Source organism: Novosphingobium mississippiense, assembly GCF_044029535.1.
Lineage (GTDB): Bacteria > Pseudomonadota > Alphaproteobacteria > Sphingomonadales > Sphingomonadaceae > Novosphingobium.
In genome coordinates, this window is sequence record NZ_CP147001.1 from 2,781,097 (window position 1) to 2,891,353 (window position 110,257).

The window sequence follows — 110,257 nt, forward strand, 5'->3', positions numbered from 1 at the left end:
CCATAGGCGCGCAGCGGTTCTTCGGGGTGGCCGATCAGGCTGTCGGCAGTGTTGATCGCCTTGTAGGCCCAGGTGCCCGGCAATCCGCCGACCAGCAGCCAGAACAGCGGCGCGGCAACGCCGTCGCAGAAGCTTTCGGCAAGGCTTTCGATGGCGGCGCGCGCGACGCCGCCTTCATCAAGGTCGGCCGTCTCGCGCCCGACGATCATGCCCACCGCGCGGCGTCCGCCAGCAAGATCCCCGGCCTCAAGCGCCGCCAGCACCGGGCGGACGTGATCGTCCAGACTGCGCGCGGCCAGCGCAGGCCAGGCCATGACCGCCAGCACGATCCACGCCAAAGCCCCTGCCCAGGCACGAACCACCATGGCGATCGACAGGCCCGCCCCCACGACGCCCGCGATCAGCAGCAGCATGGCGGCAAGCCCCGCACCGCGCCGCAACGCAGACGGCCATTGTGGCCGGTTCAGCGCGCGCTCGCTGGCGGTGATGATCCGGGCAAACAGGCCGACCGGATGCCCGATCCGCGCATAGAGCGGCGATGGCCAGCCGAACGCCGCGTCCAGCGCCAGCGCCGCGAAGGCGATCGGCTCAGCCATCGCCCAGCGCAGCGTCCAGCCGCGCCAGCGCCCGCTCGTCGGCGGGAACGCCGAAACGCAGCCAGCCGGGAAACGATGCGAAAGGCCGCACCAGGATGGAGCGCCGGGCAAGGCGTTCGAAGACGTCCTCCGCCGCGCAGTCGGTAACAAGGCGGAACAGCGGGCACGCCCCTTGCGGTTCCAGGCCATGCCGGCGCAGCACCGCATCCAAGGCCGCCGCGCGGACCGGCAAATCGCTGCGTGTCGAAGCGATCCAGCCGATATCGGCATAGGCCGCCGCGCCGATCGCGAGTCCGGCCGCATGGATCGGCCAGCTTCCCATGGCGTTGCGCAGCGGGGCCAGGATCTGCGGCGGCGCCAGCACGAAGCCCAGCCGCAGCCCGGCAAGCCCGAAGAACTTGCCGAACGAACGCAGCACGATCAGGCGCCCCTCCGCATGGACGGCGGGGGCCACGCTGGCGCCGTCATGGCAATCGGCGAAAGCCTCGTCCACGATCAGCCAACCGTCCTGCCCCGCGATCCGGTTGGCCCAGTCCAGCACGCGGACGGGCGCGCGCAGGATTCCATCGGGGTTGTTAGGGTTGGCCATTACGACAACTTCGCCCGCCCCCGGCGCCCCGTCGAATTCGACCGGCCGGGAATACGCGAAGGCCTCCACATGGCTGCGATAACAGGGCACCAGCGCGCGGCCGGGCAGGTTCAGGGTCCGCGCCAGCAGGCGCAGTGCCGTCTCGCTGCCAGGAACCGCGCAGCACAGTGCCGGGTCGACGCCGAAATGCCGCGCTGCCGCCGCCTCCAGCCGGACAAGCGCCTCCGGATCGGGCAAAGCATGCCAGTCCGGCGTCAGGCCTTGCGGGATCGGCCATGGGCGCGGGTTCAGCCCGGTCGACAGGTCCAGCCATTCCGCAGGCGCTCCACCGAAAAGCCGGGCCGCCTCATCCACCCGGCCGCCATGGTGGAGGAACCGCGCGATCACGACAGCGCCACCAGCGCAGCCAGCAGCGCAGTTTCGACCAGTTCGATCCCCGCACCGTGTCCGTCGCCGGAAATGCCGCCGATCCGGCTGCCCAGCCAACCGGCCCAGATCGGCACGGCCAGGAACAACACCAGCAGCGGCGGGGCCACCAGCAACCCGGCGGCAGCGGCCAGCACGCTCCAGCCCGCGACCTGCGGCCAGGTGACCGCGCGGCGAAAGCGGCTGCCCAGCCCTTCGTGCAGCGGCGGCAGCGCCAGCGTCCAGGCCAACGGCCCGATCCGCGCCAGCACCGGCACCAGCAGCAATGCCCAGACTTGCGCCGGCGCCAGCGCATGCAGCAGCACCAGCTTCGACAGAATCTGAAGCACGATGGCGACAACGCCGAAGCTGCCGATATGCGGATCGGCCAATACGGCGGAAAGCCGGGCGCGATCCTTGTGCGCGGCCCCTGATGCGTCGGCGATGTCGCCCAGTCCATCGAGATGGAGCGCGCCGGTCATGCCCACCCAACCCAGCACGCCCACGAGTGCAGCCGGCCAGTTGGCAGCGGGCCAGTCGGCACCGGCCCTTGCCCCCAGCCACCATGGCCCGGCCACCGCCGCGCCCACCACCAGCCCGGTCAGCGGAAACCAGCGGATCGATTTGGCAAAATCGTCCTCATCCGCGCGTACCGCCGGCAGTGGCAGACGCGTCATGAACTGAAGGGCAAGGGCGATTTGCCTGATCATCCGTAATCCTGCTTCATCCGTGATCCCGCTTCATCCGTGATCCTTATCCAGCGCCACGATCTGCGCGGATGGCAGCCGCCCGCCCGTCTCCGGCCAGAGGCGGAGGCTCAGCAGCGCGCCGTAGCCCAGTTCGAACGCCCATACCTGCCGGTGGTCGAAGCCGAACAGCACCGAAAGCGCCGCCCGCATCGTGCCGCCGTGGGTGATGACCAAGCTCGATCGCTGAATTCCCAGCAGCGCATCCGATACGCGGGCGCGCAGTTGCGACCATCGCTCACCCCCCGGCGGGGCGCAGGCATCGGGATCGTTCCAGAACCGCGCCTGCACTTCGGGATCGAGCGCATCGGGGGCAAGCCCGTCCCACGCGCCGAAATCCAGTTCGCGCCACCGCCGATCGGCCCGATGCGTCTGCTTGCGCAGGGCCGCGATCTGGCGCGCGGGAATGCGTGCACGGGACAAGTCGGAACTGAAGACTTGCGCGAATTCCAGCTTTTCCGCGCGCGCCACGCAGCGGGCCGTGCCGGCGGGCAGCGGTGCATCGTCGCGATGGCCCAGCAGCAGGCCCGGCTCGGTAGGCGCACCGTGCCGCATCAGGTGCAGGAGGATGCCGTTCACGCGGCGTCTTTCCCGGCGACCGCGGCCTCCGCGAAAGTCGCCATGCCGGCATGGGCCGCCAGCGCGGAGCGCACGATCTGTGCCGCCACTGCCGCGCCCGATCCTTCACCCAGGCGCATGTCGAGGTGGAGAAGCGGATCTAGGCCGAACTTTTCCAGCAGACGCACATGCCCCGCCTCCGTCGAGCAATGTGCCGCGATGCAATGGTCCAGCAGCGCGGCATTGTCCGCGAACAACGGTGCAAGCGCGGCGCAACAGATGAACCCGTCGAGCAGCACGGGAATGCCGTGATGCCGCGCTGCCAGTACGGCACCGGCCATCGCCGCGATCTCGCGCCCGCCAAGCCGGCGCAAGGTTTCGAAGGCATCGGTGCAGGCCACCCCATGCAGCGCCAGCGCCGCCGCCACGGCATCGGCCTTGCGGGCGACGCCTTCGTCGTCGAGCCCGGTGCCGCGCCCGGTCCAATCGCGGGCGGCCCCGCCGAAGACCTGCGCGCAAAGCGCGGCGGCAGGCGTGGTGTTGCCGATGCCCATCTCGCCCACGAACAGCAGGTCCAGATCGGGCTTCACCGATGCCGCGCCGATGTTCAGCGCATCCAGGCATTCGGCCTCGCTCATCGCCGGTTCGCCGGTGATGTCGCCGGTCGGCCGGTCAAGATCGATGGGAACGACGGACAGCTCGGCCCCGCAGGCCTGCGTCAGGGCATTGATGGCCGCTCCGCCAGCACGAAAGTTGGCGACCATCTGGTGCGTCACTTCGGGCGGAAAGGCACTGACGCCGCGCGCGGCAACGCCGTGGTTGCCGGCGAAGACCACCGCGCCGATGCGTTCGGCGCGCGGCTTTTCCTGCCCCTGCCAGCCGGCCATGAACACCGCGATCTCTTCCAGCCGGCCTAGCGAACCGGCAGGCTTGGTCAGTTCCGCCTGCCGTTGCGCGGCCGCCTTCAATGCGGCGCCATCGGGCGCGCGGAGCTGGGCAAGCGCGGCGGCAAAGGCGGCGCGATCGGCGAACATCGTCATGTGCAGATGAATCCTTCAGGCGGCGTGCGCGTGATGAAATGCCCCTTCACGCCATCGGGCCACTGGCGATAGGGCACCTGCCCTTCCTCGCTTTCCGCATGGCGCGACGCATATTCCAGAACGGCGCGCGCTGCCTCCTCGCCGGGCGTGAAGTCACCCAGCACATAGCCCACTTTGCCCGGCGCGCGGATGTGCACGGTGCAATGGCGCTGGCAGGCGAACAGGCAGGCCGTTTCCTGAACGGCCACGCCCTGCAGGCTTGGATCGGCAGCCTGCACCGCGCGCATCGCCTCCGCCAGCAACGCGCCGCCGCGCCGGCCGCCGTCATCCTCACGCGCTTCTGCCGAGAGCCGGCAGGTATTGCAGACGACCACCGACGGCCCCGGCGCGACGGCGCGCAGCATCAGAACTGGCTCCGGATGCCGAAGTAGACGGTGCGGCCAAGCTGGCCATAGCCGGCGACGGTTTCATAGTCCTTGTCGGTCAGGTTCTCGATCCGGCCCTGCAGCATCAGCCCGGGCGTGACCTGCCACTGCGCGCGCAAATCCAGCAACCAGTAATCGTCCAGCTTCGCGGTGCCGGTGGCAGCGTTGTAGCTCTCACCCGAATAGCGTGCGGCCAGGCTGGCGCGGATGCCCTGCGGCAGTTCCACGCCGCCCTCGATATTGGCGAGGTGACGCGGCACGCGCTGCAGCTGACGACCATAGGTGCTGCTGTCCGGCGTGCGGTCTTCCGCTTCGATCAGGCTGTAGTTGCCGTCCAGGAACAGCACGTTCCACTTGGCCGATGCTGCCAGTTCCAGGCCCTGCGCATGGGCCTTGCGGACATTGGCGTAGTAGCCGAAGCGCGTGGTATCGGTGCCGGGGATATAGCAGATGTCGGGCAGCGCGCCGGTGAACGGGCAGTAGGAAAAGTCGATCAGGTTGCGGGTATCGCGCTGGAACCAAGTGGCGGAAACGTGAAGCAGTTCGCCCAGGCTCTGTTCGGCGCCCACTTCCCAGCCCTTGGCCTTTTCCGGCTTGAGATCGGACACCCCGTAATCGCTGAACAGTTGATAGAGCGAAGGCGCCTTGTACCCTTCGTCATAGCTGGCGCGCAGCACGGTCTTGCCCTCGTTCGGGGTGTAGGCCGCACCGGCGCTGAACACCGTGTTGCCGCCGAAGCGCGACTGGTGATCGTACCGCGCGCCGCCATTGACGGTCAGGCCGGTCACCGGGCTGACGCGCAGTTCGCCATAGACGCTGTTGGTGCTCACCTTGTTGGGCGTGGCGGTGTAGAGCGCGGTGCTGTCATCGGGCGAGACCGTGGTCATGCGCTGCTCCTCCCGCTCGGCCCCGAACACGGCCTGCACCGCCTCGGAGAAGCTATAGGTGCCCTGATACTCGAAACGGCGTACGCGGCCGTGCGCGTCGAACGTGATCTGGCGAACGTCGCGCGTCGGGTCGTAATTGGCGCGGTCGGTCTCGGTCTGCGTCACCGCCACGCGGTTGACCAGCTTGCCGTCCAGCAGCGCGAAGTTCAGGCCGGCATAGCCCGACCATTCCTTGGTGCGGCCGAATTCCAGCGAATCCGCGTTGTATCCGTCGAAATCGTTGCGCGAATTCGACCAATAGCCCCTGAGGTCCAGCGAGACGCCGGGCGCCAGGCGAACGGTCGCCGTGCCGCTGGCGGAAGACCGCGTGAAGCCGTCCGCCTCGGTACCCTGATCCCACGCGGAAATCCCGTCAGTGGTGAAGCGGGAGGCGGAAACGCGCCAGTCGATCATGTCCGATGTGCCGCCAAGCCCGGCGCGGGCAGACACGGTGTCATGCGTGCCGGCCTCCACCGCGAAGCTGCCTTCCAGCGGCTCGGTCGGCTTGCGGGTGGTGACGTTGACGACGCCGCCGATGGCATCGCTGCCCCACAGGATCGACTGCGGGCCGCGCAGGATCTCGATCCGGTCGATATCGTCGGTGAACAGGGTGGAATAGCCGTAGCCGCCCGCGGTCGAGGATGCGTCAGCCAGGCGCATGCCGTCGATCACCATGACCGACTGCCCCGCATCGGCGCCGCGAATGCGCAGCGACGTGGTGGTGCCGTAACCACCGTTGCGCGAAAGGCTGATGCCGGGGGTGCGCAGCAGCACATCGGTCACCGCGATCGGCTGCGCGGCCACGATCTGCTGATCGTCCAGAACCGTGATCGTTTCCGCCACGCGATCGGCATCCACGGGCGTGCGCAGCGCGGTAACGACGATACCGTCGGCGGTGCCCTCGGCAGCGGCATCGGCAGCTTCCGCAGCATGGCCGGTGGCGGGGACAAGCGCCAGTGCAAGCGGGCTGGCGGCGGCGAGAATGCGGTACTTCATCGTATTTCCTTCGAAACAGTCGTCGAAGCCCCGGCGGTTCGGCATCTGGACGAAGGACAGGCGCAAAGCGCTCCGGCAAAGGGGCCGGACGACGGGCGGCGTCCTCCACCCAGGCCGGTGGCCGGCGGAGCGGTGGCTGTCGTCGCGCGAGGAAACACCCCCGTTCACCCGGCACACCCTGTCCGGACGAAGAACGACCGCGACGGGCAGGTCTCCTGGCTTGCGGGTCGGTGCCGGTTCAGCCGCCTTCTCGGGAATTGCGCCGTTTTCACTGGCCTGGCTCCCAATGGCGAAATGGCCGAACGGCTCGCCGCTTACAGTTGCAGGGGCAGCCCGGGTCTTGCACCCGTGTTCCCTTTTGATCCCCTTGCGGGGAACCTGTCGCGGCGCGGCAACTATCGTGCGGCAAGCCGGCTGGCAAGTGTGCGAAGCTTGCGCCCCTGCGCAAAGTGCCATAGGCGGGACGGCGCAAGGGGTGCCCGAAAGGGCTTAATCGGGAAGCCCGGGCCCGCGGGAAACCCTCGCGGCAGGCCGGCACTGCTCCCGCAACTGTAGCCGGGGATGCGCCCCGCCAGATGCCATTGGGGCCGCGAGCGTTCATGCTTCCAGGCTTTCGAGAAGGCGGCGGACAGGCGCGACGATCCGGCAAGTCAGGAAACCGGCCCTTCGCCGTCGATCCTTCGCGCGGGCGGGATGCACCGGGCGGACGAGGCGGGGTTCCATCGCGGGATCCGCCTTGGCGAGACGACAAGCCGCATGTCGTTTCGAAGGGAGCCCGTACGCAATGACACCGATCCGCTGATCCTCGCCGGGGCGATATCGCCCCCGACACCTGTCGCGCACGCGCCTTCCCTTCCAGCTCGCCGGGAGACAACCGTCATGAACACTGCCGCCAAACCTGCTTTCGCCCGCCCCGCTTCAGATAGCCCCGCCTCCAACCGGCTGCCCCTTTGCATATTCGCCGCGCTGGCCGTGCTGATGCTGGCAACGCGCAGCCATTCGCTCAGCCACCTGGTCCACTTGCCCGATACCGACCTTGCCAGCTTCTTCGTGCTGGGCTTCTTCGTGCGCCGCATGGTCGCCTTCGCCGCGCTGTTCATGCTCGGTTTCGCGATTGACGTGGTGGTGATCCAGGTGCTGGGCGGTTCGGGCTTCTGCTTCACGCCGGCCTACTGGATGCTGCTGCCCGCACACGGTTTGCTCTGGCTGGCCGGCCGTTTCGCCGCCGCCCGCTGGGGCGATCGCCTCTCCGCCCTCCCCGCGATCGTCGCGCTGCTGATAGCGGCAAGTTTCGCAGCGAATCTGCTGACGAGCGGGGGATTCTATTTGCTCGGCGGCCGCTATCCCGATCCGACGCTGGCCGGCTTCCTGCCACGCATCGCCCGCTATTTCCCCGGCGTCCTGCTGGCCACGCTGCTGTGGTCCGGCGTTGCCGCGGCACTCTGGGCACTCGTGGTAACCGCGCGTCCCCACCTGCGCATTCGGCCCCATCGATGACTGCCTGTCCCGCGCTGTTGATCGCCGCGCCCGCGTCGGGCCAGGGCAAGACGCTGGTCACCGCCGCCCTCGCCCGGCGCCATGCCCGCGAAGGGCGGCGCGTGCGCCTGTTCAAGTGCGGGCCGGACTTTCTGGACCCCATGGTGCTGGAAGCCGCCAGCGGCGCCCCGGTGCATCAGTTGGACCTCTTCATGGTGGGCGAAGCGCAATGCCGCGCCCTGCTGCACGAGGCGGCGCAAGAGGCCGACCTGATCCTGATCGAAGGGGTGATGGGCCTGTTCGACGGCGATCCTTCCGCAGCGGACCTTGCCCGCCGGTTCGGCCTGCCGGTGCTGGCGGTGGTCGACGGATCCTCGATGGCGCAGACTTTCGGTGCGCTGGTCCACGGACTGGCCAGCTATCGTCCCGATGTGACGCTGGCGGCCGTGCTGGCCAACCGCGTGGGCAGCGCCCGCCATGCCGAACTGCTGGAAGGCAGCGTACCGCCCGGCATACGCTGGCTGGGCGCAATGGCGCGGGATGGCGGGATTACACTGCCGGAGCGGCATCTGGGGCTCGTGCAGGCCGGCGAAGTGGGCGACCTTGCCCAGCGTCTCGATCGGGCCGCCGACCTCCTGCCCGAAAGCGCGCTATGGCTGCCGGCTGCCGTGGATTTCCCGCCTTGCGCCGTCGAAACCCCCTCAGCCGCGCTGGCGGGCCGTACCATCGCCGTCGCCCGCGATGCGGCCTTCTCCTTCATCTACCCCGCCAATCTGGCCGTTCTGGCAAGCGCCGGCGCGCGGATCGCATTCTTCTCTCCGCTGGACGATTCCGAACTGCCGGAATGCGACGCGCTCTGGCTGCCCGGTGGCTATCCGGAACTGCATAGGCATCGCCTGGCCGCGAACGCATCGATGCTGGCCGCGATCCGCGCGCACCATGCCGCCGGCCGGCCGATGCTGGCGGAGTGCGGGGGAATGCTCTACGCCTGCGAGACGCTGGACGACGGCAAGGATGGCCAAGGCCGTGCGCCATTGCTGGGCCTGCTGCCCGCCCGGGCGACGATGCAGCCCCGCCTTGCCGCGCTGGGAATGCAGCAGGCGGAGATCGACGGACAGCGGGTGCGGGGGCACACCTTCCACTACTCCACGCTCGATACCGCGCTGGAGCCGATCGCCCGCGCCAGCACGCCCGATGGCCGCCCCGGAGAGCGGGTGTTCCGCCACGGCGCCCTGACGGCCAGCTACATGCACCTCTACTTCGCGTCCGCGCCCCGGCTCGTCGCGGCGCTATTCGGCGCTACTGCACTGGAAGCACCCGTAAAGTCCGGTTGACTCCGCCGCGTGCAAAGGCACTAAGCTGGCGCATGTCCGCCGATCCGCAGACCATTGCCGCCGCCCGTCAGGCCTTGTCCTCGGGCGATCTCGACCGGGCCGAAACGCTTGCCCAATCGGCGCGCACGGTGCCCGCGCTCGCACTGGACGCGGTGGAGGTTCTGGCGCTTTCCGCCAAGGCCCGCGGAACCGGCGATCGTTTCGAAGCGCTGCTGCGCGAAGCCATCGCCCTGGCGCCCGATCGGCCCTGGCCGCGCGACGATCTGGCCGAATGGCTGCACGATACCGGCCGGCTGCACGAGGCCGAGGCCGTGCTGCGCGAAACGCTGATCGCCCAGCCAAACAATGCCAGCGCCCACATGCGGCTGGGCAATCTGCTGAGCGAGCGTGAGGAGCTGGTCGAAGGGGCCGAGCACTTGGAAGCCGCGATCCGCGTGGCCGGGCGGCATCCGCAGCTGCTGACCAACCTGGGCCGCAATCTGCAACGTCAGGGCCGACTGGACGAGGCGGCACCGCTGCTGGCCGATGCCGCGCGGGCGATGCCGGAGGCTCTGCCGCCGCTGGCTTGGCTGGCCGAACTGGAGGAACAGGCCGGGCGGTTCGATCGCGCTTCCGCCCTGCTCGACCGGGCCGAGGTGCTGGCGCTGCGGCAGGGCACCGACGTCACGCTCCAGCGCGTAACCTTGCTTTCGCGCACCGATGGCTGGGAAAAGGGCCTCTCCATGCTGGAGGCCGAAGCCGAACCTTCGGGCGCGGCGCGGCTGCTGCGCGGCCGCCTGCGCGACCGGGCGGGCCGCAAGGCCGAAGCGTGGGACGATTTCGTCGCCGGCAAGGCCGCGCTCGCCGCCGCCGCCAGCCGCACTTATCCCGCCCGCGCCGTGGGCGAACTGATCCAGCAGTGGCAGGATTTCTTCACCGGCGACCGCTTCGCCGAATTCACCCCGGCGCCGCGCCGCAAAGGCGTGCCGCAGCCGGTCTTCGTGCTGGGCTTCCCGCGTTCGGGCACCACGCTAACCGAGCAGGTGCTGGCCAGCCATTCGCTGGTGCGCGCGGGCGGCGAACTCCCGTTCGGCCGCGAACTGGCGGAAAAGGCCGCCGGGTTGACCGCAGGCGCCTTCCCCCGCCATCCCGATGCGGTGACCGAGGAGCAGCGCGAGACGCTGGGAACGCAGCTGCGCGATCACTACCTCGCCCGCGCCGAACGCTATGGCCTGCTGCGCGAAGGGGCGATGTTCTTCACCGACAAGATGCCGCTGAACGAGCTTTACCTGCCGCTGCTGCAACTGGCCTTCCCGCAATCGCCGGTGGTGGTGGTATCCCGCGATCCGCGCGACGTGATGATTTCCGCCATGAGCCACGATTTCACGCACGGCTTCGCCTGCGGCTACCGGATCGAGGATCTGGCCCTGCACTATGCGCGCATGGAGAAGCTGACCGGCCACTGGATCGAGACGCTGCCGGTTCCCGCGCACGAGCTGGGCTACGAGCATTTCGTGGCCGATCAGGAGCAGGAAACCACCGACCTGATGGCCTGGCTGGGCCTTGATGCGGAGGCGGCGCAACTGAGCTTCCACACACTGGGTCGCCACGCACCGACGCCCAGCTACGCACAAGTGCAGGAGCCGCTCAACCGCCGCTCGATCGGCCGCTGGAAAGGCTATGCCCGCGAACTGGCACCGGTGCTTCCGGTGCTGTCCGAAGCGGTGGAGCGCGGCGGCTACGCCGCCTCGGACAGTCCCGAGGCCAGCGAAGGCGCCAACGACCCGACGATCAACTGAACGCCGCCCGGCCCACGCACCACCATGCGCGCGCCAAGGCGCTTGAGCGCAGCCTCGTCGATCACGGCGGGATCGGCCAGATCGATCCAGACACGGCTTGAGGCCGAACCTGCGGATGTGACATTGCCCTTGCCGCCCAGCGCGGTCAGCCACGGCGCCGCATCCACGGCAGGGGCCGCTTCGGCCTTTGCCGCCGTTGCTGCGGCGGCGCGCAGCGGCCCGGCCGCCTCACGCATCTCGCTCGCCACATCGTCCGCGATCGGGCCGACGACGACTTGCAGCGCGCCCGGCGCCGGGCGGATCAGGCCACGCGCGCCAAGGGCCTTGAGGCGCGGCTCGTCCACCGCTTCGGAATCGTGGAGGCGCAGGCGCAGGCGGGTGGTGCAGGCGCCGATCTCGGCCAGGTTGCCCGCGCCGCCCAGTGCGGCCACGAAGGCCGCACCCCGGCCGCCTTCGGCAGGGGCGAAGGAACCCAGTTCCTCGCCCACCGGCTCATCCTCTCGGCCCGGCGTCTTGATGTCGAAACGGGCGATCGCCCAGCGGAACGACGCGTAATAGAGCAGCGAATAGCCCGCGCCGATCGGCAGCAGCAGCAGCGGATTGGTGGCCTTGGAGAAGTTCAGCACATAGTCCAGCAGACCTGCCGAGAAGCCGAAGCCCAGCTTGACGTGCAGCAGGTCCATCAGCGCCATGGCCACGCCGGTCATCACCGTGTGCATCGCGTAGAGCAGCGGCGCCAGGAACATGAAGGTGAACTCGATAGGCTCGGTCACGCCCGTCAGGAACGCGGTCAACGCCATCGACAGGAACATGCCGCCCACGGCCTTGCGCCGTTCAGGCTTGGCGGCGTGGTACATGGCAAGGCAGGCCGCGGGCAGGCCGAACATCATCACCGGGAAGAAGCCCGACATGAAGCTGCCGGCAGTGGGATCGCCCGCGAAGAAGCGGTTGAGATCGCCGGTGGTGCCGTGGAAATCGCCGATGATGAACCAGGCCACGTTGTTGATCACGTGGTGCAGGCCGGTGACGATCAGCAGGCGATTGAGCACGCCATAGGCGAACAGGCCCAGCACGCCGGCGTGAACCACGCCGTTGCTGACCAGATCCATGCCCCCGGTGATCGGTGCGAAACCATATCCCACCAGCGCCGCCAGCAGCAGCCCGGCAAGGCCGGAGAGGATCGGCACGAAACGGCGCCCACCGAAGAAGGCGAGATATTCAGGCAGGCGGATCGTGGCGTAGCGATTGTAGAACGCGCCCGCGATCAGGCCGGAGAGAATGCCGATCGGTACCGAGAGCTTGGCGATGGCCTTGGCCCGCCACGCATCCGCCGCCAATGCAGCCACGCTGTCTACTATGCCAGCCGTCGTCTCGGGCGGCACCACCAGCAGCGTCTGCGCGCCCTTGCTGGCGACCAGGAAGCAGACAAGGCCAGCCAGCCCCGCCGCACCGTTGGAATCGCGCGCGATGCCGACGGCAATGCCCAGCGCGAACAGCAGGCCCAGATTGTCGAAGATCGCCGCGCCCGCTGCTGCCACGAACGGCAGCGCCAGCAGGTCCGGCTGCCCAAGGCGCAGCAGCAGGCCAGCGATCGGCAGCACCGCGATCGGCAGCATCAGCGCACGGCCCAGCGGCTGGAGCGATTGCAGCGAGAGCTTCATGCCACTTCCTCCACAAGTTCACGGACCATGGCGCGCACGGCGGCCGCGTCGGGCAATTCCAGCGCCCGTTCGGCCAGCGCGCGGCAACGGGCGAGATCGAGCGTCCGCACCAGCGCCTTGGTTTCCGCAATCGCGGTGGCGGAAACCGAAAGCTCGCTGACGCCAAGCCCCACCAGCAACGGCACGGCATCGGGATCGGCGCCAAGGCCGCCACACAGGCCGGTCCAGCGGCCATGGCGCGCGGCGCCGGTCACGGTGGCTTCGATCAGGTGCAGGATCGCCGGGTGCAGTGCATCCAGCCCCGCGGCGACATGCGGGTTGGTCCGGTCGCGCGCCAGCGTGTACTGGGCAAGATCGTTGCTGCCGATCGAGAAGAAGTCAGCCTCCGCAGCCAGCGCCCCGGCGTGCAGCGCGGCAGCCGGCGTTTCGATCATGATGCCGAGTTCGGGGCACGGACGCCCCTCTTCCGCCGCGATCCGCTGCAGCACCGCCCGCGTGGCGCGCAGTTCGGCGATCTCGCTAACCATCGGCAGCATGATCTGCACCGGGCCCTTCGCATCCATGGTGACCAGCGCGCGCAACTGCGCATCGAGCAAGCCGGGCGTCGCCAGTTGCAGGCGAATGCCGCGCAGGCCCAGCGCCGGGTTTTCCTCGCCGGTTATCGGCAGGTACGGCGCGGGCTTGTCGGCACCGATATCGAGTGTGCGGACGACCAGCGGGCGGCCGGCGAGCGCGGCCGAGATTTCCGAATAGGTCTGGCGCTGTTCGGCCAACGAAGGGGCTTCGGCGCGGTCCAGGAACAGGAATTCGGTTCGCAGCAGCCCGCAGCCTTCGGCCCCGGCAGCAACGGCCGTGCGGGCATCGGCAGCGGAAGCGAGGTTGGCGAAAACCTCGATCCGGGCGCCGTCGCGGGTGATCGCGGGCTCATGCGCATGCGCCACGGCAGCGGCACGGCGGCCGCGCGCACTTTCGATCCGGGCTTGCGCCGCCGCGAGGACACCCTCCTCCGGCGCGTGGGTGAGTGTGCCCTTTTCGAGCAGCAGCACAGCGCCTTGCGGAATCGTCTTCAGCCGCTCGCCCGCTGCCACCAGCATCGGCACGCCCATGCCGGCCGCAATGATCGCCACGTGCGAGGTCGCGCCACCGTGAACGGTGATGACGCCGCCCAGCCCGGCATTCGTCAGAGCCATCAGTTGCGAGGGATAGAGGTCGTCCGCCAACAGGATCGCGCCCGGCGGCGGCAGCGGGGGCGTTTCGTCGATCCCCGCGCTCGCCAGCGCAACGCGGCGCGCGAGGTCGGCCAGATCATCCACCCGTTCACGCAGGCGCGGATCGGGTGACAGGCGAAGTTGTGCGATATAGCCCTCGACCGCGGCGATCCACGCCTTGCCCGCCGGAAGTCCGCCGGACATGCGCGCGCGCGCCGCATCGCGCAATTCGGGATCGTCGAGCAGGACCAGATGCGCAGCAGCGATCTGCGCCGCCTGCCCTTCACCGTCGGCGGCGGTTTCCAGACTGGTGCGGACCTGGATAATCGCGCGATCGAGCGCGGCGCTTTCAGCCTCGGCCGGGCCAGCCGTTTCGGGAAGCGCCGAAAGCGGGTCGGCCAGCCAGACCGCCGATCCGATAGCGGCACCGGCAACGGCGGTGACCGCCGCCAAAGCGTCGCCCTCGGCCAGCGCCGGCAGCGTGGGCTCCTCGGTTTCCACATCAGGCTCGCGGGCCGCGACCGGGCGATGTTCGCCCATGCCGCTTTCGATCAGGTCCGCAAGGGCATCGATGGCGGCCGTGTCACTTCCGCGCAGGGTCAATGTCTCGCCGTGGCTCAAACCAAGCGCCAGCATGGCAACCGCGCTGCGCGCAGAAGCCACGCGGCCATCGGCTGCGACCATTTCAAGCGTGCACGCGAACTGCCCCGCCAGCTTGGCGAGCCGCGCGGCCGGCCTTGCGTGGAGGCCATAGGCCAGCGGCAGCAGGAGCGAACGGCTGGCAAGCGGTGCCGCGTCAACCGCGCGCGGTGCCGAAGCCACCCCGCAGGGTTCGATCGTCAGCAGCGCTTCGCCGGCCTGGATCTCGCGGTCCGCCTTGCCCTCCGTAAGCGTAAAGGCATCGCCGTTGGTGACGATCACTGGCGTCACCAGACTGCGCGCGGCGCGGGCAAGCCGGTCGAGATCGAATTCTACCAGCAAATCGCCTGCCGCAACCCGCTCGCCATCCGCGACATTCGGCGTGAAACCGGCACCGCCAAGGCCGACGGTATCGAGGCCGATATGCATCAACAGCACCGGCCCGGCGTCGAGTTCCAGCGTCACCGCATGGCCCGCCGGATGGACCGAAACCACCCGCCCCGCGCCCGGCGCGACAAGGCGCCCCTCCACGGGATCGACCGCGATGCCCTGCCCCATCATGCCTTCCGCGAAGACGGGATCGGGCACTTCGGATAGCGGCGTGGCCCAACCCGTCAGCGGGCTGGCGATGGTAAGCGTCATTGCACGGGGTCCAGCGTCAGGCGGTCAAGCATCCAGAGCGGATCGGGACCGGGCTGCGCAAAGCTGAAGTAGAGGTCATGCGGGCCAGCCTGCCCGGCCGGCGTGGCTGACAGTGTGGCAGGCAGAGTGAAGGTGAGCGTGCTGACGCCGGGATTGTCCGCCGCCTTGCCCAACGGCACGCGTGCGACGATCGGGCCATTGGCGGCATCGGCCCGGACCAGCAGCTCGCCAGCCTTGGTCTCCGGCTTGTCGAACACCACTTTCGCGAGGTCCGGCCCGATCTGGTAGTTGAACGGCACTTGCCCGACGCGCGCGGTCACACTCTTGATCCCGGCGAGCGGCGCGGCGCGCCAGATCCAGCAGGGATGGAAGATGTCGCCCCAGAACACGTGGCGCTTGCCATCCGTCTCCGCGTCATCCTCCGGCCGCAGGGGCACGGCGCGCGAACAGAGTTCCAGTTCGGAAGCACTGCGCGTGCGCGTCATGGCGGTGGAGAGCGTCCAGCCCTTTTCCTCTCCGAAAGGTTCCGCCCCCAGGAAAGCCCGAGTGCGCAGCGTGGTGCCTGTCGCCAGCGTCAACGGCGCGCCATAAGCAGGCGAAGTGGCCAGCGGCGCACTGCCGTCGGTGGTGTAGTGCAGCGTGCCGGCCTTCACCGGCGATTCCAGCGCAACCGCAACCTTGTCACCCGCGCCGTTGAACGTGCCCAGCGCCTGCAACGGCGTGCGATCGTAGCCGATGCCCAACGCCTTTTCGCGGGCCAGTTCGGCCGGCAGGCGCGTGGCGAATTCGTCCCACTGGCGCTTCTCGCCCGGAGTCCAGGCGATCTCCGCCAGCATCGCGGCGCGCGGCCACATCTGCCGATCCATGATTGCGGTGGTGCGCATGTGCTCGGTCCAGAGGTTCGCCTGAACGCCCAGGATATGCGCACGCTCCGCATCGGTCAGCCCATGGGGCACGACCGGGGTTTCGTAGAACTTCTTCCAGTCGATCACCTCGCCCCGGCTCGAAGGCTCGTCGGCGGACATCGACTGCATGTGATCGATGTAGAATTCGGGCGATGGCGAAAGCACGGCGTCATGCCCGGCCTTCGCCGCGACGATCCCGCCGTCGATGCCGTGCCAGGACATCACCGTGGCGGACGGCGGCACGTGGCCTTCCAGAATCTCGTCCCAGCCGACGATCTTGCGCCCCTTGGTGGCAAGATAATCGCCGATGCGCGCGATGAACCAGCCTTGCAGTTCGGCCTCGTTCTTCAGGCCCAGCGCCTTGATGCGAGCCTGTGCGCGCGGATCGGCGATCCATTGGACTTTCACCGCCTCGTCCCCGCCGACGTGGATATAGGTGGAGGGGAACAGCTCGATCACTTCGTCCAGCACGTTCTGCAGGAAGGTGAAGGTGGAATCGTCGGTGTTGAACAGGTTCTCGTAAACGCCCCAGTCCGCGCCCGGCGCCTTTACCGGATCGGCAGCGGCGGCGAGTGCCGGATAGGCGGCGATGGCAGCGGTGGCGTGGCCCGGCATCTCGATCTCGGGCACGATGGTGATGTGGCGCGCGGCGGCATAGGCCACGATCTCGCGGATCTGGTCCTTGGTGTAGAACCCGCCATAGCGCACGGGATTGCCCTGCGCATCGGTACCCGCGGCACCGGCCGGCCGGCGCCATGCGCCGATCTCGATCAGGCGCGGGTACTTGTCGATGGGGATGCGCCAGCCCTGATCGTCGACCAGGTGCCAATGCAGCACGTTCAGCTTTTCGGCCGCCATGCGGTCGATCACTGCCTTCACGTATTCGGGCGGCTGAAAGTGGCGCGCGGAATCGAGCAGGAGGCCGCGCCAGGCAAAGGCGGGCGCATCGTCGATCACCGTCGCCGCGATCGTGCCGTTCTTCGATGCGGCGATCAGCTGCCAGAGCGTCTCCGCCCCATAGAACAACCCGGCATCGGTAGCGGCTTCGACGGCGACCCCCTTGGGCGTCACCGTCAGCCGATAGGCTTCCTCACCCGCGATCGCGCCATTGCGGCGAAAGCGGATATCGCCCTCGGGTGAGGAAAGGAGCTGCGGCGAACCGGTCTGGCGGAGGAGAAGGGCCAGACGGTTCGCCGCCGCCCGTTCGCCACCGTCTGTCGCGGCGACGCGAGCATGCCGGAAATCGAACCGCCCCTGCTGCGGCGAAATCTTCGCCGGAAGCGGGAGCAAGGGCGGAGAGGCCGCCGCGGCCGCTCCGGAAAAGAGACCGGAAATGACAGCGGCGGTAAGGAGGATTGAACGCATTATTTCAGTCTATCCTCTAAGTAGCTGATCCGAAACTTTCGTTTCGGATCGCTCGGCACCGGTCCTCTCCCCCACCCGACCTCCTACGAAGTGTACCCTGTTGGAAGGTCGGGTGGGGGAGAGGGCCGGTGCCGAACCTGGAATTCGCTCTTTCGCGAATTTCAGGTCAGACCATTCACGACCCGTAAGCGACTGGATCAGAAGTGGATCTTGCCACCGATCCAGAACGTGCGGCCGTTGTTATAGTAGGCGCGCGGGGTCGAGGGATCGCCGACGAAGTAGTAGAGCTTGTGGTTGAGCATGTTCTGCGCGTCCACGGTGATCGCGGCATAATCCGTCACGTTGACGGTCACCGAACCGTCGAGCGAGCCGAAATTGTCCTGCCACATCGGCGTGGCGCGATCGATGCCCGAACGGAACTTCGAACGGAAGGTATAAGCAAGGCGTGCCGAAACCAGCTTGTTCTCGAAATACCCGGTCAGGTTGTAGGTGTGCTTCGAGTTGCCGTCGATCACTTCGCCATCGTCGCTCTTGGCATTGGCGTAAGTGTAGTTGGCCTGGACGCCGAAGCCGCCCCAGATCGGCTGCTGCCAGTTGAATTCGAAGCCCTTGTTCTTGCCGCCCTGGCCATTGATCGGCTGGGCGATCAGGAAGTCCGCACCGTTCGGATGCTGCTGGGTGACCAGGTGAACGGTCGAAGTCTCGCTGGTGACGTAGGAGTCGATGTCCAGATAGAACAGCGTGACCGACAGCAGCGCCTGCGGGGCATAGTACCATTCGGCCGCAAGGTTGAAGTTCCAGGCGCGGGTCGGCTTCAGGTAGGGGTTGCCGCCCGCCGTGCCGGTAAGCGCAAGGTCGCTGACGGTGAAGGCACCGGCCAGCTGGGCATAGCCCGGACGGGTCATCGTCTTGGCCGCGCCGGCGCGCAGCAGCAGGTCGTCACGCAGGTTGTAGGTCAGGTTGGCGCTGGGCAGGAAGTCCCAGTAGCTGCGATCGACCTGCACCTTGCCGCAAGTGGCGCAGAAGGCGGTGATGGTGTCCGCCACCGGCGCATTCGGCGAATACTGCGTGGTGGTCAGGTCGGTGCGAACCGCGCGCAGGCCGATGTTGCCGCGCCAGTTGCTGTCGTCACCCAGCTTGGCCATGGCGTAGAAGCCCTGGGTCTTCTCCTTCACCGAGAAGCTGGCCTGCGGATAGAAGTCGAACACGCGGCCACCGTTGGTACCGTCCAACTGGTCGAGCACCAGCCCCTGATCGGCCAGGGTGTAGCCGGGCAGGTCGATCAGCCCGTCAAGATAGTCGCTCGGCGTCGAACCACCGGCATAGACGGTGCCCAGGCCCACCAGCTTGGTGCCCGAATAGACACCGTTGCCGGCCCAGGAATAGGCATAGTCGTTGACTGCGCGCTTGTGGTTGGTGAGGCGCGCGCCGACCTTGATCGACTTGATGAAGCTGCTGTCGATGTCGTACTCGGCATCGATATTGCCGTAGAATTCCTTGTCCGGCGAATTGATCTTGGCGCCCCACGACCAGCTGTAATAGTTGTTGAGATAGGCATCCGAAGTCGGGTCGGTGGGCAGGCCCGGATAGCTGAGCACCGCGCCCTTGCCGGCGAAGTTGTAGCCCATCCCGGTATCCCAGTAGGTTTCCCAGGCGAAGCTGTCCTTGGTAACGCCCTTGCCTTCGGTGTAGCCCACCTGGCCGGTCACGTTCAGGCGATCGGTCGGCTGCCACTTGGCTTCAAGGTTGGCCACCCAGGTCGACGAGTAGGACTTGCGGAAGATGTCGTCCTGCACGCGGCCCTGCACGGCCGAACCGTCGGCCGTGGTGGCGTTCCACGCGGCCTGCGTCAGGTAACCGTCCTTCACCGTGGCGCTGGCCAGTGCGTAACCGGGGGTGCCGGGCGTCGAGTTGTTGGTCAGCAGGCGGCTGACCCAGGCCATCGAGTTCACGTTGATGTTGTCCGCGTCCATCCGGGTGTAGATGGCGTTCGCGTTGATCTCCAGCGTGTCGGTCGGCTTGAACTGAACGGCGATCGTGCCGCCCTTGCGCACGCGCTTCTGGCGGAAGTAGGACTGGCCGATCAGCGTCGGCGCGGCCACGGTTTCACCCGTGCCGTTGAAATCGGTATAGTTGCCGTAGCCCAGGAACTCCTCGCCATCGCGGCGGAAGTTGCGTTCCTGATAGAAGCCGGAAACGAGCACGCCGAAGGTCTCGTCATCGTTCTTCCAGCTGTAAAGCCCGGAAACCTGCGGCTTCCACTTGCCGGCCAGGTCGTTGTAGTTCATCTGCGCGGTCAGGCTGAAGCTGTTGGCCTTCAGGTCGAACGGGCGGCGGCTCTTCAGATTGATGGTGCCGCCGATGCCGCCTTCGACAATGTCCGCTTCGGACGACTTGTACACTTCCAGCTGGCCGACGATTTCCGAAGGCAGCAGACTGAAGTCGAAGCTGCGGCCGCCAGAGGTCTGGTCCAGCACGAACCAGTCGCCGGTGGCGACCGAGTGACCGTCGAGCAGGGTGAGGTTGAGCGTGGGGTCGGTACCGCGGATCGAGACGGACTGGTTTTCACCGAAGCCGCCGGCAGCGGCCGAGCCGGTGACGACGTTCACGCCGGTCAGTCGGCCCAGCGAGTCGGCGACGTTCTTGTCCGGAAACTTGCCGATGTCCTGCGCGGTGATCACTTCCGAAACGATGTCGCTGGAACGCTTGGCATCGAGCGACGCTTCGAGCGAGGCGCGGATGCCGGTAATGACGATTTCGTCGCCCTTCTTGGCATCGTCTGCCGCGGTAGAGCTGTCCTGTGCGAAGACTGGCGTTGCAATGGCCAGCGCGAGAAGGCTGACGGTACCCCCGAAGATTGAACCCTTGGTCATCTTGCTACCCCTTCATGTTGACCGCATTGGACCATACCAAATGGAAACCAATGCACGTCCTCCTGTACCCCGAGGGCGTTCGAGCGCCCTTCGAAACATTTCTGTCATGGATTTAACGCGCATTGGTAGCACAATTGCAATACCAAAATTTGCCTTTGCATAAATTTCATGATTTTTGGTATTGAAATGGCATTGATCATTGCCCTAGGAGATAGGGCATTGGATGGAGACCACACCCATGTTCGTTGATCGCGTCGGCCAGCTTCCAGAAGGGGATACTGCCCCGCTGTACCGGCAATTCCAGCGCCTTCTGCGCGACGCGATCGAGCGCCAGGTTCTCGCGCCCGATGAGGCCCTGCCGCCTGAGCGCGACCTGGCTTCCGCCTACAACCTGTCGCGCGTCACCGTGCGCAAGGCACTGGACGGGCTGGTGGAAGCGCGCATGTTGACCCGCCGCCAGGGCGCCGGCACGTTCGTGGCCGCCCGCGTGGAAAAGAATTTCGCGGCGATCTCCTCCTTCACCGAAGACATGATTTCGCGCGGCCGCGCCCCGCACAGCGAATGGCTGTCGCGTGCGGAATCCGTGGTTTCGCCCGAGGAGGCGATGGCACTGGGGTTGAGCCCGGGCAGCTCTGTCTACCGGTTCACCCGCATCCGTTATGCGGACGGCATTTCGATGGCACTGGAATCGGCGACCGTACCGGCCTCCTCGCTGCCTTCGCCCGAAACGGTCGAGGATTCGCTTTACGATGCCCTGGGTGAGGATCGGCCGGTACGCGTGCTGCAGCGGTTCCGCGCGGTGCTGTTCACCGACGAGCAGGCAGCGCTGCTGAAAATTCCGAAGAACTCACCCGGGCTTGCCATCGAACGCCGCGGCTACAATGCCGATGGCCGCACGGTGGAATTCACCAAGTCCTGGTATCGCGGTGACGCTTACGACTTCGTCGCCGAACTCAACGTACCTCCCGCCTGATTGCAGGACCATGATTCGAAATCCTGAAACCACTTTGATGTTCGCCGAAGCGGCAGAGGCTGCCGAGGCCGTTGCCCGCCAACGCGCGCGCAATGCCCCCGCCCTTGCCGTGCTGGCCGAAAGCCTGCGCGCCGCCCCGCCCCGCGCGGTGGCGACGCTGGCGCGCGGCAGTTCGGACAATGCCGCCACGCTGGCCCGCTATCTGGTGGAAACGCAGTTGCGGCTGCTGACTACCTCGGTCGCGCCATCGGTCAGTTCAGTCTACGATTCGCCGCCCGATTATGCCGAAACGCTGATGATCGCGATCTCGCAGTCCGGCCGCAGTCCCGACCTGATTGCCGCTGCCGAACATGCCCGCGCAGGCGGTGCCCGGCTTGTCTCGCTGGTCAACGACGAAGCCTCGCCACTCGCCACCGATGCCGAAGTCCTGCTGCCGCTCTGCGCCGGGCCGGAACGTTCGGTGGCGGCCACCAAGTCCTACATCACCAGCGTCGCCGGTATTCTGGACCTGATTGCCGCGTGGAGCGATGATGCCGAACTCGCCGCCGCGCTGGACGGCCTGCCCGCGCTGCTGGCGCAGGCATGGTCGCTCGACTGGGGCGCCGCGCTCGAACCGCTGCGCGAGGCTCGCAGCCTGTTCGTCGTCGCGCGTGGCCCAGCCTTTGGCGTCGCGCAGGAGATGGCGCTCAAGATCAAGGAAACCTGCGGCTTCCACGCCGAAGCTTTCAGCGCCGCCGAAGTGCGCCACGGCCCGATGGCCATCGTCGAGAACGGCTTCCCGGTGATCCTGCTGGGCCAGGACGACGAATCGAACGACAGCGTCGCCGCCCTCGCCCCGATGTTCGCCGAGCGTGGCGCTACCGTGATCGGCGCAGGGATCGGCGAAGTGCCGGGAATCACCCTGCCCACGCTGTCCGCGCACCCCATGCTCCAGCCGGTGCTGGCGGTACAGAGCTTCTACCGCCTAGCCAACGCCCTTTCGGTCGCGCGCGGTCGCGATCCCGACAGCCCGCCGCACCTTGCGAAAGTGACCCGCACCGTATGACCCGTCAGGCGCTCGTCAACGCCCGCATCGCCCTTCCCGTGGGGCTGCGCGACGGCCTGTGCGTCCTCATCGAGGATGGGCGCATCGCCGGCGTAAGCTCCGGCATCCCGGCCAATGCCGAGATCGTCGACCTTGCCGGCGGCACGCTGGTGCCCGGCTTCATCGACACCCAGGTCAACGGCGGCGGTGGCCGGCTGTTCAATGACGATCCCTCGGTGGAAACGATCCGCGTGATTGCGGAAACGCATCGCCGCTTCGGCACCACCGGCCTACTGCCCACGATCATCAGCGACGACCTGAGCGTGGTGGAAGCCGCGATCCGCGCCACGGACGAGGCGATCGAGGCTGGCGTTCCCGGCGTGCTGGGCCTCCATATCGAAGGCCCGTTTCTCGATCCCGCGCGGCGCGGCATCCATGACGGCGCCAAGCTGCGCCGGCTGGAAGACTCGTTCCTCGCGCTGCTCGCCTCGGCGAAGCATGGCCGCACACTCGTCACCCTCTCTCCCGAAAGCGCCACGCCCGACCAGATCGCATGGCTGACCCGGCAGGGCGTGATTGTCGCCGCCGGCCATTCGGACGCGCCTTATGATACGGTGCGCACGATGATCGAAGCCGGCATCACCGGCTTCACGCACTTGTTCAATGCGATGTCGCAACTGGTGAACCGCGCCCCCGGCATGGTCGGCGCAGCACTGGAAGACGATGCGACTTATGCGGGACTGATCGTCGATGGCCATCACCTGCACCCCGCCACCGTGCGCATCGCCGTGCGCGCCAAGGGGCCGCAGCGGCTGATGCTCGTCACCGATGCCATGCCCAGCGTCGGCACCGAAGACCCCGAATTCACCCTGCAGGGCCGCCGCATCCGCCGGGTGGGCGACAAATTGCTGGGCGAGGACGGCGTGATCGCCGGCTCCACGCTGACGATGGATGCCGCCGTACGGCAGATTCTGGCGCAGACCGGCATTCCACTTGGCGATGCGATTGCCATGGCATCGGCCACCCCTGCCCGCTTCCTGGGCCTGCAGGGAGAGACGGGCGCGATTGCCCCGGGCCTGCGCGCCGACCTGGTCTTGCTGGATGCAGACCTGTCTGTCCGTCGAAGCTGGATCGGCGGCGTATCCGACTAGCACAAATGACAGGCCGGAGATCAGGGTGATTTCCGGCCTGAATTTTATCGAACATTAACCTTCATCTACGGCAACACTCTGCGGCTGCCGCCCGAATAAGGTCGCGCCGTGCGGGCGCTATTACACTTTTTTGCTCCCCCCTCGGTTCCGTCTCTGCTACAGGGCCGCCGCAAGAAAATACCGTATACTTGCATAAGATAAACAAAGCCCCGGAGGGTCGAGTTGTTCAAGTCCGCGTCGTCGGTCGCGGCTGCCGCATTGCTGGCAGGCGCGACGTTCCCTGTTCACGCCCATGCGACCGAAGCCTCGGCAAGTGCCGCGCCGACGGCGGGTCCGACCGCTGCTGATACGCAGTTCAAGGCGATCACCGACAAGGAATGGGCCTGGCGCAAGGAACAGCAGGGCGACGATGAGGACGATGGCCCGGGCAAAATGCGCGCGCATCTGCCCGACGTGACACCCAAGGCGCAGGCCATGCGCCTCGCCACTTGGCAGGATGTCCGCAAGCAGGTTGCGGCGATTCCCGCCGACCAGCTTTCGCCCGCCGTCCGCGTGGACCAGCAAGTATATCTCAACCAGATCGACGTGCTGATCGCGCAGCAGAAGTTCCACGAGTGGGAAAAGCCGGTCAATTCGGACACCAGCTTCTGGAGCAACCTGGCCGGCATGGGCCGTCGTACTTTCTCCACCGAGGAGGAATACCGCCGCTACATCGCCGTAATGAACGAATTCCCGCGCTATTTCCGTGACCAGACCGCCAATATGCAGGCCGGGCTGGCGCGCGGGTTCACCGCACCGCAGGTTACGCTGAAGGGCCGTGACGAATCCATCGCCTCGGTCGCCAACAAGGCGGCGGAAGACACCGTCTACTTCGAGCCGTTCAAGGCTATGCCCGCCACGATCCCCGCCGCCACGCAGGCCGAACTGCGCGCCGCCGGCCTGAAGGCGATCAACGAGGCGGTGATCCCGGCACACAAGGATCTGCTGGCCTTCGTTCGCGGCACTTACATTCCCGGCGCGCGCAAGCAGCTTGCCGCAGAAGGCCTGCCCGATGGCAAGGCCTACTACCGATCGGTCATCAAGGAATATGCGACGACCGACATGACGCCGGAGCAGATCCACGAGATCGGCCTGTCGGAAATCGCCAAGATCCGCGCGGAAATGCAGGAGACGATGAAGGAGGCGAAGTTCGATGGCGACCTGCCCGCCTTCCTCCAGTTCCTGCGCACCGACCCGCAGTTCTACGTGAAGACGCCGCAGGAACTGCTGGACCGCGCCGCCTGGACCGCCAAGGAAGTAGACCGCAAGATCGGCCGTTTCATCGGCCACCTGCCGCGCCAGCGGTTCGGCATCATCCCGGTGCCTGACGACATCGCCCCGTTCTACACCGCCGGTCGCGGTGGGCCCGGCGTCTACCTCGTCAACACCTACGACCTGCCCAGCCGTCCGCTCTATTCACTGCCGGCGTTGACGCTGCACGAATCTGCCCCGGGCCACGCCTTTCAAATGCCGATCGCGGCCGAGAACAAGGACCAGCCGGACTTCCGCCGCGAAACCTATATCTCGGCCTTCGGCGAAGGCTGGGCGCTCTATACCGAACGCCTGGGCACCGACATGGGCATCTATCAGACGCCTTACGAAAAGTTCGGCATGCTCAGCTATCAGGCCTGGCGCGCGGCGCGCCTCGTCGTCGATACCGGCGTTCACCACTATGGCTGGACGCGCGAACAGGCGCAGCAGTACCTGCACGACAACACCGCCCTCTCGAACCACGAGATCGAGACCGAGGTGGACCGCTACATCGCATGGCCGGGACAGGCGCTGGCCTATTACCTGGGCGAAATGACGATCATGCAGGGCCGCCGCAAGGCCGAGGCCGCGCTTGGCCCCAAGTTCAATATCCGCGCCTTCCACGATACCGTGCTGGCCTTGGGATCGGTGCCGCTGCCGATCCTGTCCGCCCGGATCGACCAGTTCATCGCCGAAGGCGGCAAGGGTCCCTATCCCGACGAGGAGTCCTGACGATCACGAGACGGGCGGCATAGATCGCCCGCCGGATCTGACGAGCCCACGGGTCGCAAGGAGGGGGCGGCAACGACCGCCCCCTCCGATTATTTTTCGAATCTCGCAGGGATTACGGCAGGCACGGAATTGCCAATTCGCCGCCGTTCTCGTGGCACGCTACTTAACCCAATCATACTCCGTCGCCCCCGCGAAGGCGGGGGTCCCGCTTCCTTGCGCCATAGCACAAGCGTTGAAAGAAAAGCGGGATCCCCGCCTGCGCGGGGGCGACGAGAATGTGTTGGTGAGGCTGATTTAGGTCCGTCTCAACCGAACGGCTGATCGACCGACGGCTGCGGCTCGGTGAACCACTTGGCGCCATTCTCGGTCACGTAGAAGTGATCCTCAAGACGCACGCCGAAGCGATCGGGAATGACGATCATCGGCTCATTGGAGAAGCACATGCCCGGCGCCAGCGGAGTCTTGTCGCCACGCACCAGATAGGCCGGCTCGTGGATCGAAAGGCCGATGCCGTGGCCGGTACGGTGCGGCAGGCCAGGCAGCTTGTAATCCGGCCCCAAGCCGGCCTTTTCCAACACCGCGCGCGCGGCGTAATCGACCAGTTCGCAGGCCTTGCCGGGCTCGACCGCATCGAAGGCGGCCTGCTGCGCGGTGCGTTCCAGTTCCCAGATCGCACGCTGCTCATCATTCGCCTGACCGAAGACATAGGTACGCGTGATGTCCGAGTGATATCCGGCGACGCGGCAGCCGGTATCGATCAGCACTATCTCGCCTTCGTGCAGTTCGCGGTCGCCCGGCAACCCGTGCGGATAGGCACTGGCAAGCCCGAACTGGACGATCACGAAAGCATTCCCGCCCGGCGCACCGATCGCCCGGTGCGCCTCGTCGATGAAGCGGGCAACTTCGCTGGCACGAATGCCGGGCCGCAGGATGCTGGCCGCGCGGCGATGCACTTCCAAGGTCATCGACTTGGCCTGCTGCATCAGCGCCAATTCGGCCGCCGACTTGAACATGCGGCAACCATCGATCACCGGCGCGCCCGAAACCAGCGTGGCCGAAGGCGCATCCTTGGCGATGCGATCGACGAAGAGGTAGCTCATCGCCGGATCGATCGCGAGGCGCGACACGCCCTTTTCGCGAAGAGCTGCGGCAAGCAGGGCGGTCGGACTTTCATCCTCTTCCCACAGACGGAAATCCGCCTCGATCAGCAGCCCGGCCTCCAGAGTGCCCAGTTCGAAGCGCGGCGCGATCAGGATCGGCGCACCGTCCACCGGCAGCAGCATCGCCACCAGACGTTCGGATTCGCTCCAGGCAAGGCCGGCGAAATAGTTGAGGCTGGCCCCGGCAGTGACCAGCAGCGCCTCGGCGCCGATGTCGCGCGTCAGGCGGCGCGCCTTCTCGATCCGCGCCATGCGCTCATCCAGCGTGATCGCCGGCGCGGGGTCGGCCCAAGGGCGGATTTCCGCCAGCTGTTCGGCCGCATTCGACCCGCCGATGCCCTTAACCACGGTATACTCCTGTCTTGATTGAGCCCCGGCGCTAGCACTTCCGCACGCGCCCAGAAAGCCATTGTCGATCGGAATCTTATATCGTATACGAATGATCTCGTCAATTTTCAGGAACACCGTACGATGCCTTCGACCAAGACGCTCTGGACCGGGGTCTACCCCGCAGCAACGACGCAGTTTGCCCCGGACTACTCGGTCGATTCCGATGCCACGCAGGCCGTGCAGACCGCGCTGGTCGACGATGGCGTCGATGGCCTGATCCTGCTGGGCACCTGCGGTGAGAACAACTCGCTGGAAGGCGATGAAAAGCGCAAGATTCTGGCCGGCGCGGTCGAAGCCGTCGGCGCGCGCGTGCCGCTGGTGGCAGGCGTTTCCGAATTCACCACCGAACGCGCCGTTGCCTATGCCAAGGATGCCGAGAAGATCGGCGTGGACGCGCTGATGCTGCTGCCGGCGATGGTCTACGTGCCCACCACCGAGGAACTGGTCGCCCACTTCCGCACCGTGGCCGAGGCGACCTCGCTGCCGATCATGCTCTACAACAACCCGCCGGCCTATCGCGTGAACGTCAGCGCCGAAGCGCTGGAAGCGCTGGCCGACGTGCCGAACATCGTCGCCGTCAAGGAAAGCGCGCCCGATACCCGCCGCTTCACCGACCTGATCAACCGCTTCGGTGATCGCTACTCGGTCATGGCCGGCCTCGACGACGTAGCGCTGGAAGGCATGATGCTGGGCGCCAGTGGCTGGGTTTCCGGCCTCACCAGCGCCTTCCCGCGCGAATCGGTACGCCTGATCGCGGCCTTCAACGAAGGCAATATCGAGGAAGCCCGTGCGATCTACCGCTGGTTCATGCCGCTGCTCCACCTCGATGCCGAGCACGATCTGGTGCAGTCGATCAAGCTGGCCGAAACGATCATGGGCCGCGGCACCGAACGCGTCCGCATGCCGCGCCTGCCGCTTTCCGGCAAGCGCCGCGATGACGTGATCAAGTGGGTGGAAACCTGCAAGGCCACCCGCCCCTGCCCCGACGCCTGATCCATCGGGAAACTGCGGGCCATCTCACCCGAGATGCCCGCAACCAGAGCGCGCGATGCCCCCGCATCGCGCGCTTTTGCTTTGCCGGCGCGCGACATTTTACCCCGAAAGGGGAATACACAGGACAATATCTGAGGAAATGTGGCGGAGCGGGAGGGATTCGAACCCTCGATACGCTTTTGACGTATACTCACTTTCCAGGCGAGCGCCTTCGACCACTCGGCCACCGCTCCGCATGCACTGGAGACGCGCGCCCTAGCGTGCGCGAAAGGCTTTCGCAAGCGTTCCCGGCGTGCCATCACACAAGAATGCGCAAATTCCTTTTGGCCTCCGTGCTTTCCGCCAGTTTTTCCACGCCTTTGCTTGCTGCGGAAGCCGCCGCACCGGCCACGCCGAGCGGTATCGTCGCCGCGGCGCCCGCTTCGGAATGGGTGCGGATTGCGCCGGAGAATCTTCTCGTCATGGATCTCGCGCCCGATGCCGCGGGTAAGCCGCGCCGCGTGGTGATCCAGTTGATCGGCGCGCCGTTCTCGCAAGACTGGGTGGAGAATATCCGCAAGCTCGCGGCGGCGCACTGGTATGACGGGATCGCCGTGGTGCGGGTTCAGGACAACTACGTCGTCCAGTGGGGCGATCCCGATGGGGAAGACGCAAAGAAGGCCAAGCCGCTGCCTGCCGGGCTGGCACCGACCAGCCAGCGAAACTATTCTGTCGCCATTTCAAGCCTGCCTGCCAATTCGCGGACGCTGCCGCCGCCGATCCAGGTTTGCACGGGTGGCCAGTGCCCGGATCAGCCAGCCTTGCCTGGCAATCTCGATTGGCGGCCTTACGTGGCCCGCAACGATATCTACGCGCAGCGGACCACGTTCAAGAACGGCTTTCCAATCGGCGTCGATCTTGACGCGGGACTGGCATGGCCGGTGCACTGCTACGGTTATATCGGGGTCGGGCGAAACATGTCGCCCGATGCCGGAACGGGGGCCGAACTCTACGCGGTGATCGGCCACGCGCCGCGCCAACTTGATCGCAACGTGGCCGTAGTCGGCCGGGTGATCGAAGGGATCGAGTATCTTTCCTCACTACCCCGCGGCACTGACGAAATGGGCTTTTATGCATCGCCCAGCGAACGCGTGAGGATTGCCAAAGTCCGGATGGGCACCGCAGTAGCGGATCTGCCCGGCTATCAGTATCTGTCGACGGAAAGCGACAGCTTCGCGGCTTATGCGGCGAAGCGCGCCAACCGAAAGGATGACTTCTACACCCAGCCCGCCGGCGGGGCGGACGTGTGCAACGTGCCGGTGCCGATCCGGATCGCGAAGTGAACGGCGAACATGTCGCCTACATCGGCCGCCTCTGGCGCTGGACGGGCGGCGCCAACAACGGCACCTGGCACTTCCTGACCATCGACGGCGCGGCCGGGGAAGTGCTTTCGGGCACCGCGCTGATGCGCAAGCTGGAAGGCGTCTCGCGCGGGTTCGGGTCGCTGAAGGTCAAGGCGCGAATCGGCGATACCGCGTTCGCCACTTCGGTGTTCCCCAGCAAGGCAGACGGGGGCTGGCTGCTGCCGGTGAAAGCCAGCGTTCGCCGCGCCGAAGGACTGGCCGAGGGCGACGAGGTCGCGGTCTCGCTGGAGTTCTGACCTTGCGCCGGAAAGGAAGCGGGATCTCCGCTTTCGCGGGGATGACGCCTAGTAAGGGTCAGATTCAGGGATGAGGCGCGAGGCCCAGCCTAGATGCGCTGGGCGTCCGCCACGGCCTCACTGGCGCGCAAGGCGCCGACGATGCGCGTCAGGTGGGCAAGATCGCTCACCTCGATATCGACATCGTAGGTGCCGAAAGGCTCGTCGCGCTGGACCATCTGCAGATTGGTGACGTTGGCGCGGTTGGACGCGAGGATCTGCGTCACTTCGGCCAGCGTGCCGGGGCGGTTGTAGAGCACCAGGCGCAAGTGGCCCACCGCGCCGGTGGTGGTTTCGCCCCAGGACAGGTCGAGCCAGTCGGCATCGACGCCGTTGGCCAGCGTCAGGCAGTCGATCGTATGGACTTCCACCTTGTGGTCGGGGCGGCGCAGGCCGACGATGCGGTCGCCGGGAACCGGGTGGCAGCAAGTGGCCAGTTCGAACCCCATACCCGGCGTCAGGCCCCGGATCGAGATCGCCCGCTCCGCCCGCGTCCATTCGGGCTCGTCGGGCAGTTCGGCGGTGCTGCCGGGCATCAGCGCTTCCATCACCTGCCGATCGGTCAGGCGCGCGGAGCCGATCGCGAACATCAGGTCTTCCTCGTCCCGCATGTCCAGCCGCTGGATCGCGGCGTCGATCGCCTTTTTGCCGATACGGGCGGGCAGGCGGCCGGCAATTTCATCCAGCAGCTTGGCGCCGATCTCGGCCACTTCGGCACGCTCCTTCGCGCGCACCGCGCGGCGGATCGAGGCGCGCGCCTTGCCGGTGACCACGAAGCCCAGCCACGAAAGCTGCGGCTCCGAACCGGGGCTCTTGATGATCTCCACCACGTCGCCATTGGCCAGCCGCGTGCGCAGCGGCATGTGGCGCCCGTTGATCTTCACGCCCACCGCGGCGTTGCCCAGGTTGGTGTGCACGGCATAGGCGAAGTCGACCGCCGTGGAGCCCTTCGGCAACTGGAACAGCGCGCCCTTGGGGGTGAAGGCGAAGATGCGATCCTGATAGATCGCCATCTTCGTATGTTCGAGCAGTTCCTCGGCATCGTGGCTAGCGTCGACGATCTCGATCAGGTCGCGCAGCCAGCCCACCTGCCCATCGGGCCGCGAGCCGCCGCCCTGCTTGTAGGCCCAGTGCGCGGCGAGGCCGAACTCGTTCAGGCGGTGCATGTCCTTGGTACGGATCTGCACCTCCACCCGCATCGAATTCTCGTAGATCAGCGAGGTGTGCAGCGACTGATAGCCGTTCGACTTGGGCGTGGAGATATAGTCCTTGAAGCGCCCGGGGATCGACTGCCAGGTGGTGTGTAGCACGCCCAGCGCCTTGTAGCATTCCTCCACATCGTCGGTCAGGACGCGGAAGGCCATGATGTCGGTGATCTGTTCGAACGTGACATGGCGCTCGGCCATCTTGCGCCAGATCGAATAGGGATGCTTTTCGCGGCCGGAGACTTCGACGTTCAGCCCCGCCTCGGTCAGCGCCTGCTTGATGGAAAGCGCGATCGCATCGACCTGGCTTCCTTCCTGGCTGCGGATCTGCGCAAGGCGGCCGGTGATCGTGGCATAGCCTTCGGGCTCCAACTGCTCGAACGCCAGCATCTGCATCTCGCGCATGTATTCGTACATGCCCACGCGCTCGGCCAGCGGGGCGTAGATATCCATGGTCTCGCGGGCGATGCGGCGGCGCTTCTCCTCCTTCTTGATGTAATGGAGGGTGCGCATGTTGTGCAGACGGTCCGCCAGCTTCACCAGCAGGACGCGCAAGTCCTCGCTCATCGCCAGCAGGAACTTGCGCAGGTTTTCGGCCGCACGCTCGTTCTCGGTCATCACCTCGATCTTGGAAAGCTTGGTGACGCCGTCGACCAGCCGCGCGACATCGGGGCCGAACAGCTTCTCGATCTCGTCGATCGTAGCCAGCGTATCTTCCACGGTATCGTGCAGCAGCGCAGTGATGATCGTCTGCTGGTCCAGCTTCAACTCGGTCATCAGGCCGGCGACTTCCACCGGGTGGCTGAAGTACGGATCGCCCGAGGCACGCTTCTGGGTTCCGTGCTTCTGTACGGTGTAGACGTAGGCACGGTTGAGCAAGGCTTCATCAGCCTGGGGCGCGTATTCCTTGACGCGTTCGACGAGTTCGTATTGGCGCAGCATTTCCACCAGAGCATGTCAGGATTTTTTGCGGCGCGGCAAGGGGCAGATGCTGCACATGCAACATTTGCACGCCAGCCCTGCGGCGAAAGTGCAACACGGCGCACCCATGCGCCGGCATATTGCATCCCAATGGCCGCGTCCCGACGGGGGAACTCTAAACCCGAATACTGCGCAAAATCCACCAGCAATCGTTTGCATGAGGAAGACCACGAGGGGCTGCTTAAATCCGCCTCAATCGGCACCGGCGATCATTGCCGCCAACGACCATTGCCAAGAGGGTGCGAAGGGCCAGCCGCTCCGACACTCGTCTTGCGAGGAGGGTGTAATGGGGAAGGACCTGGACATGGCGGTCTATGCGGCGATCCTTGGGATGAGCGACGATGAACTCATCACCGCGTCGTTCCTTCCGGATGCCGATCACCCCAACGGGCATGCGCATCCGCGCGCACCGCGGATGCGCACGCTGATCCGCGCCACCGTGGTTTCTGCCGACCGAGCACGACCGAACGCCGCGCGGGATGCCGCCGCATCACCACCGCCCGAAGAAACCACCTTGGTCCGCAACGTATCGGAGCGCGGCATGTGCCTGGTCCTGCGCGGAACCGCGCCCCGCGCGGGGGACATCGTGATCGTGCGCCTGCCTTCCCTTCAGGAATATCGTGCGCAAGTGCGCTGGAGCGACGGGCGGGCCTGCGGCGTTCAGCTGTTCGAAAAGCTAGACGTCGATGCCTTGGTGGTGACGACGCCACGCGACAGCACGCGCTTCATCCATGTCGCCGGGGCGCCGGTCCAATCCCGGCCGATGCGTGCACCGATGCGCCCTTGCTGAAGGGCCACGGCCCGCGTCAGTTGCTGTAGGTGAATGCGGTCACGACGCCGTGGCGCGTGTCGCACTTGATGGTCCGCTTCTTGGTCTTGATCGTCCCGTCCTTCTGGCGCAGCGCGACATCGACTTGCGCGCGCAGGGATGCCCGCCCGTCACTTTTCTTGTCGGTATCCTCCACCTTGCGCATGCTGACATCCACCGCACCCAGCTTCGCGCCGCGCGTCTTGGCTTCGGCCATGCAGACCTGGACGACCTGATCGCGCGCATCCGCGTCCGGTGCCATGGCCGCTGCGGGCGGCGCGGGCGGTGGCGGCGCGGGATCCTGGCTCCAGGCCTTGGACACCACGGCCATGCCCAACACCAAAGCATTGGCACCTGCGAATACCTTCCAGGACGGATCGCGCATCACTGCCTCCTGCCCGCCCAGCGCGGGGTCATTGTAGTAACGATGGTGGAAGCGAATCGGGTGCGGGCCCATTGGGGGCAGCCCGGAACGCCTCGGGGGAAAATCCCTAGACGGCCAGCCCCTGCTGGCGGGCGAACACCTCCAGTCCGGTTTACGTCGTCGGCCATGACCTGACCGGAGAACCTGAGCGCATCCCGCCGAAAACGATTGCTTCAGACTTTTAATCGGCCAGCGTCCGAAAGTCGCAGCCCGCACCTTGACCCCGTGCCCGGCACTCCCAATAGCCGCAGGTCGACTACGTTGAATCGGGGGCAATTTTACATGAAATACCGGATGTTGCTGACCAGCGCCGTGCTGGCGGCGATGCTGTCTGCCTGTGGCGGCGGTGGAGGCTCGGTCGCCAGCACGCCGACGCCCACCCCGACACCCACGCCAACGCCCACTCCGGCGCCGACAAACACCACCCTTGCCGATCTCAAGGCCAGCCAGAGCTTCGCCAACGACGCGGCAGCCGTGAAGGCGACGTTCGATCTCGTCACCAGGACCGGGATCAGCGGCTCCGCCGACAAGGCCGCCGTGTCGATCGCGTACGACGCGAAGACTAACGGCTACACCGTCAGCGCCAACGGCCGTTCGCAGACGTTCCTGCCGGCGGACGTCTCCAGCCAGGATGCCTACGACACCAACTATTCGAAAAGCGCCACTGACGGGAACGACCGCCTTACGCTGACCCGCACCGGCTATACGAACACCACCCCGCACAGCTACGTCGGCCTCGGTTATTGGCAGCACAACCTGACGACCGGCAACAACCAGGACATGGACTTCACCGTGTTCACGTACGGCCTTGCCACGGCCGGCGCCGCCGTGCCGCGCACCGGCACCGCCGAATATTCCATGGACGTGTTCGGCCTCGTCACCAAACCCGGCGAGGAGCCCATGAGCACCCAGGGCAGCGGCACCTTCAACGTCGATTTCGGCGAGGGCGTTTTTTCCAGCCATGCATGGCTCAGCGAATACAGCCTTGTCAGCGATGCCGGCGTTTCGGGCGGCGGGATCGAACTGACATCCGCAGGCAAGATGGGTTCAGGCGATGGCACGTTTTCGGGCAATGCCATTCTGGGCAGTTCCTACGGGCGTTCCAGCGGAACGGTTGACGGCCGCTTCTACGGCCCCAACGGGCAAGAGCTGGGCGGATCGTTCCAGGCTGAAAACGCCGACGGCCTCTCCGCCAGCGGCGCGTTCATCGGCGCGGTCACGGGCAACGCCGCGAGCGAGAACCTGTCGCTCACGAACATGCACAAAGAGCAGTATTTCTACACGCAATACGAATTCGGCGTCGGCCATCTGACCTGGCAGAATTCCGAGACGTTCAATATCGGATCTTCGACATCCGCACTTTACGGCGGCCAGTTGACCATCGCCGACAAGGTGGCGAGCACTGATCCCAACTTCACAGCCTACCGCAAGACGTTCTCCAGCAGCTACGACAGCCAGGACATGACGCTGGAACTCTACAAGCCGGGATCGTCGAACACCGAACTGGCGCTGACCTATGCCAGCTTCGGCCACTGGTCCACGACGATACCCGTCGGCGTCAGCCGATCGGCCGTCGACGATTACTTCGGCTATGGCTTCGCAACGCCGGCCGGCCTGCTTGACGCCAAGACCGGAAAGGCCAGCTACGAAGGAATCGCCTATGGCACCGGCAGCAACATCAACGTCGGCACCCGCTACGACGTGAAGGGAACCTCGCAGTTCACCGTGGACTTCGATGCCATGGCATTTACCGGCGCGCTGGCACTGAACGGCAAAGAACAGACGACCGGCTCGGCCAGGGATTTTGGCACCTTCGACGTCAACGGCACGATCACATCGTGGAACTGGGCGATGGCCGGCAACGTCGGCCGCGCGGACGGATCCTACGGCGGCATCGCTGCGACCTTCTATGGTCCGGATGGGCAGGAGATCGTCGCGCCGTTCCACGTCAACACGCCCGCAGCAGGCGGTGCCGAGGCCGTCTCGATCATGGGCGTCGCCGCAGCGGCGCGCAAGTAATCCGAGCGCCCGGCCGTTCGTCCTGAACGGCCGGGCGTCTCTCAGCTCCAGGTCGCCTCTGGCGGCAGGCTCATCAGGATGGCGTCGATATTGCCGCCGGTCTTCAGGCCGAACAGCGTGCCCCGGTCGTAGACCAGGTTGAATTCGGCATAGCGGCCCCGCCATTCAAGCTGGCGCGCCTTGTCCTCGGTCGAGAATTCCATGCCCATGCGGCGGCGCACCAGGCGCGGGAAAACCGCCAGGAACGCCTCGCCCACCGCACGGGTGAAGGCAAAGTTCGCTTCCCACGCCGCCTCGTCCATGCACTCCAGGTGATCATAGAAGATGCCGCCGACGCCGCGATGCATCTTGCGATGCGGGATGTAGAAATAATCGTCCGCCCAGGCCTTGTAGCGCTCGTAGTAATTGTCGCCATGGGCATCGCAGGCGGCCTTGAGTTCGGCGTGGAACTCGGCCGTGTCCTCGTCATAGGGGATCGGCGGGTTCAGGTCCGCCCCGCCGCCGAACCAGGCCTTGGTCGTCGTCAGGAAGCGGGTGTTCATGTGCACCGCCGGCACGTGCGGATTGGCCATGTGGGCGACAAGGCTGATGCCGGTCGCCGAAAAGGCGTTCTGCTCGGCCGAGGCGCCGTTGATCGTGCCGGCGAAATCCTTCGCCAGCGATCCGACCACGGTGGAGACGTTGACGCCCACCTTCTCGAACACCTTGCCCTTCATCAGGCCGCGGGTGCCGCCTCCCGTCTCGCCCTCTTCACCGCCTTCGACGGCCGCGCGCTGCCACGGCGTGTAGCCGAACGTCGCGGCCGAGCCTGCCTCGCGCTCGATCGCCTCGAACTCGGCGCAGATCCGGTCACGCAGGGTTTCGAACCAGTCGCGGGCGCGTTCGGTTTGGGCGGTCCAGTCGGTCATGCAATCTCCCCTTCAGCGGGGCGCTTGCCAAAACGGACGGGCTGCGGCAAGGGAAAGCCATGGTTCCCTTTTCGTTCTGCGCGCAGGAGATGCGCATGGTGCCCGCCCCGGCCGGGCGCGGGGCGGCGCTCTACTGGCCGCGCGAACAGGCACTGCTGGTGGCGGACCTGCACCTGGAAAAGGCCAGCTTCTTCGCGAAGACCGGCCAGATGCTGCCACCCTACGACAGCCGCGAAACGCTGGAACGGCTTGCCCTGGCCGTGCGGCAGACGGGTGCCCGGCGCGTCTATGCCCTGGGGGACAATTTCCACGACAGCGCGGGAACGGGCCGACTCGATCCGCATACCGCGGGTATGCTCTCCGCCCTCACCCATGCGCTCGACTGGGTATGGATCACCGGAAATCACGATCCGCATATGGGCAGCGAGGCGGGCGGCACGCGAGTGGAGGAAATCGCGGTTGCGGGGATCATGCTGCGTCATGAAGCGAAGCCGGGCACGGCCGAGCCCGAACTGTCCGGTCATTACCACCCCCGCCTGATCGTCCACGCGCGCGGCCGCCGCATTGCCCGGCCTTGCGTGGTGCATGGCGGAAACCGGCTGATTCTACCGGCATTTGGCGCGCTGACGGGCGGCATGGACGCCGCCGATCCCGCCATCCTGAAAGCCCTGCAACCCGCCAATGAGATCGACGCGCTGGTCGCCGCGAAGGACCGGCTTGTACGCTACCCCCTCTGGCGATCGGCCGCCTGAGCCCCCTTGGAATTTCGCTGAACGCGAATTTCGCGATACCGGAAATGCGCTTCCGGGGCATTTTCAAACGGCCCCTGACTTCCTATATCCGCATGGACCGTTTCATACGGTAGTGGCGTCCTGTAGATTTCAGTGAAATCGGCCTTTGCGTGTCGACGCGATTCGCATTAATGACGCCCGCAATTGCACCCGATTTACAGAAGCGATTCAGGAGAACGCATATAGCACCCCCACCCCGGCGTATGATGACGCCCCCGGTCAAGAGTGGACCGCGCTTCAATAACATGATCCAGTCGGACAAGGTCCGCGTGATCGATGAAAACGGCGAGAACATCGGCGTGATGTACACGCGCCAGGCAATCGAGCAGGCGGCCGAAGTCGGCCTTGACCTGGTTGAGGTCTCGCCCAACGCCGATCCGCCGGTCTGCAAGTTCCTCGATGTCGGCAAGTACCGGTATGAGGCCCAGAAAAAGGCCAATGCCGCGCGCAAGACCCAGAAGACGCAGGAGATCAAGGAGATCAAGATGCGTCCGAACATCGATGACCACGACTACGATACGAAGATGCGCAACGTCCGCCGCTTCATCGAGGATGGTGACAAGGTGAAGGTGACCCTGCGCTTCCGCGGTCGTGAGCTTTCGCACCAGCAGCTGGGCATGAACCTGCTGCGCCGCGTGCAGGAAGACGTGGCGGAGATCGCCAAGGTCGAAGCCTATCCGCGCATGGAAGGCCGCCAGATGCTGATGGTGCTGTCGCCCAAGTAAGCGCAGCGGCACATCGCATGGCCACATACGAAGGGCGCGCCGCATGGCGCGCCCTTTGTCGTATCGGCACTCAGCCGGGAAGATTTTCCGGCAGCAGCGGCTTTTCCAGCACCACCATTGCCAACGGCGGATCCAGCACGATCGGGAAAGGCCGCTTCTCGCCCGTCAGCGCGTAGCCGCGCCGCTGGTAATAGGCGATCAGTTCCAGTCGCCGGTCGATCACCGTCATTTCCATGGCACGCCCGCCGAAGACATCGCGCGCCAGGCTTTCCGCTGCGGCAATCATCGCCCGACCCAGACCGCCGGCCTGCAGCAGCGGATCGATGCAGAGCAGGCCGAGGTAGCAAAGCCCATCGCCCCGGTCCGTCACCTGCACGCACCCGATCGGCGCGCCTTCATCGGACAGCGCCACCAACAGCCGGTCTGCCGGGCTTTCCAGGATCGCCGCAAGTTCAGCCAGGTCGGTCCGCTCGCCATCCAGCAAGTCGGATTCGAAAGTCCAGCCCGCCCGCGCGCTGTCGCCCCGGTAAGCGCGTTCGATAACGGGATGGAGGGCTGGCAGATCGGTTTTGACGGCGACGCGGATTTGCATGATCGGGCTCCTGACGGGCGGGATCGGATGCCTAGACGGCGTTACCCCCGCGGGCAACGTCCCAGTGCCGCGCGTCCCAGTGCCCTGCCTCCCGGTGCCCTGCGCTACACCCCGTGCCTACAGACCATCAGCGGGTCTTCAGCGCCCCTTCCACTCGCGGCGTTCCTCTGCCGCGCGCAGGACTTCGTAGGCCAACTGATAGGTCTGGAAAGCCTTCGCCGCTTCGGCATCGCCGGGCTTCACATCGGGGTGGACTTCCTTGGCCTTCATGCGCCAGGCTTTGCGGACGGCGTCGAAATCCGCATCGGGATCGAGGCCCAGCGCTTCCAGCGCGCGCAACTCGTCCCGGCTGCGGGTGCCGTCCCCCGAACCGCCCCAGCCATAATGCGCCGATTCCTTGTAGCCTTCCGCCTCGGACCGTTCTTCCGCCTCACGCCGGGCCGCTTCCTCGGCATCGAGGCCGGCAAAGTAGTCCCACCCGGCGTTATATTCAGCGGCGTGCTTCTGGCAGAAATACCAGCGATCGGGGCTGTTCGGGCTCTTGGGAGCGGGGCAATCGCCCGGTTCGTTGCAGCCGTGCCGATCGCACAGGCGCACCTCTGCCGCCTCGCGCGAGCTGCCATAGCTGCGCCAGCGCGGAAACCCCCAGTCCATGGAACGACCAGCGCGACTCATTCGACCGCCGATACCTGCCGACTCGAAACCATTGCAAGCCCCAACTGGGCGCACCGCAAAAGCGTCAAAAATGAAAAGGCCCGGCTCGCAGCTGCGAACCGGGCCTTTTCGAAATTCATCGAACCGATGGCGATCAGTCGATCGTGACGGTCACCGCGCGGCGGTTCTGCGCCCATGCCGCCTCGTCCGAGCCGAGCGCGATCGGGCGTTCCTTGCCGTAGCTGACGGTGTTGAGGCGCGCGGCGTCGACACCCAGGCTGACGAGGTAGTTCTTGGCCGCATTGGCGCGGCGCTCACCCAGCGCAAGGTTGTATTCGCGCGTGCCGCGTTCGTCGGCATGGCCTTCGATCGTGGCGCGCTTGTTCGGGTACTGCATCAGCCACTGCGCCTGCTTCGACAGCGCGGCCTGGTCTTCGGCGTCGATGTCATAGCGATCGAGCGCGAAGTGGATGGTGTCCGAACCCATCATCTTGGCCACGAAGTCGGCCTGGCTGCCGGCAACGGGGCCGGTCGGCTGCTCGGGGCCCTGGGTGGTCGTGGCCGGGCCCGGCTCGGGCGGAAGCTGCTTGGGCGCCTTGGTGCCGCATGCCGACACGGCCAGCGCGCCGGCGACGAGGAGCATTGTCGTTCCGGTCTTCACGTATCCGGCTTTGCGCGGGAGGGGGGACATGAGGGCAGGCATTGAGGCAATCTCCTGTGGTGCGCAGCCATTAAATGGCCTGCGTCTGTTGAGGTTCCGTGTAATTGTAAACACTGTCAACCTGAACGGTTGCCGACCGGGGGCCGGCAGCGTTCAGGTTACAGCGAAAGAATGGCTCAGGGGCGAACGGGGCCCCAGGCCGGATCCGAAGCGCCGACGGGGGTCGGCAACTTGCGTTCGTTCTTGCCGGTAAGGTCCACCTGCCAGATCGACGACTTGCCGGAAGTCTTCTCGGTGCGGAAGAACTGGACGATGCGTCCGTTCGGCGACCACGTCGGCGCCTCATCCTGCCACGAATTGGTCAGGTAGCGCATGCCGCCGCCGCTGGGGCTCATCACCGCGATTCGCAAGTTGCCGGCAATGTGGGTGAAGGCGATCTGGTCGCCGCGCGGGCTCCATTCCGGCGTGGCCGAACGGCCGCCGAAGAAGCTGATGCGGCGCTGGTTCGAACCGTCCGCATTCATCACGTAGACCTGCTGCGAACCGGAACGGTCGCTCTCGAACACGATCTGGTTGCCGTCCGGCGAATAGGAGCCGCCGATCGAGATGCCCGGCGTGTTGGTCAGGCGCGCGGGCGTGCCGCCGTTGGACGAGATGCGATAAATGTCGGTATTGCCGCCGGTGGACATCGAATAGAGGATCCACTTGCCGTCGGGCGACCAGCGCGGCGCCATCGTCGGCGCGCCGGTGCGGGCGATCAGCTTCTGCGAATCACTGGCCAGGTCATAGACGTAGATGCTCGGCTGTCCGTTGAGGTAGGACAGGTAGAGGATCTTCGAATAGTCCGGCGAATAGCGCGGCGTCAGCGCCGTCGCCTGTCCGCTGGTCAGGTAGCGGTGGTTGGCGCCGTCCGAATCCATGATCGCCAGCCGCTTCATGCGGTGGTCCTTCGGACCCGTCTCGGCGATGTAGGCGATCTTCGAATCGAAGAACGGGCTTTCGCCGGAAAGGCGCGAATAGACCATGTCCGCGCACTTGTGCGCGGCACGGCGCCAGTCCGCCGGGCCCACCTGCCAGCCGCCCTTGACCAGCTGCTGCTTCAGCTGGACGTCGTAGAGGTAGCAGCCGATCGTCAGGTTGCCATCGGCGCCCGCGCGGACGTAGCCCTGCACCAGCATGTTGGCGGCACGCGCAGTCCAGGTGGGATAGTCCGGCGCCTGCACCTGCGGATAGGCCGGCTGCGGCAGACCATCGGGGCCCGACGGCTTGAACAGGCCGTTGTTGCGCAGGTCCGATGCGACCACTTGCGAAAGCGCACGGCCCAGCGCGGCAGTCGACCCTGCATTGGTGCTGGTCGGCACGTCGTTGTCGGTCGCGAAATTGGTGATCGCGATGCCAAGATCCTGCCAGGCGCCATCGGCCGAGACCGAGCCCGTCAGGCCACCATCATCCACATCGAGGCCCTGATCCCCCTGAGCGGGAGCAGGCTGGGTAGGCACGGGCTGCGCCGGCGCCGGCTGCGATTGCGCATAGACGCCGTAGACGGGCGCGGCCGAAGCCAGGGCGAACGACAGGACGAACCTAAGGGGACGAGAAGTCATTGCGAAAGCCTCAAGTCGAAGCGGAAGGACGAGACGCGTTTCCACGAATCGTAGTATTCCGAGGGGAGATTGAAAGGCGAAGCGAGTTGCACGGCCCGGATCGCCTGTTCGGCATGGCGCTGCGCCTGCGCACGGTTGGCATCGGTGATGCCCATCTGACGCACAACGGTGGGCTTGCCGGCAAGGCTGCCGTCCGGATTCAGGTTGAACGACAGAATCGTTACCAGCTGATCCGCATCGGCACCGTCTGGCGGATTCCAATGCGGCTTGAGCTGGCGGGTAATCGCACCCGACAGCGCGGAACGGACCTGCGGCCCGACGGCGGCGGCGGGCGCGCCCTTGCCCTGGTTGCTGGTTGCCCCTGAAACGCCGGCGAGGAAGTCCGCGCCCACTTTCGATCCGCCGGCCTTCTTCGGCTGGGCGGACGGCGTCGTGGCGGTATTCGCCGAACGCTCGGTACCCGCCAGAAGGGTGTCGATCGGGCTCTTGCGCGGCGGCGTCTGGGCAGCCGGCTTGGCAACAGGCTTGGGCGCCGGCTTCGGAGCGGGCTTGGCCGGCGGTGCCGGTGCGGGCTTGGGTGCGGGCTGTTGAACCGGCTTCGGCACCGGCCGGGGGACCGGCGCGGGCTTGGGGGCCGGCGCCGGGGGCACCGGCTTGGGCTGCGGGACCGGCTTGGGTGCCGGCGCGGGGATCGGTTCCGGAGCCGGCGCGGGTTCGGGCGCCGGAGCCGGCACTGCCTCGCCCAGTTCCGGCGCGATATCGGGCGCGGCCTGTTCGTTGGGATTGGGCGAGGTGGACGTCAGGCCGACATCGTCGCTCAACGTCACTTCGATCCGCTGCGGCGGCGTAATGACAGGCGGCTCACCCGTGTGCATGCGCAGCAGGACCAGAAGCCCCGCATGCAGCGCAAGCGCCACCGCGAGGCCAAGCCCCTCTTCCTTGCGTAGTCGCTGAGTTGCCATCGCGATCAGCCTAGCTCAGCCGCCTGAACCGCCGCTGACACCCGTCACCAGCGAGATCGACGTGAAACCGGCATGATTGAGTTCGCCCATGACTTCGATCACGCGGCCGTAATCGAGCGACTTGTCCGCGCGCAGGGTAACCTGCGGTTTGTGGCCATCGGCAGCATTGGGAACCCCTGCGAGACGTTCGGACAGTTCGCCCGGCGCCAGCGCCTCGGTCTCGTAAAAGACCGTGCCGTCGCGCTTGATGGAGATCGTCAGCTGGTCGCTCTCGTCGTTCATGGCCTGCGCGCGGCTATCCGGCAGGTCCACGGGCACCGCCGCCTTCATCAGCGGCGCAGTGACCATGAAGATGATTAGCAGCACCAGCATGACGTTGACCAGCGGGGTCACGTTGATTTCGGCCATCGGCGTGCGGCTGCCGGCACGACCGCGTCGGCCGCCGCGCCTGCCTCCTCCGCCGGACATTCCCATCGCCATCAGCGCTGCTCCAGCTCACGCGTGAGCGCGGAGTGCAGCTTGTCGGCGAAGCGCTGCATGCGCGATTCGAACAGGTTCACGCGGTGCGAGAAGCGGTTGTAGGCGATGACCGCCGGGATCGCCGCGAACAGGCCGATGGCGGTGGCGAACAACGCCTCCGAAATGCCCGGCGCGACGACCGCGAGCGAGGAATTCTGCTGCTGGCCGATCTGGAAGAAGCTGTTCATGATGCCCCAGACGGTGCCGAACAGGCCCACGAACGGGGCAACCGAACCGACCGTCGCCAGGAAGTTCAGGCGGTTGGACAGGCTGTCCGCCTCTTCGCCCACGGACGAGTTCATGGCCATGGCAATGCGTTCACGCGCGCCTTCCGGGTCGATCTGCTTCATCGCCGCATTGCGGCGCCATTCGGCCAGACCCGCACCGGCCACCTTGCCCAGCGGAACGTCGCCACGGCGACGATCCTTCTGATAGGATTCGAAATTCTGGGCCTCCCAGAAGCCCTCCTCGTAATCCTCGGACGTGCGCGAGACGGAACCCATGCGCAGGGTGAAACCGATGATGATCGTCCAGACCCACAGGCTGGCCAGCAGCAGTCCGCCCATGATTGCCTGCACGACGATATCGGCGTGAAGGAACAGTTCGATCGGGTTCAGGTGATTGGAATCGCTGCCGATGGAGATGGCGGAGGCGAGCATTTCGAAAGTCATTCTTGTCCTTCCGGGCCGGGCTGGAGGTCCTGCGAGGAGCTTTGGAGGATGGTCTTGAAGGCCTGCTGCCAGGCCTCGGGTTGTCTGCGCGGTCGTCCATCAGGACTGATGAACCCGACCTTTACCATGGCTTCGGCAAGGCGGATTTTTCCGCGTCGCGCGGTCTGGCGCAGGGTGCAGCTGACCCGTCCGACCTGCACCGCTTCGGTATCGATCACCACGCCGTCGCCCAGGCGGGCGGGCGAAAGGTAGCGGATATTGACTTCCGCCACGGTGTAGAGCCCCGCACCCGATTCCAGCGCGGCACGCTGGTCGATGTCCAGCAGGTCGAGCAGGTCCGATCGCGCGCGTTCGAACCAGCGGATGTAATTCGCGTGATAGACCACCCCGCCCGCGTCGGTATCCTCGTAGAACACGCGCAGCGCATAGCGGTGGACCGGGCCGTCGAAGCTGCCGCTCTGGGGCCGGGGATCCGTGGAGGGTAGGTCGTCGCTCATTGCGCGGGTTGTGTAACGGCAGCGACCGGACGTGCAAACCCTCGTCGGGTCCTGACGGGGAGAATTGCCGACATGACGGCGCGGGATCGGGGCAAATCCCGCGGTTATCCCCCAAAAACTGGGCGGATCGCCGGCAAATCCGGCCCGGCCGGACTGCGCGGCGGGAAGACCTCAGTCCGCGATCATCTGGAAGAACTGGCGCCCGCCGAAGATGTGGACATGCAGATGCGGCACTTCCTGATGGCCGTTGGTGCCCATGTTGACGAGCAAGCGATAGCCCGGCCCGTCCAGTTCCAGCTGGCGGGTGACATTGCCCACCGCGCGCATGAAGCCGGCGATTTCTGCATCGTCGGCGGTGGTGGTGAAATCGTCCCACGACACATAGCGGCCCTTGGGGATCACCAGCACGTGGACCGGAGCCTGCGGCCGTATGTCATTGAAAGCGAGCGCGAATTCGTCTTCGTAGACTTTGCCGCAGGGCAGTTCGCCACGCAGGATCTTCGCGAAGATGTTGTTGTCGTCGTAAGGCTCTCTGGGATCGATCGGCATCAAAATCTCCGCGTTTTTCTTAGTCTTGGGGACGGGCTGCCTTCTCGGCAATGCCCGATACGCCCTCACGCCGGTCCAGTTCGTCCAGAACGGCACTGAACGGCACATTGCGGGCACCCAGCAGCACCATCAGGTGGAAGATCAGGTCCGCAGCCTCACCGGTCAGCGCCTTCCCGTCTTCCGACAGCGCAGCGATGATCGTCTCGGTCGCTTCCTCGCCCAGTTTCTGTGCGATCTTGCCCAGACCCTTGGCATGGAGCTTCGCGACGTAGCTGCTGGCCGGATCGGCATCGCGGCGCGCAGCGATGGTCGCTTCAAGGCGGGCCAGGGTGTCCGACGATGGTGGGGTTTCGGAAGTGCTCATCGCCCGCAGCCATGCGCAAGCGCAGCCGCCGGGTCAAGCGGGAGCCGGTCAGTCCTCGCGCTTCCCGCGCGAGAAACGGCGTCCGATCCACACGCCCGCCACGCCGATGCCCAGCAGCACCGCGCCGCTCGGCTCCGGCAGCACCGTGGCGTCGGCCGCAAGCGCGGGGACCGGCGCCAGCGCAGCGACGAGCAGGCCCGTGATCCAGGGCATCCGCAGCGATGGCGACGAAGAAGGTAGTGGGAGGAGCAAGGGGGCGACTCCGGCAGTTCCGACTGGTGTTTTCCCTTTGCGGGCAGGCCACCCCCACCGGCAAGCCGGCAACTGGGCGCGTCCCGTTACGGGGCAGGTTTTTAACGAAGGTTACGACTGAAGGATGCTACCCCCGCGCCGGCAGGCCCGCCGCGCGCAGCGCCGCGTGCGCTTCGGCGATCGAGTGCTTGCCGAAGTGGAAGATCGATGCCGCCAGCACCGCGCTCGCCTTGCCCTCGGTCACCCCGGCCACGAGGTGATCGAGATTGCCGACCCCGCCGCTGGCGACCACCGGGATCGACACCGATTCCGCGATCGCGCGGGTCAACGCCAGATCGTATCCGTTCTGCGTGCCGTCCCCGTCCATCGAGGTGACGAGCAGTTCGCCCGCGCCATAGTCTGCCAGCTTCACCGCATGTTCCAGTGCGTCGATCCCGGTTGCCTTGCGGCCGCCGTGGGTGAAGATCTCCCACTTGCCCGGCGCCACCCGCCGCGCATCCACCGAGGCGACGATGCACTGCGAACCGAACTTCTCGGCAATGTCCGCCACCACTTCGGGGCGCGAGACGGCGGCGGAGTTCACCGCCACCTTGTCGGCACCCGCCAGCAGCAGCGCGCGGGCGTCTTCCGCCGTGCGCACGCCGCCGCCCACGGTGAGCGGCATGAAGCAGACTTCCGCCGTGCGCTGCACCACGTCGAGCAAGGTGCCGCGCCCTTCGTGGCTGGCCGAAATGTCCAGGAAGCACAACTCGTCCGCGCCGGCCTTGTCATAGGCGCGCGCCTGTTCGACCGGATCGCCGGCATCGATCAGGTCCACGAAGTTGACGCCCTTCACCACGCGCCCGTCGCGGACGTCGAGGCAGGGAATGACGCGGATTCTTACGGTCATGGCTTCACTCTACCGGCTTGAAGAACAGCATCACGCACAATGCGCCCAGCGTCAGGCACACGGCAAGGTTGAACGCCGAATAGCCCCAGAACTTGCGCGGATTGTCGGCCAGCGAGGTTTCCACTTTCGACCGCGCGCGGCTGAACAGCAGCAGCCGTGCCTTGCCCTCGCGAAAGTCGCGCAGCGCCCAGAGCGCGCTGGGCACCAGCACCACCATCGCCAGAACCGCGACGAGGCGGTTTTCGTTCACGCGCGTTCGGCCATCTGGATCGCGGTGGCGAGATCCAGGCGGCCGTCATAGAGCGCGCGGCCGGTGATCACGCCTTCGATCCCGTCATTCGCATGCAGTGCCAGCAGGCGGATATCGTCCAGCCCCTTCACGCCGCCCGATGCGATCACCGGCAGGTCGGTGCGGCGGGCGAGGTCGACGGTGGCGTCGATGTTCACGCCCTTCAGCAGGCCATCGCGGCCGATGTCGGTGAACAGCAGCGAGGCAACGCCGGCATCCTCGAACCGGCGGGCCATGTCGACGATCGAAACGTCGGACACTTCCGCCCAGCCCTCGGTCGCGACCATGCCGTCGCGCGCGTCCACGGCGACGACGATGCCGCCGGGGTATTCCCTGGCCATGTCCTTGACGAACTGCGGATCCTTCAGCGCCGCGGTACCCATGACCACGCGGCTGACGCCCAGTGCGAACCAGCCGGCCACCGCTTCAGGGGTGCGGATGCCGCCGCCCAGCTGCACGTGGCCGGGGAACACTTCGAGGATCGCCTCCACCGCCTCGCGATTTTCGGCCCGGCCCGCGAAGGAGCCGTCGAGATCGACGACGTGGAGATATTGCGATCCCGCCTCGGCGAACAGCATGGCCTGCGCGGCGGGGTTGTCGCCATAGACGGTGGCGCGGCCCATGTCGCCTTCGGCAAGGCGGACGACCTGCCCCTGCTTGAGGTCGATGGCGGGAAATACGATCATCTGGCGATCCTGACGTAGACTATTTCGTCGCCCCCGCGAAGGCGGGGGCCCCGCTGGCGGCGGAGCACGACGAGAGCAGAAGGAAGCGGGATCCCCGCATGCGCGGGGATGACGTGAATTGGGACGGGGAGCGGCGCGCCGCGCTCACGGCTTCCATTCCAGGAACCGCGACAGCAGCGCAAGGCCGTAGGCCTGGCTCTTTTCGGGGTGGAACTGCACGCCCACGACATTGTCCCTGGCCACCGCGGCGACAAGGCCGCCGCCGTGATCGGTCATCGCCGCGACATGCGCGCCATCGTCCGGCTGGAAGTGGAAGGAGTGCAGGAAATAGGCCTCGCCCGCGTCGATCAGGCCCTGCGCCGGATTCTTGCGGCCCAGCGAGACGTCGTTCCAGCCCATGTGCGGAATCTTGATCGCGGGGTCGGTGCGCTCGATCAGCTGGACTTGCCCGCCGATCCAGTCCAGCCCCTTGGTCACGCCGTGTTCCAGCCCGCGCGTGGCCAGAAGCTGCATGCCCACGCAGATGCCCAGGAACGGCGCGCCGCCCACATGGACGCGTTCGTTCATCGCCTCCACCATGCCGGGAATGCCCCAGAGCCCTTCGGCGCAGGCGCGGAACGAGCCGACGCCCGGCAGCACGATGCGGTCCGCCGCGCGCACCACATCGGGATTCGCGGTGATCGCCACGTCTCCGGCCCCGGCGGCGCGCAGTGCGTTCGCCACCGAATGCAGATTGCCCGCGCCGTAGTCGATCAGCGCCAATGTCATCCGGCGAGACCGGCCACGCTGTCGTCCAGGAAGCCCGGCGCCCATTCGATCACGTCCACCTCGGCCACGACGCCGGCCACGAAGGGATCGCTGGCGGCCAGCGCCACCATCGCCTCTCGGCTATCGCCCTTGGCCAGGATGATCCCGCCATCGCGCGGCACCTTGCGGCCCCAGCCGACGAAGCGGCCCGCGGCATGGTGGGTGCGCAGCCATGCGACATGGTCGTCCAGCAGCGCGTCGACCTGTTCGACCGGGGCGATATAGCGAAGCGAGAAGATGAAGAGTGCCATCAGAGAGTATCTCCGCCGAGGATGCCCTTGGTGGAAGGGATCGCCCCGCCCTTGCGCGGGTCAAGCTCCACCGCCGTGCGCATGGCGCGGGCAAAGCCCTTGAACAGCCCTTCGCAGATGTGGTGGTTGTTGGTGCCGTAGAGCAGTTCCATGTGCAGGGTGATGCCCACGGCCTGCGAAATCGAATGGAACCAGTGTTCGACCAGTTCGGTATCGAATTCGCCCAGCTTGTCCTGCGTGAAACCGGCCTTCCACACGAAATAGGGGCGGCCCGAAATGTCCAGCGAAACGCGGCTCAGTGCCTCGTCCATCGGCGAATGCACGTCGCCGTAGCGGCCGATGCCCGCCTTGTCGCCCAGCGCCTGGCTGATCGCCTGGCCGATGGCGATCGCACTGTCCTCGGTCGTATGGTGCTGGTCCACATGCAGGTCGCCCTGGATATGGCAGGTGATGTCGATCAGCGAATGGCGCGAGAACTGCTCGATCATGTGATCGAGAAAGCCGATACCGGTGGAGACGTCATAGCTCCCGGTGCCGTCGAGGTTCACCGAGACCGCAATCTGGGTCTCGTGGGTCTTGCGATTGATCGAGGCGGTGCGCATGGCAAGGGCCTATAGACCTCTATCGCGCGGAATCAATTGTGCGCGTTGCATGGCGGGCGAGCAATCTTCGTTCGCGCCCGGCGGCTGATGCCCCTCGTTCCAAGCCCTGCGCGCCCATGGACACGCGGCATCGGGATTTACACCTAAGACAAGCACGCAAGAGTCGCGGTCCAAGCCGGAAATCAGACGAAAATCGCGATTTCGAACCGGCCGCACTTCAAAACGACCTAGGGAAAACACGCCCGGTCATGCTATTTTATCGCCGAACCCGCTTGACCGGCAGGTCTTGCGCAAGCACCTAGGGCGCGATGAACGATACGCCTCAAGACAGCCTGATCCCCTACGACGAGATCGTCCAGGAGGCCCTGCGCGCCGTCGTCGGCCGCGTACTGGGCCAGGTGGAAGCTTCCGGCGGCAACCTGCCGGGCGGCCACCACTTCTACATCACCTTCAAGACCGGAGCGCCGGGGGTTTCGATTCCCGTCGAATTGCGCACCCGCTTTCCGGACGAGATGACGATCGTGCTCCAGAACAAGTTCTGGGACCTTGCGGTGGGTGAGGAGGGCTTTTCCGTCAGCCTCAGCTTCAACCAGCGCCCGTCGAACCTGGTGATCCCGTTCTCCGCGATCACCGCCTTCGTCGATCCGGCGGTGGACTTCGGTTTGCAGTTCCAGGCCATTTCGGACGACGAACTGGAAGAGGAACTGGCCGCCGAGCCCGGCAACGACGCGGAACGCGATGTGGCCTCGCGCATTACTCCCAGCGAAGACGGCTCGAACGTCGTTTCGGTCGACTTCGGCAAGAAGAAGTAGGCGGGCCCAGCTGCCCGGGAAAGCGTAACGGCTATGGCCCTGGGCAAGTTTCAGCGGGCGATCCAGGACGAACAGGGACGCCAGGATAAGCAGGGGCGCCAGGATAAACAGGGACGGCTGGCGGCCATGGCCGAAGCCGCCGTTCCTGCGCTTCCCGATCCCGCGCAACCTGAAGCGGCGAAGCCCAAGGGCCGCGCCGCCAAGGTGAAGGCCCGGATCAAGGGAAAGGCCGCCGATCTGCACGGCCCCAGCCCCAATTCCGCCACCAATCTGGTCATTGCCGACATTGCCCTGCGCGGCGGCGCCGCCATCGCGCGGCGCGCGGTGGAGCACGCCCTGCTGGGCAAGTCTTATGCCCCGCGCAAGGCCACCGCGATCCTCAAGGGCCGTTCGCTGGGCGAATCGCTGGCCCATGGCGTGCTGGCCCGCGTGGCGCTGACTTCGGTGCCCGGCGCCATCATGGTGGTCGGCGGGTTGGCGGCAAAGACGCTCTATGACCGGTCGCGCGCCCGCAAGGCGAAGGCCAACGGCCAGAAGCAGCTGAACGATATGGCCAAGGACGGCGCCGAAGGCTGACGCCCGAACCGCGGGCAATCTACGCAGTTTCCCGTGATGTGCACCTGCCCTCTTGATTTGCGCGGCGCGCATCGGCATCGGGGCACATGGTCAACTCTCCCGAAAATCCCGCAGATGCGCTGGCCCGGCGCGGCCTGATGCTGATCATGTCCTCGCCGTCGGGTGCGGGCAAGACGACGATCTCGCGCATGTTGCTGGAACACGATCCGCATATCCGCAACTCGGTTTCCTGCACCACGCGCCCGCCCCGGCCCGGAGAAGTGGACGGCAAGGACTACTTCTTCGTCAGCCAGGCGCAGTTCGACCGCATGGCGGAAGAGGGCGAGTTCCTGGAATGGGCAACCGTGTTCGGCAATTCCTACGGCACCCCCAAGGCGCACGTGAAAGCGGGCCTGAAGGACGGTGAGGACTATCTGTTCGACATCGACTGGCAGGGCACCCAGCAGCTCTACCAGAAGCTGGAGCGCGACGTCGTGCGCGTGTTCCTGCTGCCGCCCAGCATCGACGAGTTGCGCCGCCGCCTGACCGGGCGCGGGACGGACAGCGTGGACGTGATCGCCGCCCGGATGGAACGCGCCCGCTCCGAAATCAGCCACTGGGACGGGTACGACTACGTAGTGGTCAACGACGATATCCAGGCCTGCTTCGAAAAGGTGAAGAAGATCCTGGCCGCCGAACGGATGCGCCGCGCCCGCCAGACCGGCCTGATCGGCTTCGTCCGTGAGTTGATGACGCCCTGATTTTCGGTTTTTTTCGCCCCTTTCCGGGCACCGCTGCGGGTTTCGCGCGTAGAGTCCGGCAAGGGGGCGACCCCAGCCAGTCGCCCCCGACCCTATTCGGGACGGGGAGAGACCGATGACCGCGACAATCAGACCTTTCGCTTGCGCACTGTCCGCCTTCGGCCTGCTGGCCATCGCGGCCTGCGGCCCTTCGCACGATCGGCAAGCCGCGACAGACAAGCCGGACAATTCCGCCACCACCGAGGCTGTAACGCAGCAGGTCGCCAGCGAAATGCCGGATGCCCCTGCCACCACGCCCTCATTGGCAGCCGCAACCAGTCCGCTCTCCTGCGCGGACGAGATCGGCGCAACCGCCGCGCAGAAGCGGGCGGACTTGTGCCGCAACGTCTCGCCCGCCACGCACCCGCCCTGCAACGTCGCCAACAGTTGCGCGATGATCGAGGACGAGATCGCGCGCAGTTGCGCGATGGCCGGCCCCGATGAAAAGCCGATGGCCGGCTGCAAGCCCGACCCGCGCAGCAAGGAAGCGGCCGCCGCCGTGGTGCAGCGCTATTATTCCGCGCTCAACGCCCGTGATTTCGACACGGCCTGGCAGCAATGGGGCGAGAATGGTCCGCCGAACCAGACGCCGGAGAAATTCCGCGCCGGCTTCGCGCATACCCGCGCCACGCATGTCGTCATCGGCACCCTGCAGCCGGGCGATGCCGGGGCGGGATCGATCTACCAGCCGGTGCCGGTAACCGTGGACGCCACCCTGGACAACGGCACGCACCAGCGTTTTCGCGGCACCTACGTGGTGCGGCGGGTGAACGACGTGGATGGCGCGTCGGCCGCGCAACTGCGCTGGCATATCGATTCGGCCAAGCTAGCCCCGGCCCCCTGATCGTTTCCGGACGCTTCGCTTATAGCTCCTGCGCCCTTCCTGCTTGTCCTGCCCGCCCGCACGCTCTAGGCGCGCGGGCGAAGATACTTTCGACAGCCTTCTGGCTGGCAGACTTTCTGGAGACGCGAACATGTCCGAACTCGAAACCGCGATCGAAGCCGCCTGGGATGCGCGCGACACCGTCACCCCCGCCAGCGCCGGCGTGCGCAAGCTGGTCGACGAAGCGCTGGGCCTGATCGAATCGGGCGCCGCCCGCGTTGCCGAGCCGGACGGTCAGGGTGGCTGGAAGGTCAACCAGTGGCTGAAGAAGGCCGTGCTGCTCTCGTTCCGGCTGAACGACAACGCCCCCGTCGCCCACGGCGCCGGCGGCGCGCCCGCGTTCGACAAGGTGCCGGTGAAGTTCGAAGGCTGGGCCGACGAAGACTTCCGCAAGGCCGGCTTCCGCGTGGTTCCGGGCGCCGTCGCCCGCCGCGGCACCTTCATCTCGAAGGGCGTGGTGCTGATGCCCAGCTTCGTGAACATCGGCGCCTATGTGGGCGAAGGTACCATGGTCGACACCTGGGCCACCGTCGGCTCCTGCGCGCAGATCGGCAAGAACGTGCACATCTCAGGCGGCGTCGGCATCGGCGGCGTGCTTGAGCCGCTGCAGGCCGGCCCGGTCATCATCGAGGACAACTGCTTCATCGGCGCCCGTTCGGAAGTGGCCGAAGGCGTCGTCGTCGGCGAAGGCGCCGTGATTTCCATGGGCGTGTTCCTGGGCGCATCGACCAAGATCGTCGACCGTGCGACCGGCGAAGTCCACATCGGCAAGGTTCCGCCCTACTCGGTGGTCGTCCCCGGATCGCTGCCCGGCAAGCCGCTGCCCGACGGCACCCCCGGCCCGTCGCTCTACTGCGCGGTGATCGTCAAGACCGTGGACGCGCAGACCCGCTCGAAGACCGGCATCAACGAGCTGCTGCGCGACTGATCGCTCGCATCGCCAAGTTGCCAAGGGGGGCCGGGTGCGGATGCATCCGGCCCCCTTTTTCATGATCCCGTCACGCAAACCGGCGATCGACGAAGGGATCGCCCGCCCTGCCGGAACATGGCAGCCACCGATGCGTTATCCGCCCGGCAAGGCCTCCACTTTCGAGGGGCTGCCGCAACTCGGGAGTCGCCAACCATGATATCAGCCGGTGAGGACGCTCGCCCTGAAGACGGGCCAAACGATACGCGTGACCGGGGTATGCGCAGGTATGGCAGACCGGCCGGTCCGCACCGCCGCGCCGGGCCGCAGGAGGCCATGCCCCGCGTCGTGCGCAATGTGCTGCTGATCAGCGTGGCCGCATCGGTCGCCGTGCTGGGCCTGCTGGGTATCGTTCACATGCTGGACGGCGCCATGATGGACCGCGACGGGCCCACCCGGCACCCGGCGGAAACCGAACGCGAACCGGCCGCACCGGCGGCCATACCGCTCCGCGCCCGATCCGCGGCTGGCTGACGGCCATGGACCCGCTCCAGCGCTTCATCGATGCCCAGGCGGCGATCTATCCGCAAGTGGTGGCCGAGCTGGAGAACGGGGCCAAAAGCAGCCACTGGATGTGGTTCGTGTTCCCGCAAGTGGCCGGGCTGGGCCTCAGTCCTACCGCGCAGCTCTACGCCATCGCCGGGCTTGTGGAAGCGCGCGCCTATCTTGCCCATGCCGTGCTGGGCGCGCGGCTGGATGAATGCACCGACACGATGCTGGGCTGGGCGGGCGAGCGCAGTGCCGTCGCCATCCTGGGCGGGGTGGATGCGCTGAAGTTCCGCAGTTCGATGACGCTGTTCGAGGCGGCAGGCGGCGGTCCGCGATTCTCCCGCGCGTTGGATGCCTTCTACGATGCAGAACGGGACGCGCGCACGCTGGACCTGATCACCGGCCCCGCCTGACCCCGCCGCCGCACCGGGAACCCGGCGCCGGATCGCGCGTTATGCAACTGGCCCGTGGTGTACTGTGGGCATTGCGCCCCCTTCTCCACGCGAACGCGGCCATCAATGCCGCCGGCCTGCGGGAGAGCCCTGATGCAACGTGTTGGCGACGAAGTTCACCTTGACGATGATGAAGCCCGTTCGGGCAGCACCCCCCATGTGGTGCGATGGATGCTGGTGTTCGGCCTGCTCCTCGCGGTGCTGGCCATGTCGGCGATCTGGATCACCCGCGCCATCCACGACCAGCCGCGACAGGGCGATCCGGTAACTGCGGAGGAACACGCGCTGGGCAACTGACCCGGCGTACCGGCGCTGGCTTGCATCCCGTCGCCGCGCCTTCGGAACGGCATCGGCAACCCGCGTGGAAGGCCAGGATGGCGCAACGCTGGCGAAATGCGTGTTCGGTGCCGGATCAAAAAGTTTCTGGAAGAAAAAAGAGCCGCCGGCGAAGGCGGGGCACGTGAGGCGACCTCATGCTCGTGTCCGTTCTACCTTGCCGGAAATGGATCGCCCCCCGACGTCCAATCCAGCCAAGCACCGACGGCTCCCGTAAAAATGGCGACGCATCGCCATCCCCCTATGACTTGACGCATAGGTTCATTCACTTGCGCAACCGTTAAATGAGCTTGCGTATATCGCAAGATGTTAGGGATGTTAAATTCCGTTAATCCGGAACTTTATCCCGGGTTTTCCGTTTGGAGGCCCGTTCCTCCATTGCATTCCCGACACTTGGGCATCGCCCGGGGGGTTTGCCTCCCCCCTCTCCCCTGCACCAGCTTGATCGCCCTTTCCATGCGGCCTAGCCCCTCGTGACGGGAGAATGCCATGGGAGAGTTCGACTACATCGTGGTGGGCGGCGGCAGCGCCGGTTGCGTGCTGGCCAATCGGCTCAGTGCCGATCCGCGCAACCGCGTGCTGCTGCTGGAAGCGGGCGGAAAGGACGATTACGTCTGGATCCGCGTGCCGGTGGGCTATCTCTATTGCATCGGCAATCCGCGCACCGACTGGTGCTATGCCACGCAGGCCGAACAGGGCCTGGGCGGGCGAACCTTGAAGTATCCGCGCGGCCGGGTGCTGGGCGGCTGCTCCTCGATCAACGGCATGATCTACATGCGCGGGCAGGCGGCCGATTACGACCAGTGGCGCCAGGCGGGCAATCCCGGCTGGGGCTGGGACGACGTGCTGCCCTACTTCACCCGGGCCGAAGACCATTACGACGGCGCCAGCAGCTTCCACGGCACCGGGGGAGAGATCCGGGTGGAGCGCCAGCGGCTGCGCTGGGACATCCTCGAAGCGTTCCGCGACGCCTGCGGCGAACAGGGCATCCCGTATAGCCACGACTTCAACACCGGAGACAATGACGGCGCCGGTTTCTTCCAGGTGACCCAGCGGCGCGGCTGGCGCTGGAGCGCGTCCGACGCCTTTCTGAAACCGGTGCGCACGCGCGCCAATCTCAAGGTGGAAACCGGCGCGCTGGTGGACCGCGTGGTGTTCGAGGGGACGCGCGCGGTGGGCGTGGCCTATTCGGTGGGCAACGAACCGCACGAAGCCCGCGCGCGCGGCGAAGTGGTGCTGGCGGCAGGTGCGATCGGCTCCCCCGCGATCCTGGAACGCAGCGGCGTGGGCGATGCGGCGCACTTGTCCGCGCTGGGCATTACCGCGCGGCTGGACCGGCCCGAAGTGGGCGCCAATCTGCAGGACCACCTGCAATTGCGCTGCGCCTGGCGCGTCACCGGCGTCTCCACGCTGAACCAGCGGGCCGCGACACTGTTCGGCAAGGCGCTGATCGGCATGGAATATGCGCTTCGCCGCAGCGGGCCGATGGCGATGGCACCCAGCCAGTTGGGCGTCTTCACCCGCAGCGATCCGCACTATGCGACGCCGAACCTGGAATACCATGTCCAGCCGCTAAGCCTGGAAGCGTTCGGCGGGGCGCTGGACCCCTTCCCCGCCTTCACCGCCAGCGTCTGCAACCTTCGGCCCGAAAGCCGGGGCACCACGCGCATCGCCGCGGTGGACCCGGCGGCGGCACCGGCGATCCGGCCCAACTATCTCTCCACGGAGGAGGACTTGCGCGTTGCCGCGCAGGCGATCCGGCTGACCCGCGCGATCGCCGCCCAGCCAGCCCTTGCCCGCTATGCCCCGCAGGAACTGCGCCCCGGCCCGGCGTTCGAGAGCGAGGCGGACTTGCGCCGCGCGGCGGGGGAGATCGGCACCACCATCTTCCACCCGGTGGGCACGGCGGCGATGGGCCGCGTGGTCGATGCGCGCCTGCGCGTGGCCGGGCTGGACGGCTTGCGTGTGATCGATGCCTCGGTGATGCCCACGATCACCTCCGGCAACACCAATGCGCCGACGATGATGATCGCGGAAAAAGGGGCGGAGATGCTGCTGGCCGACGCGGTGGGTTAGAGCGTTCTCCGATCCGGTGGAATCACCTGATGACCCGGAAAACGCGGCAAACCAAACGCCTGGAGCAGTGGATCCGATGCATCGGATCGGAAACGGCTCCGGCCCCGCCTAAGCCAGCAGGGCCCGGGTCCGCGCGACGATCTCGCCCACATAATCCCGCGCCGCGTCAACGCCGATCGCGGCTTGCGGCAGGGTAACGTCGATCCCCAGCGTCTTGCCGCGCGGCAGGGCATCGACGAATTCGCGCAAGGGCAGTTCGCCTTCGCCCGGGATCAGGCGCGGGCTGCGGGTATCGCTCTCGCCGTCACCCAGCGCGCCGTCGCAGATGCGCACATGCCCGATCAGCGCCGAATCCAGCTCCGCGATCTGCCGCACGGAACCACCGGTGCGGAAGAAATAGAGCGAATCGATCGTCAGGCTGGCCTTGTCCTCGCCGATCTCGCGCACCAGGTCCAACGCCTCACCCAGGCTGCGGGTGGTCAGCACCGGCGCGAAGATGATCGACAGGTCCATGCCGCGCGCCTGCGCCATCGTCGCCAGTTCGGCCAGTTGGTCGCGCGCGCGGTCACGCTCCAGCCCGTTGTCATGGGCGCCCAGTCGCTTCGCGCCCAGCTCGGCAAAAAGGTCGAAATCCGCCGCACGGTCAGCCGGGGTGATCATGTCCGATGCGGCCAGCCCCTCACCCAGCTTGATGCAGATGCCGGTATCGGCCAGCGCGGCCTTGACCTCGCGCCGCAGCGCCGCGTCCTCGCGCAGCGACCATGCGGGATAGCCGGCCTGGCTGTCCCGCTGCTGCTCCAGCCCCAACGAAACGCGGGTGCAGCCCAGTTCGGCCGCCAGCCGGATGTGCTGGACCGGCCCCATTCCCGCAAGCGTGCGCGATTCGATACCGAGCGGATGGGGCATGATGGGATCCTCTCGTTTCTGAAGGCTTGGAATTTGCGAACTTGAAGCCAGGCTGCAAATGCCTCCAATATCGCGCCCACATTCCCAATGCACGCGCGAAAGCCGCGCCGGAGTTGAAACGACCGCATGACCGATCCCGCCGCGATCATTTCCCGCCTGCAACTTGCCCCGCATCCCGAGGGTGGCTGGTATCGTGAAACCTGGCGGGCGGCTGCGGCAAATGGTCAGCGGCCGACAGCCACCGCGATCCACTTCCTGCTCGAAGCACACCAGCGATCGCACTGGCACCGGGTGGACGCGGCGGAACTGTGGTTCTGGCACGCCGGCGCCCCCATCGCGCTGTCCATCGCGCCGCAGGATGCCGGCCCGGTGACCCGCACCGTGCTGGGCGGGCGGGTGCTGGAGGGAGAGGCGGCGCAGGTTCTGGTCCCCATCGGCCACTGGCAGGCGGCCGAACCGCTGGGCGGCTGGGCACTGGTAAGCTGCGTGGTGTCCCCGGGCTTCCATTTCGGCGGCTTCGAACTGGCCGCGCCAGACTGGTCGCCCGGGAATGCCGCGCCTTCCGGCGCCTGATCAGCCTATCGAGCAGCCGTCGCCTTCGCTGGTCTTGGTGCCATCGGGCTTGTACCAGGTCGCGATCGGACCGGCCTTCTCATCGTAATAGCAGACCGACGAGACGCGATTGGTCGCCGCGTCGACATGCACCGCATAATTGTGCGCGCCGCAGTTGTGCAGTTCGCAGCGGGATGCGGCGATGTCGCCGTTCACCTTTTTCACCGGGCCCACCGGGCCTTTCATCGCCGCGATGGCGGCGGCGGCCTTGGGATCGGTGACGGCAGCGGCCACGCCGGAGACGACCACCGGATCGTCGAAGAAGGAATGCGCCCCCACCTTGTCCAGCGGATACTTGCCGACATAGACCGACAGATCCGGCGCCGATGCGGGGGTGCCGGTGGCGTTGTCCGACGATGCGATGCTGGTCGTCACCACGACCGGGGCGACCGTCTCGGTAGCGACGGCGGTGGTTTCCACGACTGCCGGCTGCTTGCTTCCGCAGCCCGCCGCCAGCAGCAGCACGGTCATCGTCGCCCAGCAGCGCCTGTCGAAACCGAACCTGTGAAATCGGGAATCGCGCAATCGGGGATCATGCATCGCATCGTCTCCTCTCCGGGAAGGCATGTGCCTTTCCGGTGAACGTCGCCACCCCCGTGTCGGCTCCCGTCCGGAGCACGCCCCAACCCGCGGACTATGCCCACGCGCCCGCGCCGCTCTCCAGCCGCAAGCGCCGATCGGGAAATCACCCCCGGATCGCGGGCTTCCAGCGCATCGCCAGCATGATCACCACCGGCCAGAACAGCGTGGCGATGAAATCGCGGATCGTGTCCGGCCAGTTCCACGAACCATGCGCCAGCCGGTCGACGCATTCGTTGGCCACTTCGCACAGTAGCACCACCATCACCGGCCAGCGCGAGCTGAGCTTCCGCTTCAGCAGGATCGCGGAAATCAGCCAGATCGTCAGGCCGGCATAAGTATGCGCGAACTTGTCCGGCTGGGGGCACAGGGAAACGATCCAGTCGATCGCATGCTCGTAGTAGTGAACGAAGATCATGGCGCCGGTTATGCTGCAAGGCAGCATGACGGTCCAGACCGTCTCGCCTCAGGCCTGTGTAATCCCGCCTGCAATACCCCACTATCCGCAAGGGGCTGATAATGATGGCAAGCGGCCATTCGAACAACAAGGCGCGACGGTTGGACCGCCGCGCCTTGTTCATCTCCCTTCCCTCGGCCCGCTCCCCGCTTCATTCGGGGTAGCGTGTCTGTGCAGCGCAACCGAGCAGCGGGGCCCCCCGTCGTCAGGCGACCTTGCGCTGAAGCTTCGCCAGCGCGCGGTCGATCGCGTCCCGCGCGGCGGCATTCACGGTGCCCGATACGACCCGGTAGACGATCCGCCGTCCCTCCAGAGAATAGGCCACCGTCGCCATCCCATCGTTGAAACTGGACAAATAGAGCGCCGGCTTGCGCTGGATCAGCGCCACATCGTCCGCCCGGGGGACCAGACTGTCCCGCATGAAGTAGGCCCCCGTCATGGCCGCCGCATCCGCAGGTAAAGCCGCCGCATCCGGCGTGCCGACACTGTCCGTCGATCCGGGCAAGTCACCCGATGCCAGTTCCGCAACTTGCGCGGATGCACCAACGGGGCCGGCCAACATGCCAGAACAGGCAAACATGACCGCGAGACACGCCTGAGATGCTGTCAGGAATCGCTTCATGACACCACGCCTTTCGATGGCCTCTTCCAAGGGCAGTGCCGTCTACGCGACCCACCTTAGTTGTTGGGAAACCATAACAGGCGATCAGGGAAATCGGAAGCGATCGTTGGAATTTCCGCAGCGTTCCGGCGATCTTCGGCAGGCACTGGCTGGTCCGGTCGACTTCCTGAAGGTATTGCTAATGCAACGCGATATTATCAAAACACTCACCTACTTGTGCCTGCACCTGACGGTGGGATTCACGGTGGCCTATGTGATGACCGGCTCCCTCGCGCTGGCCGGCGGCATCGCGCTGGTGGAACCTTGCATCAACGCGGTGGCATTCTGGTTTCACGAACGCGCGTGGAAGCGACTGGACGCCGCCGACACCCGGCCGAGTGGGCCGCTGGCCGCACTGTATCCGGCGTAACGATCAAACGGCAGGCCTTTGCCGCCGCCGTTTGCGCAGGGGGGCGGAGGGGAGGGAACGTCCTGTCATGACTCGGTCCGGTTTTCGTGCAAGGAATTGCCGGCGCGCCACGCCCGGCGCGTTTCCGGAACCCGCGCATCGGGCAGCGGCGCAGACTGTCCAATGACCCGCCCGCGCGAAGGCAGCACCGAAAGGACCATCCCGATGACCACCAATTCCGCTTCCGCCCGCTACGAAGGCTTCGGCAAGGAAGGCAAGGGTTCGATCACCACGCGTTCGGGCGTGCTTTCCGGGCAGCCTTACGGCTTCGGAACCCGGTTCGAAGGCCAGCCGGGCACCAATCCGGAAGAACTGATCGCCGCCGCCCATGCCGCCTGCTTCACCATGGCCACCAGCTTCGGCCTGGCCCGCGCGGGCTATGCGGACGGCACGCTGGATACCCAGTGCACCATCACGCTGGACCAGGCGGACGGCGGCTTCAAGGTCAGCAAGTCGGCCCTCGTGCTGAAGGGCGCAATTCCCGGCATCTCCGCCGAAGACTTTGCCAGCATCGCCGAGGATGCCGAGAAGAACTGCCCGATCTCCAAGCTGCTGAATTGCGAGATCACGTTGGACAAGTCGCTGGAAAGCTGAGGGAACAGCCCCGGTCCCGACGCGTTGAATCGATGAGGAGGGGCAAGCGGAGGACGCTTTGCCAAGACATAAGCCGATATCATTCAACGTGATCGGGGCCGTGACCGGGGCGATCGCCATCGGCATATTGGCAGGTGCATGTCTGCCAGCGGGCGCCGGAGGCGATCAGCCAATCGCGACGCAGGCCGTTGCAAGGGCCGGCACGCGCACCGTGCCTGCGCGCGATTGGACGCCGCCAATCGGCGAAGGCCCCAATCAGGGCGTCGGCGATGCGGGATCCGGCTCGCCCGTGCCCATGGCTCCGTAAGTTTCGACGATTCCCGATTCGGCAGCCGACTGGGTTGCCGATCGGGTGGCACCGTTGCCCATGACCTCCTTGGCCGGGCGGCGGTCACTCCAGCCGCAACCCTTGCGGACCTCCCCACCGATCTTCAGCAACGCATTGTAGGGATAATGGCGGTCCGACATGCCATCGCTGCATGGACCGGGGCCGATCGCCAGCGTGAATTCGTGCCCGCCCAGCGTGCCGCTGAACGAAACCCCGCCACGCCCGGCAAAGCGCGTCACCGTGGCCTGATCGCCGGCCGGCCGTTCCGGCGTGCGATAGGTGATCAGGCCGTCGCGCACTTCGGCATTCCAGTACGGTTCGGTTCCCGTTACGCGAATCCGCTCGGCAACGGCGATCTCGCCCCAGGGCTGGTGATCGTCGCGATCGCCGGGCACGGCATTGCCGGCATCGTTCCGGCCATGACATGCTGCAAGTGCGAGAATCGGCAAGGCGATCGCGGCAGATCGCATCCGAAGGCGGCGGGGCGTGCAAGTCACGGAATGCATTGGCATCTTGGCAAGGTAACCGGGGTCAAGACACCCCGCAAGATGGCTGAATTGCGGCCCCTGCACCTCGTTCGGGTGGTCATCGGGCGCATTTGCAAGGGGCAAATTTATCCGAAATAGGGAGAATTGCGCAACTTTAGCGCTAACTACTTACCTTGCTGAGCTTTTCGCCATTGGTTGCACTTTGCGCAACACCAGTGGCATCTATTGCCATTGCGAACACAGGGCCATCCCACCATGTTGCAATGCAACAAGATAAGAGATGCCCCGAGGCAATCTCCTGCTTCTTGAAAAAGGATATTGCCATGTTCAAGACTGTCTTTGCCGGTGCCGCCGCTCTTGCCGCTGTTTTCGCCACCTCCGCCCAGGCCGAGGATGCCCGCAGCTTCTCGCACGACGGTGTGCACTACAACTACACCACCGCCCAGAAGGGCAAGGTTACCGTGATCCAGGGCACCGCTTCGGGCCAGGTTCCGTTCCGTCTCTACGTCAGCGGCAACCGCGTGACCGGCACCTACAACTCGCGCAACGTCGACTTCCGTCTGGCCGATGCGCAGAACGCGCTGGCCACCGCGCAGGCGCAGTAAGCCACACGGTCGATGCGGCCGGGTTTCCGCCCGGCCCATCACGCGAAAAGGGCGCCATCCCAAGGGGACGGCGCCCTTTTCCGTGTCCCTTCAGTGGCGCTTGCCCTGCATCGCCTCGTGGCTGATCAGCCGCACTTCCAGATCGTCGCCCGGCGCGATGCCGTGCTTTTCGATGATGCGATCGCGGAACGCGGCGATGTCATCCTCATCCGCCCCTTCGGGCAGCGGATAGCGCGCGATCACCATGCCGCCGATCGCATCGATCACGCTGAAATGGCTGGACATGCAGGACGCCGCCAGCGCGTCGAGGTCCAGCCCCTCCGCCAGTCGCCAGGTCTTGCCTTCGCGGGATCGGATTTCCTTCCGGCAGTGCCGACAAGTGCAGAGGATCGATCCATCCTCCTCTCTCCGACGCCGTCCGACCGGCTGATGGTCGCCCCGATACCAGCAGGGCGTCATCGCAAAGGAATCGCGGCGCGTGTACATCTGCTAAAATAGCCTCATGGATCAGGCTTAACCGTCTCACAATCCTGATTGCCGATAGGTTGCCGGCCCCATCCGTGGAATTGCTTAGGTCAGTGGCCTTCGTTCACCACGCGGACAGGGCCGGATGGCTACGCGGCGCGCGGGAAGCGGCGGATTCGATTCGGGACGTGTGACGATGAGTGCGGGTAAATGGATGGTCCTCATGCTGGTGGCGGGCGTGGGAATCGGGGTTGGCGCGGCCAATCTGGCGAACGGCGGAATGCGCCAGTGGACCGAACGCTTCGGCCATCGCGACGATGTCGCCGATCATGGCCTTGTGGCATTCAACGGCGCCTCCAACGGTGACGATTCGCAGATGCGCGGACAGATGCGCCGCCACGAATACAATGACGAGGAAGGCTACCCGTTGGAGGGGAACGATGGCGATTTCGCCTACGCCCCGGAACCGGCGTTCCGTCAGGCCCCGCCGGGTCAGGTGGTGATCCTGCGCACGCCGGGTTGGGGCTATGACGAGGGGCGCAGCGATGCGGACGATGGCGATTATGCCGAGGCCGCACCGCGCGCGCGGGTCTATGTGCCCGGCCCGCAATATGCGCCATCCGCCCCGCCGCGTGCCGCCTCACCTGCAGCGCCGCAGCAGGATGCCGCCGCCGCCGCAGCCGAACGTGCGCGCGCAGCCGCGGCCGATGTCACGGCTGCGGAGCACGGCACCATATAGGGGGTGTCTGCGGGCGGTTATCGCAGGGTCAGGAAGACTTCCGCCTCGATCACCCAGGCACCGCCGAGATCGCGCCACTTGGCAACGTAGCTGCCGGATGCCAGTGCATTGCCATCGGCGCCCAGCCCCTGCCACGCACCATATTCCATCGCGATCGGCTCCACCGCGGAAGCCTCGACCCGCTCCGCCGCGCGCAGGTAGACCATGCGCCCGGCGGCAGCAAATTCGCGCTTCCACACTTTCACTTGCGCCATGCGACCGGCGATCACCGCGCTGTCGGTGCCGGTCACCATCACGCAGTCGCGGGCCAGGATCGGGCCGATCCTGGCCGCGTCACCCTCGGCAATCGCGCGGTTGAATTCGGCGCGGCGGGCGCGGATCGCCAGTTCTGCGGCGGCGTTCACGCCAGCGTTCACGGACACGTTCACGAATGCACCGGATGGGCTGCCAGTTCGCCGACGACGGTGTTCCAGCGCCGCACCGTCCAGCGTTCCACCAGCCCCTCCCGCACATAGGGGTCCGCCTTGGCGAACGCTTCCGCCGCTTCGGGCCCTTCGCCGGCGAACAGCAGGCAGGCGGTGTCCACCGGATCTTCCAGCGCACCCGCCAGCACCAGATCGCCACGATCGGCGGCCGTCCACGCCAATGCCAGATGTTCGGTGCGAAATTCGGGGCGCCGTTGCAGATAGTCGGCGGCGACGTGATAGGTGAGCAGATAATGAGCCATGCGCGCCTTGTGCCATCGGCCGGGGCGTGTTTCCAGTACGGCGGAATTCCCGCGTTCCACCGCGTCCCCAGGAAATCCTGACAGGGCCCGTTAAGCGCGGGTTACAAAACCCGCGTCCATGGGGTAGAGAGCGCTCGGACCGTCCGGTCCGCATAAGGGATCTGCACCTAGAAAATGGCCAAGAATACCGGCCGGAGCCGCTCGTCCGGCGGGCCTTCCTCCTCGAATCCGAAAGAATCGTCGTTCCTGGGTCGCCTCGCGCGGCGCGTGCTCATCTGGGGTGGGGCGCTGACGCTGCTGGCCGCCATCGGCCTCGGCACCGCCGTCGCCGTGACCATGAATGAACTGCCCGCCTACGACGCGCTCAAGAGCAGCCAGAACGGCCAGATGATCGTCGTGCGCGCACGTGACGGCAGCGAATTGGTCTCGCTTGGGCCCAGCTACGGCAAGTGGCTGTCCTACAACGAGATTCCGCCTGTCATGCGCGGCGCCATGGTGTCGGTTGAGGATCGCCGATTCTACGATCACATCGGCGTCGATGCGCTGGGCCTGTTCCGCGCCGTCTACGTCTCGCTGACCACCGGCGGCCGCGCCAAGGCGACGTCCACGATCACCCAGCAGCTGGCCCGCAACGTGTTCCTGAACAACAGCCGCTCGATGGGCCGCAAGGCGCGCGAAGCCGTGCTGGCGCTGGCGCTGGAGCGCAAGTTCACCAAGGACCAGATCCTCGAACTCTACCTGAACAAGGTCTATTTCGGCGGCGGCGCCTATGGCATCGACGCGGCCAGCCGCAAGTTCTTCGGCCACCCGGCCACCCAGCTTTCGACGGCCGAGGCCGCGATCATCGCCGGCCTGGTGAAGGCCCCTTCGAACTATTCGCCCACGGCGGACCTCGATGCGGCCAAGGGTCGCGGCGAAGTGGTGCTGGGCCTGATGGTCAAGAACGGCGCGATCACGCAGGAAGAGGCCGACCGGGCCGACATTGCCGATGTCGCCGTGACGCATGAGAAGGGCCAGAACTCGGTCCGCTACTTCACCGACTGGGCGCTGCCCCAGCTCGACATGCTGCTGCCCGACACCAACGAGCCGATCGAGGTCTGGACCACGCTCGACCCGAAGATGCAGCAGGCCGCAACCAGCTCGATCGCCGCCAACGCCCCCAAGGGCGCGCAGGGCGCGCTGGTCAGCCTGGACCGCGACGGCGCCGTATTGGCCATGGTCGGCGGCACGGACTACGTGAATTCGAACTATAACCGCGCCACCAACGCCGTGCGCCAGCCCGGTTCGGCGTGGAAGCTGTTCGTCTATCTCTCCGCGCTGGAAGCCGGCTACACGCCCGACGACCGCGTGATGGACGAACCCGTCACCATCGACGGGTGGAGCCCGCAGAACGATGGCCGCAACTTCGCCGGCCAGATCGACGTGCGTACTGCCTTTGCCTATTCGAAGAACACCGTGGCTGCGCAACTCGGCAACGAAGTGGGCTTTGGCACGGTCGCCTCGATGGCGCGGCGCTTTGGCATCACCACCCCGATCAACACCAAGCCGGCGATGGTGCTGGGCACGTCCGAAGTGCGCGTGATCGACATGACGCGCGCCTTCGCGGCGATCTCGGCCGGCGGCACCTCGGTCGAGCCCTATGGCATCGTCAAGGTCACCACCTCTTCGGGCCAAACGCTCTATGAGCACAAGTCGGCGCGCGGCCAGGTCCTGGTTCCGCCGAACGTCGCGGCCGGGATCACCGACCTGCTGCAGACCACCGTTGCCACCGGCACCGGCCGCGCCGCGCAGATCGGCCGTCCGGTCGCGGGCAAGACGGGTACCACCAGCTCCAACAAGGATGGCTGGTTCCTGGGCTTCTCCAGCGGCATCACCACCGGCGTGTGGATGGGCCGCGACGATGCCAAGCCTGTGCCCGGCCTCTCCGGCGGCCATGCTCCGGCGCGTGCCTTTGCCGATTACATGAAGGTCGCCGTTTCCACCCGCCCGGTCGAACAGTTCCAGACGGAAGTGAAGCTGCCCGAATGGCAGCTGGAACCGGACGATGAGGCGATGCAGGGCAGCCCGGACGACTACTACTACGTCGACGAGAACGGCAATGTGGTGCACCCCGGCGCGGCCGATCAGGGCGACGGCCAGCCGCGCTACGACGATGGCAGCGTCGGCCCCGGCCCGGGCCCCGGCGCACCGCAGATGCCGGACTATGGCCCCGGCTCCGGCCCTGCATCCGGACCTGCCCCGGCCCCGCGCGCACCCGCCAACGGCGCCCCGCCCGCCGCGAGCGACGACTTCCTCAACCGCGCCACCGGCCGTTCTTCCAACGAAGAGGGCCAGCGCGGCGCACAGGGGGCGGGCAACAGCGCCCCGTCTCGCCCCAATGCGGCGAAGACGCCCACCCCGGTGCGAACGCCGGGCACCTGAGGGTGATCGATGCGAGAAAGGGACCGGGCTTCCGGTCCCTTTTTTGTTGGCGGCCCGAACATCTCCCGCTGCGGAGCGACCCGCCCCCTTCCCGGCGCCGCCATACAGATGCAGTCTGCCCATGTTAGAGCAGTGGTCCGATGGCATCGGATCGACTGCTAAGATTTAGGTTTGCCGCGTTTTCCGAGTCATCAGGTGATCCCACCTGATGAGAAAACGCTCTAAAAGGCGTGTGAAAACATTCGGGGAATGGCCGATGCGGCAAGCGCATGAACAAACGCCCGCCCTGGGTCCGGGGCTGATCTGGGGCTTCGAATTCACTGCCGAGGGAAGCCGGCCGGTGGAGGACTGCGACAGCCCGCAGGCGGAACGGCTGCGCTGGCTGCATCTCAACCTGGCCGATCACGGCACCCGCAAATGGGTGGAAGCCACCCCCGAACTGCCTGCCGCCGCGCGCGAGGTGCTGCTCTCGCAAGACCGGCACCAGCGTGCGCTGGTCGATCCCACCACCGTCGCCTGGGTGCTGCACGATCTGGAGCGGGACTTCGACAGTGACGACACCGGCCGCATCGGCGCGCTGCACATGGCGCTGACGCCCAACCTGATCGTTTCGGCCCGCCATCACCCGATCGGTTCGGCCGATATCGTCTACCGGCGGCTGAGTGCGGGCGGGATGGTCATCACCCCGCCGCGCGCGGTGGACCTGATGGCCAGTGCCCTGCTGGAAAACTTCGGCCGGGTGATCGCCCGCCTGTCCAGCGAGGTGCAGGGTGCCGAGGACGCGCTGGTGGAGGACCGGCAGGCCCCCAACAGCCACCGACTGATGGACGTCCGCCGTCGTCTGGCCCAACTGCACCGGATGCTGGACGGGATGAAGAGCGTGTTCCGCCGCCTGGAACTGGACAGCGACCTGCCGGCGGAACTGCTGCCCACGATCGAGAAACTCTCGCAGCGGGTGCAGGGCGTCGATGGCGATATCGTCAGCGTGCTCAACCAGTTGCGATCGGTGCGCGACGAGATCAACGACCAGTCGAACCAGCGGATCAACCAGAACCTCTACCTGCTTTCGGTCATGACCGCGCTGATGCTGCCGACCACGCTGATAACCGGCATTTTCGGCATGAACACCGGCGATCTGCCGTTGACCGGCCACGGCGGCACGATCGTCGCCACCGCGATCGCGGCAGGGTGTGCGCTGGCGACGTTCGTGTTCCTGCGCGGGCGCGGGTTCTTCAGATAAGAGACATGCTACCGGCCACCTATCACTGTCCGTCGCCCCCGCGAAGGCGGGGGGCCCGCTGTTCTTCTTCGCAACGCTGAAAGAAGCGGGATCCCCGCCTCCGCGGGGATGACGATGTTAAGGCATGGTTTCAAAACTAAAGCGTCGCGTAAAGCACCAGCATCCGCTGCCAGGCCTTGTCCGCCGAATCCGGATCCCAGGACGGCGAATCGGGCACGCACCAGCCGTGATCGGCGGGATAGACTTCCACTTCGGCCGGGCGGGCCGCGGCTTCGGCCGCCTTTTTCAGCTCCGTCTTCTGTTCGGGCTGCTTGGCATCGTCGTTGCGGGCGATGGCGAAAAGGAACGAGGCCTGGGTCCTGGCGATCAGGCGATGCGGGCTGTCTGGATCGTCGGTGACAAGGCCCGCGCCATGCAACGCCGCCGCCGCACGCACATGGCCCGGCTCCGCCGCTGCCGCGCGCACGGTGAACGGGCCGCCCATGCAATAGCCGTGGCTGCCGATGCCGCGCTTGCCGTCCGCAGCCGGATCGCCGCGCAGGAACGAGACAAAGGCGCGGGCGTCGCGGGTGATCGCATCGGGCGTCAACGCGGCACGCAGCGGGCCCACCTTGGCCTGCCCCTCCGGCGTGCGATAGTCCGAGAAGCTCTCGAACGTCGGTGCCGGGCCGCCGCGGTAATAGGGGTTCACGCATAGCACCGCATAGCCTTCGGCGGCGAGCGAGCGGGCCATGATCTTCATCGCTTCTCGCAAGCCGGCGATATCGGGCCACATGATAATGCCGGGGTGCGCACCCTTGGCAGGATGGACGAAGAAGGCATCGGCCACGCCGTCCGCCGTGGTGATGGAGACCATCTTCTCCTTCACGTCGCTGCCCCCGCTCTTGGGCGCGAAGCTGCCCGCGCAACCCGCCAGCGCCATGCTGGCGCCCAGCGCGGCAAATGCGCGACGGTCCAGCCCGCGACGGGCAAGATTGGCGTCTTCGGTCAGAGCCGTGAAATCGTCACACATCGAACGGATGCTCCATTGTTGCCCGCCCGCTGTTGTTCTGGAGGCGAAATTGAGGCTAGCGGGGAGGCCGGCTTATGGCCAGTCCCCTTCCCGCAGGACGGCAAAGGAAACGATCGCATGCCCGACCCCGAACAGATCGCCTGCTGGCAGCGCATCGACGCAGGGCTCACCACCTCCGGCAAGCTGGTGGATGGCGATCCACAGCGGCTTGCCATGCTGGGCGTGCGCCGGGTGATCAACCTTGCGCTGGCCAGCCATCCCGAGGCCCTGCCCGACGAAGCCGGCCAGTTGGCGGGCCTGGGCATCGACTATGTGCATATCCCGGTGCCGTTCGATGCCCCGGATGACAGCCACTTCGCCGCCTTCCAGGCCGCCATGGACGGTGCGGGCGATACGCCCGTCCATGTCCACTGCATCCTGAACTGGCGCGTGTCGGCGTTCGTCTATCGCTGGAACCGCGCGCGCGGCATGGCGGAAGCCGATGCCCGCGCACTGATGCGCCAACAGTGGGAACCGGAAACCAGCGATAACAAGGACGCCCCGGCCTGGGCGCGCTTCATCGCCCGGTAGATCGGGCCGGCAGGATCAAACCTCGCCGTTGAAGTTCAGTTCGAGGTTCACGGCGTTGGGATCGACCAGGAAAATCTGCGCAAGGCCAAGCTGCGGATGTTCCATCGCGCGGTGCGGCAGGCCCAGTTCCTCGATCCGCGCGCGGGTTTCCGCATAGCCGGAACAGCGCAGCGCGAAATGGTGCAGCGCATTGGTCGGCTGCCCCGGGTGATAGGCGTCATAGCGGCCCTGCGCGGTCGTGCGGTCCACCAGATGGACGATGGCATTGCCCTGCCCATCGCGCATCCAGTAGCCGGCGATGTGCGAGGCGACGGTGGAATTGGCGCTGCGGGTGAGGCCCAGCACATTCTCGTAGAATTGCGCCGTGGCCTCCAGATCGTCGGTCAGGACATTGACGTGATCGATACCGCTGACCTTCATGACACCCTCTCTCTTATTCCCGGGCTCTAGCCCCTGAACACCACCGTGCGCGCGCCGTTCAGCAGCACGCGGTCCTCCAGATGCAGCCGCACCGCCTCGGCCAGCACACGCCGTTCGATATCGCGGCCCTTGCGCACCATATCCTCGGGCGTGTCGGCGTGAGTCACCGCTTCCACATCCTGATGGATGATCGGCCCTTCGTCGAGGTCCGCCGTTACATAATGCGCCGTGGCGCCGATCATCTTCACCCCGCGCGCGTGCGCCTGGTGATAGGGCTTGGCACCCTTGAAACCGGGCAGGAACGAGTGGTGGATGTTGATGCAACGGCCCGAAAGGAACGCCGCCATCTCGTCCGACAGGATCTGCATGTAGCGGGCCAACACCACCAGTTCGGCGCGCGTCTCATCCACCAGCGCGCGGATCTGCGCTTCCTGTGCGGCCTTGGTGTCCCTGGTCACCGGCAGGTGATGGAACGGCAGATCGCCGATCATCGCCGAATCGATCGCCTCACGCGGGTGGTTGGAAACGATGCCGACCACCTCCATCGGCATCTCGCCGATGCGCTGGCGATAGAGCAGATCGGCCAGGCAGTGGTCGAACTTGCTGACCAGCAGCAGCACGCGGCGCGGCCGGTCGCGACGGGTCATCGACCAGGCCATGCCGTATTCGTGCGCGATCGGGCCAAAGCCCTCGCGAATTTCCTCGCGATCTGCGCTACCCGGATCGAAGGCGACGCGCATGAAGAACTTGTCTTCATCCAGATCGTTGAACTGCTGCGCCTCGATGATGTTGCCCCCGGCTTGCGCAAGGTAGCCGGTCACCCGGGCGACGATGCCCGGGCGATCGGCGCAGGACAGCGCGAGGATCAGCGATTCAGCCATCCGTTTCGTCCTCAGGCAGCGCCGAAGGCATTGGGGCGGTTGGACAGCGCGGCTTCGGATTCGGCCATCAGCGCGGCGATGATCTCCGTCACCGGCTCTTCCTTGCTGACCATGCCGACCGACTGGCCCGCCATGATCGAGCCGTTCTCCACGTCGCCCTCGATCACCGCGCGGCGCAGGGCGCCGGCCCAGAAGTGCTCGATCTTCAGCTGCGCCTCACCCATGTCGACCTCACCGGCGTCCAGCAGGCGCGCCACTTCGATCTGCTTGGCGGTGAATTCCTCGGTGCCCTTGTTCTTCAGCGCGCGCACCGGGATCACCGGCAGGCGCGGATCGACCTGCACCGATGCCACGGCGTCGCGGGCATTGGCGCGGAAGAAGGCCTTCTTGAAGTCCGGATGGGCGATCGATTCGCTCGCGCAAGCAAAGCGGGTGCCCAGCTGCACGCCGGCCGCACCCATTTCCAGGTAACCGGCCATCGCCTCGCCGCGGCCGATGCCGCCAGCAACGAAGACCAGATTGTCGGCCGCAAGCGCGGGCAGGATTTCCTGCGCCAGCACCGAAGTGGAGACCGGGCCGATGTGGCCACCGGCTTCCATGCCCTCGATCACCAGCGCGTCCGCACCCGAACGCAGCAGCTTCTTGCCCAGCGCCAGCGTCGGCGCGAAGCAGATCACCTTGGCGCCCGATTCCTTGATCGCTTCCACGCTGCCCTTGGGCGGAATGCCGCCGGCGAGCACCACGTGGCTGACATTGTGCTTCGCGCAGACTTCGATCAGGTCGAACAGTTGCGGGTGCATGGTGATCAGGTTCACGCCGAAAGGCTTGGCCGTCAGTGCCTTGGTCGCGGCGATTTCGCTGTCCAGCAGCGCGGGGGTCATCGCCCCGCAGGCGATCACGCCGAAGCCGCCGGCATTGCTGATCGCGGAAACCAGATTACGCTCGGACACCCAGGACATGGCGCCGCACAGGATCGCATATTCGCTGCCGAGAAATTCGCAGCCCCGCGCCATCAGCGCGGAGGTCTTAGTGGTGGCGGCCATTGATGCTCCCGTAGCCCGCAGTCATAAATCAGCCTGCGCCATAGGATGCCCGAAGGCGCGGCACAAGCGGCGGCTTTGCACCGCGATCCGCAGCGAAATCGAGACAGGTCGCCCCCCTCCGCCGCTGGAGGCGCTTGATCTGCGCCGCCGGGAATGAGAGCCATGGGGGGCGATGGATGCCAGATCACTCTACGAAGCCAAGCTGACCACGGCCGACAAGGCGGTGCAGGCGATCGACAGCAACAGCGATCTTGCCATGGGCATGGCGGTGGCGGAACCGCCGGCCCTGCTGGCCGCCATCGCGCGGCGGGCGGAGGCGGGGACGCTGACGGATCTGCGCGTCTGGTACCTGCTTTCGCAAGTCCATGCCGGATCGACGATTTTCCGACGCGAACTGCTCGGCCCGATCCGCCCGCAATGCCTGTTCATGAGCGGCGTGGAACGCGCGCTGATCAAGGCCGATCCCACGGCCGAAGCGCTGATCGACTTCGTGCCTTGCGCCTTTTCCGGATCGCCCCGCGTGATGCGCGACGAAGTGGGGATGGATGCCTGCGTACTGACCGTCTCACCGATGGACACCGATGGCTATTTCAGCTTCGGCGTCGCCAACGACTACACCTCGATCGTCGCGCATAGTGCCCGAACGGTGATCGTTGAGGTGAACCCGGCGATGCCGCGCGTGGCCTGCCCGGCACCGCTGCACGTCTCCCAAGTCTCCGCCATCGTCGAAAATGCCGCGCCGCTGCTCTGCTTCGGGGAAGCCGACGCCGCGCCGGAGGATGAGGCCATCGCCGCGCTGATCGCGGAAATGATCGACGATGGCGCCTGCCTGCAAATGGGCATCGGCAACCTGCCCGGCGCCGTCTGCCGCCGCATCGCCAATCGGCAGGACATGGGCATCCACACCGAACTGCTGACGCCGCCGCTGGCCCGCCTGGCCCAGCAGGGCGCGGTGACCAACCGGCTGAAGGCCACCGAGACCGGCCTCAGCGTCTATTCCTTCGCGATGGGGGACGATCCGTTCTACCGCTGGATGGACGGCAATCCGCATGTCTATTCGCTGCCGGTGGACGTGGTGAACGACCCGGCGGTGATCGCGCGGAACGACAAGGTCGTCTCGGTCAACGCGACGATCCAGGTGGACCTTCAGGGCGCGTGCAATTCGGAATTCATGGGCGGGCACCAGCATTCGGCGGCCGGTGGCCAGGTCGATTTCGTGCGCGGCGCCTATGCATCGAAAGGCGGCCTATCGGTGATCGCCTGCCGCTCGACGGCGAAAGGCGGCACGGTCAGCCGCATCGTGCCGAAGCTGGACGGCCCGGTGACGACGCCGCGCAACGATGTCCACTGGATCGTCACCGAGCATGGCGCCGCCAACTTGCGCGGCAAGACCCTGCGCGAGCGGGCCGAACTGCTGATCGGACTGGCCGATCCCAGGTTCCGCGATGAACTGGCGAAGGGGCTTTAGCTCTCGCTGCCGGGCCAAGACGAACCTCTCCCACAACACTCCGTCGCCCCCGCGAAGGCGGGGGCCCCGCTTGTCTTCGTGCCAGACCTGAAGACAAGCGGGATCCCCGCCTTCGCGGGGATGACGGCAGAGTTGTGACGGGAAGTTTAGGGCAGGCAGCGCAGGAAATGGGGGCAATGCGATCAGATCGCCGTCGCCCCCAAGCGCTCCGCCCAGTCCGCATGGCGCTTCTTGAGTTCCCGCTCCCAACCCAGCCCGACCTTCTCGATATCCAGCACTTCCAGCACCTCGAACGCGAACGCTTCTTCCCCATGCGCATTCCACGCGTCCTGCAACGAACGTTGCGGCGTCGTGCCCAGCTTCAACGTGAAGAACAGCCGGTTGCGAATCGCCGGCAGGTTCGGCGCGCGGCCGACCCATGCCTCCCCGCTCGGTTGGCAGCGGATCGCGTAGATGCCCGGCTCGGGCTTGCGCTCGCGGTATTCGGCGATGGCCGCCTTGCGGTCGCTGCGTTCCATGGTTCGATTCCTTTCGTATTTTTACCCGGATAAATTGACTCGCCCGCAAATTCAATTTACCCGGATAAAAATATCTTCAGGACATGCCATGCCCCAGACCTGCACTGCCTTTCTCGGCACCACCCGCCTCGCTCGCGGCACGCCTGCCGAACTGATCGCTGCCCTGCGCGGCAAGGAGCAGGGCGTGCTGGTATTCGACGACGCGACCGGACGCCCCGTCGATCTCGACTGGCGCGGCGTCACGAAAATGGCGGAAGAAAGCGAAGCACCGCGCCGTCGCGGCCGCCCAAAACTGGGCGTCACCGCCCGCGAAGTAACGCTGCTGCCCCGCCAGTGGGACTGGCTGGCACAACAACCCGGCGGGGCTTCGCAGGCGCTGCGCCGCCTCGTCGACGAAGCCCGCAAGGCCGATGGCGGCCGAACCGCCCGCCGAATGGCGCACGAACGCGCCTACCGCGTCCTGTCCGCGCTGGGCGGTGACCTGCCGGGGTTCGAGGAAGCCAGCCGCCTGCTATTCGCGGACAAGCCGGTGGAATTCGCCGCCGCCATCGCCGCATGCCCTGCCGACTGGCGCGATCATGTCCTCGAACTGGCCCAGCCTTCACCAGAAGACTGAGGCCGAAACGAAAAAGGCGGCGCTCGCCGCGCCGCCTTTCCCTAATTCACGCTATCGCGCTGGCTCAAGCCGCAGCGTCGAGGCCGTAAGCGGTGTGCAGCACGCGCACGGCCAGTTCGGTCTCGTCGGTGTCGATCAGGACCGAAACCTTGATCTCGCTGGTGGAGATGGCGATGATGTTGATACCGCGATCGGCCAGCGTCTTGAACATGGTGGAGGCGACACCGGCGTGGCTGCGCATGCCGACGCCGACGACGCTGACCTTCGCCACGTTGCTGTCGGCGATCATGCGGTAGTAGCCGATGGTGTCCTTGCGCTCTTCCAGCAGCGCCTGCGCGCGGACGAGGTCGGCCTGCGGCACCGTGAAGGTGACGTCGGTCTCGCCCTTGTCCTTGGCAACGTTCTGGATGATCATGTCGACGTTGATGTTCTGTTCGGCCAGCGGCGCGAAGATCGCGGCCACCGCGCCCGGACGGTCCGGCACGCGGGTAAGGGTAACCTTGGCTTCGTTCTTGTCAGCGGCGATGCCGGTGATCAGCTGGCGTTCCATATCGCTTCCTTCAAGTTCTTCGTCGCTGACGATCATCGTTCCGGGGAGGGTGTCTGCCGCAGGGGCATTCTCGTCGATGAACGAGGACAGCACCTGCACGCGCACGTTCTCCTTCATGGCGAGGGAAACCGAGCGGGTCTGCAGCACCTTCGAGCCGACCGAGGCCAGTTCGAGCATTTCTTCATAAGTCACCAGCGGCAGCTTGCGCGCCTTGGCGACGATGCGCGGGTCGGTGGTGTAGACGCCGTCGACATCGGTATAGATGTCGCAGCGGTCGGCCTTGACCGCCGCCGCCACGGCCACGGCCGACGTGTCCGAACCGCCACGGCCCAGCGTGGTGATGCGATTGTCCGGCGAAACGCCCTGGAAACCGGGGATCACCGCGATCTCGCCCGCCGCCATCGAGGCCAGCAGCGCTTCCGAATCGAAATCCTCGATACGGGCCTTGGCGTGGGCGTCGTCGGTCTTGATCGGCAACTGCCAACCCAGCCACGAACGTGCCTTGCAGCCCATCGCCTGCAGCGTCAACGCCAGCAGGCCCGACGTGACCTGCTCGCCCGAAGCGACGACGACGTCGTATTCGGCGGGATCGTAAAGGGCATTGGCCTCACGGCAGAAGTTGACGAGACGGTCGGTCTCGCCCGCCATCGCCGAAACGACGACCGCGACTTCGTGGCCGGCTTCCTGCTGACGTTTGACGATACCCGCCACGCGCCGGATTCGCTCGGTCCCGGCCATGGAAGTGCCGCCGAATTTCATCACGATACGTGCCAAGGTGCCGTTGCTCCCCGTGAGATTGTGCGCATGAACGAAGCGCGTGTGGATAAGAGTTCGGCGGGCTGTTAGGGGGGAGTCATGGATAATGCAACCGCTTCGAACACGCCTTCCCGCGCAACAATCGATCCGAAGGAAGCCGCCCACTTCGGCGCGCTGGCGGCCGAGTGGTGGGATCCGAAGGGCTCTTCGGCGATGCTCCACCAGCTCAACCCCGTGCGCCTGGGCTTCATCCGCGCCGAGATCGATCGGCATTTCGCCAGCGATTCCCGTACCTTGAAGCCGCTGGCCGGCAAGCGTGCGCTGGACGCCGGCTGCGGCGCCGGGCTGCTATGCGAACCCCTCGCCCGCCTTGGCGCGGCAGTGACGGGCGTGGACGCGGCGGCGGAGAACGTTTCCGCGGCCCGAGCCCATGCCGAAGCGATGGGCCTGCCCATCGACTACAAACACGGCGAACTGGGTGCGCTCGGGCTCTCGGGCTACGACCTCGTCTGCTCGCTGGAAGTGATCGAGCACGTGACCGACAAGGCGCTGTTCATCGGCCAGCTTGCCGATGCGCTGGCGGACGACGGGCTGATGATCCTCTCCTGCCCCAACCGCACCCCCGCCTCGCGCCTCCTACTGGTGGAAGCGGCCGAACGGCTGGGCAAAGTGCCGCGCGGTACGCATGACTGGCACCAGTTCGCGACCCCCGAGGAACTGCGCGACTTGGCCGAAGGCGCGGGCCTGACGCTGGGCCAGCCGAAGGGCATTGCGTGGTCGCCCACAAGCGGCCTGCACCTGTCGGACGATCTTTCGCTGAACTTCATCGTCACGGCCACCAAGCGCTAAGCGCCCAGCCGAACCTATCCCCTCAAAACCCCGTCATCCCCGCGAAGGCGGGGATCCCGCTTGTTCTTGGCGATGTGGCGAGAACGAAGCGGGGCCCCCGCCTTCGCGGGGGCGACGAAGTGTTTTGGTCTCTGTGGTCTCGTTGAACTCACTGGCCTCGTTGACTTCTCAGGTCTCGTCTTCGGTCGCTAAACCGACCCGCCCCCGATAAGCCCGGCAATCGCCGCCCGCACCTGCGCCTCACGCTCCTCCCACGTCCCGCCGATCCGCGTGAACCGCACGCCCGCCCGGACCAGCATCTCCTCCGCCAACGCGGCAAAGCGCGCCCGCGCCTCATCGGTCCCGAAGAACCGCGTGCCGTCATCACGCCACGGCACATCGGGCGAGAACAGCAGATAGTGGTCGGCCTTGGGATAGCCCATCAGCACATCGGGCACCTCACAGAACAGCATTGCCGCCCAGGCCGCCGTCATCAACTGGTCGGTATCGAACAGCAGCACCGGAGGAGCCGCCGCCATGGCCTTGCGGTTCTCGTCCGCCTGCCCCTCGGCAATCGCCAGCAGGTCCGCCATGGTCAGGTCGGTGCCCCGCTCCTCACAATAGGTGCGGCCATATTCCGGCACCCACGGCAACCCCAGCCGCGCGGCCAGCACCGACTTGCCCGTGCTTTCCGCACCGTGGAGGCAAACCGTGATCATGCCGGCTTGAGCGGCCGCTTCTGCGCCCGCTCCGCCGCGGCCCACTCGATCAGGCCCAGTACCGACATCACCAGGAACACCACGTAGAGCGCCGCGGTCGGCCACAGGTCCTTGTAGGCGTAGACCCCGATCGAGGCGACATCGATGGCGATCCACAGCACCCAGTTCTCGATCCGGCGGAACGCCAGCAGGATCTGCGCGGCGATCGAGGCACCGGCGATGGCGGCATCGGCATAGGGCAGCGAGGCATCGGTGAACTTGTGCATCACCCAGCCCAGATTCAGCGTCAGCGCCGCCGTCGCCACCAGCCAGAGCGCGCGGCTGAACCCGCCCAGCCGGCGCACCGGCACCCGGCTGTCACCGCCACCGGCGCGCACCCAAAGCACCCAGCCCCAGGCCTGCGCCGCGAAGAAGAAGATTTGCAAGCCCGCCTCGCCATAGAGCTTGGCCTGCCAGAACACCACGAAGTACAGCGCCACCATCGCCATGCCGAACGGGTAGTTCCACACGCTGCGCCGCACCAGCAGCGCGATATTAGCGAGCCCCAGTGCCGCCGCGATCCATTCTACCGGATCCATTGTCGCCCCTGTTTATTTCCCTGAATTAGAGTCTGCTTGAAAAATGCCCGTAGACGCATTTTTGGGACGGCACCGGCCGCAAAATTCGCTGCAGGCGAATTTTCAAACGGGTTTTCAGCCGAGAGCGGCTTCCCACTCAGGCTCCTTGAAGCCCACCAGCAACCCGCCCGGATACTCCACCACCGGACGCTTGATGGTGCTGGGCTGCGCGACCATGATCGCCACGGCCTTGGCAGCATCGAGGTCCTGCTTGTCTTCATCGGGCAGCTTCTTGAAAGTGGTACCCGCCCGGTTCAGCAGCTTTTCCCAGCCGGCCTGCGCAATCCACTTTTCAAGACGCGCCGCATCGGCGCCTTCCTTCTTGTAGTCGTGGAAGGTGTAGTCGCTGCCCCGCGCCTCCAGCCACTTGCGCGCCTTCTTCACGGTGTCGCAGTTGGGGATGCCGTAGAATTCCAGGCTCACGATTCGGTTTCCCTTTCGAAATGGCGCACCCGCGGCTCGTTGCAGGCGAAGGCAGTGTAGCTCTGATAGTAGTGCTCGCGCCCCTTGGCCTGCACTTCGGCGTGGGCGGCGACGCGGCGCCATGCCAATGCGGCGGCTTCGTCCTCCCATTCGGACAGCGCGATCACTTCGCCATCCTCGCTGGTGTAGCTCTTGAAGGAGAGGAAACCGGGCTGCGCGCGGGCGAGCGTTTCCATCGCCTCGGCATCGGCGGAATAGGCGGCGGCGTCGATATCGGCGCGCTTGCGATTGCGGAAAACGACCAGGAACATAGGCGCGCTCATGGGCCTTCACGCAGCATTCCGCAAGCATGTGGCGCGCCGCCAATGCTGGACAATCCGAAGATTGCGCGCCAAGGCGCGAGGCATGAGCGTGAACACTTTCGGCCGCCTTCTGCGATTCACCACCTGGGGCGAGAGCCACGGACCGGCCATCGGCGCCGTCGTCGACGGGTGCCCGCCGGGCCTTGCCATCGATGAGGGCGTGATCCAGCCCTTCCTCGACGCGCGCCGCCCCGGCCAGTCGAAGTTCACCACGCAGCGGCAGGAACCGGATCAGGTCCGCATCCTCTCGGGCGTGTTCGAAGGCCCGGATGGCGTACAACGCACCACCGGCACCCCGATCAGCCTGATGATCGAGAACGTAGACCAGCGTTCGAAGGACTATTCGGAAGTCGCCAAGGCCTATCGCCCCGGCCATGCCGACTATGCCTATGACGCCAAGTACGGCTTCCGCGACTATCGCGGCGGCGGCCGCAGTTCCGCGCGCGAAACCGCCAGCCGCGTGGCGGCGGGCGGCGTGGCGCGGCTGGTGATCCCGGAAGTGACCATTCTGGCCTATGTCTCCGAGATCGGCGGCGACGCCATCGATAGGACCAACTTCGACGCGGCGGAGATCGGCAACAACCCGTTCTTCTGCCCCGACGCGGAAGCGGCGAAGCGCTGGGAAAAGATCGTCGACGATGCGCGCCTGTCCGGTTCCTCGGTCGGCGCGGTGGTCGAATGCGTGGCGGCCGGCGTTCCGGCAGGCTGGGGCGCGCCGCTCTACGGCAAGCTCGACGCCGATCTGGCTGCTGCGATGATGGGCATCAACGCGGTGAAGGGTGTGGAGATCGGTGACGGTTTCGCCGCCGCGCGCCTGACCGGCGAACAGAACGCCGACCCGATGCACCCGGGCGCTGCAGGGCCAGAGTTCAGCGCCAACCACGCAGGCGGCATTGCCGGGGGCATCTCCACCGGCCAGCCGGTAGTCGTGCGCGTGGCGTTCAAGCCCACCAGCTCCATCCTCACCCCGCAGCCCACCATCACGCGCGACGGCGAGGCGACCGAACTGTTCACCAAGGGTCGCCACGACCCCTGCGTCGGCATTCGCGGCGTTCCAGTGGTGGAAGCGATGATGGCGCTGGTGCTGGCCGATCACAAGCTGCTGCACCGCGGCCAATGCGGCTGACACCGCGTGGCTGACGTCGCCCTCCGCCCCGAGCGGGACGGCGACGCCCAGGCCATTCACGCAGTCGTCACTGCCGCCTTCCTCGGCGCCGAGCATTCGAGCGGCACCGAAGGCGCGATCGTCGACGCCCTGCGCGCCTCGGGCAGCCTCACCGTCTCGCTGGTGGCCGAGGCGGGTGCCGCCATCGTCGGCCATATCGCCTTCTCGCCGGTGACGATCGATGGGAAGGACATCGGCTGGTTCGGCCTCGGCCCCGTTGCCGTCCATCCCGCCCACCAATGCCAAGGCATCGGCGCCCGGCTGATCGAGGCGGGACTGGCGCAGCTGCGAGACGCCGGGGCGCAAGGCTGCGTGGTGCTGGGCGATCCCGCCTACTACGCCCGCTTCGGCTTCGTGAGCGATCCCGCTCTCACCTATCCCGGCGTGCCGGCCGAATACTTCCAGCGCCTCGTCCTCGCCGGGGCCGCTCCGTTTGGCGTCGCCGCCTATCACCAGAGCTTCGCCGCAAGCTGACAGCTTGACACGGTTGACACGGTCCAGAGTGAAAACCGTCACCTTGCGCGGCGATGTGTCACCTTGTGCCGCCATAAGGTGACAGGTTGGGCGTTTTTGCAGGGAGCTGAAGCTGGGGGACACGCGGAGGAAGGTACGCGCGTACGGTCAGGTAGGAAAACGGGGAGCGTCCTGATAATCTTCCTTGTAACGAAAATTAACTAAGCCCACGTCACATCCCTCAATCCCACGACGCGAGGAAATCTCGCGCCAGGCATACCTCGTCGAAGGGCTTCGCGGCGGAGAAGAAGTCTGGGTAAACCGATACAACCCGCCTCGCGAAGCCGTGCATGGAATGTTACATAAGTCTTTGAAAGACAGATGCGTGGGCGAAAATGGACGATTTCGAGCTGATCACTGTGGAGGAAATGGACGAACTTCCAGACGACCCTCAAGAGGCATTTGTCATTTTTGAAGGCATCTGCCGCCGCAGAATGAACGCTTACATTTCGAACATCGGGATTAACGACAATACCGACGCGGACGAGATTCGAATAGAATATATGACGCGGATCGGAGCTGCCGCGGCTGCATACGGCATAGTCGAACTCGCTGACTCTTATTACACTGACTTCAATCCAACCGACTTCAAAATTCTTTATCGGAAAGCCGTTGCGGCAGCGACACGCCTCAACATTGAAAAGAGACAAAAGCAAAAAGGGTCAATCGTCGTCTTGCCAAGTGGCACCAAGGAGCGCTTGAAAAAGCACCTTGAAGAGCTTCGAAAGGCGGTCGCCACATCGGACCTTGGGGACAAGCGTAAGAAAATTCTAGAAGGCAAACTCAATGCCTTCAGCAAAGAACTCGACGGCGAAAAAAGCAACATCACGGTCATCCTCGCCGCCGTGGCGGTCGTGGCTGCAGGCATCAATCAAACACTTTCCGGGGTGAACAACTTCCAGAAGGTGATAATCGATATGCCAAAGACTGTTGAAGCCATTTCCAATCTTGTCGGTAAAGAATCGCTTTCAGAACAAGAACAAGCTGCGTTGCCACCGCCACCAAGCGTCAAAGCGTTACCACCGCCGGGCGGCACTGCTAGATGGACTACTACCTCAACGTTCGGTGCTGACCTTGATGATGACATTCCGTTTTGAGATGACACCCATCATTTGATCACCTCGACGCTCAACGACTAAAACATGCGCAATACATTATAAGACAAGCATTACGGCACACGGACCGGACCGCTTCCTAAATATCTTTACGGTTGAACCCGTCAATCCAGCTTCGCATCCGCCAGCGGTGCCGTCCGCGCTTCCAGCCTGCCGCCGCCGCGATAGACCAGCACGCAGCTGGCGCTGCCCGCGCAGAAGTGCTGCACCGGGGCCAAGGCGCGGGCGCCGTAGCGGTAGGTCAGCTGCCCCTCGGTGATCTCGAAGCCGGAAATGTCGCGAATGCGGTGTTCGTGCGCGAACATCACCGCGTGGCCCTGCCTTACCGGCGCCCAGAACGACCACTGGTCGTAGAGGCGGTGGTGATAGCGGAACTTCATGTCGCCCGCCGCCCGGTTGTCCAGCGAAGTGGGCCAGCCGTTGCAGGCGGCCAGCGATGCGCAGGCGGCTGCCAGCAGCGCAAGTCGGCCAAGTCGGATCGTTTTCATCGCTACCCTCTGCCCCACTTGCCGCAGCGCCGCACGGATTTTCGCACGCGCGAGCATTTTATCGACAGAATCGTTCAGTCCGCCATGACTTATCGGGCAATCCGATCAACCCAATCGGATCAAGCCCCTACACATCGTCACACGGGCGGCCTATCTCGGCTTCGTCAGTTTCAACACCCATCGAGGGAGAATACACCATGGGTATCATCGGCAGCACCATCAAGCCGTTCAAGAACACCGCTTTCCAGGCCGGCAAGGACTTCTTCGACGTCACCGACGCCGACATCGCCGGCAAGTGGGCCGTGTTCTTCTTCTACCCCGCCGACTTCACCTTCGTCTGCCCGACCGAGCTGGAAGACCTGGGTGAACAGTATGCCGCACTGCAGGGCATGGGCGTGGAAGTGTTCGGCGTTTCGACCGACACGCACTTCAGCCACAAGGCCTGGCACGACACCTCGGACAAGATCGGCAAGATCAAGTACGCGTTCCTGGGCGACCAGAACCACGCCCTGACCGAAGCCTTCGGCGTTCTGCGCGAAGATTCGGGCCTGGCCGATCGCGCCACCTTCGTGGTCGATCCCGAAGGCGTCATCCAGATCATGGAAATCACCTGCGAAGGCGTTGGCCGCAACGCTTCGGAACTGGTCCGCAAGATCAAGGCTGCCCAGTACGTCCGCGCCAACCCCGGCCAGGTCTGCCCGGCCAAGTGGGAAGAAGGTTCGGAAACCCTCGCTCCCTCGCTTGACCTCGTCGGCAAGCTCTAAAACTACCGCGACCAGGCCATAAGGCCATCCGGGTCGCGTGCTGAAGGTGTGCGGCCCGGGGCATCCCTCCCCCGGAGCCGCACCCCCGTGCGCTTCGCGGCCGACGGACCCCCGGGCCGCCCCTTTCTCTCCCCACGCATTTCAAAGGACCTGTGACTCATGCTCGACGCCACTCTGAAGCAACAGCTCTCGCAATATCTCGCCATGCTGCGCGAGCCGATCGAGCTTGTCGCCTCGCTGGGCGATGACGCAAAGTCGGCCGAAACGCGCGAGCTGCTGACCACCATCGCCTCGCTTTCGGACAAGGTCACCGCCACTTTCGACGGCGACGATGCGCGCCGCCCCAGCTTCATCGTGCGCCGCGCGTCGGACGCCAGCGCCTGGGTGCGCTTCGCCGGCCTGCCGCTGGGCCACGAATTCACCTCGCTCGTCCTCGCCCTGCTGTGGACCGGCGGCCATCCGCCCAAGGTCTCTGACGAGACGCTGGAGCAGATCCGCGCGCTGGAAGGCAGCCATGAGTTCGAGATGTACTTCTCGCTCTCCTGCCACAACTGCCCGGATGTGGTGCAGGCACTGACCTTGATCGCGCTCAACAACCCGCATGTGAACGCCACCCTGATCGAAGGCGGCGCGTTCAAGGACGAAGTGGAAGGCCGCGGCGTCATGGCCGTGCCTGCCGTGTTCCTGAATGGCGAGATGTGGGGTTCGGGCAAGATGGGCGTGGAGGAAATCCTCGCCAAGCTCGACACCGGCGCCGATGCCAAGGCGGCTGCGAAGCTGGCCGAGAAGAAGCCTTTCGAAGTGCTGGTGGTCGGCGGTGGCCCCGCCGGTGCCTCTGCCGCGATCTACACTGCGCGCAAGGGTTTCAGCACCGGCATCGCCGCGGAACGCTTCGGCGGCCAGGTGCAGGACACCATGGGCATCGAGAACTTCATCTCGGTCCCCTACACCGAAGGCCCGAAGCTGGCGGCGGCGCTGGAAACGCACGTGGGTGAATACGACATCGACGTGATGAACCTGCAGCGCGCCGAAAAGCTGATCCCGGCGAAGGAACTGGGCGGCTATCACGAAGTGGTCTTCGCCAACGGCGCTTCGCTGAAGGCGCGGTCGCTGGTGCTGACCACCGGTGCCCGCTGGCGCAACCTGGGCGTGCCCGGTGAGGCGGAGTACAAGAACAAGGGCGTGGCCTACTGCCCGCACTGCGACGGCCCGCTGTTCAAGGGCAAGCGCGTGGCAGTGATCGGCGGCGGCAACTCCGGCGTGGAAGCGGCGATCGACCTTGCGGGGATCGTCGGCCACGTCACCCTGATCGAGTTCGACGACAAGCTGCGCGCCGACCAGGTGCTGGTGGACAAGCTGCGTTCGATGAAGAACGTGGACATCTTCACCAGCGCGCAGACCACCGAAGTCACCGGCGACGGGGAGAAGGTGAACGGCCTGCTCTACAAGGACCGGACCAGCGGCGCGGAACACAAGGTGGAGCTGGAAGGCGTGTTCGTCCAGATCGGCCTGGTGCCCAATACCGAGTGGCTGAAGGACAGCGGCGTCGAACTGTCGAACCGCGGCGAGATCGTGATCGACGACAAGGCGGCCACCAACCTGCCGGGCATTTTCGCGGCGGGCGACGTAACCACGGTGCCGTACAAGCAGATCATCATCGCCATGGGCGAAGGATCGAAGGCGGCGCTCTCCGCGTTCGACTACCTGATCCGCAACGAGGCGCCGGCCGCGGTTCTCGAACCGGCGTGAGCTTGCGTTTGAGAATGCCCTGGGAAGGGCATTCTCAGGCCCGGCGCCGCCGAAATCCGCCCTCAGCGGATTTTCAAAACACTTCCCCGAGTGAAGCGGGCGGGTGCCGAAAGGCCCCGTCCGTTTTCATATCGGGCCCGTTTGCGTATCAGACCGCGTCCGCAAGATCGGTGGCGACCCACTCGTCCAGATCCGAAGACTGGCCGATCAGCGCAAGCCCGTGCGCGATCGAGGTCAATTCGTTGCCGCTGGCGATGTGGCCTTCGCCGAAGCGTTCCTCGAACAGCGCGCGCACGGCGGGGATCAGCGACGAACCGCCGGTCAGGAACACGTGGTCGATCTGGTCCGGCCGCAGCCCGGCCTTGGCCAGCGCGCCGTCCACCGTCTCGCCGATGCGGTGCAGGTCGGGCGCGATCCAGCGTTCGAATTCGGCGCGGCTGACTTCGGCCTCGATCTGCAATTCCTCGCTCTCGAAGCGCAGCGCACCGTGGTCGCTTGAAGAAAGCGTGCGCTTCAGCTGGCCCACCGCTTCGTAGAGGCCGAAGCCCAGTTCGTGCTCCACCACCGCGATCATGCGGTCGATCGCGGCCTGATCGGTGGCCGAATGGCGCAGCTTGGCCAATTGTTCCAGCGTGCGGCGGTTGCGCATCATCGCCAGCCGCGACCAGTCGCCGAAGTCCTTGAAGTGGCCCGGCGGGATCTCCAGCACTTTGTCGAACGAGCGATAGGTGCCGCCCTTGCCCAGCAGCGGCAGCACCAGATGGTCCATGATGCGATAGTCGAAACGGTCGCCGGCGATGCCGATACCTGCCGATCCCAGCGGCACGCAGCGCCGCTCCGCACCGGGAGCCTCCACCCGCACGATCGAAAAGTCGCTGGTGCCGCCGCCGAAGTCCGCCACCAGCAGCGTCGCCGGATCGGACAGGCGCGAGGCGAAGCTGAACGCCGCGCCCACCGGCTCGTAGACATAGTGCACCGGCCGCTTCAGCAGCGCGAACATCGCGTCATACCGCTTGCGCGCCAGCGCCTCGTCCGGGCGCGCGCCGACATAGCGGACGGGCCGCCCGATCACGATCCGCTCCGGCAAATCGCTCAGCGCGGTGCCCGCATGGTCCAGCAGGTGGGTGAGGAAGACCTGGCCCAATTCCTCGAACCGCATGCGCTTTTCGAACAGCGTGGCATGTTCGAAGGCCGGATTGGCCGCAACCGACTTGAACGATTGCAGGAACCGCGAACCTTGCGGAAACTCCAGGAATTCGGAGATCGCCCAGGGCCCGGCCTCGTGCGCAAGGCCGCCGCGCACGCCCTCGTCCTGCCAGAAGCACAGCGCGGAGCGGAACACTGATCCGCTGCCGCCGGGTGCCGCGAAGTCGACCAGATCGGCCTCGCCCGCCGCGCCGGCCAGCGCGATTACCGAATTGGTGGTGCCGAAGTCGATGCCGATCGAACCGGCGGTGGCCGTAGGGGTCGGCATCTCAATACTCCATTGCTCGGGCGAAGGTACGGGCTGGGGTTGGGCGGCGCCTATCGCAGCGCAGCAGCCATCACGCAACCACGGTCATCCGCAAAACACCTGCATTCGATTTTCCCGTTCGCACCGTTCGAAAAAGGAGCGCAGTGCGCGATCTAATCGTTGTATTTTTACATCATTTTTGCATCTTTATTACACATTTTATACAATGTTTCAAAATCATGTTGCGCCGCAATAGGGCGCAAGTGACCTTCGCAAGCACCCGTTTCAGGGTGATTTCATAGGGGGTCGTTACATGAATCTACGTAACTTCCATTTGCAGTGCAGCATTGCCGCACTGGCTTTCGGGGCACTGTCCATGCCCGCCATGGCGCAGGCACAGGACACCACGGCGGACAACGGTCTCGATAGTGCGGCGCAGGCCATCGTCGTCACCGGATCGCGCATCCGCCAGAACCCGCTCGACAATCCCAGCCCTGTCGTAACCCTCAACAACGAGGATATTGCCAAGACCGGTCTCTCCTCCGTGGCGGACGTGCTGCAGCGGCTGCCCAGCGCGGCGGGCGGGTTGAACACCAAGGTCAACAACTCGGGCAATATCGGCAACCCGCAGGACGGCGGCGGCGTCGGCGCCGGCACCAGCGAGATCGACTTGCGCTACCTGCTGGCCAAGCGCACGCTCGTGCTGGTGGACGGCATGCGCTACGTCAACGCCACGGCGGCCAGCGGCATCCCTTCGACGGTCGACCTCAATACCATTCCCGCCAGCCAGATCGAGCGGATCGAGGTGCTGCAATCGGGCCAGTCGCCCCTCTATGGCTCGGACGCGATCGCCGGCGTCGTCAACATCATCACCAAGTCGGAGCAGGACGGGCTTCGTGCCTCGGCCCAGTTCGGCACGTTCCGCCAGGGCGACGGGCATACGCAGGACTACAACGTCAGCTATGGCGTGAAAGGGCCGACCACGTCGGTGGTATTCGGCGCCAGCTATGTGAAGCAGGACAAGGTCAGCACCGCGGACCGTTCGATCTCCCAATTCCCCAACCCCGGCCAGACCAGTTGCTCGGACCCGCGCGGCGGCTGTTCGTCGGCAGCGGTGGACGGGCGCATCGTCTTCAACGAGGGCAATCCCTCGCTTCCGGCAGGCGGCAGCATCACCCCCCGAAATCCCCCGCTGACCACGCGCGGCGTCTATGACCCCACGCTGGCGGGCGGCGACTTCCGCGCCTTCACCACCGAAGACCGCTTCAACTTCGCCCCCTACAACTACTTCCTGACGCCGCAGGAACGCTATGGCATGTGGGTCAGCGCCAAGCAGGAACTGACCTCCAACATCACGTTCCGCGCGAAGATGGTCTACAACCACCGCAATTCGCAGAACCAGGCCGCCTTCCTGCCGCTGTTCGTCGGGCCGGACGCGGGCAACGGCAACTTGCTCGATACCGTTTCGATCGATGCCACCAACCCCTACAACCCCTTCGGCATCACGCTGAATTCGGGCACGAACGGGCAACCGGCCACTTACAGCTTCATCGCCCGCCGTCTGGTCGAGGCGGGGCAGCGCACCTATACCCAGCATGTCGACACGATGACGGCCAATGCATCGCTGGATGGCAGCTTCCAGATCGGCACGCGCAAGTTCTACTGGGACGTGAACGCCGCCTTCGGCTGGAACGATGCCAAGCAGACCTTCACCGGCAACGTCAACGCCGCCAAGGTGGCCCAGGCGCTGGGCCCGCTGGCGGATTGCACCGGCGCCTGCGTGCCGCTGAACATCTTCGGCGGCGAAGGGTCGATCACGCCGGAGATGCTGAACTTCATCACTTTCACCGAGCATGACCGGTCCAGCCAGCGGATGCAGGACTATACCGCCAACGTCACGGGTGACCTGTTCGACCTGCCGGCCGGCCCGGTCAGCATGGCGGTGGGCTATGAGCACCGCTTCCAGCACGGATCGTTCACGCCCGATCCGATCATCCAGGCGGGTCTGGGTGCGGACATTCCGGCACAGGCGGCCGCAGGCGGCTACAATTCGGACGAGTTCTACGGCGAATTGCGCGTGCCGATCCTGAAGGACACGCCGTTCTTCCAGATGCTGGAGGCCGACGGCGCGGTGCGCCACGCGAACTATTCTACCAGCGGATCCAGCACCACCTTCACCGCCACCGGCCTGTGGAAGCCGGTGTCCGATCTGCTGCTGCGCGCCAATTATGCCGAAGGGTTCCGCGCCCCGGCGATCGGCGAACTGTTCGGCGCCCAGTCCCGCGCGGACGCACCGATCGACGATCCCTGCACCAACGTCGCCGGATCGCTGTGGCAGACCTCCGCCACGGTGCGCACGAACTGCATCGCCAACGGCGTGCCCGCCAGCGGCAGCTATCAGGAACCGCAGGGCGGCCAGATCGGCACGCTGACCGGCGGCAACGACACGCTGAAACCCGAAACCAGCAAGACCTGGCTGTTCGGCGGCGTCTACAGCCCGTCCTGGGCGCGCGGCGGTTTTGCCCGCAACCTCAGCCTTGAGGTCAATTACTACGACATCAAGGTGAGCAACGCGATCGCCGCCATCAACCCGCAGGTCACCCTGTCGCGCTGCGCCGAACTGGGCGATCCCACGGCTTGCGCCAACGTGATCCGCACGCCCAGCGGCATCATCTCACGCGTGGTGGGCCTGCTGCAGAACATCGGCGGCATCCGCACGCAGGGCATCGACGTCAGCCTGAACTACATGTCTCCTGAAACCGGCGTGGGCACGTTCGGCCTGTCGTTCAATGCCAACCGGCTGCTCAAGTATACCGAAACGTTCCCCACGGCGGACGGCACGGCCACGATCAGCTACAAGGGCACCACGCGCGGGTTCCCGGATCAGTCCTATCCGAAGTTCAAGAGCACCGGCATCCTCTCGTGGTCCTATTCGGGCGTCGATGCCTCGTTCACTGGCCGCTATATCGACAGCGTGACCGAAAGCGACGGCCACAAGATGAACAGCCGGTTCTACGGCGACGTCCAGCTGAGCTACACGCCCAGCTTCATGGACAGCGCCCTGACCTTCACGCTGGGCGTGATCAACGTGTTCAACACCGATCCGCCGCCGTGCAACACCTGCACCGGCCCCAACTATGACCCGACCACTTACGACGTACCCGGCCAGTTCGGCTACCTGCGCGTATCGGTGAAGATGTAAGGGCACGGCGCTTACAGGCCCGGCGCGGGCGTCTCTCCCGCGTCGGGCTACAGGGCGGATCCTGTCGGAGAATCCGCCAAAAGCAGATTTTCAGGCCACTATCGCCGCTTCTTCAGCACCACGTAGAGCGCGCCCTGCCCGCCATGGCGGCGGTGCGCGCCGCGAATGGCGACGATGTCGTGCGAATGCTCGCTCGCGGCCAGCCAGTCGGTGATCTTGGCGCGAATGGCGCCGCGCGCGGTGCCGCGATCCATCGCATCGACCGGGCGGGACTTGCCCGTCACCACCAGCACCACGCGCGCGCCCATGGACTTGGCCTGAGTCAGCCCGTGCATCAGCCGGACATAGGCCTGATCCAGGCTCGATCCATGCAGGTCCAGGCTGAAATCGGGCATCAGCGTGCCCTTGGAAATGCGCTTCTCCCACGAACCGTCCAGTTGAAGCTGCGATTCCGCCTGCGGCTTGGCGGCGACCGGCTTGGGCGGCAGCGGCGCCGGCACGCGGCCCTTCACCTTTTTGGCCGGAGGGGGCGGGGGAGATACGACGATCTGGGCCGGCACCGGCTCGGGTGCCGCCGCCTTGGGCCGGCGCTTTTCCAGCGGCGTCACCGTCCGGGCGACTTGCGCCCAGACTTGTGCCTCTTCCGCCGTCAATCGCCGTCCCGGTCTCCTCATGGCTGCAGACGCGAGAGCGTGCCCTTGGGGACGAGCACCAGCGCATCGCCGCGCCCGCTCATGCCACCGGCGGTCAGGCGGGCCTGATCGCCCGCGCCCCAGAACGTATCGAAACGGTTGGCGCCCTTGATCGCGCCGCCGGTGTCCTGCGCGATCCACACGCCGGAGGCTTCGCTGCGATCCAGCGCCAGCCAGACCGGCGCGCCCAGCGGCACGAACTTCGGATCGGCAGCGACCGAGGCATGCGCGCGCACCGGCACGCCCAGCGCGCCCAGCGGACCGTCGCCGGTCAGTTCACGGAAGAACACCCAGGACTGGTTCTGGCGCATCAGCACATCACCCTCGACCGGATGGTCATGAATATACTGCATGATGCCCTGCATCGAGCCGGGATATTGCCCCGGCCCGGTGCCGACCAGCCCCTGATCGCGCATGACCGCGCCGATGCCGGTGTAGGGCCACCCGTTCTGCCCGGCATAACCGATGCGCATCACCGTGCCATCGGGCGCGCGCAACCGGCCGGAGCCCTGCACTTGCAGGAAGAACACCTCCACCGCGTCGCGCGCCCAGGCGATTTCCAGCCCCCGGTTGGCCAGCGCGCCGTCTTCGATCGCGCCGCGATCGTAATAGGGGACGAAAATGCCGGTCTGGTCATAACGGCCCAAGGGCATCTGCCCCTTGGCATTCGCCACCGCATCACCCGGCTGCGCGCGGACGAGATCGGCGGGCATGCCGTAGATCGGCACGTCGTAACCCGGCAAGTGCTGGCGCGCGCCGGCGATCTCCGGCTCGTAATACCCGGTGGCGAAGCCGCGACCGTCGCCGACTTTCACCGTCTCGAAATAAGTCTGGAAGAACTGCGTGGCGGTGGCGTTCGGCCATGTCTTCGCCGCGGCGCAGGCCGGCTGCCAGTCGGCGGGCCGGGTCAGGCCGCTGCTGTCGGTCCGTTTGGAGACGCTGGGGCAGCTTTCGCGGAACGAAGCCAGTGCCGCCGCCCCATCGGCCGCGCCCACCTTCAGGCTGGCGATCGGCGGCCCAGCGCGCACGCCCAGCGCCAGCGCATTGGCGGGCGGCGGCGGCGTGGGCACGGTGGGCGTGGTCGGCGGCAAACCGGGCGGCGGGGCCACGCCGGGCCCGGTGCCGCCAGGGATCACCCGCGCGCAACCCGCCAGAAGCGCCATCGCCAGAAGCACGCTCCCCATAGGCACGCTCCGCCCGCGCACGGGGAACATGCGGATCGGAAACCCCGTTCCCCGCTTCACCAAAGCTGCCTGCAAGACGATCCTCCGCACCACACAACAAGAGGCCGGACCTTGCGGCCCGGCCTCTCGATCCTTGTGGGATCAAATTCCTGAAATCAACCGACTAAGCGGTACTTCGAGCTTATCCGGCGTCCGTTTCGTCGAGCAGCCAGTCGGGACCGACGGCATCGACGCGGCGGCTGAAAGTCCAGATGTCCACCGCCTCGATCGCATCGTCCAGCGAACCGGCGATCACATGACCTTCGGCATCGCGCGTCACCGCCGCGATGTCCGAACGGAAGCGGATGGTGATGCGGGCCAGGCCATTGTCGACACCGGCGGAGACGACTGCGGCTTCCTCGATACGGATCAGGCGGTTGTCCAGCGTTTCACCGGCCGCCATGCGCGCATCGATGGCGCTGCTGAAGCTGTCGTAGACGTCGCCGTCGCACAGCGCGCGAAGCTCTGCCTTGTCGCCCTTCCAGAACGATTCCAGAATCAGGCGATAGGCGCTGCGTGCGCCCTCCACGAAGGCGAACGCGTCGAATCGACGGTCCGCGTTGGCGATTTCGGCAAGACCGCGCTCTACCGAAGGCGGTGCAAGGGGCATTTCCCGCTGGCGCGGCGCGAAGGGCTGCCGTTCGGCCTGCTTGGCATCGGGCTTCACCTCGGCCTTGGGCTGCACGCGCGGCGCACCGGGCTGGCCCTGGCGGCCTTCGAAGCGTCCCTGGATCGGCTCTTCCTCATGCTCGGCACGGCGGCCGAGTACCGAATAGAGCCGCAGGCCAAGGAAGGCTGCGATCATGGCCAGGATCACGATTTCCGGTGTCACGTTCCTTTGTCCATCCTTTGCTTGGACGCTTCTTGATCGGGTGGTGCGAGCCTCGGCAAAGTGCGGAAAGGGGGCGAATCGCCCAAGTCCGCATGGAGGCCGGGCACGCGCCCGGGGAGCGTCATCATAACCTCAGATAGGTACAGTTTACAAATGAACAACGTGTGAGCGGCGGAATCGGGGATTTTTTCGTCAATCCGACCGACATTCCGGCGTTCCTTTGCTATCCAACGCATGGGCCTGCAGCGGGTTGCCCCTTTCGGGCCAAAAAAGCCCCCGCAACAAAATCCGCCCCGTACCTTCCACCGTCCGCCAAAACGCGCTACGCGCGCCCCCAGACTTTCATCCGTATTCTTATAGACGGGACAGAATCGAAATGGCCGACGAAGGCAACGTCATCTCCGATATCAACCTGGGCAATGGCGACGACAATGCGCCGGCCGCCGGCATCATCTCGCAGTACGTGAAGGACCTCTCGGTAGAGAACCCGAACGCACCGCAGAGCTTCTCGTGGCAGAACCAGCCGCAAGTCGACATCCAGTTCAACATCGGTGCCCGTCCGATCGACGGCGAAGTGCACGAAGTCGAACTGAAGATCACCGTCGCTGCCAAGGCCGACGAAGGCACCGCCTATGTCGTGGACCTCAGCTATTGCGGCCTGGTCGGCATGCGCAACCTGGATGAGCCCAGCATGCACGCCTTCCTCTATGCCGAAGCGCCGCGCATCCTGTTCCCCTTCGCCCGCCGCGTGGTGGCCGATGCCGTGCGCGATGCCGGCTATCCGCCGCTGATGCTGGAGCCGATCGACTTCAACGGCCTCTATTTCCAGCAGCTTGCCGCCCGCCAGCAGGCCGAAGCCGAAGGCATGGGCGAACCGGCCGGCCACGCCTGAGCCCCGCGCCAAAGCCAATGACATTCAGGCCCGTCCGCACCCTGCCAGCAACGGCGACGGGCGCGGGCGGGCCTTTTTGCTTTTTATGACTTGTTCGGCTGAGACCAGGAAACTCGTCGTCCCCGCGAAGGCGGGGACCCCGCTTTTTCTTTCCATCGTTGCGTGCAAGAAAGCGGGACCCCCGCCTTCGCGGGGGCGACGGAAGTGGGTGAACGCCTCAACCCGATCCAGGCAAACCATAGACTTCGAAGGACCCGTTCGGGGATGAACCTTACCAAGGCGCTTGCCAGTGTCGGCGGCCTAACGCTCGCCAGCCGCATACTCGGCCTCGTGCGCGACAGCCTGTTTGCGCGCTTCGTGGGCGCCGGCTTCGCATCCGACGCGTTCCTGATCGCCTTCCGCCTGCCGAACATGTTCCGCGCGCTGTTCGCCGAAGGGGCGTTCGCATCGGCCTTCATCCCGATGTTCAACCAGAAGGTGACCGACAAGGATGGCCCCGGCCTGGCCGCCGGCATCACCTTTGCCGAGCAGGCACTTTCGATGCTGCTGCCGATTCTGGTGGCGATGACGATACTGCTGGAAGCCTTCGCCTGGCCGGTGACGTTGATGCTCTCCGGCGGGTTCAACGGCGTCTCGCACGAGCAGTTCGCCTTCGCCGTCATGCTCAGCCGGTTCACCATCCCCTACCTGGCGCTGATCAGCATCGTCTCGCTGCTGGGCGGCATCCTGAATTCGATGAACAAGTTCTGGGTCAACGCCGCCGCGCCGATCCTGCTGAACGTGACGCAGATCGTGGCCATTCTGGGCTTCCACTCCGCCGATCCGCTGGTGACGGCACGCAACCAGGCCATCGCCGTCTCGGTATCGGGCGCGTTGCAGCTTCTCTGGCTCTACTTCGCCTGCCGCGCCAACGGCGTATCGATGCGCCTGCGCGCACCCGTCTGGAATGCGGACGTGAAGAAGCTGATGGCGCTGATCTGGCCCGCCGCCGCCGGTGCGGGCGCGGTGCAGATCAACCTCGTGGTGTCGACGTTCCTGGCGGCCACATTCCTGGCGCACGGCTCGGTCACCTACATCTACATGGCAGACCGGCTGAACCAGCTTCCGCTCGGCCTGATCGGCATCGGCCTTGGCACCGTTCTCCTTCCCACGATCTCGCGCCAACTGGGTGCCGGTGAGGATGCGGCGGCGATGGACACCCAGAACCGCGGCATGGAACTGGCCCTGCTGCTCACCCTGCCGGCATCGGTGGCGCTGATCGTCTGCGGCCAGCCGATCGCGGCGGCGCTGTTCGGCTACGGCAAGTTCGACGCTGGCGACGTTGCCCGCACGGCGGAAGCGCTGGCCGCCTTCTCGATCGGCCTGCCCAGCTACATCCTCGTCAAGGTGCTGACGCCGGGCTTCTACGCCCGTCAGGACACCAAGACGCCGGTGCGCTACGCAATGATCTCCATGGCGGCGAACCTCCTGCTGAACCTCGCGCTGATCGCGCCGCTGCAGCACATGGGCCCGCCGCTGGCGACCGCCATCGCCTCCACCATCAATGTCGGCATGCTTTACTGGACCTTGGTGAAGCGCGGCCATTTCCAGGTCGACGCCCGTCTGAAGCGCCGCGCGCCGCGCCTGGCGCTGGCCGCCATTGCCATGGGCGTGGTGCTGTGGTTCGGCGAAGATCTGCTGACGCCCTACCTCCACGGCTCATGGCTGGTACGCGGGCTGGCGTTGGCCACGCTCGTTTCGGCCGGCGGCGTGGTCTACGCACTGGCGACGCTGGTGACGGGTGCCTTCACCCGCGACGATCTGGCCCTGCTGCGCCGTCGCAAGGCGGCGTAAAGCGCACAGAATGGGCTCCTTCGGCAGCCATGACCTAAAACTCCGTCGCACCCGCGAAGGCGGGGGCCCCGCTTCCTTTTGGCCCAGCCGCAAGAACAAGCGGGATCCCCGCCTTCACGGGGATGACGGGGTAGGTATTGGCAACGGGACGGACGCTCTTCCCACGACGCTCAAGTATGCTATGAGCCCTGCCCATGCAGGACCTTTCGCTCTCGAAGTCTGCCGAAACGCGTCGCCTCTCGTGGCGATGGCGGAGTGTCGCGCGCGTTTCGCGCTGACCCTGCCTGCATGCGCGCCCGAACCGGCGCACCCAAACCACACATCCGACAACCCATAACTCGCGAAGGACGCGTCCATGCGTATCGTCTCCGGCATTCAGCCCACCGGCAACCTGCACCTCGGCAACTACCTGGGCGCCATCCGCAACTGGGTCTCGATGCAGGACGACGCCACCGCCAGCGGGGGTGAGTGCCTCTACTTCCTGGCCGATCTCCACGCGATCTCGATGCCGCACACCCCGGCCGACCTCTCCGCCAACACGCGCGAGATGGTGGCCGCCCTCGTCGCCTGCGGGATCGATCCCGATCGCTCGATCCTGTTCAATCAGGCGCAAGTGCCCCAGCACGCGGAAATGCAGTGGCTGCTGAACGGCACCGCGCGCATGGGCTGGCTGAACCGCATGACGCAGTGGAAGGACAAGGCCGGCAAGAACCGCGAAGGCCAGTCGGTCGCGCTGTTCACTTATCCGGTGCTGCAGGCCGCCGACGTGCTGATCTATCAGGCGACCCACGTTCCGGTGGGCGAGGACCAGAAGCAGCACCTGGAACTGGCGCGCGACATCGCGCAGAAGTTCAACAACGACTTCTGTGCGGAAGACGCGCCGCTGTTCACGCTGCCCGCGCCGTTCATCCCGCCCGAAGCCGCCCGCATCATGAGCCTGCGCGACGGCACCTCGAAGATGAGCAAGTCCGACCCTTCGGACATGAGCCGCATCAACATGACCGACGATGCCGATACCATCATGCAGAAGGTGAAGAAGGCCAAGACCGATCCGGAGCCGCTGCCTTCGGAAAAGGCCGGGCTGGAAGGCCGTGCGGAGGCGAACAACCTCGTCTCGATCTACGCCGTCATGGCCGGCACCACGGTGGACGCAGTGCTGGCGCAGTTCGGCGGCCAGGGCTTCGGCGCGTTCAAGCCGGCGCTGGGCGAGCTGCTGGTGGAAAAGCTCTCGCCGATCAACGCGCGCTTCGTCGAACTGCGGCAGGACCGCGCCGCGCTTGACGCGATCTTGCGCAAGGGCGCCGAAAAGGCCCGCGCGCTCGCAATCCCGACGCTGGAGAAGACGTACGAGGCGCTGGGCCTCGTTCGCGGGTGACCATTACAGGCGCGTGGGGGAGCTGGACTTTCCCACGCGCCTGAATTCGCCGGCTTCCAAACCGGCACCTCACGAAAATACCTCGTCATTCCCGCGAAGGCGGAAATCCCGCTTGCCTTGGTTCATGCCGCAAGGAAGCGGGGCCCTCGCCTTCGCGGGGGCGACGGGAATATTTGCGAGAACGGGTTCCTGCCGCCTAGCCTTCCAGCCCCAGCAACTTCGCGCGCCGCCGCACCCAGGGCGCGGCCAGCGCCGAAACCTCGCCCAGTGCTTCCAGCCCGGCAGGATCCTTCTTGTGATCGCCGGCGATCAACAGGCCGAACACGCGCCGCACGCTCCAATCGGGATTGGGCCGCGCGACCAGTTCCATCATGTCGCCCGCGGCAACCTCGCCCTCCTCGATCACGCGGTAGTACCAGCCCGCCCGACGCGATTTCACCACGCCGGCATTGACCGCCGCCCCGTCGAAGCGATGGTCCAGCTTCCAGCACGGCTGGCGCCCCTGGCTCACTTCGACCAGCGCGCTACCCAGTCGCCAGCGGTCGCCGATGCAGATCGCGTCTTCGGTCAGGCCATCGGTGGCGATGTTTTCCCCAAAGGCGCCATAGTCTTCCAGCAACGGATGATCGCCCAACCGCGCGCGCCAGAAGGCGTAATGATCGTGCGGATAGTGGTGGATCGCCTTGTCCGGCCCGCCATGGACGGCCAGATCGGCCTGCGCGTCACCTTCCAGACCCAGCCGACGGACGCGCACCGGCCCCGTCACCGGATGCTTGCCGATGGCGCTGGGCTCGTCCGCACCGCGGAAGGGTGCGACCGCCCCGCACTGAATCGAACGAATCGGCACGGAAATTAAGGATGTGGCACTGGTGGTCATGCCCAATGAGTCCTACATTGCGGTAGTTAACTCAAGCCAGGACCGGTGCCCTGACCGGCGGATGAACGCAACAACGGTCCATCACAGTTGTGCCACCATTCAACCGCTATTCAGGGCATTGATAATAAGGCAGAGTCGCAAGGAATCGCGGGCCGCGCTTGGGAAGGGCGTTTCGGGCCTAAGGGTTCATGGAGTAAGACCAATGACAGAACATCCCGGAACGCACCTCGGCAGGCTAAGGGTCGCAGCCGTCGCCGTGCTTCTCATGGCGCTGGCCGCATGCGCCACCCCCTTCAATGCCAACGTCTCGCGCTTCCGGACGCAGCTTCCGGCGCCGGAAGGGCAGACTTTCGTCGTCGTCGCCGATGATCCCAAGCTGGCCGGTGGACTGGAATTCGCCACCTACGCCGCGCTGGTGCGCGATCAGGTGGCCAAGCAGGGCTACACCCCGGTCGACGATCCCGCCAAGGCAACGCTGATCGTGCGCTTCGATTATGGCGTCGATACCGGACGTGAACGCGTGCGTTCCACCCCCGGCATGGGCGGCTTCTGGAGCCCGTGGTACGGCCCCGGCTTCTACGGCCGTGGCTTCTACGGTCCGCGTTGGGGCGGCTGGGGCGGTGGCCCCTGGGCGATGGGCTGGTATGATCCGTTCTTCGACAGCGGCATCGACAGCTACACCGTCTTCACCAGCGGCATCTCGCTGAAGATCGACCGCGCGGTGGACAACCAGCGCCTGTTCGAAGGCAAGGCCGAGGCGGTTTCGACCTCGAACCGCCTGCAGTACCTTGTTCCGAACCTGATCCAGGCGATGTTCACGAACTTCCCGGGCAATTCGGGCGAGACCGTGCGCATCTCGATCGCGCCGGAAAAGAAGTGATCCGATAGGGCAGCCCCCGCCCCTGGTGGCGGGCGGCGCCCAAAGACGGGGCAGAAACGGGCTCGCCGGGCAACCGGTGGGCCCGTTTCTGCTTTATGGGCTATCTCCCCCTGGCCGTGCCGGATATAGCCCCACACGAATGAATACCTTCATGGCCATCATGTCGCAGCTCTTCTGGGGGGTGACCGTAGGAGCGCTGACATCGGCCTTCTCAGCCCTTGCCAAAGGCTTGGCGGCCATTGCGGGGATCGGCGGCGTGGGCTGGTACGGCGTGAAGCGCCACCGCGAGCGGCGCGCGCGAATCGACCGCAAGGATTGAATTCGGGGTGGAGTAGCCGGCTTGGTGCCCGGCTCTTCCAGCCAACTTGCGGCCAAATCCATCTTCGTCACACCCGCTGCTCCACCACACGCTCCACCACACAAGCGCCGCATCAAAAGCGGGATCCCCGCCTGCGCGAGGATGACGGTGTTGGTTGAGGGAGGCGCAACCTTATGGGAATTTCATACCGTTCACTTGCCTGAACGGTTTGGCGGCGAGAGGGAGCGACGATGCCTCTCGACCAGATCCTTGATGCAGTCGACACCGTTACAGACGTCATCGATGCTGTAGACACAGCCGACACCGTTCACCGCCGATGGGGCTGCAAAGGCTGTCTGATGGCCCTTCTCACGTTGGCTGTGGTCGCGTTGCTGGCTCTTTGGCTACTCGGCGCCTTTTCGCACGCCTGAACTCCGCCAAGGCGCGCAAACAGTTACGACGCTTTCATTTGCCAAAGCATACCATCCGACAGAACAAGCCGCCGATGATTGACGACATTCTTGGAGAAATTGCCGGCGGTGTCGCCGAAGCGGCGATGGAGACGGCGACCGACGAGGTTCATCGCCGATGGGGCCTGATTGGATGCCTCACCGTAACGTCTGGCCTCGTGGCGCTCGTCATGCTGCTCTTGTGGGTCTTCGGCGCCTTTTCATAGACGCCGAAGGATCAGTTCCCCAGAGCCACCACGCCGCCGGTCGACCCGAAGCCGCCCTCGCCGCGCAGCGTCTCGTCGAGTTCCTCGACCTGCAGCCACGATGCGCGGGTGACGGGCGCCAGCACGAGCTGCGCCACGCGGTCGCCGCGGCGGATGTCGAACGCATCGGCGCCGTGGTTGATCAGGATCACCTTCAGCTCGCCACGATAGTCCGAATCGATCGTGCCGGGCGAATTGGGCACCGAAATGCCGTGCTTGAGGGCAAGCCCCGAACGCGGACGCACCTGAATCTCGAAACCGGCCGGGATCGCCATGGCAAGGCCGGTGGCGACGGCATGACGCCCGCCGGGGGCCAGCGTCACATCCTCGGCCGAAACGACGTCCATGCCCGCCGCGCCATCGGTGGCATAGACCGGCAGCGGCAGGCCCTCACCGTGGGGGAGAACCTTTACGGCAACCGGAACGTCATTATCGGGGGAGTGCATCTGCGAACCTTTCGACGAGGAGGCGCGCAACCTCCTCCTTGGGCATTTCGGGAAGGGAAATCACGTCGTCGCCGCGCACGATGTGGACGGCATTGGCATCGCCGCCCATCACATCGCCGGAAACGTCGTTGGCAATGATCCAGTCCGCGCCCTTGCGCTTGCGCTTTTCCTTGGCGTAGCGGATCACGTCCTCGGTCTCGGCGGCGAAGCCGATCAGCAGCGGCGGCCGGTCTGGCCGCGCGGCAACGCTGGCGAGAATGTCTGGGTTTTCGGTCAGGAGCAGCGCCGGCGGGGCCGATCCGCGCTTCTTCAGCTTGTCCTTGGCGACGCTGATCGTGCGCCAGTCCGCCACGGCGGCAACCATCACCGCGATGTCCGCCGGCAGCGCCTGCTTCACCGCATCGGCCATCTGCTGCGCGCTTTCCACGTCCACCCGGTCCACGCCCGGCGGGGTCGGCAAGTGCACGGGGCCAGCCACCAGCGTGACGCGCGCGCCGGCCTTGGCGGCGGCAGCGGCAATCGCGAAGCCCTGCTTGCCCGAGGATCGGTTGGCGATGTAGCGCACCGGATCGATCGGTTCCCACGTCGGGCCGGCCGTCACCAGCACATGGCGACCCGAAAGCGGGCCGTCGGCAGGCTTTTCGAACGGTGTTTCCGGTGCCGCGCCGAACGGCTGCGGGGCAGAGGCTTGTGAAACCGTGTGGTTGATCGCGTCGGGATCGGTCGGCGGGGCGGAGCGTGCGCCGCCCTTCTTGACGACCAGCAGCCCGGCCGCCGGATCGGCAATGGCGCCGCCATCCGCAAGCGGGTCGAACGTCGCGCCGTCATTGTCCGGCGCGCCGAAGCTGATCGCACGCTTGGCCTTCTGGAGGCCCCGGCTGATCATCGATCCGGTCAGGCCGCCAAGGCCGTAGCTGTCCTCCGGCGCCGTTTCCTCGGCAGTCGGCTCCAGTTCCGGCGCGGCGAACTGCGGCTGCCACGGGAAAGGATTGGCCAGATCGAGGCCCACTTCAGGCTGCGGGAGCGACGGGATCGAACCCGGCAGAGAGCCAGGAAGAGGGGCCACTTCCACCGGGCCAAGGCCCAGTGCCCAAGCAATGCGCTGCCAGATCGCGATGGGATCGGGCAAGCGGCCGGGGCCGAACTCGCCGCAGGCCATCGTGCCTTCGTCCGGCTCCATCACGTCCACGCCGGCATCGCGCAGCGTCTGCACGTTGCGCACGGTGGCGGCATGCTGCCACATGCGCACGTTCATCGCCGGCACGGCCATGACAGGCTTGTCGGTCGCCAGCATCATCGTGGTGGCCAGATCATCCGCAATGCCGGAGGCCATCTTGGCCATCAGGTCCGCCGTCGCCGGGCAGACCACCACCAGATCGGCCTCTCGGCTCAGCTGGATATGGCCCATCTCCACCTCGTTCTTGAGGTCGAACAGCGAGGTATAGACCGGCCGTTCGGACAGCGCCGCCAGCGCCATCGGGGTGACGAAATGCGATCCGCCCTCGGTCAGCACGCAAGTCACCTCGCCGCCTTCCTTGCGGATATGGCGCACGAGTTCGCAGGCCTTGTAGGCCGCGATGCCGCCGCCGATGACCAGAAGAATACGGGGACCACTCATGGTCCGGGCTTGTGCAACAGCGTTCATGGGTGCGCAATCAGTTTAGGGTGTTTACCGGAGATTTGGCGAGCTTTGCGGCAACCACAAGCCCCGAGAGTGCACGCGGCGCGAAGGCGATGCCGGCAAACATGGCCGGCGCGATCATAGCCCCCCAATAGAAATTGTCCCACCGACCCGCCGCCATGAACAGCACGCCATAGCCCGCCGCCAGCAGGAAGGCGAACATGCCTTCCGCCCGGTTCCAGCCCAGCCAGCCGAACGTCATCAGCACCACCGCCGGGCCCGCAAGCCAATGCGGCAGCCAGCGCAAGTTGCTCGACTGGACGACATTGGACAGCCAGCCGGGCAGCCCACGCAGCACCAGCCATGGCGCGGAGTGCGGATCGCCGGGCAACACCTGCTGCGAAATGACCGAAAGATGCCAGGCGAGCCCCGCGAAGAATACCGCGATCAGCGCGCTCCACGCCGCCGCCTCGCGCCAGTTGCGCTGCCACAATGCGGTAGCGGCCATCAGCGCGACGAAGGGCAGCGAATGCTCGCGGATCGCCAATGCCAGCACGGCGGCGGCGAAAGCGGCATGCCAACGGCCGCCCCGCCCCCTCACGCCGATCCGATGCAGGCCCAGCGACAGCGCGATCAACCCGCCCGCCCACAGCTCATGCAGCGGGAAGTAATGCCGGTTCAGCCCCAGCGATGCGCCCACGAAAGCCAATGCCGTTGCCATGCGCTTGAGGCGCGGCGACACGCCCGCCTCCCCCAGCTTGCGCCACCACACGACGATGATGGCCACCATCAGCGCGACGGCGGCCGCGATCTGTCCCGCGCTGCCCAGCAAGGCGTCGAGATAGGCCAGCGTCGGCAGCCGCACGGCGATGGCCGGGTTCACCGGATAATCGCGCGCGCGCTGTTCGGGGACGATGAAGCTGTAGTAATTCTCACCCTTGGCCACGCGAGCGATCGCCACTTCGTAAAGGGCGATGTCCTCGTCATAGGGCTTGGCCGCAACGGGTTTCCCCGCGACCTCGGCCTTGCCTGCCGTCGAGACCGGCCCTTCCACGGGGCCTTCCCAGGGGGAGCGATTGCCGGACTTGGCCACCGGCACCACTGCCGAAGCCACCAGCAAGGCCGCCAGCAAGGCCAGCGCCAGACGCGCCAGCCACACTGGCCAAACCGCGAAGCGCGTGGCGGAAGCGGGCACAGGCGCGGGTACGAGCCCCGCCCCTTCGGAAAGGCTCAATGCCCCAGCAGTGTCCAGTACGTCAGCGCCCATGCAGCAACACCCCCAAGGATTGCCGCCAGACCATAGCCTACCCAGTGGTTACTTTCGGGTTTACGAGATTCCCCGAGGCCAAGAATAAGGTCGACGTCCGGCAGCGGCGCCTGTTCGGGCGCGCCCCCCTTGGGCGGGAACTTCTCCTCGATCCGTCGCACCAGCGCGGGCAGGCGGAACAGCGTGCCCAGGTCTTCGCGCAGACGATCGGCAATGATCGCCTCCGGCCCCAGTTCGTCGCGAATCCAGCTCTTCACGAAGGGGGCGGACACGTCCCACATGTTGATGCCGGGATCGAGCGCGGTGGCCAGCCCTTCGACCATCACCATGGTCTTCTGCAGCAGCAGCAGGTGCGGCTGGACCTGCATGTCGAAATCGCGGGTGATTGCGAACAGCCCGTCGAGCATCTGGCCGACCGAGAGTTCGGACACCGGCTTGCCCCGCATCGGCTCGCCCACGGCGCGCAGCGCGGTCGCGAACTCTTCCACCGTGTGGTAGCTGGGCACGTATTGCGCCTCGAAGTGGATCTCCGCCACACGGCGGTAATTGCCGGTGGTCAGGCCATAGAGGATTTCCGCCAGCCACAGTCGCGCCTGCCGGTTGATGCGGCCCATGATGCCGAAATCGATGGCGACGATGGTGCCGTCCTGCTCCACGAACAGGTTGCCCTGGTGCATGTCGGCATGGAAGAACCCGCAGGAGATCGCCTGCGTCAGGAAGGTGAGCACCAGCTTGTGCGCCAGCTTGGGCAGGTCGTGCCCGGCGGCGCGCAGCCCCTCGATATTGCTCATCTTGGTGGCGCCGATCCACTCGATCGTCAGCACCTGGCCGTTGGTACGGTCCCAGTCGATATCCGGCACGCGGTAGCCATGCGTGCCCTTCATCGCATCGGTGAGTTCCGATGCCGAGGCGGCCTCCCGGCGCAAGTCCAGCTCACGCAAGGTCCAACGCTTGAGATTGGCGACCACCGCGCGCGGGCGCAGGCGTGCGGCCTCTCCGCCCAGCGCCTCCAGATGCGCGGCGGCCCATTCATAGGTCTCGACATCGCGGGCGAACTGCTCGCGAATGCCGGGGCGCAGCACTTTCACGGCGACATCGCGGCCATCGGGCGTGACCGCGCGATGGACTTGCGCGATCGAGGCGGCGCCCACCGGGTTCTCGTCGATCGAGGCGAAGATCTGTTCCAACGGGCGGCCGAAGCTGCTTTCGATCCCATGCCGGATTTCGGAGAAGGCCACCGGCGGCAGACTGTCCTGCAAGGTCAGCAGGTTGTGCGCCGGGCCTTCGCCCACAAGATCGGGCCGGGTGGCCAGCGCCTGCCCCAGCTTGATCGCGGCCGGGCCGATTTCCTGGAAGGCGCCGGCATAGTCCGGCTCGGCCGGCTGGCGCGCGCCGAAGCGGGCGATCCGGCACAGGCGCTTCACTTGCGCCGGGGCATTGCGGTCATTCTCGATCCCGCGCAGCGCCCCATGGCGCGCGAGGACGCGGCCCCATTTGAGGAGCCGCAGGATATGCGTGGTCGATCCAGTCACGGTGTGAGTCTCAGACCTTCCAGCCCGAATGGATCGCGACCAGGCCGCCCATGATCGGCTCCACCTTGGTATGCTTGAAGCCGGCGGTGCGGATCATCTTTTCGAATTCCGGCATCGGCGGGAAGCGGCGGATCGATTCGATCAGGTAGCGGTAGGATTCCGCGTCACCGGCGATGGCCTGTCCGATCTTCGGCACCAGATGGTGCGAATAGACGTCATAGACTTCCTTGAAGCCCGGCCATTCGGTGGTCGAGAATTCCAGGCAGAAGAACCGCCCGCCGAACTTCAGCACGCGGTGCGCTTCGGCCAGCGCCTTGTCGATATGGGTGACGTTGCGGATGCCGAAAGCGATCGTGTAGGCATCGAAGTGGCGCGCGGGGAACGAAAGTTCCTCGGCATTCTGGCGCGACCAGACCAGGCCGTCGATGCCGCGTTCCATCGCGCGTTCCACGCCGACGTCCAGCATGTCCTGATTGATGTCCGAAACGGTAACCGATGCGCCATGCGCGGCCATGCGGAAGGCGATGTCGCCCGTGCCGCCAGCCATGTCGAGAATCTGCTCGTCGCGATGCGGCTTCACGCGGCGCACGAACTTGTCCTTCCAGAGCCGGTGCATGCCGGCCGACATGGCATCGTTCATCACGTCGTACTTGCGTGCAACGCTGGAGAAGACCGCGCCGACGCGCGCCTCCTTCTCCTCGGTGGCCACATCCTCGTAGCCGAAGGAAACCGTTTCGCTCATGGCGCCGCTTTAGGCGCAAAAGCCGTTTGCGCAAAGGGTGATGCTGGCCGGCGGATAGAAGCAGTCAATGCAAGGCGGGGCTTTGCCGTGCCCATCCCCTTGGAAAGGGAAAATACCGCGCTATTTCAACATTTTCACCGGCACATTAAGGGCCTGAAGGGCAAACACCCCTATGATTTTCGCCGTGGAGGGCCGGTCGAACCGGTCCACGATCGACGACATGGCGATACAAAGGGGGACAGGAACAATGGAAATCGCAACCCGCGAAGACACGCTCTCTATGGGCGCCGTGCAGGGCGAAACGGCCACTGTAGAGTGCCCGTTCTGCGCCGAAGACGTGAAGGCCACGGCCAAGAAGTGCCGCCATTGCGGCGAAACGCTGGACATCGCGCTGCGCCGGGCCGAGGAAGCCCTGCGCGCCAGCGAACGGCAGGGCAATGTCTATATGAATGCCGCCGTCTCGACCGGCGGCTACAGCCGGCCGGTGAAGAGCAAGGTCACCGCGATCCTGCTCGCGCTGTTCCTCGGCGGGATCGGCGCGCACAAGTTCTATCTGGACAGGACGGGCTGGGGCATCCTCTATCTGGTGTTCTGCTGGACGCTGATCCCCGGCTGCATCGCGTTCATCGAAGCGATCATCTACGCCTGTTCGAGCGAGGACGCCTTCCACTACAAGTACGGCTGACGCTTACGGCCGACGGACAAGTCCGGACGGTTGCGCCGCTTCAGGCGGCCGCCGTCCGGCGCCGCATGGCCAGCGCGGACAGCACGATCCCGGCAAGAATCAGCGCCATGCCGACGAGGTGGTAGGGCATCAGCCGCTCCCCCAACAGCAGGGCCGAGAGCAACGCACCGAACAGCGGCATCAGCGTGATCGCCTGCCCCGCGCGCGCGGCGCCGAGGTCGGCCGTCGCGCGGTTGTAGATGAAGTAGGCCAGGGCCGAGGGGAAAATGCCGACATAGGCGAAGGCGGCCAGCACATGCGGGCTCCACTTCACCACCTCACCCTGCGCGGCCTCCCACGCGGCCAGCGGGCCCATCGCCAGCGCGCCCAGCACGAACGTCAGGAACAGGAACACCGCCGGCGGGATCGGCGGCCGCTTGCGCAGCAGCACCGTGTAGAACGACCAGGCCGCCACCGCGCAGAACACCAGCCCGTCCCCCAGGCCGAAGCGCAATTGCATCAGCGCCGCCGGATCGCCCTTGAAGACGATGGCAACGACGCCCAGGGTCGAGACCGCAACGCCCACACCGTGCAGCTTTCCGGGCAGCCCGCCGAACAGCATCCGGTCCAGCACGGTCACCGCCGCCGGGATGGAGGCCTGCAACAGCAGGGCGTTCGCAGCGGTCGTATAATGCAGCCCCTTGTAGAGAAAGCCGTTGAAGCAGGCGACGCCCAACACGCCCAGCACCAGGATCCAGCGCCAACCCGCCACGACCGCGCGCCATTCGCGTCGCAAGGGCCCCAGCGCAAAGGGCAGCAGCATGATCACCGCGATCAGCCAGCGCCCGAAGGCCAGCGTGAAAGGCGGAATGTCGTCGCGCACCGCCCGCCCGGTGATCGAGTTGCCCGCCCAGAACAGCATGACGAGGCCGAGCATGGCAAAGGCGCGATATTGGGAGCGGTTTTCTTCCATGCGAGGCACTTAGAGTTGGTTTCGGGAATGCGCAAAACCGCATTTTCCGCATGATGGCGACCACTTCGATATACAAAAACCCGTCGTCCCCGCGAAGGCGGGGACCCGCTTCTTCGTATTCGCCACGCAGGGGTGCTTGGCGCCGTGGAATCCGCATGACCCAAGAAAGCGGGACCCCCGCCTTCGCGGGGGCGACGAGGAATGCACGTGCCCTCCATCAATGGGAAGCATCAGACCTTACTTGCCTCGCTCGCTTTTCTTGGCGCGCCTGAAGCCCTATCTCCTCCGCACGATGCCAGAACTTCCCGAAGTCGAAACCACCGTGCGCGGGCTTGCCCGCTATCTCGAGGGCGAGCGGATCGCCCGCGTCACGCTCAACCGTGCCGACTTGCGCCGCCCCTTCCCGCCCGATCTGGTGCAGGTGCTGACCGGCGCGCGCGTCACCACGATGGGCCGCCGCGCCAAGTATGGCCTGATCCATACCGACCGCGACCAGACCATGGTGTTCCACCTGGGCATGTCGGGCCGCTGGCGAATCGAGCCGGAAAAGCCGGAGAAGCACGACCACCTGGTGATCGAGACGGGATCGGGCCACGTGCTGGCGCTCAACGACGCGCGGCGATTCGGTTCGGTCGATCTGGTGCCGACCGAGACACTCGATTCGTGGGGCGCCTTCGCGGCGCTCGGGCCGGAGCCATTGGGCGAAGGGTTGACCCCCGCCCATCTGAAAGCCGAACTCTCCGGACGAATCGCCCCGATCAAGCAGATGCTGCTCGATCAGCAGGTCGTCGCCGGGCTGGGCAATATCTACGTGTGCGAGGCACTGTTCCGCGCCGGGATCCGGCCGGACAAGGAAGCGGGCCAGGTCAGTCTGCCCGCGCTCAGGAAACTGGTGCCGGCGATTCGCGAAGTGCTGGCCGAATCGATCGCCGCCGGCGGTTCGACGATCCGCGACTATGCCCAACCCAACGGAGAACTGGGCTATTTCGCGACTTCGTGGCAGGTCTATGGACGTGAGGGGCAGCCTTGCCTATGTGGCGGGGCGGTTCGGCGCTTCGTCCAAGGAGGACGTAGCACGTTCTGGTGCCCGCGCTGCCAAAGGTAGCCTTAGCCCGCGCGGCGCCTGAGCGAAGCCTTTCCATCCGAAAATGCCAGAAATAGGCGGTTTCGGAGGCGCCTCGCGGGTTGACGGAATAGCGTCACACCGCTAAGGGGCGCGCTTTCCGGCGAGTCCGCTCGCCAAGCAGATTCGTTAGGCATTGGGCCGCCATCACCGCTGTGTGGGGGGCCAGACAGAGGAAATTCGATGGCCAATACGCCGCAAGCCCGCAAGCGCATCCGTCGCAACGATCGCCGTGCGGAGATCAATACCAACCGCGTCAGCCGCATCCGTACCTTCGTGAAGAAGGTGGAAGCCGCGATCGCCGGTGGTGACAAGAGCGCCGCTGCGGCCGCTCTCAAGGAAGCCCAGCCCGAGCTGGCCCGTGGCGTTGCCCGCGGCGTGCTTCACAAGAACACGGCTGCGCGCAAGTTCTCGCGCCTGACCAAGGCCGTATCGGCTCTCTGAGACGCGCCTGACAGTCCGGCCTGACGCCGGACTGCTGCTTCGGCCCAAGCTGCCGTCCGACCATCCGCGATAGCGCGGAAGAATCGGACGGGATGCTTGGGCCGATGGCGTTTCAGGGCCTGACGTCGCCGGGATGCCGGACGGATCGCTTCGATCCAGACGCAATCCCCCGGCGCCGGGGGCGTGTGGGCAGAGCTTGCCCCCAGCCGCTCTCAGGCGCCCTCCTGGCCATCCTTACGCCCGCCTTACGGCGGCCCTCGTCCCTCGACGGGTGTCGCAAATGGGGACAGGCGCATAGGAGCCGGCGAGCGACGCAAAGGTCATCCCGATTCGCCCCGATTCGCATCGCCACGGCCATTTGGAGAGGCGCCGACTGAGTCGAATTTCCGATTCGGGGCGCCATGCCCTCCCGGCCGACAACGCTGCCAAGTACGGAACAGGAACGAAGCCGACGCTCGCGCGTTTGGCTTTCGGGCCCGTTCAGCTGCGCGCAGGCAAAGCCGTGCGATGAATCGACGGAAACCTTGCGATTCGCATGAGCCGCTTTTGCGGCCATCGATCAAGTTGCTGATTTAATTCATGAAATTCAATTCATGACGGAAATTGGGCACTCAAGGCTGAGTCAACAGGCATAATTTTTTTTATTTGGGGAGGAGCGTATTGCACCGCGACCAAACCCGTTTCTAAAAGGGTCCTCGGCCGTTGCGGAACCGGCCGGGGAACATCGACAGCAACGAAGAACCTGCTGCAAACATGCGTTTGCGGCGTGGGGATTTTTTACGTGTGGCGACGGTGCCTATCCGGTTGCGCGACAGCCCGTTCGGGGCGGCAGCCAACAAGGGGGGTTGGTCTAATGTCAGGTACTTCTGCAGGTCAGGGCGCTAACGGCGTGAGCAAGAAATCGAAGGCGGTAAAATTGGTGATGGAAGAGGATCAGGAAGCCGTGAATCTGGCGGCCGACTGGGCGGACATCAGCCAGGGCTTGCGCAAAGACCTCGGTCAACAGGCGCACAGCCAATGGATCAAGCCGATTCAGCCCGGCAACTACTGCAAGGAAACCGGTACGCTTGATCTCTATCTGCCCACCGAGTTCTCGGCGAACTGGGTGGCGGATCGTTTCGCGGACCGTCTCTCGCTGGCGTGGAAGATCGCCCGGCCCGACGTGCGCCATGTGCGCATCCTCGTGCATCCGGGCCGCCGCCAGCTTCCCGAACTGCGTCTGGGCGGCGGCGGCCGTCCGTCCAGCGCACCGGCCAACGATTCGGCGCAGGGCACGCCCGATCCGATCTCTGCCGCGCTGTCGGGCGATTCGTTCGCCGCGCTGGGCCAGGGCCCTGCCGGCATCGACGCGTCGCAGACGTTCGCCAGCTTCGTGACCGGCCAGTCGAACGTGCTGGCCTGCAATGCCGCGCAGCGCATGTCGGCCACCGAAACGCCGCAGTTCTCGCCGCTCTACCTCAAGGCCGCCACCGGCCAGGGCAAGACGCACCTGCTGCACGCGATCGGCCACGCCTATCTGCAACACCACCCGCATGCGCGGATCTTCTACTGCTCGGCAGAGCGCTTCATGGTCGAATTCGTCCAGGCGCTGCGCCAGAACCAGATGATCGAGTTCAAGTCGCGCCTGCGCGGGTTCGACCTGCTGCTGGTGGACGATATCCAGTTCATCATCGGCAAGGCATCGGCGCAGGAAGAACTGCTCTACACGATCGATGCGCTGCTGCAGGAAGGCAAGCGCCTGGTCTTCGCCGCCGACCGTGCGCCGCAGGCGCTCGACGGGGTCGAGCCGCGCCTGCTCTCGCGCCTGTCGATGGGCCTGGTCGCGGACATCCTGCCGGCGGACATCGAACTGCGCCGCTCGATCCTGGAAAACCGCCTTGGCCGCTTCGCCTCGGTGGACGTGCCTTCGGACGTGATCGAGTTCCTGGCCCGCACCATCAACCGCAACGTGCGTGAACTGGTTGGCGGCCTGAACAAGCTGATCGCCTATGCCCAGCTGACCGGCCAGGCCGTTTCGCTGCAACTGGCCGAAGAGCAGCTGACCGACATCCTGTCGGCCAACCGCCGCCGCATCACGATCGACGAGATCCAGCGCACGGTCTGCCAGTTCTACCGGATCGACCGGACCGAGATGAGCTCCAAGCGCCGCGCCCGCGCCGTCGTGCGTCCGCGCCAGGTGGCCATGTACCTTGCCAAGGTGCTGACGCCGCGCTCCTACCCGGAGATCGGTCGCAAGTTCGGCGGCCGCGATCACTCGACCGTAATCCACGCGGTTCGCCTGATCGAGGAACTGCGCACCCGCGATGCCGATATGGACGGCGACGTGCGCTCGCTGCTGCGCCAGCTCGAATCCTGAGCCGGCCCGATTCGTGACGTCTCCCGGGGGGCTGCCCCGGGAACCGATCGCGCATTCCATACGTTTTGCCCTCAGGGTCGCACCTGATCGCGCGCGAGAACTTCGGTTCTCGCGCGCGACATCGTTTGGGCTTGTCGCGCCCTTCCCGCTTTGCGCCCCGCATGGTCGCCGGCAAGTGGATCGAGCGAGGGGTTTCCGGCCGTAATCCTTGTTTTTCCGGCGGAAATCGCGCCGAAGCCGATCGCGCCAACGGCGCCCTTCGGCTTTGAATGGGGCGGCAATTGCACGTCCCTAAAACGCCGATATATCCGTCTATTTTTCCGTATACCCAAAGTAACCACTCGGTTCTTTACGAAAAAGTACTTGTAATCATCAGCCAATACTGATGACTTGCGCTTACCCCCCGCCGACCATGAGTGCCGATTCCGCGACGAATGGTAAAATCTTAACCATTGGATAAGGGTCTACCCCTAGCCTGTCTCACGACCGGGAATTTCCCGATCGCACGAGAGGAGCATCCCCCCATGCGCTTCTACCGGGCCACGTCCTTCCTGTTTCCGCGCCGCTACGAATGGCGCATCCTGCTGGCGTGTACGGCCGCCGTTTTCCTGCCCTTGCTGGCACTCGTCGGCGTTCAGGCGATGAGCGGCAATTGGCAGCCGAACCTGCTGCTGGGCCTGCTGGCGGCATCGCTGATGGCGGCCCTGCTGGGCATTCTCGCGATACGGGCGCTGCTGGCGCCCCTGGTTCGGGCGACCGCCGCGCTTGGCGCCGTGCAGCGCGGCGAGAACGTCATGCCGCTGCCCCGCGGCGGTGACGATCTGGTCGGGCAACTGCTGCGCGGCATTGCCCTCGCCGCCAGCGAGAGCGCCCTGCGCAACGGGCAGACCGCCGTTGCCGCCGACCGCGATGCGCTGACCGGGCTGCACAGCCGCCACGCCTTCCTCGACACTTCGGAAAAGGTCCTCTCGGGCGAGAGCAATTCGGTGATCGCCCTGATCGATATCGACCACTTCCAATCGATCAACGACCGGTTCGGCCGTGCCGCCGGCGATGCCCTGCTGCGCGCGGTGGGCCACAGGCTGGAACGCGGTATCCGCCGCAGCGATCTGGCCGCCCGCTGGAGCGGGGAAGCCTTCGTGGTGCTGCTGCCCGACACCCAGTTGGACGAGGCCCGGCTGGTGCTGGAACGCCTGCGCGCCAGCATCGCGCTCGATCCGATGCTGGGGCCCGAGAGCACCGGCAATGCCTGGCCGGTGACGTTTTCCTGCGGGCTGGCGCCGGTGCGCGCCTTCTCGCAACTGGGTGAGGCCACGCATCGGGCCCACGCCGCCTTGAATGCCGCCAAGAATGGCGGTCGCAATCGGGTGCGGATTGCC

At 65.9% G+C, this 110,257-nt stretch carries 114 protein-coding genes, 1 tRNA gene and 2 riboswitches (2 of these 117 running past the window's edge); of the genes, 52 read left to right on the top strand and 63 right to left on the bottom strand.

The features are described 5' to 3' along the window. The 7 genes in view from cbiB to WBP06_RS13170 are tightly spaced (at most 33 nt apart) and all read right to left on the bottom strand, a layout consistent with a single transcriptional unit that may run on beyond the window. Positions 1 to 596: the 5' portion of an adenosylcobinamide-phosphate synthase CbiB gene (cbiB, locus tag WBP06_RS13140; protein WP_395328474.1), read on the bottom strand. 358 nt of this gene lie to the left of the window's left edge; the window shows 596 of its 954 coding nt (coding positions 1-596); the start codon lies at positions 594 to 596; the stop codon falls past the left edge of the window. Further along, positions 589 to 1,572, bottom strand: a complete 984-nt coding sequence (locus WBP06_RS13145; protein ID WP_395328476.1) for a threonine-phosphate decarboxylase — start codon at positions 1,570 to 1,572, stop codon at positions 589 to 591. Before WBP06_RS13145 ends, cbiB begins: the two co-directional genes overlap by 8 nt. Next, positions 1,569 to 2,297: an adenosylcobinamide-GDP ribazoletransferase gene (gene cobS, locus WBP06_RS13150; protein WP_395334152.1), complete on the bottom strand. Its 729-nt coding sequence runs from the start codon at positions 2,295 to 2,297 to the stop codon at positions 1,569 to 1,571. Before cobS ends, WBP06_RS13145 begins: the two co-directional genes overlap by 4 nt. A gap of 33 nt (positions 2,298 to 2,330) precedes the next feature. Beyond that, on the bottom strand, positions 2,331 to 2,915 hold the full coding sequence (locus WBP06_RS13155) for a histidine phosphatase family protein (protein WP_395328479.1): 585 nt from the start codon (positions 2,913 to 2,915) through the stop codon (positions 2,331 to 2,333). Further along, complete coding sequence (gene cobT / locus WBP06_RS13160; protein ID WP_395328482.1) at positions 2,912 to 3,934, bottom strand: nicotinate-nucleotide--dimethylbenzimidazole phosphoribosyltransferase; 1,023 nt, start codon at positions 3,932 to 3,934, stop codon at positions 2,912 to 2,914. Before cobT ends, WBP06_RS13155 begins: the two co-directional genes overlap by 4 nt. Beyond that, the gene (locus WBP06_RS13165; RefSeq protein ID WP_395328484.1) at positions 3,931 to 4,338 is read right to left on the bottom strand and encodes a DUF1636 domain-containing protein; all 408 of its coding nucleotides are present in this window, start codon (positions 4,336 to 4,338) and stop codon (positions 3,931 to 3,933) included. Before WBP06_RS13165 ends, cobT begins: the two co-directional genes overlap by 4 nt. Then, a complete protein-coding gene (locus tag WBP06_RS13170) occupies positions 4,338 to 6,281 on the bottom strand; it encodes a TonB-dependent receptor plug domain-containing protein (protein WP_395328486.1) in 1,944 nt (647 codons plus the stop codon). Before WBP06_RS13170 ends, WBP06_RS13165 begins: the two co-directional genes overlap by 1 nt. 187 nt (positions 6,282 to 6,468) lie before the next feature. Then, a riboswitch (cobalamin riboswitch) is annotated at positions 6,469 to 6,678 on the bottom strand. A gap of 59 nt (positions 6,679 to 6,737) precedes the next feature. Then, positions 6,738 to 6,963: riboswitch (cobalamin riboswitch) on the top strand. A gap of 197 nt (positions 6,964 to 7,160) precedes the next feature. Here WBP06_RS13170 and WBP06_RS13175 point away from each other — a divergent pair. From WBP06_RS13175 to WBP06_RS13185, 3 genes are read left to right on the top strand one after another with little or no spacing between them, the layout of a single operon-like run. Further along, positions 7,161 to 7,778, top strand: a complete 618-nt coding sequence (locus WBP06_RS13175; protein ID WP_395328488.1) for a hypothetical protein — start codon at positions 7,161 to 7,163, stop codon at positions 7,776 to 7,778. Continuing rightward, a complete protein-coding gene (locus tag WBP06_RS13180; protein WP_395328490.1) occupies positions 7,775 to 9,091 on the top strand; it encodes a cobyrinate a,c-diamide synthase in 1,317 nt (438 codons plus the stop codon). The genes WBP06_RS13175 and WBP06_RS13180 overlap by 4 nt, the downstream gene beginning before the upstream one ends. 32 nt (positions 9,092 to 9,123) lie before the next feature. Then, on the top strand, positions 9,124 to 10,869 hold the full coding sequence (locus WBP06_RS13185) for a sulfotransferase (RefSeq protein WP_395328492.1): 1,746 nt from the start codon (positions 9,124 to 9,126) through the stop codon (positions 10,867 to 10,869). On the opposite strand, the gene nagE is transcribed toward WBP06_RS13185, so the two are convergent. The 4 genes from nagE to WBP06_RS13205 form a co-directional block, all read right to left on the bottom strand. After that, positions 10,809 to 12,530 (bottom strand): N-acetylglucosamine-specific PTS transporter subunit IIBC, encoded by a 1,722-nt coding sequence (gene nagE, locus WBP06_RS13190; RefSeq protein ID WP_395328494.1) that lies wholly within the window; start codon positions 12,528 to 12,530, stop codon positions 10,809 to 10,811. The two genes, WBP06_RS13185 and nagE, sit on opposite strands and share 61 nt — an antisense overlap. Further along, positions 12,527 to 15,019 (bottom strand): phosphoenolpyruvate--protein phosphotransferase, encoded by a 2,493-nt coding sequence (gene ptsP, locus WBP06_RS13195; RefSeq protein ID WP_395328496.1) that lies wholly within the window; start codon positions 15,017 to 15,019, stop codon positions 12,527 to 12,529. The genes nagE and ptsP overlap by 4 nt, the downstream gene beginning before the upstream one ends. Then, the gene (locus WBP06_RS13200) at positions 15,016 to 17,289 is read right to left on the bottom strand and encodes a family 20 glycosylhydrolase (RefSeq protein WP_395328499.1); all 2,274 of its coding nucleotides are present in this window, start codon (positions 17,287 to 17,289) and stop codon (positions 15,016 to 15,018) included. Before WBP06_RS13200 ends, ptsP begins: the two co-directional genes overlap by 4 nt. A gap of 197 nt (positions 17,290 to 17,486) precedes the next feature. After that, positions 17,487 to 20,162, bottom strand: coding sequence for a TonB-dependent receptor (locus WBP06_RS13205; protein WP_395328501.1), 2,676 nt, complete (start codon positions 20,160 to 20,162; stop codon positions 17,487 to 17,489). A gap of 238 nt (positions 20,163 to 20,400) precedes the next feature. On the opposite strand from WBP06_RS13205, the gene WBP06_RS13210 reads away from it, so the two are divergent. The 4 genes from WBP06_RS13210 to WBP06_RS13225 all read left to right on the top strand — a co-directional run bounded on the left by WBP06_RS13210 (position 20,401) and on the right by WBP06_RS13225 (position 25,332). Next, positions 20,401 to 21,135 (top strand): GntR family transcriptional regulator, encoded by a 735-nt coding sequence (locus WBP06_RS13210; protein ID WP_395328503.1) that lies wholly within the window; start codon positions 20,401 to 20,403, stop codon positions 21,133 to 21,135. Between the two features lie 37 nt (positions 21,136 to 21,172). Continuing rightward, positions 21,173 to 22,180 carry an SIS domain-containing protein gene (locus WBP06_RS13215; RefSeq protein ID WP_395328505.1) on the top strand — a complete coding sequence of 336 codons (1,008 nt, stop codon included), beginning with the start codon at positions 21,173 to 21,175 and terminating at the stop codon, positions 22,178 to 22,180. Then, entirely contained in the window at positions 22,177 to 23,310 is a 1,134-nt protein-coding gene (gene nagA / locus WBP06_RS13220) for an N-acetylglucosamine-6-phosphate deacetylase (RefSeq protein WP_395328508.1), read from the top strand. Before WBP06_RS13215 ends, nagA begins: the two co-directional genes overlap by 4 nt. A gap of 432 nt (positions 23,311 to 23,742) precedes the next feature. After that, complete coding sequence (locus tag WBP06_RS13225) at positions 23,743 to 25,332, top strand: DUF885 domain-containing protein (RefSeq protein ID WP_395334154.1); 1,590 nt, start codon at positions 23,743 to 23,745, stop codon at positions 25,330 to 25,332. Between the two features lie 305 nt (positions 25,333 to 25,637). Here the strand turns inward: WBP06_RS13225 and WBP06_RS13230 are convergent, their stop codons facing one another. Beyond that, entirely contained in the window at positions 25,638 to 26,840 is a 1,203-nt protein-coding gene (locus WBP06_RS13230) for a M24 family metallopeptidase (RefSeq protein ID WP_395328510.1), read from the bottom strand. A 123-nt stretch (positions 26,841 to 26,963) separates the two neighbouring features. Here WBP06_RS13230 and WBP06_RS13235 point away from each other — a divergent pair, with 123 nt between their 5' ends. Next, positions 26,964 to 27,875 (top strand): dihydrodipicolinate synthase family protein, encoded by a 912-nt coding sequence (locus WBP06_RS13235; protein WP_395328512.1) that lies wholly within the window; start codon positions 26,964 to 26,966, stop codon positions 27,873 to 27,875. A gap of 142 nt (positions 27,876 to 28,017) precedes the next feature. On the opposite strand, the gene WBP06_RS13240 is transcribed toward WBP06_RS13235, so the two are convergent. Then, a tRNA-Ser gene (locus WBP06_RS13240) sits at positions 28,018 to 28,108 on the bottom strand. A 75-nt stretch (positions 28,109 to 28,183) separates the two neighbouring features. On the opposite strand from WBP06_RS13240, the gene WBP06_RS13245 reads away from it, so the two are divergent. Both WBP06_RS13245 and WBP06_RS13250 read left to right on the top strand, forming a co-directional pair. Beyond that, on the top strand, positions 28,184 to 29,197 hold the full coding sequence (locus WBP06_RS13245) for a peptidylprolyl isomerase (protein WP_395328515.1): 1,014 nt from the start codon (positions 28,184 to 28,186) through the stop codon (positions 29,195 to 29,197). After that, positions 29,161 to 29,514 (top strand): DUF1905 domain-containing protein, encoded by a 354-nt coding sequence (locus WBP06_RS13250; protein WP_395328518.1) that lies wholly within the window; start codon positions 29,161 to 29,163, stop codon positions 29,512 to 29,514. Before WBP06_RS13245 ends, WBP06_RS13250 begins: the two co-directional genes overlap by 37 nt. An 89-nt stretch (positions 29,515 to 29,603) precedes the next feature. On the opposite strand, the gene WBP06_RS13255 is transcribed toward WBP06_RS13250, so the two are convergent. After that, positions 29,604 to 31,700 carry a RelA/SpoT family protein gene (locus WBP06_RS13255; RefSeq protein WP_395334156.1) on the bottom strand — a complete coding sequence of 699 codons (2,097 nt, stop codon included), beginning with the start codon at positions 31,698 to 31,700 and terminating at the stop codon, positions 29,604 to 29,606. Positions 31,701 to 32,025: 325 nt separating this feature from the next. Here WBP06_RS13255 and WBP06_RS13260 point away from each other — a divergent pair, with 325 nt between their 5' ends. After that, positions 32,026 to 32,529 (top strand): PilZ domain-containing protein, encoded by a 504-nt coding sequence (locus tag WBP06_RS13260; RefSeq protein WP_395328521.1) that lies wholly within the window; start codon positions 32,026 to 32,028, stop codon positions 32,527 to 32,529. A 16-nt stretch (positions 32,530 to 32,545) separates the two neighbouring features. Here the strand turns inward: WBP06_RS13260 and WBP06_RS13265 are convergent, their stop codons facing one another. Next, positions 32,546 to 33,004, bottom strand: coding sequence for a hypothetical protein (locus WBP06_RS13265; protein ID WP_395328524.1), 459 nt, complete (start codon positions 33,002 to 33,004; stop codon positions 32,546 to 32,548). Between the two features lie 249 nt (positions 33,005 to 33,253). Between WBP06_RS13265 and WBP06_RS13270 the strand changes: the two genes are divergently transcribed. Further along, the gene (locus WBP06_RS13270) at positions 33,254 to 34,990 is read left to right on the top strand and encodes a transferrin-binding protein-like solute binding protein (RefSeq protein WP_395328527.1); all 1,737 of its coding nucleotides are present in this window, start codon (positions 33,254 to 33,256) and stop codon (positions 34,988 to 34,990) included. Positions 34,991 to 35,031: 41 nt separating this feature from the next. Here WBP06_RS13270 and hemF read toward each other — a convergent pair whose 3' ends face one another. Continuing rightward, positions 35,032 to 35,898: an oxygen-dependent coproporphyrinogen oxidase gene (hemF, locus tag WBP06_RS13275; protein WP_395328530.1), complete on the bottom strand. Its 867-nt coding sequence runs from the start codon at positions 35,896 to 35,898 to the stop codon at positions 35,032 to 35,034. Positions 35,899 to 35,957: 59 nt separating this feature from the next. On the opposite strand from hemF, the gene pdeM reads away from it, so the two are divergent. Both pdeM and infC read left to right on the top strand, forming a co-directional pair. Next, on the top strand, positions 35,958 to 36,650 hold the full coding sequence (gene pdeM, locus WBP06_RS13280) for a ligase-associated DNA damage response endonuclease PdeM (RefSeq protein ID WP_395328532.1): 693 nt from the start codon (positions 35,958 to 35,960) through the stop codon (positions 36,648 to 36,650). A gap of 242 nt (positions 36,651 to 36,892) precedes the next feature. After that, complete coding sequence (gene infC, locus WBP06_RS13285) at positions 36,893 to 37,414, top strand: translation initiation factor IF-3 (RefSeq protein WP_395328535.1); 522 nt, start codon at positions 36,893 to 36,895, stop codon at positions 37,412 to 37,414. 70 nt (positions 37,415 to 37,484) lie between these two features. Here the strand turns inward: infC and WBP06_RS13290 are convergent, their stop codons facing one another. The 17 genes from WBP06_RS13290 to hisB form a co-directional block, all read right to left on the bottom strand. After that, positions 37,485 to 38,006 carry a GNAT family N-acetyltransferase gene (locus WBP06_RS13290; RefSeq protein WP_395328538.1) on the bottom strand — a complete coding sequence of 174 codons (522 nt, stop codon included), beginning with the start codon at positions 38,004 to 38,006 and terminating at the stop codon, positions 37,485 to 37,487. Positions 38,007 to 38,144: 138 nt separating this feature from the next. Then, positions 38,145 to 38,681: a J domain-containing protein gene (locus WBP06_RS13295; protein WP_395328541.1), complete on the bottom strand. Its 537-nt coding sequence runs from the start codon at positions 38,679 to 38,681 to the stop codon at positions 38,145 to 38,147. A 133-nt stretch (positions 38,682 to 38,814) separates the two neighbouring features. Next, positions 38,815 to 39,303: a peptidoglycan-associated lipoprotein Pal gene (gene pal, locus WBP06_RS13300; protein WP_395334158.1), complete on the bottom strand. Its 489-nt coding sequence runs from the start codon at positions 39,301 to 39,303 to the stop codon at positions 38,815 to 38,817. 194 nt (positions 39,304 to 39,497) lie between these two features. Then, positions 39,498 to 40,922 (bottom strand): Tol-Pal system beta propeller repeat protein TolB, encoded by a 1,425-nt coding sequence (gene tolB, locus WBP06_RS13305; protein ID WP_395328544.1) that lies wholly within the window; start codon positions 40,920 to 40,922, stop codon positions 39,498 to 39,500. Continuing rightward, on the bottom strand, positions 40,919 to 41,884 hold the full coding sequence (locus WBP06_RS13310; protein WP_395328547.1) for a hypothetical protein: 966 nt from the start codon (positions 41,882 to 41,884) through the stop codon (positions 40,919 to 40,921). Before WBP06_RS13310 ends, tolB begins: the two co-directional genes overlap by 4 nt. 15 nt (positions 41,885 to 41,899) lie before the next feature. Continuing rightward, on the bottom strand, positions 41,900 to 42,364 hold the full coding sequence (locus WBP06_RS13315) for an ExbD/TolR family protein (RefSeq protein WP_395328550.1): 465 nt from the start codon (positions 42,362 to 42,364) through the stop codon (positions 41,900 to 41,902). Beyond that, positions 42,364 to 43,074 (bottom strand): protein TolQ, encoded by a 711-nt coding sequence (gene tolQ / locus WBP06_RS13320; RefSeq protein WP_395328553.1) that lies wholly within the window; start codon positions 43,072 to 43,074, stop codon positions 42,364 to 42,366. Before tolQ ends, WBP06_RS13315 begins: the two co-directional genes overlap by 1 nt. Then, positions 43,071 to 43,571 carry a YbgC/FadM family acyl-CoA thioesterase gene (locus WBP06_RS13325; RefSeq protein WP_395328556.1) on the bottom strand — a complete coding sequence of 167 codons (501 nt, stop codon included), beginning with the start codon at positions 43,569 to 43,571 and terminating at the stop codon, positions 43,071 to 43,073. The genes tolQ and WBP06_RS13325 overlap by 4 nt, the downstream gene beginning before the upstream one ends. A gap of 171 nt (positions 43,572 to 43,742) precedes the next feature. Further along, on the bottom strand, positions 43,743 to 44,120 hold the full coding sequence (locus WBP06_RS13330; RefSeq protein ID WP_395328558.1) for a histidine triad nucleotide-binding protein: 378 nt from the start codon (positions 44,118 to 44,120) through the stop codon (positions 43,743 to 43,745). 19 nt (positions 44,121 to 44,139) lie between these two features. Further along, entirely contained in the window at positions 44,140 to 44,484 is a 345-nt protein-coding gene (locus tag WBP06_RS13335) for a phosphoribosyl-ATP diphosphatase (protein ID WP_395328561.1), read from the bottom strand. 48 nt (positions 44,485 to 44,532) lie between these two features. Next, complete coding sequence (locus WBP06_RS13340; RefSeq protein ID WP_395328563.1) at positions 44,533 to 44,697, bottom strand: PEP-CTERM sorting domain-containing protein; 165 nt, start codon at positions 44,695 to 44,697, stop codon at positions 44,533 to 44,535. Between the two features lie 166 nt (positions 44,698 to 44,863). Continuing rightward, the gene (gene hisF, locus WBP06_RS13345) at positions 44,864 to 45,625 is read right to left on the bottom strand and encodes an imidazole glycerol phosphate synthase subunit HisF (protein ID WP_395328566.1); all 762 of its coding nucleotides are present in this window, start codon (positions 45,623 to 45,625) and stop codon (positions 44,864 to 44,866) included. Between the two features lie 4 nt (positions 45,626 to 45,629). Continuing rightward, positions 45,630 to 45,875, bottom strand: a complete 246-nt coding sequence (locus tag WBP06_RS13350; protein ID WP_395328569.1) for a hypothetical protein — start codon at positions 45,873 to 45,875, stop codon at positions 45,630 to 45,632. Then, the gene (gene hisA / locus WBP06_RS13355) at positions 45,872 to 46,600 is read right to left on the bottom strand and encodes a 1-(5-phosphoribosyl)-5-[(5-phosphoribosylamino)methylideneamino]imidazole-4-carboxamide isomerase (RefSeq protein WP_395328571.1); all 729 of its coding nucleotides are present in this window, start codon (positions 46,598 to 46,600) and stop codon (positions 45,872 to 45,874) included. Before hisA ends, WBP06_RS13350 begins: the two co-directional genes overlap by 4 nt. A 144-nt stretch (positions 46,601 to 46,744) precedes the next feature. Continuing rightward, positions 46,745 to 47,368, bottom strand: a complete 624-nt coding sequence (gene hisH, locus WBP06_RS13360; RefSeq protein ID WP_395328574.1) for an imidazole glycerol phosphate synthase subunit HisH — start codon at positions 47,366 to 47,368, stop codon at positions 46,745 to 46,747. Next, the gene (locus tag WBP06_RS13365; protein WP_395328577.1) at positions 47,365 to 47,658 is read right to left on the bottom strand and encodes a YciI family protein; all 294 of its coding nucleotides are present in this window, start codon (positions 47,656 to 47,658) and stop codon (positions 47,365 to 47,367) included. The genes hisH and WBP06_RS13365 overlap by 4 nt, the downstream gene beginning before the upstream one ends. Continuing rightward, a complete protein-coding gene (gene hisB / locus WBP06_RS13370) occupies positions 47,658 to 48,260 on the bottom strand; it encodes an imidazoleglycerol-phosphate dehydratase HisB (protein ID WP_395328579.1) in 603 nt (200 codons plus the stop codon). The genes WBP06_RS13365 and hisB overlap by 1 nt, the downstream gene beginning before the upstream one ends. Positions 48,261 to 48,568: 308 nt before the next feature. On the opposite strand from hisB, the gene WBP06_RS13375 reads away from it, so the two are divergent. The 9 genes from WBP06_RS13375 (at position 48,569) to WBP06_RS13415 (ending at position 55,630) form a co-directional block, all read left to right on the top strand. Further along, complete coding sequence (locus WBP06_RS13375) at positions 48,569 to 49,072, top strand: SspB family protein (protein WP_395328582.1); 504 nt, start codon at positions 48,569 to 48,571, stop codon at positions 49,070 to 49,072. A gap of 33 nt (positions 49,073 to 49,105) precedes the next feature. Beyond that, positions 49,106 to 49,648: a hypothetical protein gene (locus tag WBP06_RS13380; RefSeq protein WP_395328585.1), complete on the top strand. Its 543-nt coding sequence runs from the start codon at positions 49,106 to 49,108 to the stop codon at positions 49,646 to 49,648. Between the two features lie 86 nt (positions 49,649 to 49,734). After that, the gene (gene gmk / locus WBP06_RS13385; RefSeq protein WP_395328588.1) at positions 49,735 to 50,388 is read left to right on the top strand and encodes a guanylate kinase; all 654 of its coding nucleotides are present in this window, start codon (positions 49,735 to 49,737) and stop codon (positions 50,386 to 50,388) included. A 115-nt stretch (positions 50,389 to 50,503) separates the two neighbouring features. Beyond that, positions 50,504 to 51,271 (top strand): hypothetical protein, encoded by a 768-nt coding sequence (locus WBP06_RS13390; RefSeq protein ID WP_395328591.1) that lies wholly within the window; start codon positions 50,504 to 50,506, stop codon positions 51,269 to 51,271. A gap of 130 nt (positions 51,272 to 51,401) precedes the next feature. After that, the gene (gene dapD / locus WBP06_RS13395) at positions 51,402 to 52,238 is read left to right on the top strand and encodes a 2,3,4,5-tetrahydropyridine-2,6-dicarboxylate N-succinyltransferase (RefSeq protein WP_395328594.1); all 837 of its coding nucleotides are present in this window, start codon (positions 51,402 to 51,404) and stop codon (positions 52,236 to 52,238) included. A 315-nt stretch (positions 52,239 to 52,553) separates the two neighbouring features. Further along, positions 52,554 to 52,751 (top strand): hypothetical protein, encoded by a 198-nt coding sequence (locus WBP06_RS13400; protein WP_395328595.1) that lies wholly within the window; start codon positions 52,554 to 52,556, stop codon positions 52,749 to 52,751. Positions 52,752 to 52,756: 5 nt separating this feature from the next. Beyond that, positions 52,757 to 53,179 (top strand): DUF1810 domain-containing protein, encoded by a 423-nt coding sequence (locus WBP06_RS13405; RefSeq protein ID WP_395328597.1) that lies wholly within the window; start codon positions 52,757 to 52,759, stop codon positions 53,177 to 53,179. Between the two features lie 132 nt (positions 53,180 to 53,311). Continuing rightward, complete coding sequence (locus WBP06_RS13410) at positions 53,312 to 53,515, top strand: hypothetical protein (protein WP_395328599.1); 204 nt, start codon at positions 53,312 to 53,314, stop codon at positions 53,513 to 53,515. Between the two features lie 528 nt (positions 53,516 to 54,043). After that, complete coding sequence (locus WBP06_RS13415; protein ID WP_395328601.1) at positions 54,044 to 55,630, top strand: GMC family oxidoreductase; 1,587 nt, start codon at positions 54,044 to 54,046, stop codon at positions 55,628 to 55,630. A 108-nt stretch (positions 55,631 to 55,738) separates the two neighbouring features. On the opposite strand, the gene WBP06_RS13420 is transcribed toward WBP06_RS13415, so the two are convergent. Then, complete coding sequence (locus WBP06_RS13420; RefSeq protein WP_395328604.1) at positions 55,739 to 56,536, bottom strand: sugar phosphate isomerase/epimerase family protein; 798 nt, start codon at positions 56,534 to 56,536, stop codon at positions 55,739 to 55,741. A 126-nt stretch (positions 56,537 to 56,662) separates the two neighbouring features. Here WBP06_RS13420 and WBP06_RS13425 point away from each other — a divergent pair, with 126 nt between their 5' ends. Further along, complete coding sequence (locus WBP06_RS13425) at positions 56,663 to 57,109, top strand: cupin domain-containing protein (protein WP_395328607.1); 447 nt, start codon at positions 56,663 to 56,665, stop codon at positions 57,107 to 57,109. On the opposite strand, the gene WBP06_RS13430 is transcribed toward WBP06_RS13425, so the two are convergent. The 3 genes from WBP06_RS13430 to WBP06_RS13440 all read right to left on the bottom strand — a co-directional run bounded on the left by WBP06_RS13430 (position 57,110) and on the right by WBP06_RS13440 (position 58,764). Further along, the gene (locus WBP06_RS13430; RefSeq protein WP_395328610.1) at positions 57,110 to 57,688 is read right to left on the bottom strand and encodes a hypothetical protein; all 579 of its coding nucleotides are present in this window, start codon (positions 57,686 to 57,688) and stop codon (positions 57,110 to 57,112) included. A gap of 145 nt (positions 57,689 to 57,833) precedes the next feature. Further along, positions 57,834 to 58,145 carry a hypothetical protein gene (locus WBP06_RS13435; protein WP_395328613.1) on the bottom strand — a complete coding sequence of 104 codons (312 nt, stop codon included), beginning with the start codon at positions 58,143 to 58,145 and terminating at the stop codon, positions 57,834 to 57,836. A 244-nt stretch (positions 58,146 to 58,389) separates the two neighbouring features. Next, on the bottom strand, positions 58,390 to 58,764 hold the full coding sequence (locus tag WBP06_RS13440; protein ID WP_395328616.1) for a hypothetical protein: 375 nt from the start codon (positions 58,762 to 58,764) through the stop codon (positions 58,390 to 58,392). Between the two features lie 223 nt (positions 58,765 to 58,987). Here WBP06_RS13440 and WBP06_RS13445 point away from each other — a divergent pair, with 223 nt between their 5' ends. Together WBP06_RS13445 and WBP06_RS13450 are read left to right on the top strand one after the other, a co-directional pair. After that, positions 58,988 to 59,215 (top strand): DUF2061 domain-containing protein, encoded by a 228-nt coding sequence (locus tag WBP06_RS13445; RefSeq protein WP_395334160.1) that lies wholly within the window; start codon positions 58,988 to 58,990, stop codon positions 59,213 to 59,215. A gap of 204 nt (positions 59,216 to 59,419) precedes the next feature. Continuing rightward, positions 59,420 to 59,848, top strand: a complete 429-nt coding sequence (locus tag WBP06_RS13450) for an OsmC family protein (protein ID WP_395328619.1) — start codon at positions 59,420 to 59,422, stop codon at positions 59,846 to 59,848. A 255-nt stretch (positions 59,849 to 60,103) separates the two neighbouring features. Here WBP06_RS13450 and WBP06_RS13455 read toward each other — a convergent pair whose 3' ends face one another. Then, on the bottom strand, positions 60,104 to 60,625 hold the full coding sequence (locus WBP06_RS13455; protein ID WP_395328622.1) for a COG3650 family protein: 522 nt from the start codon (positions 60,623 to 60,625) through the stop codon (positions 60,104 to 60,106). Positions 60,626 to 60,987: 362 nt separating this feature from the next. Between WBP06_RS13455 and WBP06_RS13460 the strand changes: the two genes are divergently transcribed. Beyond that, entirely contained in the window at positions 60,988 to 61,269 is a 282-nt protein-coding gene (locus WBP06_RS13460) for a hypothetical protein (RefSeq protein WP_395328625.1), read from the top strand. Between the two features lie 90 nt (positions 61,270 to 61,359). Here WBP06_RS13460 and WBP06_RS13465 read toward each other — a convergent pair whose 3' ends face one another. Beyond that, positions 61,360 to 61,755 (bottom strand): hypothetical protein, encoded by a 396-nt coding sequence (locus WBP06_RS13465; RefSeq protein WP_395328627.1) that lies wholly within the window; start codon positions 61,753 to 61,755, stop codon positions 61,360 to 61,362. Positions 61,756 to 61,930: 175 nt separating this feature from the next. Between WBP06_RS13465 and WBP06_RS13470 the strand changes: the two genes are divergently transcribed. Further along, positions 61,931 to 62,473 (top strand): hypothetical protein, encoded by a 543-nt coding sequence (locus WBP06_RS13470; RefSeq protein ID WP_395328629.1) that lies wholly within the window; start codon positions 61,931 to 61,933, stop codon positions 62,471 to 62,473. 17 nt (positions 62,474 to 62,490) lie between these two features. Here WBP06_RS13470 and WBP06_RS13475 read toward each other — a convergent pair whose 3' ends face one another. Both WBP06_RS13475 and WBP06_RS13480 read right to left on the bottom strand, forming a co-directional pair. Continuing rightward, entirely contained in the window at positions 62,491 to 62,877 is a 387-nt protein-coding gene (locus WBP06_RS13475) for a nuclear transport factor 2 family protein (protein WP_395328631.1), read from the bottom strand. A gap of 20 nt (positions 62,878 to 62,897) precedes the next feature. Continuing rightward, on the bottom strand, positions 62,898 to 63,200 hold the full coding sequence (locus WBP06_RS13480; protein ID WP_395328634.1) for a YciI-like protein: 303 nt from the start codon (positions 63,198 to 63,200) through the stop codon (positions 62,898 to 62,900). Positions 63,201 to 63,374: 174 nt separating this feature from the next. Here WBP06_RS13480 and WBP06_RS13485 point away from each other — a divergent pair, with 174 nt between their 5' ends. Beyond that, a complete protein-coding gene (locus WBP06_RS13485; RefSeq protein WP_395328637.1) occupies positions 63,375 to 65,621 on the top strand; it encodes a transglycosylase domain-containing protein in 2,247 nt (748 codons plus the stop codon). Between the two features lie 256 nt (positions 65,622 to 65,877). After that, positions 65,878 to 66,861, top strand: a complete 984-nt coding sequence (locus WBP06_RS13490) for a CorA family divalent cation transporter (protein WP_395328640.1) — start codon at positions 65,878 to 65,880, stop codon at positions 66,859 to 66,861. Between the two features lie 136 nt (positions 66,862 to 66,997). Here the strand turns inward: WBP06_RS13490 and WBP06_RS13495 are convergent, their stop codons facing one another. Further along, positions 66,998 to 67,873, bottom strand: coding sequence for a dienelactone hydrolase family protein (locus WBP06_RS13495; RefSeq protein ID WP_395328643.1), 876 nt, complete (start codon positions 67,871 to 67,873; stop codon positions 66,998 to 67,000). 117 nt (positions 67,874 to 67,990) lie between these two features. On the opposite strand from WBP06_RS13495, the gene WBP06_RS13500 reads away from it, so the two are divergent. Next, the gene (locus tag WBP06_RS13500) at positions 67,991 to 68,443 is read left to right on the top strand and encodes a protein tyrosine phosphatase family protein (RefSeq protein WP_395328646.1); all 453 of its coding nucleotides are present in this window, start codon (positions 67,991 to 67,993) and stop codon (positions 68,441 to 68,443) included. 15 nt (positions 68,444 to 68,458) lie between these two features. Here WBP06_RS13500 and WBP06_RS13505 read toward each other — a convergent pair whose 3' ends face one another. Genes WBP06_RS13505 through WBP06_RS13515 form a run of 3 tightly spaced genes read right to left on the bottom strand, consistent with a single transcriptional unit; the run spans position 68,459 to position 70,787 of the window. Then, complete coding sequence (locus tag WBP06_RS13505; RefSeq protein WP_395328649.1) at positions 68,459 to 68,863, bottom strand: VOC family protein; 405 nt, start codon at positions 68,861 to 68,863, stop codon at positions 68,459 to 68,461. A gap of 26 nt (positions 68,864 to 68,889) precedes the next feature. Next, the gene (purU, locus tag WBP06_RS13510; RefSeq protein ID WP_395328652.1) at positions 68,890 to 69,744 is read right to left on the bottom strand and encodes a formyltetrahydrofolate deformylase; all 855 of its coding nucleotides are present in this window, start codon (positions 69,742 to 69,744) and stop codon (positions 68,890 to 68,892) included. A gap of 11 nt (positions 69,745 to 69,755) precedes the next feature. After that, entirely contained in the window at positions 69,756 to 70,787 is a 1,032-nt protein-coding gene (locus tag WBP06_RS13515; RefSeq protein ID WP_395328655.1) for an NAD(P)H-dependent flavin oxidoreductase, read from the bottom strand. Positions 70,788 to 70,959: 172 nt separating this feature from the next. Here WBP06_RS13515 and WBP06_RS13520 point away from each other — a divergent pair, with 172 nt between their 5' ends. Then, positions 70,960 to 72,255, top strand: coding sequence for an acetyl-CoA hydrolase/transferase family protein (locus WBP06_RS13520; protein ID WP_395328657.1), 1,296 nt, complete (start codon positions 70,960 to 70,962; stop codon positions 72,253 to 72,255). A 182-nt stretch (positions 72,256 to 72,437) separates the two neighbouring features. Here the strand turns inward: WBP06_RS13520 and WBP06_RS13525 are convergent, their stop codons facing one another. Beyond that, a complete protein-coding gene (locus tag WBP06_RS13525) occupies positions 72,438 to 72,773 on the bottom strand; it encodes a GIY-YIG nuclease family protein (RefSeq protein ID WP_395328660.1) in 336 nt (111 codons plus the stop codon). 88 nt (positions 72,774 to 72,861) lie between these two features. Here WBP06_RS13525 and WBP06_RS13530 point away from each other — a divergent pair, with 88 nt between their 5' ends. After that, entirely contained in the window at positions 72,862 to 73,389 is a 528-nt protein-coding gene (locus WBP06_RS13530) for a DUF2239 family protein (RefSeq protein ID WP_395328662.1), read from the top strand. 64 nt (positions 73,390 to 73,453) lie between these two features. Here the strand turns inward: WBP06_RS13530 and WBP06_RS13535 are convergent, their stop codons facing one another. Further along, the gene (locus tag WBP06_RS13535; RefSeq protein ID WP_395328664.1) at positions 73,454 to 74,713 is read right to left on the bottom strand and encodes an aspartate kinase; all 1,260 of its coding nucleotides are present in this window, start codon (positions 74,711 to 74,713) and stop codon (positions 73,454 to 73,456) included. Positions 74,714 to 74,794: 81 nt separating this feature from the next. On the opposite strand from WBP06_RS13535, the gene ubiG reads away from it, so the two are divergent. Beyond that, positions 74,795 to 75,544, top strand: coding sequence for a bifunctional 2-polyprenyl-6-hydroxyphenol methylase/3-demethylubiquinol 3-O-methyltransferase UbiG (gene ubiG / locus WBP06_RS13540; RefSeq protein ID WP_395328667.1), 750 nt, complete (start codon positions 74,795 to 74,797; stop codon positions 75,542 to 75,544). Positions 75,545 to 75,732: 188 nt separating this feature from the next. On the opposite strand, the gene WBP06_RS13545 is transcribed toward ubiG, so the two are convergent. The 4 genes from WBP06_RS13545 to WBP06_RS13560 all read right to left on the bottom strand — a co-directional run bounded on the left by WBP06_RS13545 (position 75,733) and on the right by WBP06_RS13560 (position 77,593). Beyond that, positions 75,733 to 76,242 (bottom strand): AAA family ATPase, encoded by a 510-nt coding sequence (locus WBP06_RS13545; protein WP_395328670.1) that lies wholly within the window; start codon positions 76,240 to 76,242, stop codon positions 75,733 to 75,735. After that, positions 76,239 to 76,820, bottom strand: coding sequence for a nicotinamide riboside transporter PnuC (gene pnuC, locus WBP06_RS13550; RefSeq protein ID WP_395328673.1), 582 nt, complete (start codon positions 76,818 to 76,820; stop codon positions 76,239 to 76,241). The genes WBP06_RS13545 and pnuC overlap by 4 nt, the downstream gene beginning before the upstream one ends. Before the next feature lie 114 nt (positions 76,821 to 76,934). Continuing rightward, positions 76,935 to 77,282 (bottom strand): ArsC family reductase, encoded by a 348-nt coding sequence (locus tag WBP06_RS13555; RefSeq protein WP_395328675.1) that lies wholly within the window; start codon positions 77,280 to 77,282, stop codon positions 76,935 to 76,937. Continuing rightward, positions 77,279 to 77,593 (bottom strand): antibiotic biosynthesis monooxygenase family protein, encoded by a 315-nt coding sequence (locus tag WBP06_RS13560; protein ID WP_395328678.1) that lies wholly within the window; start codon positions 77,591 to 77,593, stop codon positions 77,279 to 77,281. The genes WBP06_RS13555 and WBP06_RS13560 overlap by 4 nt, the downstream gene beginning before the upstream one ends. Before the next feature lie 94 nt (positions 77,594 to 77,687). On the opposite strand from WBP06_RS13560, the gene aroC reads away from it, so the two are divergent. From aroC to WBP06_RS13575, 3 genes are all read left to right on the top strand, one after another. Then, on the top strand, positions 77,688 to 78,770 hold the full coding sequence (gene aroC, locus WBP06_RS13565; RefSeq protein ID WP_395328680.1) for a chorismate synthase: 1,083 nt from the start codon (positions 77,688 to 77,690) through the stop codon (positions 78,768 to 78,770). 6 nt (positions 78,771 to 78,776) lie between these two features. After that, on the top strand, positions 78,777 to 79,283 hold the full coding sequence (locus WBP06_RS13570) for a GNAT family N-acetyltransferase (protein WP_395328682.1): 507 nt from the start codon (positions 78,777 to 78,779) through the stop codon (positions 79,281 to 79,283). Positions 79,284 to 79,657: 374 nt separating this feature from the next. Then, complete coding sequence (locus tag WBP06_RS13575; protein WP_395328685.1) at positions 79,658 to 80,419, top strand: hypothetical protein; 762 nt, start codon at positions 79,658 to 79,660, stop codon at positions 80,417 to 80,419. 122 nt (positions 80,420 to 80,541) lie between these two features. Here the strand turns inward: WBP06_RS13575 and WBP06_RS13580 are convergent, their stop codons facing one another. Further along, the gene (locus WBP06_RS13580) at positions 80,542 to 80,925 is read right to left on the bottom strand and encodes a hypothetical protein (protein WP_395328688.1); all 384 of its coding nucleotides are present in this window, start codon (positions 80,923 to 80,925) and stop codon (positions 80,542 to 80,544) included. Positions 80,926 to 81,122: 197 nt separating this feature from the next. On the opposite strand from WBP06_RS13580, the gene ahpC reads away from it, so the two are divergent. Beyond that, complete coding sequence (ahpC, locus tag WBP06_RS13585) at positions 81,123 to 81,689, top strand: alkyl hydroperoxide reductase subunit C (protein ID WP_395328691.1); 567 nt, start codon at positions 81,123 to 81,125, stop codon at positions 81,687 to 81,689. 159 nt (positions 81,690 to 81,848) lie between these two features. Beyond that, positions 81,849 to 83,438, top strand: a complete 1,590-nt coding sequence (gene ahpF, locus WBP06_RS13590) for an alkyl hydroperoxide reductase subunit F (RefSeq protein WP_395328694.1) — start codon at positions 81,849 to 81,851, stop codon at positions 83,436 to 83,438. A 148-nt stretch (positions 83,439 to 83,586) separates the two neighbouring features. Here the strand turns inward: ahpF and WBP06_RS13595 are convergent, their stop codons facing one another. Beyond that, entirely contained in the window at positions 83,587 to 84,912 is a 1,326-nt protein-coding gene (locus WBP06_RS13595) for an Hsp70 family protein (RefSeq protein ID WP_395328697.1), read from the bottom strand. Positions 84,913 to 85,204: 292 nt separating this feature from the next. On the opposite strand from WBP06_RS13595, the gene WBP06_RS13600 reads away from it, so the two are divergent. After that, on the top strand, positions 85,205 to 88,093 hold the full coding sequence (locus tag WBP06_RS13600) for a TonB-dependent receptor domain-containing protein (RefSeq protein ID WP_395328700.1): 2,889 nt from the start codon (positions 85,205 to 85,207) through the stop codon (positions 88,091 to 88,093). A gap of 98 nt (positions 88,094 to 88,191) precedes the next feature. Here WBP06_RS13600 and WBP06_RS13605 read toward each other — a convergent pair whose 3' ends face one another. From WBP06_RS13605 to WBP06_RS13615, 3 genes are all read right to left on the bottom strand, one after another. Continuing rightward, positions 88,192 to 88,767, bottom strand: coding sequence for a Smr/MutS family protein (locus WBP06_RS13605; protein ID WP_395328704.1), 576 nt, complete (start codon positions 88,765 to 88,767; stop codon positions 88,192 to 88,194). Beyond that, positions 88,764 to 89,969 carry a murein transglycosylase A gene (locus WBP06_RS13610; protein WP_395328706.1) on the bottom strand — a complete coding sequence of 402 codons (1,206 nt, stop codon included), beginning with the start codon at positions 89,967 to 89,969 and terminating at the stop codon, positions 88,764 to 88,766. The genes WBP06_RS13605 and WBP06_RS13610 overlap by 4 nt, the downstream gene beginning before the upstream one ends. A gap of 181 nt (positions 89,970 to 90,150) precedes the next feature. After that, complete coding sequence (locus WBP06_RS13615; RefSeq protein ID WP_395328708.1) at positions 90,151 to 90,840, bottom strand: Tim44/TimA family putative adaptor protein; 690 nt, start codon at positions 90,838 to 90,840, stop codon at positions 90,151 to 90,153. 376 nt (positions 90,841 to 91,216) lie between these two features. Here WBP06_RS13615 and secB point away from each other — a divergent pair, with 376 nt between their 5' ends. The 3 genes from secB to trpS all read left to right on the top strand — a co-directional run bounded on the left by secB (position 91,217) and on the right by trpS (position 94,940). Continuing rightward, positions 91,217 to 91,732, top strand: coding sequence for a protein-export chaperone SecB (gene secB, locus WBP06_RS13620; RefSeq protein ID WP_395328711.1), 516 nt, complete (start codon positions 91,217 to 91,219; stop codon positions 91,730 to 91,732). Positions 91,733 to 91,996: 264 nt separating this feature from the next. Further along, positions 91,997 to 93,565: a murein biosynthesis integral membrane protein MurJ gene (gene murJ / locus WBP06_RS13625; protein WP_395328714.1), complete on the top strand. Its 1,569-nt coding sequence runs from the start codon at positions 91,997 to 91,999 to the stop codon at positions 93,563 to 93,565. A gap of 355 nt (positions 93,566 to 93,920) precedes the next feature. Then, a complete protein-coding gene (gene trpS / locus WBP06_RS13630; protein ID WP_395328717.1) occupies positions 93,921 to 94,940 on the top strand; it encodes a tryptophan--tRNA ligase in 1,020 nt (339 codons plus the stop codon). A 196-nt stretch (positions 94,941 to 95,136) separates the two neighbouring features. Here trpS and WBP06_RS13635 read toward each other — a convergent pair whose 3' ends face one another. Further along, a complete protein-coding gene (locus WBP06_RS13635; protein WP_395328720.1) occupies positions 95,137 to 95,817 on the bottom strand; it encodes an MOSC domain-containing protein in 681 nt (226 codons plus the stop codon). A 202-nt stretch (positions 95,818 to 96,019) separates the two neighbouring features. Here WBP06_RS13635 and WBP06_RS13640 point away from each other — a divergent pair, with 202 nt between their 5' ends. The 4 genes from WBP06_RS13640 to WBP06_RS13655 all read left to right on the top strand — a co-directional run bounded on the left by WBP06_RS13640 (position 96,020) and on the right by WBP06_RS13655 (position 97,671). Then, positions 96,020 to 96,697, top strand: a complete 678-nt coding sequence (locus WBP06_RS13640; RefSeq protein WP_395328723.1) for a DUF4136 domain-containing protein — start codon at positions 96,020 to 96,022, stop codon at positions 96,695 to 96,697. Between the two features lie 151 nt (positions 96,698 to 96,848). Then, positions 96,849 to 97,016, top strand: a complete 168-nt coding sequence (locus WBP06_RS13645; RefSeq protein WP_395328725.1) for a hypothetical protein — start codon at positions 96,849 to 96,851, stop codon at positions 97,014 to 97,016. 230 nt (positions 97,017 to 97,246) lie between these two features. Next, a complete protein-coding gene (locus WBP06_RS13650) occupies positions 97,247 to 97,426 on the top strand; it encodes a hypothetical protein (RefSeq protein ID WP_395328727.1) in 180 nt (59 codons plus the stop codon). A gap of 74 nt (positions 97,427 to 97,500) precedes the next feature. Continuing rightward, positions 97,501 to 97,671, top strand: coding sequence for a hypothetical protein (locus WBP06_RS13655; RefSeq protein WP_395328730.1), 171 nt, complete (start codon positions 97,501 to 97,503; stop codon positions 97,669 to 97,671). A gap of 11 nt (positions 97,672 to 97,682) precedes the next feature. Here the strand turns inward: WBP06_RS13655 and dut are convergent, their stop codons facing one another. Genes dut through WBP06_RS13680 form a run of 5 tightly spaced genes read right to left on the bottom strand, consistent with a single transcriptional unit; the run spans position 97,683 to position 103,318 of the window. Beyond that, positions 97,683 to 98,156 carry a dUTP diphosphatase gene (gene dut, locus WBP06_RS13660; protein ID WP_395328732.1) on the bottom strand — a complete coding sequence of 158 codons (474 nt, stop codon included), beginning with the start codon at positions 98,154 to 98,156 and terminating at the stop codon, positions 97,683 to 97,685. After that, a complete protein-coding gene (locus WBP06_RS13665) occupies positions 98,140 to 99,774 on the bottom strand; it encodes a bifunctional phosphopantothenoylcysteine decarboxylase/phosphopantothenate synthase (protein ID WP_395328735.1) in 1,635 nt (544 codons plus the stop codon). Before WBP06_RS13665 ends, dut begins: the two co-directional genes overlap by 17 nt. 37 nt (positions 99,775 to 99,811) lie before the next feature. Continuing rightward, positions 99,812 to 101,044: a hypothetical protein gene (locus WBP06_RS13670; RefSeq protein WP_395328738.1), complete on the bottom strand. Its 1,233-nt coding sequence runs from the start codon at positions 101,042 to 101,044 to the stop codon at positions 99,812 to 99,814. After that, a complete protein-coding gene (gene ubiB, locus WBP06_RS13675; protein ID WP_395328740.1) occupies positions 101,008 to 102,576 on the bottom strand; it encodes a 2-polyprenylphenol 6-hydroxylase in 1,569 nt (522 codons plus the stop codon). Before ubiB ends, WBP06_RS13670 begins: the two co-directional genes overlap by 37 nt. Before the next feature lie 10 nt (positions 102,577 to 102,586). Further along, positions 102,587 to 103,318, bottom strand: a complete 732-nt coding sequence (locus WBP06_RS13680) for a class I SAM-dependent methyltransferase (RefSeq protein ID WP_395328742.1) — start codon at positions 103,316 to 103,318, stop codon at positions 102,587 to 102,589. Positions 103,319 to 103,565: 247 nt separating this feature from the next. Here WBP06_RS13680 and WBP06_RS13685 point away from each other — a divergent pair, with 247 nt between their 5' ends. Beyond that, the gene (locus WBP06_RS13685; protein WP_395328745.1) at positions 103,566 to 104,003 is read left to right on the top strand and encodes a TM2 domain-containing protein; all 438 of its coding nucleotides are present in this window, start codon (positions 103,566 to 103,568) and stop codon (positions 104,001 to 104,003) included. Positions 104,004 to 104,043: 40 nt separating this feature from the next. On the opposite strand, the gene WBP06_RS13690 is transcribed toward WBP06_RS13685, so the two are convergent. Continuing rightward, a complete protein-coding gene (locus WBP06_RS13690; protein ID WP_395328748.1) occupies positions 104,044 to 104,955 on the bottom strand; it encodes a DMT family transporter in 912 nt (303 codons plus the stop codon). A gap of 292 nt (positions 104,956 to 105,247) precedes the next feature. Here WBP06_RS13690 and mutM point away from each other — a divergent pair, with 292 nt between their 5' ends. The 4 genes from mutM to WBP06_RS13710 all read left to right on the top strand — a co-directional run. Further along, on the top strand, positions 105,248 to 106,060 hold the full coding sequence (gene mutM, locus WBP06_RS13695) for a bifunctional DNA-formamidopyrimidine glycosylase/DNA-(apurinic or apyrimidinic site) lyase (RefSeq protein WP_395334162.1): 813 nt from the start codon (positions 105,248 to 105,250) through the stop codon (positions 106,058 to 106,060). A 201-nt stretch (positions 106,061 to 106,261) separates the two neighbouring features. Continuing rightward, entirely contained in the window at positions 106,262 to 106,522 is a 261-nt protein-coding gene (gene rpsT, locus WBP06_RS13700; protein WP_395328751.1) for a 30S ribosomal protein S20, read from the top strand. Positions 106,523 to 107,444: 922 nt separating this feature from the next. Next, entirely contained in the window at positions 107,445 to 108,878 is a 1,434-nt protein-coding gene (dnaA, locus tag WBP06_RS13705) for a chromosomal replication initiator protein DnaA (RefSeq protein WP_395334164.1), read from the top strand. Positions 108,879 to 109,402: 524 nt separating this feature from the next. Beyond that, positions 109,403 to 110,257, top strand: partial view of a GGDEF domain-containing protein gene (locus WBP06_RS13710; protein WP_395328754.1) — the 5' portion only. 12 nt of this gene lie beyond the right edge of the window; the window shows 855 of its 867 coding nt (coding positions 1-855); the start codon lies at positions 109,403 to 109,405; its stop codon lies off the right edge, out of view.

Coding starts and splice junctions, on each gene's coding strand:
- cobT (WP_395328482.1), bottom strand. CDS start 3,934: ATGACGATGTTCGCCGATCGCGCCGCCTTTGCCGCCGCGCTTGCCCAG.
- WBP06_RS13165 (WP_395328484.1), bottom strand. CDS start 4,338: ATGCTGCGCGCCGTCGCGCCGGGGCCGTCGGTGGTCGTCTGCAATACC.
- WBP06_RS13170 (WP_395328486.1), bottom strand. CDS start 6,281: ATGAAGTACCGCATTCTCGCCGCCGCCAGCCCGCTTGCACTGGCGCTT.
- WBP06_RS13175 (WP_395328488.1), top strand. CDS start 7,161: ATGAACACTGCCGCCAAACCTGCTTTCGCCCGCCCCGCTTCAGATAGC.
- WBP06_RS13180 (WP_395328490.1), top strand. CDS start 7,775: ATGACTGCCTGTCCCGCGCTGTTGATCGCCGCGCCCGCGTCGGGCCAG.
- WBP06_RS13185 (WP_395328492.1), top strand. CDS start 9,124: ATGTCCGCCGATCCGCAGACCATTGCCGCCGCCCGTCAGGCCTTGTCC.
- nagE (WP_395328494.1), bottom strand. CDS start 12,530: ATGAAGCTCTCGCTGCAATCGCTCCAGCCGCTGGGCCGTGCGCTGATG.
- ptsP (WP_395328496.1), bottom strand. CDS start 15,019: ATGACGCTTACCATCGCCAGCCCGCTGACGGGTTGGGCCACGCCGCTA.
- WBP06_RS13200 (WP_395328499.1), bottom strand. CDS start 17,289: ATGCGTTCAATCCTCCTTACCGCCGCTGTCATTTCCGGTCTCTTTTCC.
- WBP06_RS13205 (WP_395328501.1), bottom strand. CDS start 20,162: ATGACCAAGGGTTCAATCTTCGGGGGTACCGTCAGCCTTCTCGCGCTG.
- WBP06_RS13210 (WP_395328503.1), top strand. CDS start 20,401: ATGTTCGTTGATCGCGTCGGCCAGCTTCCAGAAGGGGATACTGCCCCG.
- WBP06_RS13215 (WP_395328505.1), top strand. CDS start 21,173: ATGTTCGCCGAAGCGGCAGAGGCTGCCGAGGCCGTTGCCCGCCAACGC.
- nagA (WP_395328508.1), top strand. CDS start 22,177: ATGACCCGTCAGGCGCTCGTCAACGCCCGCATCGCCCTTCCCGTGGGG.
- WBP06_RS13225 (WP_395334154.1), top strand. CDS start 23,743: ATGCGCGCGCATCTGCCCGACGTGACACCCAAGGCGCAGGCCATGCGC.
- WBP06_RS13235 (WP_395328512.1), top strand. CDS start 26,964: ATGCCTTCGACCAAGACGCTCTGGACCGGGGTCTACCCCGCAGCAACG.
- WBP06_RS13245 (WP_395328515.1), top strand. CDS start 28,184: ATGCGCAAATTCCTTTTGGCCTCCGTGCTTTCCGCCAGTTTTTCCACG.
- WBP06_RS13255 (WP_395334156.1), bottom strand. CDS start 31,700: ATGCTGCGCCAATACGAACTCGTCGAACGCGTCAAGGAATACGCGCCC.
- WBP06_RS13260 (WP_395328521.1), top strand. CDS start 32,026: ATGGGGAAGGACCTGGACATGGCGGTCTATGCGGCGATCCTTGGGATG.
- WBP06_RS13265 (WP_395328524.1), bottom strand. CDS start 33,004: ATGGGCCCGCACCCGATTCGCTTCCACCATCGTTACTACAATGACCCC.
- WBP06_RS13270 (WP_395328527.1), top strand. CDS start 33,254: ATGAAATACCGGATGTTGCTGACCAGCGCCGTGCTGGCGGCGATGCTG.
- hemF (WP_395328530.1), bottom strand. CDS start 35,898: ATGACCGACTGGACCGCCCAAACCGAACGCGCCCGCGACTGGTTCGAA.
- pdeM (WP_395328532.1), top strand. CDS start 35,958: ATGGTTCCCTTTTCGTTCTGCGCGCAGGAGATGCGCATGGTGCCCGCC.
- infC (WP_395328535.1), top strand. CDS start 36,893: ATGATGACGCCCCCGGTCAAGAGTGGACCGCGCTTCAATAACATGATC.
- WBP06_RS13290 (WP_395328538.1), bottom strand. CDS start 38,006: ATGCAAATCCGCGTCGCCGTCAAAACCGATCTGCCAGCCCTCCATCCC.
- WBP06_RS13295 (WP_395328541.1), bottom strand. CDS start 38,681: ATGAGTCGCGCTGGTCGTTCCATGGACTGGGGGTTTCCGCGCTGGCGC.
- pal (WP_395334158.1), bottom strand. CDS start 39,303: ATGCTCCTCGTCGCCGGCGCGCTGGCCGTGTCGGCATGCGGCACCAAG.
- tolB (WP_395328544.1), bottom strand. CDS start 40,922: ATGACTTCTCGTCCCCTTAGGTTCGTCCTGTCGTTCGCCCTGGCTTCG.
- WBP06_RS13310 (WP_395328547.1), bottom strand. CDS start 41,884: ATGGCAACTCAGCGACTACGCAAGGAAGAGGGGCTTGGCCTCGCGGTG.
- WBP06_RS13315 (WP_395328550.1), bottom strand. CDS start 42,364: ATGGCGATGGGAATGTCCGGCGGAGGAGGCAGGCGCGGCGGCCGACGC.
- tolQ (WP_395328553.1), bottom strand. CDS start 43,074: ATGACTTTCGAAATGCTCGCCTCCGCCATCTCCATCGGCAGCGATTCC.
- WBP06_RS13325 (WP_395328556.1), bottom strand. CDS start 43,571: ATGAGCGACGACCTACCCTCCACGGATCCCCGGCCCCAGAGCGGCAGC.
- WBP06_RS13330 (WP_395328558.1), bottom strand. CDS start 44,120: ATGCCGATCGATCCCAGAGAGCCTTACGACGACAACAACATCTTCGCG.
- WBP06_RS13335 (WP_395328561.1), bottom strand. CDS start 44,484: ATGAGCACTTCCGAAACCCCACCATCGTCGGACACCCTGGCCCGCCTT.
- WBP06_RS13340 (WP_395328563.1), bottom strand. CDS start 44,697: ATGCCCTGGATCACGGGCCTGCTCGTCGCTGCGCTGGCGCCGGTCCCC.
- hisF (WP_395328566.1), bottom strand. CDS start 45,625: ATGACCGTAAGAATCCGCGTCATTCCCTGCCTCGACGTCCGCGACGGG.
- hisA (WP_395328571.1), bottom strand. CDS start 46,600: ATGATCGTATTTCCCGCCATCGACCTCAAGCAGGGGCAGGTCGTCCGC.
- hisH (WP_395328574.1), bottom strand. CDS start 47,368: ATGACATTGGCGCTGATCGACTACGGCGCGGGCAATCTGCATTCGGTG.
- WBP06_RS13365 (WP_395328577.1), bottom strand. CDS start 47,658: ATGGCACTCTTCATCTTCTCGCTTCGCTATATCGCCCCGGTCGAACAG.
- hisB (WP_395328579.1), bottom strand. CDS start 48,260: ATGCGCACCGCCTCGATCAATCGCAAGACCCACGAGACCCAGATTGCG.
- WBP06_RS13375 (WP_395328582.1), top strand. CDS start 48,569: ATGAACGATACGCCTCAAGACAGCCTGATCCCCTACGACGAGATCGTC.
- WBP06_RS13380 (WP_395328585.1), top strand. CDS start 49,106: ATGGCCCTGGGCAAGTTTCAGCGGGCGATCCAGGACGAACAGGGACGC.
- gmk (WP_395328588.1), top strand. CDS start 49,735: ATGGTCAACTCTCCCGAAAATCCCGCAGATGCGCTGGCCCGGCGCGGC.
- WBP06_RS13390 (WP_395328591.1), top strand. CDS start 50,504: ATGACCGCGACAATCAGACCTTTCGCTTGCGCACTGTCCGCCTTCGGC.
- dapD (WP_395328594.1), top strand. CDS start 51,402: ATGTCCGAACTCGAAACCGCGATCGAAGCCGCCTGGGATGCGCGCGAC.
- WBP06_RS13400 (WP_395328595.1), top strand. CDS start 52,554: ATGCCCCGCGTCGTGCGCAATGTGCTGCTGATCAGCGTGGCCGCATCG.
- WBP06_RS13405 (WP_395328597.1), top strand. CDS start 52,757: ATGGACCCGCTCCAGCGCTTCATCGATGCCCAGGCGGCGATCTATCCG.
- WBP06_RS13410 (WP_395328599.1), top strand. CDS start 53,312: ATGCAACGTGTTGGCGACGAAGTTCACCTTGACGATGATGAAGCCCGT.
- WBP06_RS13415 (WP_395328601.1), top strand. CDS start 54,044: ATGGGAGAGTTCGACTACATCGTGGTGGGCGGCGGCAGCGCCGGTTGC.
- WBP06_RS13420 (WP_395328604.1), bottom strand. CDS start 56,536: ATGCCCCATCCGCTCGGTATCGAATCGCGCACGCTTGCGGGAATGGGG.
- WBP06_RS13425 (WP_395328607.1), top strand. CDS start 56,663: ATGACCGATCCCGCCGCGATCATTTCCCGCCTGCAACTTGCCCCGCAT.
- WBP06_RS13430 (WP_395328610.1), bottom strand. CDS start 57,688: ATGCATGATCCCCGATTGCGCGATTCCCGATTTCACAGGTTCGGTTTC.
- WBP06_RS13435 (WP_395328613.1), bottom strand. CDS start 58,145: ATGATCTTCGTTCACTACTACGAGCATGCGATCGACTGGATCGTTTCC.
- WBP06_RS13440 (WP_395328616.1), bottom strand. CDS start 58,764: ATGTTTGCCTGTTCTGGCATGTTGGCCGGCCCCGTTGGTGCATCCGCG.
- WBP06_RS13445 (WP_395334160.1), top strand. CDS start 58,988: ATGCAACGCGATATTATCAAAACACTCACCTACTTGTGCCTGCACCTG.
- WBP06_RS13450 (WP_395328619.1), top strand. CDS start 59,420: ATGACCACCAATTCCGCTTCCGCCCGCTACGAAGGCTTCGGCAAGGAA.
- WBP06_RS13460 (WP_395328625.1), top strand. CDS start 60,988: ATGTTCAAGACTGTCTTTGCCGGTGCCGCCGCTCTTGCCGCTGTTTTC.
- WBP06_RS13465 (WP_395328627.1), bottom strand. CDS start 61,755: ATGTACACGCGCCGCGATTCCTTTGCGATGACGCCCTGCTGGTATCGG.
- WBP06_RS13470 (WP_395328629.1), top strand. CDS start 61,931: ATGAGTGCGGGTAAATGGATGGTCCTCATGCTGGTGGCGGGCGTGGGA.
- WBP06_RS13480 (WP_395328634.1), bottom strand. CDS start 63,200: ATGGCTCATTATCTGCTCACCTATCACGTCGCCGCCGACTATCTGCAA.
- WBP06_RS13485 (WP_395328637.1), top strand. CDS start 63,375: ATGGCCAAGAATACCGGCCGGAGCCGCTCGTCCGGCGGGCCTTCCTCC.
- WBP06_RS13490 (WP_395328640.1), top strand. CDS start 65,878: ATGCGGCAAGCGCATGAACAAACGCCCGCCCTGGGTCCGGGGCTGATC.
- WBP06_RS13495 (WP_395328643.1), bottom strand. CDS start 67,873: ATGTGTGACGATTTCACGGCTCTGACCGAAGACGCCAATCTTGCCCGT.
- WBP06_RS13500 (WP_395328646.1), top strand. CDS start 67,991: ATGCCCGACCCCGAACAGATCGCCTGCTGGCAGCGCATCGACGCAGGG.
- WBP06_RS13505 (WP_395328649.1), bottom strand. CDS start 68,863: ATGAAGGTCAGCGGTATCGATCACGTCAATGTCCTGACCGACGATCTG.
- purU (WP_395328652.1), bottom strand. CDS start 69,744: ATGGCTGAATCGCTGATCCTCGCGCTGTCCTGCGCCGATCGCCCGGGC.
- WBP06_RS13515 (WP_395328655.1), bottom strand. CDS start 70,787: ATGGCCGCCACCACTAAGACCTCCGCGCTGATGGCGCGGGGCTGCGAA.
- WBP06_RS13520 (WP_395328657.1), top strand. CDS start 70,960: ATGGATGCCAGATCACTCTACGAAGCCAAGCTGACCACGGCCGACAAG.
- WBP06_RS13525 (WP_395328660.1), bottom strand. CDS start 72,773: ATGGAACGCAGCGACCGCAAGGCGGCCATCGCCGAATACCGCGAGCGC.
- WBP06_RS13530 (WP_395328662.1), top strand. CDS start 72,862: ATGCCCCAGACCTGCACTGCCTTTCTCGGCACCACCCGCCTCGCTCGC.
- ubiG (WP_395328667.1), top strand. CDS start 74,795: ATGGATAATGCAACCGCTTCGAACACGCCTTCCCGCGCAACAATCGAT.
- WBP06_RS13545 (WP_395328670.1), bottom strand. CDS start 76,242: ATGATCACGGTTTGCCTCCACGGTGCGGAAAGCACGGGCAAGTCGGTG.
- pnuC (WP_395328673.1), bottom strand. CDS start 76,820: ATGGATCCGGTAGAATGGATCGCGGCGGCACTGGGGCTCGCTAATATC.
- WBP06_RS13560 (WP_395328678.1), bottom strand. CDS start 77,593: ATGTTCCTGGTCGTTTTCCGCAATCGCAAGCGCGCCGATATCGACGCC.
- aroC (WP_395328680.1), top strand. CDS start 77,688: ATGAGCGTGAACACTTTCGGCCGCCTTCTGCGATTCACCACCTGGGGC.
- WBP06_RS13575 (WP_395328685.1), top strand. CDS start 79,658: ATGGACGATTTCGAGCTGATCACTGTGGAGGAAATGGACGAACTTCCA.
- WBP06_RS13580 (WP_395328688.1), bottom strand. CDS start 80,925: ATGAAAACGATCCGACTTGGCCGACTTGCGCTGCTGGCAGCCGCCTGC.
- ahpC (WP_395328691.1), top strand. CDS start 81,123: ATGGGTATCATCGGCAGCACCATCAAGCCGTTCAAGAACACCGCTTTC.
- ahpF (WP_395328694.1), top strand. CDS start 81,849: ATGCTCGACGCCACTCTGAAGCAACAGCTCTCGCAATATCTCGCCATG.
- WBP06_RS13595 (WP_395328697.1), bottom strand. CDS start 84,912: ATGCCGACCCCTACGGCCACCGCCGGTTCGATCGGCATCGACTTCGGC.
- WBP06_RS13600 (WP_395328700.1), top strand. CDS start 85,205: ATGAATCTACGTAACTTCCATTTGCAGTGCAGCATTGCCGCACTGGCT.
- WBP06_RS13605 (WP_395328704.1), bottom strand. CDS start 88,767: ATGAGGAGACCGGGACGGCGATTGACGGCGGAAGAGGCACAAGTCTGG.
- WBP06_RS13610 (WP_395328706.1), bottom strand. CDS start 89,969: ATGGGGAGCGTGCTTCTGGCGATGGCGCTTCTGGCGGGTTGCGCGCGG.
- secB (WP_395328711.1), top strand. CDS start 91,217: ATGGCCGACGAAGGCAACGTCATCTCCGATATCAACCTGGGCAATGGC.
- murJ (WP_395328714.1), top strand. CDS start 91,997: ATGAACCTTACCAAGGCGCTTGCCAGTGTCGGCGGCCTAACGCTCGCC.
- trpS (WP_395328717.1), top strand. CDS start 93,921: ATGCGTATCGTCTCCGGCATTCAGCCCACCGGCAACCTGCACCTCGGC.
- WBP06_RS13635 (WP_395328720.1), bottom strand. CDS start 95,817: ATGACCACCAGTGCCACATCCTTAATTTCCGTGCCGATTCGTTCGATT.
- WBP06_RS13640 (WP_395328723.1), top strand. CDS start 96,020: ATGACAGAACATCCCGGAACGCACCTCGGCAGGCTAAGGGTCGCAGCC.
- WBP06_RS13645 (WP_395328725.1), top strand. CDS start 96,849: ATGGCCATCATGTCGCAGCTCTTCTGGGGGGTGACCGTAGGAGCGCTG.
- WBP06_RS13650 (WP_395328727.1), top strand. CDS start 97,247: ATGCCTCTCGACCAGATCCTTGATGCAGTCGACACCGTTACAGACGTC.
- WBP06_RS13655 (WP_395328730.1), top strand. CDS start 97,501: ATGATTGACGACATTCTTGGAGAAATTGCCGGCGGTGTCGCCGAAGCG.
- dut (WP_395328732.1), bottom strand. CDS start 98,156: ATGCACTCCCCCGATAATGACGTTCCGGTTGCCGTAAAGGTTCTCCCC.
- WBP06_RS13665 (WP_395328735.1), bottom strand. CDS start 99,774: ATGAGTGGTCCCCGTATTCTTCTGGTCATCGGCGGCGGCATCGCGGCC.
- WBP06_RS13670 (WP_395328738.1), bottom strand. CDS start 101,044: ATGGGCGCTGACGTACTGGACACTGCTGGGGCATTGAGCCTTTCCGAA.
- WBP06_RS13680 (WP_395328742.1), bottom strand. CDS start 103,318: ATGAGCGAAACGGTTTCCTTCGGCTACGAGGATGTGGCCACCGAGGAG.
- WBP06_RS13685 (WP_395328745.1), top strand. CDS start 103,566: ATGGAAATCGCAACCCGCGAAGACACGCTCTCTATGGGCGCCGTGCAG.
- WBP06_RS13690 (WP_395328748.1), bottom strand. CDS start 104,955: ATGGAAGAAAACCGCTCCCAATATCGCGCCTTTGCCATGCTCGGCCTC.
- mutM (WP_395334162.1), top strand. CDS start 105,248: ATGCCAGAACTTCCCGAAGTCGAAACCACCGTGCGCGGGCTTGCCCGC.
- rpsT (WP_395328751.1), top strand. CDS start 106,262: ATGGCCAATACGCCGCAAGCCCGCAAGCGCATCCGTCGCAACGATCGC.
- dnaA (WP_395334164.1), top strand. CDS start 107,445: ATGGAAGAGGATCAGGAAGCCGTGAATCTGGCGGCCGACTGGGCGGAC.